At 61.9% G+C, this 90,104-nt stretch carries 99 protein-coding genes and 5 pseudogenes; 58 read left to right on the forward strand and 46 right to left on the reverse strand.

Annotated elements, in window-relative coordinates; genetic code table 11:
- Window positions 1-24 precede the first annotated feature (24 nt).
- The gene (locus J6497_RS25075) at window positions 25-312 is read right to left on the reverse strand and encodes a transposase (RefSeq protein ID WP_225706961.1); all 288 of its coding nucleotides are present in this window, start codon (window positions 310-312) and stop codon (window positions 25-27) included.
- 404 nt (window positions 313-716) lie between these two features.
- Here J6497_RS25075 and J6497_RS25080 point away from each other — a divergent pair, with 404 nt between their 5' ends.
- The 4 genes and pseudogenes from J6497_RS25080 (at window position 717) to J6497_RS25095 (ending at window position 6,108) form a co-directional block, all read left to right on the forward strand.
- A complete protein-coding gene (locus J6497_RS25080; RefSeq protein ID WP_225706962.1) occupies window positions 717-1,034 on the forward strand; it encodes a hypothetical protein in 318 nt (105 codons plus the stop codon).
- 466 nt (window positions 1,035-1,500) lie between these two features.
- A pseudogene (locus tag J6497_RS25085) lies at window positions 1,501-1,814 on the forward strand (co-chaperone GroES).
- 41 nt (window positions 1,815-1,855) lie between these two features.
- Entirely contained in the window at window positions 1,856-3,508 is a 1,653-nt protein-coding gene (gene groL, locus J6497_RS25090) for a chaperonin GroEL (protein WP_225706963.1), read from the forward strand.
- A gap of 59 nt (window positions 3,509-3,567) precedes the next feature.
- Complete coding sequence (locus J6497_RS25095; protein WP_225706964.1) at window positions 3,568-6,108, forward strand: DNA topoisomerase; 2,541 nt, start codon at window positions 3,568-3,570, stop codon at window positions 6,106-6,108.
- 655 nt (window positions 6,109-6,763) lie between these two features.
- Here the strand turns inward: J6497_RS25095 and J6497_RS25100 are convergent.
- From J6497_RS25100 to J6497_RS25110, 3 genes are read right to left on the reverse strand one after another with little or no spacing between them, the layout of a single operon-like run.
- Window positions 6,764-8,752 carry an antitoxin Xre/MbcA/ParS toxin-binding domain-containing protein gene (locus tag J6497_RS25100; protein ID WP_225706965.1) on the reverse strand — a complete coding sequence of 663 codons (1,989 nt, stop codon included), beginning with the start codon at window positions 8,750-8,752 and terminating at the stop codon, window positions 6,764-6,766.
- Window positions 8,753-8,767: 15 nt separating this feature from the next.
- Window positions 8,768-9,955 (reverse strand): cyclophane-forming radical SAM/SPASM peptide maturase GrrM/OscB, encoded by a 1,188-nt coding sequence (grrM, locus tag J6497_RS25105; protein WP_225706966.1) that lies wholly within the window; start codon window positions 9,953-9,955, stop codon window positions 8,768-8,770.
- A gap of 21 nt (window positions 9,956-9,976) precedes the next feature.
- On the reverse strand, window positions 9,977-10,222 hold the full coding sequence (locus J6497_RS25110; protein ID WP_225706967.1) for a hypothetical protein: 246 nt from the start codon (window positions 10,220-10,222) through the stop codon (window positions 9,977-9,979).
- Window positions 10,223-10,637: 415 nt separating this feature from the next.
- On the opposite strand from J6497_RS25110, the pseudogene J6497_RS25115 reads away from it, so the two are divergent.
- The 4 genes and pseudogenes from J6497_RS25115 to J6497_RS25130 all read left to right on the forward strand — a co-directional run.
- Window positions 10,638-10,946 (forward strand): annotated as a pseudogene (locus J6497_RS25115) (IS110 family transposase); the annotation flags it as partial.
- 636 nt (window positions 10,947-11,582) lie between these two features.
- Window positions 11,583-12,032 carry a hypothetical protein gene (locus tag J6497_RS25120; RefSeq protein ID WP_225706968.1) on the forward strand — a complete coding sequence of 150 codons (450 nt, stop codon included), beginning with the start codon at window positions 11,583-11,585 and terminating at the stop codon, window positions 12,030-12,032.
- A gap of 1,376 nt (window positions 12,033-13,408) precedes the next feature.
- Window positions 13,409-13,618: a cold-shock protein gene (locus J6497_RS25125; protein WP_225706969.1), complete on the forward strand. Its 210-nt coding sequence runs from the start codon at window positions 13,409-13,411 to the stop codon at window positions 13,616-13,618.
- 1,246 nt (window positions 13,619-14,864) lie between these two features.
- A complete protein-coding gene (locus J6497_RS25130; RefSeq protein WP_225707054.1) occupies window positions 14,865-15,233 on the forward strand; it encodes a hypothetical protein in 369 nt (122 codons plus the stop codon).
- Between the two features lie 362 nt (window positions 15,234-15,595).
- Here the strand turns inward: J6497_RS25130 and J6497_RS25135 are convergent, their stop codons facing one another.
- Window positions 15,596-16,129: a ParB N-terminal domain-containing protein gene (locus tag J6497_RS25135; protein WP_225706970.1), complete on the reverse strand. Its 534-nt coding sequence runs from the start codon at window positions 16,127-16,129 to the stop codon at window positions 15,596-15,598.
- A gap of 297 nt (window positions 16,130-16,426) precedes the next feature.
- Between J6497_RS25135 and J6497_RS25140 the strand changes: the two genes are divergently transcribed.
- The 4 genes from J6497_RS25140 to J6497_RS25155 all read left to right on the forward strand — a co-directional run bounded on the left by J6497_RS25140 (window position 16,427) and on the right by J6497_RS25155 (window position 19,703).
- Complete coding sequence (locus tag J6497_RS25140; protein ID WP_225706971.1) at window positions 16,427-16,753, forward strand: zincin-like metallopeptidase domain-containing protein; 327 nt, start codon at window positions 16,427-16,429, stop codon at window positions 16,751-16,753.
- A 477-nt stretch (window positions 16,754-17,230) separates the two neighbouring features.
- A complete protein-coding gene (locus J6497_RS25145; RefSeq protein ID WP_225706972.1) occupies window positions 17,231-17,449 on the forward strand; it encodes a helix-turn-helix transcriptional regulator in 219 nt (72 codons plus the stop codon).
- Between the two features lie 131 nt (window positions 17,450-17,580).
- Window positions 17,581-18,063, forward strand: coding sequence for a hypothetical protein (locus tag J6497_RS25150; RefSeq protein WP_225706973.1), 483 nt, complete (start codon window positions 17,581-17,583; stop codon window positions 18,061-18,063).
- Window positions 18,060-19,703, forward strand: a complete 1,644-nt coding sequence (locus J6497_RS25155; protein ID WP_225706974.1) for a DNA primase family protein — start codon at window positions 18,060-18,062, stop codon at window positions 19,701-19,703. Before J6497_RS25150 ends, J6497_RS25155 begins: the two co-directional genes overlap by 4 nt.
- 25 nt (window positions 19,704-19,728) lie before the next feature.
- Here J6497_RS25155 and J6497_RS25160 read toward each other — a convergent pair whose 3' ends face one another.
- Both J6497_RS25160 and J6497_RS25165 read right to left on the reverse strand, forming a co-directional pair.
- On the reverse strand, window positions 19,729-20,067 hold the full coding sequence (locus J6497_RS25160; protein ID WP_225706975.1) for a hypothetical protein: 339 nt from the start codon (window positions 20,065-20,067) through the stop codon (window positions 19,729-19,731).
- 164 nt (window positions 20,068-20,231) lie between these two features.
- On the reverse strand, window positions 20,232-20,789 hold the full coding sequence (locus J6497_RS25165) for a hypothetical protein (RefSeq protein WP_225706976.1): 558 nt from the start codon (window positions 20,787-20,789) through the stop codon (window positions 20,232-20,234).
- 271 nt (window positions 20,790-21,060) lie between these two features.
- Between J6497_RS25165 and J6497_RS25170 the strand changes: the two genes are divergently transcribed.
- The 5 genes from J6497_RS25170 (at window position 21,061) to J6497_RS25190 (ending at window position 23,396) form a co-directional block, all read left to right on the forward strand.
- On the forward strand, window positions 21,061-21,555 hold the full coding sequence (locus tag J6497_RS25170; protein WP_225706977.1) for a hypothetical protein: 495 nt from the start codon (window positions 21,061-21,063) through the stop codon (window positions 21,553-21,555).
- A 12-nt stretch (window positions 21,556-21,567) separates the two neighbouring features.
- The gene (locus J6497_RS25175) at window positions 21,568-21,834 is read left to right on the forward strand and encodes a hypothetical protein (protein WP_225706978.1); all 267 of its coding nucleotides are present in this window, start codon (window positions 21,568-21,570) and stop codon (window positions 21,832-21,834) included.
- 48 nt (window positions 21,835-21,882) lie between these two features.
- Window positions 21,883-22,413: a hypothetical protein gene (locus J6497_RS25180; RefSeq protein WP_225706979.1), complete on the forward strand. Its 531-nt coding sequence runs from the start codon at window positions 21,883-21,885 to the stop codon at window positions 22,411-22,413.
- 9 nt (window positions 22,414-22,422) lie between these two features.
- Window positions 22,423-23,085: a hypothetical protein gene (locus J6497_RS25185; protein WP_225706980.1), complete on the forward strand. Its 663-nt coding sequence runs from the start codon at window positions 22,423-22,425 to the stop codon at window positions 23,083-23,085.
- A gap of 86 nt (window positions 23,086-23,171) precedes the next feature.
- The gene (locus J6497_RS25190) at window positions 23,172-23,396 is read left to right on the forward strand and encodes a hypothetical protein (RefSeq protein ID WP_225706981.1); all 225 of its coding nucleotides are present in this window, start codon (window positions 23,172-23,174) and stop codon (window positions 23,394-23,396) included.
- A gap of 662 nt (window positions 23,397-24,058) precedes the next feature.
- Here the strand turns inward: J6497_RS25190 and J6497_RS25195 are convergent.
- Window positions 24,059-24,802 carry a reverse transcriptase domain-containing protein gene (locus J6497_RS25195; protein ID WP_225706982.1) on the reverse strand — a complete coding sequence of 248 codons (744 nt, stop codon included), beginning with the start codon at window positions 24,800-24,802 and terminating at the stop codon, window positions 24,059-24,061.
- A gap of 507 nt (window positions 24,803-25,309) precedes the next feature.
- On the opposite strand from J6497_RS25195, the gene J6497_RS25200 reads away from it, so the two are divergent.
- Window positions 25,310-25,474 carry a hypothetical protein gene (locus tag J6497_RS25200; RefSeq protein ID WP_225706983.1) on the forward strand — a complete coding sequence of 55 codons (165 nt, stop codon included), beginning with the start codon at window positions 25,310-25,312 and terminating at the stop codon, window positions 25,472-25,474.
- Window positions 25,475-25,559: 85 nt separating this feature from the next.
- On the opposite strand, the gene J6497_RS25205 is transcribed toward J6497_RS25200, so the two are convergent.
- The 6 genes and pseudogenes from J6497_RS25205 to J6497_RS41610 form a co-directional block, all read right to left on the reverse strand.
- Complete coding sequence (locus J6497_RS25205; protein ID WP_225706984.1) at window positions 25,560-26,816, reverse strand: AAA family ATPase; 1,257 nt, start codon at window positions 26,814-26,816, stop codon at window positions 25,560-25,562.
- Window positions 26,817-27,288: 472 nt separating this feature from the next.
- Window positions 27,289-28,116, reverse strand: a complete 828-nt coding sequence (locus J6497_RS25215; protein ID WP_225706985.1) for a citryl-CoA lyase — start codon at window positions 28,114-28,116, stop codon at window positions 27,289-27,291.
- A 64-nt stretch (window positions 28,117-28,180) separates the two neighbouring features.
- Window positions 28,181-29,443 carry a CaiB/BaiF CoA transferase family protein gene (locus J6497_RS25220; RefSeq protein ID WP_225706986.1) on the reverse strand — a complete coding sequence of 421 codons (1,263 nt, stop codon included), beginning with the start codon at window positions 29,441-29,443 and terminating at the stop codon, window positions 28,181-28,183.
- A 42-nt stretch (window positions 29,444-29,485) separates the two neighbouring features.
- Window positions 29,486-29,674, reverse strand: coding sequence for a hypothetical protein (locus J6497_RS25225; protein ID WP_225706987.1), 189 nt, complete (start codon window positions 29,672-29,674; stop codon window positions 29,486-29,488).
- 31 nt (window positions 29,675-29,705) lie between these two features.
- Window positions 29,706-29,912 (reverse strand): annotated as a pseudogene (locus J6497_RS25230) (ABC transporter permease); the annotation flags it as partial.
- Window positions 29,913-30,026: 114 nt separating this feature from the next.
- Window positions 30,027-30,176, reverse strand: coding sequence for an ATP-binding cassette domain-containing protein (locus J6497_RS41610; protein ID WP_225707050.1), 150 nt, complete (start codon window positions 30,174-30,176; stop codon window positions 30,027-30,029).
- Between the two features lie 221 nt (window positions 30,177-30,397).
- Here J6497_RS41610 and J6497_RS25240 point away from each other — a divergent pair, with 221 nt between their 5' ends.
- Window positions 30,398-31,087 carry an IclR family transcriptional regulator gene (locus J6497_RS25240; protein WP_225706988.1) on the forward strand — a complete coding sequence of 230 codons (690 nt, stop codon included), beginning with the start codon at window positions 30,398-30,400 and terminating at the stop codon, window positions 31,085-31,087.
- Between the two features lie 152 nt (window positions 31,088-31,239).
- Window positions 31,240-31,509, forward strand: a complete 270-nt coding sequence (locus J6497_RS25245) for a hypothetical protein (protein WP_225706989.1) — start codon at window positions 31,240-31,242, stop codon at window positions 31,507-31,509.
- 161 nt (window positions 31,510-31,670) lie between these two features.
- Here J6497_RS25245 and J6497_RS25250 read toward each other — a convergent pair whose 3' ends face one another.
- Window positions 31,671-32,027 carry a hypothetical protein gene (locus J6497_RS25250; RefSeq protein WP_376708271.1) on the reverse strand — a complete coding sequence of 119 codons (357 nt, stop codon included), beginning with the start codon at window positions 32,025-32,027 and terminating at the stop codon, window positions 31,671-31,673.
- Between the two features lie 670 nt (window positions 32,028-32,697).
- Between J6497_RS25250 and J6497_RS25255 the strand changes: the two genes are divergently transcribed.
- The 4 genes from J6497_RS25255 (at window position 32,698) to J6497_RS25270 (ending at window position 35,904) form a co-directional block, all read left to right on the forward strand.
- Window positions 32,698-33,570, forward strand: a complete 873-nt coding sequence (locus J6497_RS25255; RefSeq protein ID WP_225706990.1) for an aldose 1-epimerase family protein — start codon at window positions 32,698-32,700, stop codon at window positions 33,568-33,570.
- 1,039 nt (window positions 33,571-34,609) lie between these two features.
- Complete coding sequence (locus tag J6497_RS25260; RefSeq protein ID WP_225706991.1) at window positions 34,610-34,819, forward strand: helix-turn-helix domain-containing protein; 210 nt, start codon at window positions 34,610-34,612, stop codon at window positions 34,817-34,819.
- A gap of 152 nt (window positions 34,820-34,971) precedes the next feature.
- Window positions 34,972-35,712: an NAD(P)H-binding protein gene (locus J6497_RS25265; protein ID WP_225706992.1), complete on the forward strand. Its 741-nt coding sequence runs from the start codon at window positions 34,972-34,974 to the stop codon at window positions 35,710-35,712.
- An 18-nt stretch (window positions 35,713-35,730) separates the two neighbouring features.
- Entirely contained in the window at window positions 35,731-35,904 is a 174-nt protein-coding gene (locus J6497_RS25270; protein ID WP_225706993.1) for a hypothetical protein, read from the forward strand.
- A 175-nt stretch (window positions 35,905-36,079) separates the two neighbouring features.
- On the opposite strand, the pseudogene J6497_RS25275 reads toward J6497_RS25270, so the two are convergent.
- A pseudogene (locus J6497_RS25275) lies at window positions 36,080-37,335 on the reverse strand (prolyl oligopeptidase family serine peptidase); the annotation flags it as partial.
- On the opposite strand from J6497_RS25275, the gene J6497_RS25280 reads away from it, so the two are divergent.
- Window positions 37,295-38,425, forward strand: coding sequence for a TonB-dependent receptor (locus J6497_RS25280; RefSeq protein WP_225706994.1), 1,131 nt, complete (start codon window positions 37,295-37,297; stop codon window positions 38,423-38,425). The pseudogene J6497_RS25275 and the gene J6497_RS25280 overlap by 41 nt on opposite strands.
- Before the next feature lie 88 nt (window positions 38,426-38,513).
- Here the strand turns inward: J6497_RS25280 and J6497_RS25285 are convergent, their stop codons facing one another.
- Together J6497_RS25285 and J6497_RS25290 are read right to left on the reverse strand one after the other, a co-directional pair.
- Window positions 38,514-39,350 carry a protein-L-isoaspartate O-methyltransferase family protein gene (locus tag J6497_RS25285; RefSeq protein ID WP_225706995.1) on the reverse strand — a complete coding sequence of 279 codons (837 nt, stop codon included), beginning with the start codon at window positions 39,348-39,350 and terminating at the stop codon, window positions 38,514-38,516.
- Window positions 39,351-39,357: 7 nt separating this feature from the next.
- Window positions 39,358-40,791: a tyrosine-type recombinase/integrase gene (locus J6497_RS25290; RefSeq protein WP_225706996.1), complete on the reverse strand. Its 1,434-nt coding sequence runs from the start codon at window positions 40,789-40,791 to the stop codon at window positions 39,358-39,360.
- Window positions 40,792-41,096: 305 nt separating this feature from the next.
- On the opposite strand from J6497_RS25290, the gene J6497_RS25295 reads away from it, so the two are divergent.
- Window positions 41,097-41,318, forward strand: coding sequence for a hypothetical protein (locus J6497_RS25295; protein ID WP_225706997.1), 222 nt, complete (start codon window positions 41,097-41,099; stop codon window positions 41,316-41,318).
- 36 nt (window positions 41,319-41,354) lie between these two features.
- Window positions 41,355-41,753 carry a hypothetical protein gene (locus J6497_RS25300; protein ID WP_225706998.1) on the forward strand — a complete coding sequence of 133 codons (399 nt, stop codon included), beginning with the start codon at window positions 41,355-41,357 and terminating at the stop codon, window positions 41,751-41,753.
- Window positions 41,754-41,829: 76 nt separating this feature from the next.
- Here J6497_RS25300 and J6497_RS25305 read toward each other — a convergent pair whose 3' ends face one another.
- Window positions 41,830-42,288 (reverse strand): group III truncated hemoglobin, encoded by a 459-nt coding sequence (locus tag J6497_RS25305; RefSeq protein WP_225706999.1) that lies wholly within the window; start codon window positions 42,286-42,288, stop codon window positions 41,830-41,832.
- Between the two features lie 84 nt (window positions 42,289-42,372).
- On the opposite strand from J6497_RS25305, the gene J6497_RS25310 reads away from it, so the two are divergent.
- A complete protein-coding gene (locus tag J6497_RS25310) occupies window positions 42,373-42,798 on the forward strand; it encodes an RrF2 family transcriptional regulator (RefSeq protein WP_225707000.1) in 426 nt (141 codons plus the stop codon).
- Here the strand turns inward: J6497_RS25310 and J6497_RS25315 are convergent.
- Together J6497_RS25315 and J6497_RS25320 are read right to left on the reverse strand one after the other, a co-directional pair.
- The gene (locus J6497_RS25315; RefSeq protein WP_225707001.1) at window positions 42,795-43,481 is read right to left on the reverse strand and encodes an SET domain-containing protein; all 687 of its coding nucleotides are present in this window, start codon (window positions 43,479-43,481) and stop codon (window positions 42,795-42,797) included. The genes J6497_RS25310 and J6497_RS25315 overlap by 4 nt on opposite strands.
- Window positions 43,482-43,832: 351 nt before the next feature.
- Window positions 43,833-44,558, reverse strand: a complete 726-nt coding sequence (locus J6497_RS25320) for a TetR/AcrR family transcriptional regulator (protein ID WP_225707002.1) — start codon at window positions 44,556-44,558, stop codon at window positions 43,833-43,835.
- Window positions 44,559-44,725: 167 nt separating this feature from the next.
- Here J6497_RS25320 and J6497_RS25325 point away from each other — a divergent pair, with 167 nt between their 5' ends.
- The 4 genes from J6497_RS25325 (at window position 44,726) to J6497_RS25340 (ending at window position 47,815) form a co-directional block, all read left to right on the forward strand.
- On the forward strand, window positions 44,726-46,060 hold the full coding sequence (locus tag J6497_RS25325) for a carotenoid oxygenase family protein (RefSeq protein ID WP_225707003.1): 1,335 nt from the start codon (window positions 44,726-44,728) through the stop codon (window positions 46,058-46,060).
- 210 nt (window positions 46,061-46,270) lie between these two features.
- Window positions 46,271-46,849: a hypothetical protein gene (locus tag J6497_RS25330; protein WP_225707004.1), complete on the forward strand. Its 579-nt coding sequence runs from the start codon at window positions 46,271-46,273 to the stop codon at window positions 46,847-46,849.
- Window positions 46,850-46,872: 23 nt separating this feature from the next.
- The gene (locus J6497_RS25335) at window positions 46,873-47,427 is read left to right on the forward strand and encodes an inner membrane-spanning protein YciB (RefSeq protein WP_225707005.1); all 555 of its coding nucleotides are present in this window, start codon (window positions 46,873-46,875) and stop codon (window positions 47,425-47,427) included.
- Between the two features lie 91 nt (window positions 47,428-47,518).
- A complete protein-coding gene (locus J6497_RS25340) occupies window positions 47,519-47,815 on the forward strand; it encodes a hypothetical protein (RefSeq protein ID WP_225707006.1) in 297 nt (98 codons plus the stop codon).
- A 134-nt stretch (window positions 47,816-47,949) separates the two neighbouring features.
- Here the strand turns inward: J6497_RS25340 and J6497_RS25345 are convergent, their stop codons facing one another.
- Window positions 47,950-49,620, reverse strand: coding sequence for a fumarate hydratase (locus tag J6497_RS25345; RefSeq protein ID WP_225707007.1), 1,671 nt, complete (start codon window positions 49,618-49,620; stop codon window positions 47,950-47,952).
- Between the two features lie 253 nt (window positions 49,621-49,873).
- On the opposite strand from J6497_RS25345, the gene J6497_RS25350 reads away from it, so the two are divergent.
- A complete protein-coding gene (locus tag J6497_RS25350) occupies window positions 49,874-50,305 on the forward strand; it encodes a hypothetical protein (protein WP_225707051.1) in 432 nt (143 codons plus the stop codon).
- Between the two features lie 82 nt (window positions 50,306-50,387).
- Window positions 50,388-50,747 carry a GFA family protein gene (locus tag J6497_RS25355; RefSeq protein ID WP_225707008.1) on the forward strand — a complete coding sequence of 120 codons (360 nt, stop codon included), beginning with the start codon at window positions 50,388-50,390 and terminating at the stop codon, window positions 50,745-50,747.
- Between the two features lie 93 nt (window positions 50,748-50,840).
- On the opposite strand, the gene J6497_RS25360 is transcribed toward J6497_RS25355, so the two are convergent.
- Window positions 50,841-51,560, reverse strand: coding sequence for a glutathione S-transferase (locus J6497_RS25360; protein ID WP_225707009.1), 720 nt, complete (start codon window positions 51,558-51,560; stop codon window positions 50,841-50,843).
- 154 nt (window positions 51,561-51,714) lie between these two features.
- Between J6497_RS25360 and J6497_RS25365 the strand changes: the two genes are divergently transcribed.
- Complete coding sequence (locus J6497_RS25365; protein WP_225707010.1) at window positions 51,715-52,110, forward strand: DUF3606 domain-containing protein; 396 nt, start codon at window positions 51,715-51,717, stop codon at window positions 52,108-52,110.
- Window positions 52,111-52,142: 32 nt separating this feature from the next.
- Here the strand turns inward: J6497_RS25365 and J6497_RS25370 are convergent, their stop codons facing one another.
- The 9 genes from J6497_RS25370 to flgB all read right to left on the reverse strand — a co-directional run bounded on the left by J6497_RS25370 (window position 52,143) and on the right by flgB (window position 60,425).
- Window positions 52,143-52,820 carry a lectin gene (locus tag J6497_RS25370; protein ID WP_225707011.1) on the reverse strand — a complete coding sequence of 226 codons (678 nt, stop codon included), beginning with the start codon at window positions 52,818-52,820 and terminating at the stop codon, window positions 52,143-52,145.
- Between the two features lie 141 nt (window positions 52,821-52,961).
- The gene (locus tag J6497_RS25375; protein WP_225707012.1) at window positions 52,962-53,927 is read right to left on the reverse strand and encodes a Tim44 domain-containing protein; all 966 of its coding nucleotides are present in this window, start codon (window positions 53,925-53,927) and stop codon (window positions 52,962-52,964) included.
- 238 nt (window positions 53,928-54,165) lie between these two features.
- A complete protein-coding gene (gene cckA / locus J6497_RS25380) occupies window positions 54,166-56,730 on the reverse strand; it encodes a cell cycle histidine kinase CckA (protein ID WP_225707013.1) in 2,565 nt (854 codons plus the stop codon).
- 242 nt (window positions 56,731-56,972) lie between these two features.
- Window positions 56,973-58,040: a flagellar biosynthesis protein FlhB gene (gene flhB, locus J6497_RS25385; RefSeq protein WP_225707014.1), complete on the reverse strand. Its 1,068-nt coding sequence runs from the start codon at window positions 58,038-58,040 to the stop codon at window positions 56,973-56,975.
- A gap of 9 nt (window positions 58,041-58,049) precedes the next feature.
- Window positions 58,050-58,820 (reverse strand): flagellar biosynthetic protein FliR, encoded by a 771-nt coding sequence (fliR, locus tag J6497_RS25390; protein WP_225707015.1) that lies wholly within the window; start codon window positions 58,818-58,820, stop codon window positions 58,050-58,052.
- 17 nt (window positions 58,821-58,837) lie between these two features.
- Window positions 58,838-59,101 (reverse strand): flagellar biosynthesis protein FliQ, encoded by a 264-nt coding sequence (gene fliQ / locus J6497_RS25395; protein ID WP_225119795.1) that lies wholly within the window; start codon window positions 59,099-59,101, stop codon window positions 58,838-58,840.
- A 135-nt stretch (window positions 59,102-59,236) separates the two neighbouring features.
- On the reverse strand, window positions 59,237-59,545 hold the full coding sequence (fliE, locus tag J6497_RS25400; RefSeq protein ID WP_130583339.1) for a flagellar hook-basal body complex protein FliE: 309 nt from the start codon (window positions 59,543-59,545) through the stop codon (window positions 59,237-59,239).
- A gap of 20 nt (window positions 59,546-59,565) precedes the next feature.
- Complete coding sequence (gene flgC / locus J6497_RS25405) at window positions 59,566-59,991, reverse strand: flagellar basal body rod protein FlgC (protein ID WP_225707016.1); 426 nt, start codon at window positions 59,989-59,991, stop codon at window positions 59,566-59,568.
- Between the two features lie 23 nt (window positions 59,992-60,014).
- Entirely contained in the window at window positions 60,015-60,425 is a 411-nt protein-coding gene (gene flgB, locus J6497_RS25410; protein WP_225707017.1) for a flagellar basal body rod protein FlgB, read from the reverse strand.
- Window positions 60,426-60,769: 344 nt separating this feature from the next.
- On the opposite strand from flgB, the gene J6497_RS25415 reads away from it, so the two are divergent.
- Window positions 60,770-61,711 (forward strand): flagellar biosynthetic protein FliO, encoded by a 942-nt coding sequence (locus J6497_RS25415; protein WP_225707018.1) that lies wholly within the window; start codon window positions 60,770-60,772, stop codon window positions 61,709-61,711.
- A complete protein-coding gene (fliP, locus tag J6497_RS25420; protein ID WP_225707019.1) occupies window positions 61,708-62,460 on the forward strand; it encodes a flagellar type III secretion system pore protein FliP in 753 nt (250 codons plus the stop codon). The genes J6497_RS25415 and fliP overlap by 4 nt, the downstream gene beginning before the upstream one ends.
- A 2-nt stretch (window positions 62,461-62,462) precedes the next feature.
- Here the strand turns inward: fliP and J6497_RS25425 are convergent, their stop codons facing one another.
- Window positions 62,463-63,698 carry a YbfB/YjiJ family MFS transporter gene (locus tag J6497_RS25425; RefSeq protein WP_225707020.1) on the reverse strand — a complete coding sequence of 412 codons (1,236 nt, stop codon included), beginning with the start codon at window positions 63,696-63,698 and terminating at the stop codon, window positions 62,463-62,465.
- 259 nt (window positions 63,699-63,957) lie between these two features.
- Entirely contained in the window at window positions 63,958-67,755 is a 3,798-nt protein-coding gene (locus J6497_RS25430) for a tetratricopeptide repeat protein (RefSeq protein WP_225707021.1), read from the reverse strand.
- Between the two features lie 143 nt (window positions 67,756-67,898).
- On the opposite strand from J6497_RS25430, the gene J6497_RS25435 reads away from it, so the two are divergent.
- From J6497_RS25435 to J6497_RS25470, 8 genes and pseudogenes are all read left to right on the forward strand, one after another.
- Window positions 67,899-68,153: a DUF3551 domain-containing protein gene (locus tag J6497_RS25435; RefSeq protein WP_225707022.1), complete on the forward strand. Its 255-nt coding sequence runs from the start codon at window positions 67,899-67,901 to the stop codon at window positions 68,151-68,153.
- 144 nt (window positions 68,154-68,297) lie between these two features.
- Window positions 68,298-68,567: a hypothetical protein gene (locus tag J6497_RS25440; RefSeq protein ID WP_225707023.1), complete on the forward strand. Its 270-nt coding sequence runs from the start codon at window positions 68,298-68,300 to the stop codon at window positions 68,565-68,567.
- Window positions 68,560-68,850: pseudogene (locus J6497_RS25445) on the forward strand (hypothetical protein); the annotation flags it as partial. The gene J6497_RS25440 and the pseudogene J6497_RS25445, both read left to right, overlap by 8 nt.
- 42 nt (window positions 68,851-68,892) lie before the next feature.
- Window positions 68,893-69,177 (forward strand): DUF1488 family protein, encoded by a 285-nt coding sequence (locus J6497_RS25450; RefSeq protein WP_225707052.1) that lies wholly within the window; start codon window positions 68,893-68,895, stop codon window positions 69,175-69,177.
- Between the two features lie 276 nt (window positions 69,178-69,453).
- A complete protein-coding gene (locus J6497_RS25455; RefSeq protein WP_225707024.1) occupies window positions 69,454-69,711 on the forward strand; it encodes a hypothetical protein in 258 nt (85 codons plus the stop codon).
- Between the two features lie 132 nt (window positions 69,712-69,843).
- On the forward strand, window positions 69,844-70,047 hold the full coding sequence (locus J6497_RS25460; RefSeq protein WP_225707025.1) for a hypothetical protein: 204 nt from the start codon (window positions 69,844-69,846) through the stop codon (window positions 70,045-70,047).
- Window positions 70,048-70,111: 64 nt separating this feature from the next.
- Window positions 70,112-70,315 (forward strand): DUF3551 domain-containing protein, encoded by a 204-nt coding sequence (locus J6497_RS42060; protein ID WP_225707053.1) that lies wholly within the window; start codon window positions 70,112-70,114, stop codon window positions 70,313-70,315.
- Between the two features lie 122 nt (window positions 70,316-70,437).
- Window positions 70,438-70,959: a DUF1269 domain-containing protein gene (locus J6497_RS25470; RefSeq protein ID WP_225707026.1), complete on the forward strand. Its 522-nt coding sequence runs from the start codon at window positions 70,438-70,440 to the stop codon at window positions 70,957-70,959.
- 29 nt (window positions 70,960-70,988) lie between these two features.
- Here J6497_RS25470 and J6497_RS25475 read toward each other — a convergent pair whose 3' ends face one another.
- From J6497_RS25475 to fliL, 4 genes are read right to left on the reverse strand one after another with little or no spacing between them, the layout of a single operon-like run.
- Window positions 70,989-71,759, reverse strand: a complete 771-nt coding sequence (locus J6497_RS25475; RefSeq protein ID WP_225707027.1) for a MotE family protein — start codon at window positions 71,757-71,759, stop codon at window positions 70,989-70,991.
- Window positions 71,756-72,217, reverse strand: a complete 462-nt coding sequence (locus J6497_RS25480) for a DUF6468 domain-containing protein (RefSeq protein WP_225707028.1) — start codon at window positions 72,215-72,217, stop codon at window positions 71,756-71,758. Before J6497_RS25480 ends, J6497_RS25475 begins: the two co-directional genes overlap by 4 nt.
- 1 nt (window position 72,218) lies before the next feature.
- Window positions 72,219-73,415 carry a flagellar motor switch protein FliM gene (fliM, locus tag J6497_RS25485; protein ID WP_225707029.1) on the reverse strand — a complete coding sequence of 399 codons (1,197 nt, stop codon included), beginning with the start codon at window positions 73,413-73,415 and terminating at the stop codon, window positions 72,219-72,221.
- A 2-nt stretch (window positions 73,416-73,417) separates the two neighbouring features.
- Window positions 73,418-73,909: a flagellar basal body-associated protein FliL gene (gene fliL / locus J6497_RS25490; RefSeq protein WP_225707030.1), complete on the reverse strand. Its 492-nt coding sequence runs from the start codon at window positions 73,907-73,909 to the stop codon at window positions 73,418-73,420.
- Window positions 73,910-74,298: 389 nt separating this feature from the next.
- On the opposite strand from fliL, the gene flgF reads away from it, so the two are divergent.
- The 8 genes from flgF to J6497_RS25530 all read left to right on the forward strand — a co-directional run bounded on the left by flgF (window position 74,299) and on the right by J6497_RS25530 (window position 81,218).
- The gene (gene flgF / locus J6497_RS25495) at window positions 74,299-75,063 is read left to right on the forward strand and encodes a flagellar basal-body rod protein FlgF (RefSeq protein WP_225707031.1); all 765 of its coding nucleotides are present in this window, start codon (window positions 74,299-74,301) and stop codon (window positions 75,061-75,063) included.
- Between the two features lie 16 nt (window positions 75,064-75,079).
- On the forward strand, window positions 75,080-75,868 hold the full coding sequence (flgG, locus tag J6497_RS25500) for a flagellar basal-body rod protein FlgG (RefSeq protein WP_225707032.1): 789 nt from the start codon (window positions 75,080-75,082) through the stop codon (window positions 75,866-75,868).
- Between the two features lie 13 nt (window positions 75,869-75,881).
- Window positions 75,882-76,946 carry a flagellar basal body P-ring formation chaperone FlgA gene (flgA, locus tag J6497_RS25505; RefSeq protein WP_225707033.1) on the forward strand — a complete coding sequence of 355 codons (1,065 nt, stop codon included), beginning with the start codon at window positions 75,882-75,884 and terminating at the stop codon, window positions 76,944-76,946.
- 5 nt (window positions 76,947-76,951) lie between these two features.
- Window positions 76,952-77,704: a flagellar basal body L-ring protein FlgH gene (gene flgH, locus J6497_RS25510; protein ID WP_225707034.1), complete on the forward strand. Its 753-nt coding sequence runs from the start codon at window positions 76,952-76,954 to the stop codon at window positions 77,702-77,704.
- A gap of 347 nt (window positions 77,705-78,051) precedes the next feature.
- Window positions 78,052-79,611, forward strand: a complete 1,560-nt coding sequence (locus tag J6497_RS25515; RefSeq protein ID WP_225707035.1) for a glycosyl hydrolase family 79 N-terminal domain-containing protein — start codon at window positions 78,052-78,054, stop codon at window positions 79,609-79,611.
- Between the two features lie 102 nt (window positions 79,612-79,713).
- On the forward strand, window positions 79,714-80,007 hold the full coding sequence (locus tag J6497_RS25520; RefSeq protein ID WP_225707036.1) for a hypothetical protein: 294 nt from the start codon (window positions 79,714-79,716) through the stop codon (window positions 80,005-80,007).
- 197 nt (window positions 80,008-80,204) lie between these two features.
- Window positions 80,205-80,621 carry a DUF4628 domain-containing protein gene (locus J6497_RS25525; RefSeq protein ID WP_225707037.1) on the forward strand — a complete coding sequence of 139 codons (417 nt, stop codon included), beginning with the start codon at window positions 80,205-80,207 and terminating at the stop codon, window positions 80,619-80,621.
- Window positions 80,622-80,870: 249 nt separating this feature from the next.
- The gene (locus tag J6497_RS25530; protein ID WP_225707038.1) at window positions 80,871-81,218 is read left to right on the forward strand and encodes a hypothetical protein; all 348 of its coding nucleotides are present in this window, start codon (window positions 80,871-80,873) and stop codon (window positions 81,216-81,218) included.
- A 207-nt stretch (window positions 81,219-81,425) separates the two neighbouring features.
- Here the strand turns inward: J6497_RS25530 and J6497_RS25535 are convergent, their stop codons facing one another.
- A complete protein-coding gene (locus J6497_RS25535) occupies window positions 81,426-82,211 on the reverse strand; it encodes a 2-keto-4-pentenoate hydratase (RefSeq protein ID WP_225707039.1) in 786 nt (261 codons plus the stop codon).
- Between the two features lie 78 nt (window positions 82,212-82,289).
- A complete protein-coding gene (locus tag J6497_RS25540; RefSeq protein WP_225707040.1) occupies window positions 82,290-83,318 on the reverse strand; it encodes an SDR family oxidoreductase in 1,029 nt (342 codons plus the stop codon).
- 102 nt (window positions 83,319-83,420) lie between these two features.
- On the opposite strand from J6497_RS25540, the gene J6497_RS25545 reads away from it, so the two are divergent.
- The gene (locus J6497_RS25545; protein ID WP_225707041.1) at window positions 83,421-83,849 is read left to right on the forward strand and encodes a winged helix-turn-helix transcriptional regulator; all 429 of its coding nucleotides are present in this window, start codon (window positions 83,421-83,423) and stop codon (window positions 83,847-83,849) included.
- 21 nt (window positions 83,850-83,870) lie between these two features.
- Here the strand turns inward: J6497_RS25545 and J6497_RS25550 are convergent, their stop codons facing one another.
- From J6497_RS25550 to J6497_RS25560, 3 genes are all read right to left on the reverse strand, one after another.
- Complete coding sequence (locus J6497_RS25550) at window positions 83,871-84,680, reverse strand: phytanoyl-CoA dioxygenase family protein (RefSeq protein WP_225707042.1); 810 nt, start codon at window positions 84,678-84,680, stop codon at window positions 83,871-83,873.
- Between the two features lie 213 nt (window positions 84,681-84,893).
- Complete coding sequence (gene dksA / locus J6497_RS25555; RefSeq protein WP_208829158.1) at window positions 84,894-85,259, reverse strand: RNA polymerase-binding protein DksA; 366 nt, start codon at window positions 85,257-85,259, stop codon at window positions 84,894-84,896.
- A gap of 328 nt (window positions 85,260-85,587) precedes the next feature.
- A complete protein-coding gene (locus tag J6497_RS25560; RefSeq protein ID WP_225707043.1) occupies window positions 85,588-86,001 on the reverse strand; it encodes a flagellar assembly protein FliX in 414 nt (137 codons plus the stop codon).
- Between the two features lie 268 nt (window positions 86,002-86,269).
- On the opposite strand from J6497_RS25560, the gene J6497_RS25565 reads away from it, so the two are divergent.
- From J6497_RS25565 to J6497_RS25580, 4 genes are all read left to right on the forward strand, one after another.
- Window positions 86,270-87,394, forward strand: a complete 1,125-nt coding sequence (locus J6497_RS25565) for a flagellar basal body P-ring protein FlgI (protein ID WP_225707044.1) — start codon at window positions 86,270-86,272, stop codon at window positions 87,392-87,394.
- Window positions 87,394-87,744, forward strand: coding sequence for a flagellar assembly peptidoglycan hydrolase FlgJ (gene flgJ, locus J6497_RS25570; protein WP_225707045.1), 351 nt, complete (start codon window positions 87,394-87,396; stop codon window positions 87,742-87,744). Before J6497_RS25565 ends, flgJ begins: the two co-directional genes overlap by 1 nt.
- Before the next feature lie 22 nt (window positions 87,745-87,766).
- On the forward strand, window positions 87,767-88,264 hold the full coding sequence (locus tag J6497_RS25575) for a hypothetical protein (protein ID WP_225707046.1): 498 nt from the start codon (window positions 87,767-87,769) through the stop codon (window positions 88,262-88,264).
- A gap of 151 nt (window positions 88,265-88,415) precedes the next feature.
- Entirely contained in the window at window positions 88,416-88,781 is a 366-nt protein-coding gene (locus J6497_RS25580; RefSeq protein WP_225707047.1) for a flagellar protein FlaG, read from the forward strand.
- Between the two features lie 3 nt (window positions 88,782-88,784).
- Here the strand turns inward: J6497_RS25580 and J6497_RS25585 are convergent, their stop codons facing one another.
- The 3 genes from J6497_RS25585 to J6497_RS25595 all read right to left on the reverse strand — a co-directional run.
- Window positions 88,785-89,150 carry a hypothetical protein gene (locus J6497_RS25585; RefSeq protein WP_225707048.1) on the reverse strand — a complete coding sequence of 122 codons (366 nt, stop codon included), beginning with the start codon at window positions 89,148-89,150 and terminating at the stop codon, window positions 88,785-88,787.
- A 19-nt stretch (window positions 89,151-89,169) separates the two neighbouring features.
- A complete protein-coding gene (flaF, locus tag J6497_RS25590; protein WP_225707049.1) occupies window positions 89,170-89,535 on the reverse strand; it encodes a flagellar biosynthesis regulator FlaF in 366 nt (121 codons plus the stop codon).
- 213 nt (window positions 89,536-89,748) lie between these two features.
- Window positions 89,749-90,104 (reverse strand): flagellin (locus tag J6497_RS25595; RefSeq protein WP_283844991.1); only part of this gene is annotated, 356 nt, incomplete at its 5' end.

Genomic DNA, 90,104 nt, shown 5'->3' on the forward strand with positions numbered 1-90,104 from the left:
GCAATCCTCGGCGATCCGGCGCGCTCATCTTCCGGACCTCCTGGCTAAGAAATCTCGCTCGACCGTCAATTGTCCGATCTTGGCGTGGAGCTTCTCGACCTCCAGTTCGTGGGCCGCCTCGCCATCCCAACCAGCGCCCGCGTCGAACGCCCGAACCGCTTGATCCTGAAGCTGCTTCTTCCAGGCATAAATCTGGTTCACATGCACCTGGTAGCGCTGCGCCAGATCCGCCACCGTTGATTGTTCTCGCAGCGCCTCCAAGGCGATCTTTGCCTTCAGCGCCGCATCGATTTTCCGTCTTGTCTTCTTCATGGTCCGCTCCGTTTATCAAAACGGAACGGCATCCGCACCACCTAAGCCGCCGGTCCAAAATCCGGGGTCCACTTCACCCCCTGACGCACAGCCGCTTCCCGTTTCTTACAATGAACGTGAGGTCCTAAAATCCGGCGGTATCCTGCACATTCTGGCTTTGTACGCTCGTTCACTTGAGGCTCTCGAGTACGATGTGAAAAGGCACCCGTCCTTCGAGGATTTTGCTTGCGGAGTTATGGCACGGCCAGAGACACCCGATTTTATCCTCAGCGACCCGGTACTGCGGCGGCGTTTTCCTCCGCGCCGCCTAGTCGGTTTAGGCGCGGAAACGCTGTGGAGCGCACCGCTTCGCCACGTCGCGCGCCGCGCTGGCGCGGCGTGACAACCGTGAAAGGGGGATCAAAGTGTCGTTCTTACAAAAACTGCATGCCGCCGAGGCCGAAGCTCCTGCGCAGCCCTCCGACCCCTGGCGGCTGCGCTTGGGGCGAGTGCGCGGCAAAGTCGACTTCGACGGACTGGAACGTGTGACCACCCAGACCCTCTTGGACGTGCTTGAAGTGCCTCAGCGAAGCCGGACGGCGGGCACTTATCGGCATCTAGCGAAGTTGATGGCCGAGCTCGGCTGGACGGCTGTGCGGGTCCGCGACCTCACGCGCGGCGGCTACAAGGAGCAGATCAGAGGCTATTGCAGGGATGCACGGCGCGCGCACCCCGTCTGCTAACAATCAGTCCGCACCAATCAGCCCTCAAGCGTACTCGCTCGCATCGAGCTGCTGTTTCAAGCAGGTGCAAAGGTGGAATGCCCTGCTTCCGCAACGATGAAGCAATGTCCGCGTTAAATTCCTGATCGGCACGTCGTCACCCCGCGCGGAAAATCGCACAGCATATCGTGGTGCTGCGAGCGGCAGCGAGCCGCAGCGAGTTGCACGTGTCTTTCGGAGTCTCGCTGTAGGCCCCTGGCGACATCGTTACGGTGCCCGACCCGTCCAATCGCGCTATGACACGAGCCGAGCGCCTTTCAAAACCGTCGTCAATTGAGTGAGGGCCTCGGCGTCAGCGAGCCGAATATCGTTTTGGCAGGGTCTTGCGAGCCGGCCAAGGGGGCTTATTTGCGGGGTGAATAGCACTCGCTATTCCCGACTGCCAATCCAGAAATACAAGCATTTTCAGAAACTTAGGAGGACCCCCATGAAATTCCGTCCGCTTCACGACCGCGTCGTGGTCAAACGCATCGATGCCGAAGAGAAGACCGCTGGCGCATCATCATTCCCGACACTGCCAAAGAAAAGCCCTCCCAGGGCGAAGTCATCGCCGTCGGCCCGGGCGGCCGCGACGAATCCGGCAAGCTGATTCCGATCGACGTCAAGGTCGGCGACCGCGTGCTGTTCGGCAAGTGGTCAGGCACCGAGGTCAAGATCGACGGGCAGGACCTGCTGATCATGAAGGAAAGCGACATCATGGGCGTCCTCGAGGATGCCGCCACCAAGAAGAAGGCCGCCTAAGCGCCCTTCCCCCCAGCATCCATTATCCAGGAAAAACTCATATGGCAGCCAAAGAAGTCAAATTCTCCGTCGAGGCGCGCGACAAGATGCTGCGCGGCGTCGACATCCTCAACAACGCAGTGAAGGTCACCCTCGGTCCCAAGGGCCGCAACGTCGTGCTCGACAAGTCGTTCGGGGCCCCCCGCATCACCAAGGACGGCGTCACTGTCGCCAAGGAGATTGAGCTCGAGGACAAGTTCGAGAACATGGGCGCGCAGATGGTGCGCGAAGTCGCCTCCAAGTCCGCTGACGCGGCCGGCGACGGCACCACCACCGCGACCGTGCTGGCGGCAGCGATCGTGAAGGAAGGCGCCAAGTCGGTCGCCGCCGGCATGAACCCGATGGATCTGAAGCGCGGTATCGACCTCGCGGTGGAAGCCGTGGTCGCCGACCTCGTCAAGAATTCCAAGAAGGTTACCTCGAATGAGGAGATCGCCCAGGTCGGCACCATCTCCGCCAATGGCGACGCCGAGATCGGCAAGTTCATCGCCGACGCCATGAAGAAGGTCGGTAACGAGGGCGTCATCACGGTCGAGGAAGCCAAGTCGCTCGAGACCGAACTCGAGGTCGTCGAGGGCATGCAGTTCGACCGCGGCTACATCTCGCCCTACTTCGTCACCAACGCCGACAAGATGCGCGTCGAGATGGAAAACGCCTACGTCCTGATCAACGAAAAGAAGCTGTCCTCGCTGAACGAGCTGCTGCCGCTGCTCGAGGCCGTGGTGCAGACCGGCAAGCCGCTGGTCATCATCGCGGAAGACGTCGAAGGCGAAGCGCTTGCCACCCTCGTCGTCAACCGCCTGCGTGGTGGCCTGAAGGTCGCGGCCGTCAAGGCTCCGGGCTTCGGCGATCGCCGCAAGGCCATGCTGCAGGACATCGCGATCCTGACCGGTGGCCAGGCCATCTCGGAAGATCTCGGCATCAAGCTCGAGAACGTCACGCTGCAGATGCTCGGCCGCGCCAAGAAGGTGATCATCGACAAGGAGAGCACCACGATCGTCAACGGCGCCGGCAAGAAGGCCGACATCGAGGCGCGCGTGGCCCAGATCAAGGCGCAGATCGAGGAAACCACCTCGGACTACGACCGTGAGAAGCTGCAGGAGCGTCTCGCCAAGCTCGCGGGCGGCGTCGCGGTGATCCGCGTCGGCGGCGCGACCGAAGTCGAGGTCAAGGAGCGCAAGGATCGCGTTGATGATGCGATGCATGCGACCCGTGCAGCCGTCGAGGAAGGCATCGTCCCGGGCGGCGGCGTCGCGCTGCTCCGTGCCTCCGGGCACCTCAAGGGCATTCGCACCAAGAACGACGACCAGAAGACCGGCGTCGAGATCGTGCGCAAGGCGCTGTCGGCTCCCGCTCGCCAGATCGCGATCAACGCCGGCGAGGACGGTTCCGTCATCGTCGGCAAGATCCTCGAGAAGGATCAGTACAACTACGGCTTCGACTCGCAGACCGGCGAATATGTCAATCTGATCTCGGCGGGCATTATCGACCCGACCAAGGTCGTTCGCGTGGCGATGCAGAATGCAGCCTCGGTTGCGGCTCTCTTGATCACCACCGAAGCCATGGTGGCCGAAGTACCGAAGAAAAATCAAGGCGGCGCCGGTATGCCTCCCGGTGGCGGCGGTATGGGTGGCATGGGCGGCATGGACTACTAAGTCGAAGATTCGGAGCTCCAACAATCACAAAGACCCGGCAGGGATGCCGGGTCTTTTGCTTGGCTGCTCAAACGATCAAGCCTGCGCTCCATCAAAAGCCCGGTTGTGAACTCGCCACGTTCTCTTTATGTTCCAGTCGGGCGCCACCGATTCGATTTCGACCGGAAGGGCTGGCATGGCTGGTCAAATCGTCATCACGGAAAAATCCAGCCAGGCGAAAGACGTCCGCGCTGCCGTTGGGGTCTCGCTACGGAGACGTTCTCCCGGCCGAGGGCCATCTGTTTGACCTGCTCGAACCGGAAGATGTCGTGCCGGAATGGAAACGCTGGTCGCCGATCCTGCTGCGGCCAGACGGTCTTTACGGTACTCGCCCGGCAGAGGGCGGCAATAAAGCTGCCAAGCTCAAAGCCATCCGAGAGGCCCTGCGCACCGCCCAACAGGTTTGGCTCGCCACCGACTGCGACCGCGAAGGCCAGCTGATCGGTCAGGAAATTCTCGAGCATTATAACTACCGCGGTCGGGTGCTCCGGGTGCTGTTCACCGCGCAGGACGCGCAGACCATCCGCGACGCGTTCGACCGGGCAAAACCCAATGCCGAATACGCCAGGCTTTACGCCGCCGCCGTCGCGCGCCGGCAGGCTGACCAGATCTACAACCTGTCGCTCACGCGCACCGCGACCGTCATCCTGGGTCAAGGTGCTCGGAGCGTGATCGGGGTTGGACGCGTGAAGACGCCGACCTTGGCGATTGTCTGCAAGCGCGAACTGGAAATCCGTAACTTCGTGCCGCTCGCCTATTTTGAGGTTGTTGCGACCGCGAAGGTTGTCGGAGGGCAATTCCAGATACGCCACGCGCCGCAGGAACGGATTGTCCGGCGCGAGGTGGCGCAGGATGTCGTCAATGCGGCTCAGGGCTTCGCGGGCGCGCTTGCCGTGCGCGTCGAAGACAAGCGGCAGGGGCCGCCCAAGCTGCACGATTTGCCGTCGCTGCACAAACTATGCGGCTCGCGCTTCGGCTGGCCGGCCAGCAAGACGCTCGAGGTGGCGCAGGAACTCTATGACGGCCAGGGCAAGAAGATCATCACCTATCCGCGCGCCGAGGTGCGCTACCTGCCGCAGAGCTTGATATCGGACGTTCCGACGATCGTGGCCGGACTGCAGGTGGGCCAATCGTTCAGCGCAATCCCCCTGCCCGAGCCGCCGATAATCCGCAAAGGTGCAAGCGGCAGTTTCTACGATAAGGGACTGGAGGGCGCGAGCCATCACGCCGTCATTCCCAACGTCAACACGATCGACCAGCTGCGCGAGGTCTGGCCTCGCCTGTCATCCGACGAGAAGAAACTGTTCGACGTCATCGCGCGGGCCTATCTGGCTGCGCTAATGCCCGATTTTCGTTACCGGCAGACAACCGCAACTCTCGACGTGCGCGGCTTCGAATTCCGCGCTTCCGGTCGCCAGCCCATCGATCTCGGCTGGCGCGCAGCATTCCCGCACTGGCAGCCCGGCGACGAAAAAGGCGAGGCGCAATTGCTTCCGGCGCTGCACAACGGTGAGACCGCACAACTGCAGGATCCACAAATTGAAGACAAGGAGACCCGGCCGCCGCCGCGTTACAACGAGGGCACTCTCATCGATGCGATGCAAAATGCCTGGCGCTTCGTCGACGACGAAGTTCTTCGGGAGCGCCTGAAGGAAGCCAAGGGTATCGGCACGCCGGCGACCCGAGCCGAGATCATCGGTGGGCTCAAGAAGCAGAGCTTTCTGATGACCCAGGGGAAGCACATCCTGCCGACCGAGACCGGCCTCTCGCTATTCGGCGTTCTCAAACAAGCTGATCCTGCGCTGGTCGACCCCGGCGTAACAGCGCAATTGGAATGCTTACTCGACGATGTCGTTGTCGGCAAGCAGGAGATGGTCGGTGCGATCGACGCCGTGTGCGATGTAGCTCAACGCATCATCGGCAAGCTGAAGGAGGGCGCTACAACCGGAGGGCTGCCCTCGTTGGGTGTTGCAGTCGGCAACGGCGCCGCAGCATATCCGCCTAAGCCTGCGATGAAGCGTTTTGCCGACAGCATCATCCGGCAGAAGGGCAGCAAGCCCCCGCCCGGCTACAAGACGTCGATATCGATCTGTCGCAGATTTCTTAGTGAACACGCGCCCAAGACAGCAACTGCCGAAACGCCTGGAGAGCACAAGCCTGTCAGTCCGGCCCAGTTGTTGTATGCGAAGAAAATTGCGCATCGGAAAGGTGTCATGATTCCTAACGAGGCCAAGGCTAACTCGGCCGCCATGTCAGCCTGGATTGACTCAAACCGTGACACGAAGCGGCGCAAGCCCAGTCGTAAGACCGCGTACAAGCCCGCACGATCGGCTGCTCGCCCATCGACAGCTCCGAAGAAACCTCCTCGGAAGCGCAAAGCTACGGCTGCTGCCGCGGCATCGACGACTGCTCAGGCAAATTCCGCACCCGGCACGCCACTGCGGATTCCTTATGGCAACAAGGACATCGCGCTGAAGCTTGGGGCCCGCTATCGCTCCGGCGGATGGTATGCCCCGCCGGGCGTTGATCTTGCTGCATTCGGCGAACGCGGATGGCTATAACGATAGGCAGCCAGCCCCCTAATGCCAGCCTGCGTTGGAGAGCGATCGGCACGCCGCGTTTACAGGAATCTCAACGCGTAGTTCGGTACCCAGCGAGTCTAGGTGCGCGCCGCGTTTTAAAGGGTGAAAAGGTGGAACGCTCTCCCTGCTATGAGAGAAGATGCGAGACAGAGTAGACTTCGATGGCGTGGAGCGCATCAGCACCCAGACTGTTGGATATCCTGGAAGTCCCGCAGGGCGAGCTCGGGCAGGTACATACCGAGAGCTTGCAAAGGTGATGACTGGGCTGGGTTGCGGTGCGTGTCCGTGACTTCACGCGCGGCTATTCGCGCCACTTCGAACTGCACTGTACACAGCCCACCCAAAACATGCCGTTGAGGACACGGCGGTCCCGTCGTAGGCCGCGCAGCTTGGTCGGCAAGCATTGGCCGGTTGGACGTGGTTCATCGAGTTCATGGCTCACGTCCGCTTTTCGGGCAAAGCGGATGTGAAACGGCGGCCGAAGCCGACTGAATCGGTCGAAAATGACCCGAAGCGGTCATTAGCTAGCTGCCGTACCGAGATGCAAGGGCCAGAACCACATTTTGATGGGCCGGCTTCTGTCCCCGGCGTCAAGTGTCAGGGCAAATAATTGTCGGTGAGGTCCTTGTCCGTACTAACGTCTATGCCCAGCAGTCGCTTTAACCCCGGCGGATCCAGGCCCCGGAACTATCGGCGCCACCTCTCCATCGATTGCGATTGGTATCGGCCGACTGCTGCGGTCGGGCCAAGTCCCTTCGCGTTCATGCGCGGCGTCGCTGTTCAGGAGCGTCCGCACCAAATTCGCGTATCCTTCGTATTGGATCGCTTCGGCCGGGGTGATCTGATGCAACCCGTTGTGTGGGCTGAACACCCAATTCTCGGCACGGTCCCGGTCGCCAAGGGCGGTCTCAGCCTCGCCCAGCAAATTCCGAAGCTCGCGTGCTATGTTTGGGTCGGGAGGTGTCACCAAGTTTCCCCTACAGGCGTATGGCACCATGATCCCGATGACGGCCCCACACACAAGCCCGACGAAGGCGATAGCGACTACTTCACCGAGTTTTCCGAGAAGCTCACTCTGCATCAGCTGAGCCTGATTCACTTCTCCCAGTTTTTCGGCAAGCCCACTCTGCATTAGATGAGCCAGTTTTACGTCAAGTGCACTCTGCATGAGCTGAGCCAACGCCACCGCTAGTCCCAAGCCGATTCCCAACCAGAGGGCATCGCGCACCCGGTCCGACGTGTGAGTTCGGCGCACGTCGCCCTTCATACGGCGGGCCAGAATGGCGCTCGCCGCCGCGCCGGCAAGGAACCAGAACGAAGCGGTCAAGATCTTGACCGGTAAAAAGCTCCATGCCGCAATGTCTGTTTGGTTCGCCTTTTGCGGAAGGACGGCCGTCCAGTCCATTTGAACAATTGCAGCGAGTGACCTTAAGGCATCGCCGAATTGCCAAATCAGTGTCGAGATAACGATGGCAAGCCATGTTACAAGACCAGCCCTGATGGCGATTTTAACAAGACATTTTGGCGATGCGTCCCAAACCCTCTGCTCGATCTGAACCCCCCGTTGCTTGAGTGCGATAAACGCGGCCAGCCCATACATGGCGCCTGCTGCCGTTGCGGAGCTCCATGCGAGAAGAAGCTCGTCGGAATCCCATCGTCCGCGAATGGCATCATGGGCAAGCCAGAAAGCCATGATTATCCCTGCGATGACAAGGGCCGCTGGAGCCACAATGTCGAACAGCCGGCGACCTTCGACGACCGAGATCGAAAAACCGAGCGCTTCCAGGGTCTGGGCGATCGCGCGGTCACTGTCGGCCTGTTGTCGGACACCCCAGCTAATGTAAGCGTAGATTCGCCGGAGCAGAATGTTGATCGATCGCTTGAGGGCTTCCTCTTTTTCCGGGGTGACCGATTTGGTGAGGTTCGCGATGTCCTGTGCCAATATCTTGTGCCGAGCATCGATCGCGTCAAAATCCTCCGCGAACGGCTCGAAGGCCGCTTTCCGAAGCGGGTGCACGGTGCCGGCGCCCATCTGATTTAAGGAAGCCATCAGCATTGTGGCGCGTGCCCAGCGATACCGCAGCGAGCCCCTTCCGAGTTTCAGATCAGCTTGAAGCCCTTCTCGTTGCGCGTCCGGAACGGCCTCCAACTGACTTGCGGGAGGCTCGTAAGGCGCGTCCTCAAGAACTGCGATCATCTTCTTCACGCCGTCCGGAACAAGAAACCATTCATGGACATACCGCCGAAGCTGTTCCTCGATCATGGTGATCCACTTGATACTCGTCGTGGGAAGCAAACCTACGAGAAGTAGCGCAACGAGCAATGCCCAGGCTTGAGGTGGAAATTTCTTGGCATCGATGCCGAAAATTTCGATGACTTGCCGCCCGGGCAACAGCAGCAGGCCATACAGCAGCAGAGACGCGATGACGTAAATCCGACGCGCCCTTTCATAGGCCGACGGGAGGAAGAGATAGCGAAGCGGTGCGACGGTCTGCGGCAAGGCCTCCCGGTTTGGAAACGTAGGCTCGTTAAACCGTTGCCGAGCATACGCAGCCACAATCAGGAATCCGACCAAGGCGCTCCAGTATTGGCCGATGAGGTTGAATACTTGCTCGTTGGTCATGGCACTCACCTCTGTTTAAGGGGCTTCGGTAAAGCAAAGGTCGTGTGCGATCTCCCGCCGTCCTATACGGGTCTGGATACCCTCTATCACTTCGTCGAGCATTACTTGGCGCGTCAGCCGACAATGCATTGTCTGGGTGGTGTCGAATCGTCCGGTCTCGAACAGCTTATTCGCTGGCGCTCCGCCGCCGCACCAACGGAAGTAGGGGCAGCTGCGTTCGCACGCCTCCACCCCCCGGCGGATTTCGTTGTCGATGGCTTGGAACAAAGGTGCGCACTTAAGATCGGATAGCCTGTGCTCCCTGACGTGACCCAATGCAAACGCTCCGAATCGTGGATGATGTGCCCCCAGGAGTTCCGGTGAAAACGTCGAAAACGTGCCATCGTGACTCACACTGAGGATGGCGAAGGCAAGATTCTGCTCATCTTTGGCGGGTTCGTTCGACAGCAGCAACCCGACGGTGCTTTCGAATTCGCGCACTGCAAGAAGGCCAGGCGCATTCCAAGCGAGTTCGAATAGGCGTTTGATGAATCCTCTGAACCGCGTCTCGACGTCAGCGCTCGCAAGTGACGATTGCGAATGTGCCCCCTCGATCTCCTCTATGTTGAATCCAACTTCCTTGATCCCGTTCTGGACATAGAAGTCAAAGAGCCCATCAGGATCATCGAGCGCACGCTCCGTCAGTACCGTGATCACGTGAAATGCGAGGCCCTTATCCTGCAGCAGACGTACCGCACGCATCACCTGCTTATGTGTTCCATGCCCGCTGCGTGTGCGCCGGCTGGCGTCGTGGAGGTGTGCCGGACCGTCGATACTGAGCCCGATCGTCGCTCCTGTTCGGGCAAAGAACCGCACCCAACCATCGTCCAGAAGCAGTCCGTTGGTCTGAAAGCGGTGCTTCAGTTGCAGAGTGTCTGGGCACCGCTCCGCTACAAGCGCCATTGCTTTTTCATACCAAGACAGTGGAACTGTAAGAGGTTCACCGCCATGCCACGCCACCTCCAGCTGCCGGTCCAGCAGCGGACTCTCGAACACACACCGGCAAGCGGAGTCCAACGTCTCAAGACTCATCGTCGCAGCTGATTTACGACTGGAGAGATAGCAGTACGAGCAATCGATGTTGCAGAAGGGGGTCGGCTGAAGAACAAGAAGTCTCAAGCGCGACGCCGCGGTATCAACACTAACGCTCGTAACTGCGCCCATGGTGGGTTACCCCCAACACCGTTAGTTCCGCCATTGCGCGATCTTCTTTTCCGGCGGCAGGTCGCGCACGAGCGCCGGATCGACAAGACGGACACGCTCGACGATTGCAGCAACACGTGCCGATAATTCTTGCTCGCCAGCACGTGAATCAGCTGGTAGTCGGCTTGCAAGTGCATCGCTTGCCAAAGCGCAAGTGACCGCTGCGACTAAAGAGGCAACAACGGTTCCTTTGCACAAGGGTGATCCAGGATAGAGGTCATTGGACATAGCTCACTCCCGCGTTGCATCATCAATTGCCTCCCGCGGGATGGTATCACTCGTCAATGTCGTCCCGTGTGATCCACTTCATACTTCGATGGGATTTAAAAGCAGATCGGCTTGCCGCTTCGCGCTGGTCTGCATACCGGTGAAATTGCAGTCAAGGGCCGTGATATCGGCGGTATGGCGGCGCACGCGGAGCTCGAACTATGAGGCGGCCTCAATCCAGCGACGTTCTTGCTTCGCGAGTTGTGGCGGGCTCAGGCGCTCCGGGCGCGATCGCATGGCCTCCCTGGTCGATGGAATCTATTTCTTCGGACGCATAGTGATGTCGGCTCTTGATGCTGTGGACGGCTCTCCACGGGCGCAAGAGTGCCAAGGAGTAGGCGCCGTTTGAGGCTCCCACGATTCGGAGGAGCTAGCAGTGCAATCGATTTCGACAATCGGTCTCGCTATAGCCAAGTCTGTTTTTCAAGTGCATGGCGTTGATGCAGCCGGGCAAGTGGTCATGCGCCGGCAGTCGAGGCGCCGCACGTGCTGTCATTTTTCCAGAAGCTGCTCCCCTGCCCGGTAGGGATCGAGCCTGCGCCTCATCACATCATTGGTCCCGCGAGCTGCAAGAGCTGGGACATACGGTGCGGTTGATGCCGCCCGCTTACGTGAAGCCCTACGTCAAGCGGAGGCGATTTGCGAGGCGGTCACGAGTCCAAACATGCGGTTCGTGCCGACCAAGATCCGCGGAGGGCATTATGGCGAGCGGTCATATGAACCGCGTTAACAGGCCGAATACATGGCTGCTCCGACCACCGCCGCAGGCGTGAGGAAAACCCTTGCCAACCCGGGGCCGTCCACACATGCCCCATCGCCTCATTCGCGGTAACGCAGCAATTCGGTCACTTTCTGAGCGGAGCGGACATTGAGTACCCCGACGACGCCCCCGATTGGAAAGGGGTCTTGACGTTCGGCCGGGCGCCCCAAACAGCCGTGGCGGCTTGATGTTGCCGTTCGAGGACCGCGGAGGTCGAAGAGCTATTGAAACCGCGCAGCAACTATCGCGATCCGGCGCGAGTATTAGTAAACGCGTGCTGGCGAAGATGGCCGAGGCGTTAAGTGACGTTTAGAAAGGCTGCTACCCTCGCTGGAGGGAGAGAATCTAGAAAGAAACTTGCTCCAATGCTTCATCTCGGGTGCTGTCGCCCCGGGGGAGAGGATCTCGCGGGAAGGCATTCTCCGCTGAAAAGCCGACGGCAACATGTTACCTGGACTGTTGTTCTGAAATCTAGAAGACTCGTGAGAGCCAGGATGTACCGGACTTGCGATAAAGCCGCCTGCAGCAAAAAGGGGCAGAGTGAGGGTATGCGCCCCACACATGATCAAGCTCACCGAGAAGCAGGAAATCACGGCTTACAAGTGGGTGCGGCCGGAGAGGATGCAGATCAATCACATGAAACCTGCGGGCCGGTTGAGGTCTCCGCCGAGGCAACGCCAATTCGGAAACGTGTCCTTAAGCGCGCAGCGGATCTTCTGCGATCAGTGCTGGACGGGCGCAATTTGCGAATCATCCGATGAGCCAGCGCCCCTTATGGATATCGAACTTGACCAAGCCTTCCTCTCGCATTTTCAACAGAAGCGATTGGCAAGTTTCCTCATTCACGACATTAGCACGTTTCATGACTTCGTAGACTTTGAGCGGCTTCTCACGGAGCGCGTTCAGGATATTTTCGCGATCATTCAGCATAACCGGAGTCCTACATCACTAAGGAAATCATTGAGGATAGGAAAGCTGATCTTCCGTAACTACTCGCTCAATATTCTCTGACTTACTCTTGATGCGGTATCTAATCCGCCCGTCTGCCTCAACGGGCATACGCCGAACGATGGTGTAAATCATCGACTGGTCAGTCGCGGCACGACCCTGTGGTCCTTGGGGCTGGTGGTGAACGTCTTCATTCGGCTTGTAGGCATGTGACATATGTCTTCCCGTAAGATTTGCGGCTGCTCTAGTGTAGACCGTGCTGAGAAAGGCACACTATCGAGGCTTCAGCGAGGCCGCACCTAGCTTCGTTGGACGCATGCGCGAGGTCACAGGCGAGGCAGTATGATTGACCTAATGCCGCCGGACGCCGAGATCGTCCGCCGTTATGTAGGCCATGCAAGCCTGATATATAGCGGCCCGGCTCGGTTACTCTCCCGGCCTGTGCCCAGGTGATCTTGTTAACGAGCGATGCTGTCGAAGGCCGCGTGTCATTCTCGTTAGCGGCCTCATCGGTGACTTCTCGGATTTCAGCCCCAATTCGACCAGCCAGTGAATGGCGTTCATGACTCATGTCTTCCTTCTGGGCCGATCCACTTGCACATCCTGAAACTCTTCCGGTCCTTTGAGGAGGCGTCGCTTGCGGCTGGCCCGAGCGTGCTGATTGGCTGTGGCATCGGCCATCTCGTCGATCGTTTCACCGGCCATTGTGCGGGCGCGCTGTTTCTGCCCTTGGTTCCCGGAACGGCGCTCCGTCTTCACCGTCAGTCCTAGCTCGACCAGGCGCCGGACGGCTTCTGGGAACGTCGGTCTGTCAGGCTGGTTCTCCGCCCACTTTACGATAGAGGCTCGCAACAACGGCGGCGCCCGAAACCCCATCATGGGATCTTGAACAGTGGATGGGCGAGTGCGTTTTTGTGATTTAGTCCTTATCGACATGTGCGAACATAAGTTTGGCCTAAAAGCAAGCCAAGGGAAAGCGCGAAGTTCCGCGCTGGTGCAAGGCTTACGCTGACCGAACGCGAATCCCGTGTTCCAACTCGCCCCGTTCCGATTGCGAGCCTTCTCGTAACCCGATTGGGCCAAGGATCAACCGTTAGAGCGGACCCAACCCGTGTTCCAGCTCTTGAGGGTCCCTCCACGGACATCGCGCTCAAAGCTGGCCATCTCGTGAGAGGGGCCTACGTGCTCGGTAGAGCGTAAACCGCGCCGCAGAAGCGATGAAATGACACATGGGCCCTAAGCGCGATTGCGCCAAGGCCGGAAACATTCCCTTGCGGTGCGACCGCAATGTAACTATGCCCTGAACATTCGAGTTTTCGGCCGAACGACTTGGCCTCGCCGCGAACAGCGCGCCTGACTGACGACCCTCTCCCAGATCTCGAGTTAACCGATCGCGTTTGGCGCGGTCTCAAATACACACAATCGAAGGACGATCTCCCATGGCGACGGGAACAGTGAAGTGGTTCAACAACCAAAAGGGTTTCGGCTTTATTCAGCCGGATCAGGGCGGCCAGGATGTCTTCGTTCATATCAGCGCGGTTGAACGTGCAGGCATGAGCACTCTCAATGAAGGGCAGAAGGTTTCCTTCGAGGTCGTCGCAGACCGCCGGACCGGCAAATCTGCTGCGGAAAATCTCCGCGCTGAATAAACTTCCGCGCTCGCCGCCAACGCTTTGACCACGGATGTACCGGCAAAGCTTCTGGTAGAGAACCCCGCCGTTTGGTGTGCCAGCAGCGGGGTTCTTTTTTCGAGCACTGAGGGTGCCCGCCGAACGATTTGAGCCAGCCTTTGGGCCATCCTTTGCATACGCCCGACAAGAAGCCATTGGGACTTTTTGATATGTCGAAGATCGACGTCGATAAACAGCATGATGATTTCGTCTAAGGGCAAATTTCCGCGTCTGCGATCGGCTCCGCCCAGTTACCGACCTCTGGTCACCGCCTCTCATGTTTGCTGCTGTTTCGGCGTCAAGTTTCAACGCAAGGGGATATTAGGTTGTGGAACGCGCCTCTGCGAGCATCCAAAACGGAAAGGTACTTGAACAGAGATATGGGTTGGCGGGCGGGCGTTCACCGCAGACAGGGAGCTATCGTGAAAAGCTAGCTCTCTGTTTCCGAATAGTGCGTCGATCGATTTGTGGCTAGATAGCCACCTCAACCATAATCGACGGGCAAACCCGCTCAACGCGAGCAGTGCATTGTATCTTTTGTCACTTCACGGGGAATTGCGCTTGTATTGCACGGGATAAAGGCGCACCCCCGACCCGTCACCACGCGGCTTCCGGGAGTCTTCGGTGATGAGAACGCCGGTTGGGCTCCCCAATCCCCAGAATGAATGGAGCCGCACATGCATCGCAATCTAGATATTTTCAAGGATCCTTTGTTTTGGGGCACAATGATGATCGGCGTCTTGCCAGTTGTCTTCGGTGGAGCGCTTCTCGTGTGGCTGCACTGAGAACGCAGGGTTGAGGCAACGGCCCGCGGTCCGGGCCGCGAGTACCCCTTGGCCGGCTTAACTCCCTCGCCCCCTGGCGCAAGGAAAGTGCCGCTCCATGAAGATGGCTCGGCAATTTCGCAGGCAGGCGACAACGCCAAGCGCCTGGCCGCGAGCGACGCGGATTGAACGGTGGGACAACGAGAACACGTTCCTTGAGCAGCGCCGCACAGTTTCTGCAGTGATTATTTCGCAGCGGCTCCATGGGACGGCGGACTCATCGCTAGGAACTGGCGTTCAGCCGGAACGTTTGGCACCGATAGTGCGATTTTACTGCGAGGGGCTGCCCGCCCACGCGCGAGGATATCAAGATGAGACATCGAACCGTCGAACGTCGAGAAACGACCGCAGCCGAGCGCAAGGCCCGCAACGCATTCCGAGCGGAAGAGCCGAAGAACACTATGACCGATTATGCCAAAGCCGAAAAAGCGTTCCACGAAAATCGCGAGCGGCTCAAATCGGAACGGCTGGCACGGGACTCCGGAGTGCCCGTCCAGCCTTCAAGAAAAGTTCGTTCCAAGAAAGTCCGCCAGGTGACGCCGCGAGATCTCCCGGCGGGACAAACGAAGCACGCGATTGTTCGCGAGTGGGACCTCTGGACAAAGACGCAGCCTCTTGAGGGAAAGGCGACCGCGCGCGACGCGCGAAAGTTCTTTCTCGAGCTCAAAGCCAAGCGCTTCCCCACGCTGCTGGACTTTCGGTCGGGCTCCGCCGACAAATGGCAGGTTGTCCACGGCTGGCTAATAGATGAGCGGGGCGTCTCCGACTAGAGGCAATTCGGAGCCGCCTTCGATCGCGGTGTGGCACAACTGTTCGTGAGGATCGCGAGCGGCCGCGCATTCGCGTGAGATGTGCGGCTTCGAATGAGAATTTCTACGCCAACCGAAACGGAAGAGGTCACCAACTGAGACCTAACAGTGCATCGTCTCTTTCTGCGTAGCCTGTGGCGCAGCGGCTGCCCGTCCGACCGTCGGCACTGTCATTAGGTTTCGAACCCTAAGTTCGCTCGACGAGCCCGGTCGGGAGGCCGCGCCGGCGAGATTTGTGCTCTTCAGCTGAGTGGAACGACGCCCCGGGGAAAGCTATGAACTTGGTTATCTTCTAGAGGAAGAGGCCGTGGCCGAGTCGGCAATCAGTAACGACCACCATCGCGCTTCTGTTGCGTGAGCCATTCCGATAAGGTCTTTGGTGTTGATGCTGAAGTCGTGCGATTTAATTGGTTCGGCATTGCTTTGAGATTGTTCTGGTTACCTTTCTCTGGGCTTTTTCGCAGAAGCTCCGCTGAGCCCGTCTCGATGACTGCCTTTGAAGCAAGGGCTAGTTTCTCGGCAGCCTCTTTTTCGAGACGCAGTTTTTTCAAGCGCGCCATCTTGTCGCGCTCGGCTTCTGCTTCAGCGCTGTGGGGTAAAAGCGTCTTTTGGTGAGCAAGCTCGGCCGAGACCAACCCGACGATTGTTTTTTCGCCAAGAGCCTTGCAGGCTTCCAACCGGTGCAGTCCCTCGACGAGAACGAAGCGGTCTTCGTCGGGCCGAACGACAATGGGAGCTTGTCGCCCGATTTCCAGAATACTTTCCGCGATTTCTTGAACGAGTTCAGGCTTGAGAGCTTTTTTTCTCTTCACGGGAACGTAAATCTTGTCGATTGGGAAGCTTTCCGGTTTGGGCATAGCTTGTACTCCGTAGTGACTGAGCCCATCCAAACCACCCGGCGCCGGTCGGAGGATTTTAGGGATGAAGCGCTCTAGCGCCAAGGCAATCTCTTCGAGCCTGCCAGGAAGGTCATATACTCCTTCCGCTAGCTTACCGCGACGGACGCCGGTAGCACTCGTTCCGACCACTCCATTTTGGGGCGGACGATTGGCTGTTTTTGATGTTCTTCGCAAGATGAGCCCCTGCGTCAGATCGAGGCCGCCGAACTCCTTGTCAATGCAAACAATTTTTCGGTCAGCGATGCGTCAGCCATATTGGCCGGCACTCCCCAGGCCCAGCTGATCACGCCACAGACGGTTGAAGGGCATGACGGCCGAAGCTATTGCCCGCATGGAACGCGAACTTTCACGATTGCAGGAAGCGATATCTTCGATCCAAGACTCGTACGGCCAGGATCATCTCCTCTTTGTGCCGAGTTCTCGATCGACGGCGATCTGCGACACGCCGGCTATATCCAAAATTGGATTGGTCTCTTGAAAGCCGATAGTCGCGCGTTCTTTGCGGCATGCAGCCAAGCGTCAAAGGCGGCGGACTACTTGCGTCACATCGCGCTGACCGAACCGGCGGACGTCGCTGCGTGAGGCGCCGCCGCGTCCCATCGCGAGCGCGCCCTTAAGGCGTTCTTCGACATCCACCCACTGACTGGCGCCACCATTGAGGTGTTCTTTGCTGACCGATCGCTTGAGACGTTCGGTTGGCGAGGTGCTGGCTGGTTCTGGTGGCCACGTCGGCGCGGGTTCGCTCCAGCCGGTGCAGCAGTTGGCCCGTTTCCTAATGGGTACGCTGCGTACCGGAATGCGATGGCCTCGTCAGGCACCACGGAACTCGCGGGACGCAACACAATTCCACCACCGCGGCTCGCCTAGCGAGGAACAGTTTAGGTTGCAAAGCGGTTGCAACGCCGCTCGTGGCGAACCGACCGAGCGAAGCCTTCTCCGAATTTTCAATGATGTTTCAGAAGGTTAGATGGTGCCAGGTTAAAATTTGACGCCCCTATTTTATCCGACAACCATTAGCGAGATAACTGGACATCCATCGAAGCCGCAGGAGTTAATTCGATGGTTGCAGAGAATAACAGCCGGTTCGCCACCGATCCGCTTTTGAACGAGAAGGAAAGCGCCGAGATTTCGGGCGTGTCGATGCCGACCTTCTGGCGCTGGGTCCGCGGTGGCGTTGTGCCGAAGCCAATCAAGCTGGGTAGGCTCAGCCGGTGGCCGCGATCCGAAATCTACGGCGTGATCGAGAATGCCGCCGCTGCGCGCCACGTCGCCGCCTGACCGATCCGGCATGCCGGCCACGAAAACGCCCGACATTCCTGAGAACGCCGGGCGGGTCGCGAATTAGAAATTGCACCGTAGCAGTTGCAATTTAGATCATCGACGCCGCTCGTGCAACCACACGAGGGCACATGTCTGAATTCACCCCGAAGTTTCCGCGCACAGTCTCTGGGGCCGAGTGGCGCGCGCCGCTTGACCACCCCGAGATCGAGGCCATCGCGAAGCGCTTAGATCATCTCTATCGGAACTTCTCGCTTTCCGAGGCGCATCGCGCGGAGATGATCGTTCGATACTCGTATCTCGTCAGGGCAGACGAGGCGATCGATCGCCTCGTCACCTCGATCGCGGAGTTTTCCGGCAGCATGGCGGCCGACGTCCGGCCTCTTGGCGATCCAGGGATCAGGCCGAAAAAACCGACCTGCGGCGGCGGCTCTGCTGGCGACGGGCTGAACGCGGCGGTCGGTTTCGCGCTGCGCCTGGCGGCATGGGTGCAACGATTGGAGGACATCTACGGCGTCACAGCCTGGCGCAAGCTCGGCGAGATCGTGAACCGCGACGAGGGCGAGGTCCGCGACGCGCGCGGTGGCGCGCCGCAGCCGGGCGACGACATATGAGGCGCGCCGTGACTGATCTCCCGCCTGCCGCCCCTGACTGGACGAACGACCTCCCGCCGGTGTCCGCCTATGAGGCTGACGGGCGGATCGACTTCGGAGCGGGCAAGGCCGCGCCGGTCGCAGCGGAGAAGGCGGCCGAGAAGCACGCTGCTGCCTCTGCCGGTCCTGGCCCGCAGGCCGCGCAGCCAACGCGGGTCAACGACGTTAATGCGGTGGAGTTTAGACGGCAACTCGGTGCCGACGGTGAGGCCCCTATTCTCGATCCGCGTGATCCAATGCCCTCTGCGCGTGCGCTGCTCGCTGACAGGTTCACGGCTGACAGCCTGCCCTCCATACACCACTATCGCGGGACCTTCTGGCGCTGGAATGGTTCCTGCTACCGCGATGCCGACAGCGATAGCGTCCAGGCGAACATTTGGCAGTATCTCGACGGCGCGAAACGCTACGGCAAGGAAGGCGAGAAGATCGATTTCCAGCCGAATCGGGGTGAGGTCGAAAACGTCGCCGCCGCCTTCAAGGCTGTCTGCAACCTGCCCGGTCATGTTGAAGCCCCGGCATGGCTAGGTGACGTGCAAGGGAAGCTGCCGCCTCATGAGCTATTGCCTGTGCGCAACGGGCTGCTGCACCTCCCGAGCGGGCGACTTGCAAAGCCATCGCCCGCGTTCTTCTGCATGAACGCGTCTGACGTGACGTTCGATCCTCGTGCGCCCGAACCGAGGGAATGGCTCCATTTCCTCGATATGATTTGGCCGGACGATCCGCAGTCTGTTGAGACGTTGCAAGACATCTTCGGCTACTTGCTGTCGGCTGATACTTCCCATCAGAAGATCCCCCTCATCATCGGTCCTAAGCGTTCCGGCAAAGGAACTATTGCTCGCGTGCTGACGGCCCTGCTGGGCCAGGACAGCGTTACCGCGCCGACGCTCGCCAGCCTCGCAATGAATTTCGGTCTAGCCCCCTTGATCGGCAAATCCGTTGCAATTGTCGGCGACGCTCGCTTGAGCGGGAAAGTCGATCAGTCGGCTATCGCCGAGCGTCTGCTGTCAATCTCAGGTGAGGACAGCATCACGGTAGACCGAAAGTTTCAGTCCGCATGGACTGGCAGGTTGGGCGTTCGATTTGTCGTAATGTCTAATGAGTTGCCGCGTCCCTCCGACGCCTCGGGCGCGCTAGCGAGCCGGTTTGTTGTGCTTACAATGACGCGGTCGTTCTACGGGCAGGAAGATCGCGGGCTCGGCAATCGGCTCATGGCTGATCTGCCGGGCATTCTGAATTGGGCGCGGGAAGGATATCTGCGGCTGCGGAAGCGTGGCTACTTCCTGCATCCGGATAGCGCGCGCGACGCGTTCGAGGAATTGGAAGAGTTGGGTTCGCCCATCTCTGCATTCATCAAGGCGCGCTGCGTGGTCTCGCCCGGCTTACAGGCCGTTGCCAATGACATGTTCGTCGCATGGCGGGATTGGTGCGAGGCGAACGGACGACGGGAAGCCGGCACAGTGCAGAGCTTCGGTCGCGATCTGCGGGCGGCGGTTCCAGGATTGCGGATTGCGCGCCCCCGCGTGGATGGCTCGCAAGTCCGATACTACGAGGGTATTAGGCTGCTCAGTGAAGGCCCGCCGCCATCGGTTCATGATTGGTGAACGACGAGCATAAATGGGCAGTGGCCTAGTTTCGTGAGTTACGAGCTTGTTCGATGCGAGCTCTCGCCACCGAAAAACAAAAATCAATAATGAGATCGGCGATCTGATTGGCCTCGTCATCGCTCATTTGTCGCAGAGTAGATGGCACCTTGCCTTCCCCCGGGTGTCCTTCGGCGCGGGCCGTAAGTCGGTCCATGATTTCGCGATAGTCAGCCTGCATCTCCGGATCGTCGTCGAAATCAGAAATTCGTACCGGATGAAAGCTCAGGTAAGCCGAGTGCAAGCGCTCCTGCATCGGGCCATTGCCCGCGAGCGAATAGATGGCAGTCGAAAACTTTTCCAACACGTAATTGAGATCGGCCATTGTTCTTCTTCTTCCCAAGAAAGGTTGGCGGCCTCGTTGTTCGAGACTTTGAGCCGCAGTGAGACGCGACTTTCTTTACATACACGCGCGAGAAAAAGGAAGAATGTAGGGCGATATATACAGAGGCATATTCTCTAGGGGACTACAATGCGGTGTGACGCGTCTCATTGCGGCTCGACGTGGGGTGCTGGTGGAAATGGGATAGGTTCAGCCAAGAGTGTCAACAAGAGACCTTCAGCCATGTTAGTGAAGCGGAGCCAGTCAAGGCGGCCGCCAATTATTGTCCCCACCGAGGAACTAGCGTCTGCTGAATATTCAGCGCCCCTAGCTACCCAGCGATCCTTGGCCCGGCCGATGCCTTCAAAATAATCGATGACGTGCTCACGCATGTCTCTCAAATCCTTGATGTCCGATCTGGAAAATTCATCGAGCGAAGTAAAATCCACACCCTCGCAGAGTCCCAATCGCGCTACCCACTCGCGATGCTCGCAAACCTTGTTGGCTGCGATGGCGAAATAGTGATGTTCGCAACGAACCATCGCAGAGGCTATCCGTCTCTCCATCCCGGATGCCGAAGACTTTCGCTGCCGTTCTGTGGCTCGCTCTATCTTCTTGCCCTGCTCAATCGTGCACGCCGTCCATTGGACCAACCCTTCAAAAGCCATGAACCGCTCCTGATCAAGCGTCATGATCGGAGTTTTTGTGTCGTTTTGCCTCGCCATGGCCGTCGCCTTCTTGTTCCCACAGCCGCGAGCAGAATCACCTGTCACCGCGTTTCCCGCGATCTTAGCAAAAACTTGGTCCGAGTGGTGGCGGCAACCATTGGGTCTTACGTCTGCAAAAGTAGCAAACGTTGCAGACAGTTCGGATATGGCAAGAGGATCGGCACCAGGCGAACGGCGCGGTGGACGGAGGGCGGGAACGCCGAACCGTGGGACGGTTCTCGTTCGCGAGCGTCTGGACGCCTAAGACGCAGAGCCAGCGATCGAGCTTGTGAAGATCGCCCGCGCTGCTGAGGCGGCTGGTGAGCTGGCCCTTGCGGCTGATTGCTGGGGCAAGCTGGCAGCCTTCGTTCATCCGAAGCCGCGCCCGGTTGAGATAGACCCGGATTCGCTAGTCGATCTAGAGCGCCGCATCGCCCGAGTGAGGCTTGAGGAAGCTTCCAATGCCGTCAAAGACAATCCGCTACTTGTCGGCCTCGCCGACAGGTTGGTGCGAGCGAAGGATCGACAGGACGCATTGGAAGCCGCAACATTTCCGCAGCCAGCGCCGCCGCCTGTCGAGGCAGCCTCTTCGACCATCGCCGGTTATGCCGCGGCAGAAGCTCCAGCGCCACAGAAACAGGCCGCCAGTGACCTCGAGCCGCCCGACGCACCACCACCACCGCCGAAACCCGCGTACCGCCCGATCATGCCGGGCCAGGAGCCTGTTTCTTGGCCGTCGTTCTCAGCCACTGCACGCCACGATTACGATCCACTCAACGACTGAAAGGCGCCTATCATGGCAACAATCGCCGCCAACATCACGACAATCCAGACCAACGCCGCGACGCTCGATACGCTGATCGGTCAATTCCGCACAGCCGCGGCGGCGATCAAAGCGGCGGAGGACGACATCCGGGCGCAACAGCCGTTCGCCAGTCATGACGTGCGCGCCGGCCGGATCAGGCTGTGGCAGTACGCGCTCGCACTGATCGATAATCCCTCGGCGAACGGCGGCCAGACGATTGCCGCTCTGGCGTCGGCAGCGTGGAATGGTGTCTCGTGATGATTGAACCGACCATGACAGTCAGCCAGATCGAAGCGCTGGTCGCGGATGCGCGAGCGCCTCTCCATCCTGGACAAGGAAGCTCAGGACTTGGCGATGCCCGCCGTGTCCGGCGACCAGGACGCCGCCGCTTTGCTCGCTCGCATCAATGCGCAGGTACAGCAGATCACTGCCGATCTCGCTGTCCTAGAGCGCGCAAGGCTCACGGCCGCGCAGCAGCAGAGAGAGGCGAGCGAGGCGAAGGCTGCGGCCGATCGAGCCTTCCGCATGGCTGAGGCCCGCGCTTCCGTTGCCCGGCTGATCGAGATCGCGCGGCAAATCGACCAGGCGCAGGCGGCCATGTTGCCGGCGCTCAGTGAGCTTGCCTCGATCGAGCGCGCGATTTGTGCGTCGCTGCGGCTGGCGGGCGCGTCGCCAGCCGGCGGGATTGTCGGTCAACGCGATCTGGCAGGGCTGGCGATGGACCGGCTGACGCTCGCCGCGCAAGGGCGAACGATGTTCCTCTCAGATCAACGTTGCGTCGAGGAGGTCGCGATTGACGCCTGGCGTGACCTGTTGGCGAACGAAGACGAACTCTAAGGACGCACGATGTCTGATCCCGCACATATTCTTTTTCCGAGTGACGCACCGAAATCGCAGAAAGCGCCCGAATGGTTCAAGGCAGAGCAGAGCGCCGCGACCGCGTGTCTTGCTGGCGTCCATGACAACGGTGTTGCAGCGGCGAAGGTGCCGGAGCCTGGCAAGGCCGGCAGCCCTGCATCGCCTGCCGGTTCGGCCGACGTCACCAAGCCCGAGGCTGTCCTGTTCAAGGATGGCGCGGCTGATCTCGGCGCAAAGGCGGTGACGGAAATACTCGATGGGTTCGCAAACGCGAGTATCGGAGATGGAGACGGCGGCGTGCGCGCCCGTGCGATTGAGGCTGCGCGGGACGGCCTCCTGGCCGACGCGAAGGCTCACGGCATGGATACCGAGGAACTGTCGGAAGCGGTGGCCATCCTGAAAGAGCGCCAATCGGACAGCATCACGGAGCCGACGCCGGAGGTCGCCGAGCAGCGCATGGCGGAAGCGCTGGAGGCGTGCCGCGCGGAGAATATCTCCGATGCTGATCTCTCGCTCGCCCGCCGTTTAATCGCAGATATCGAGAAGGTCGCGCCTGGAACGGTGGCCACCTTGGAGAGAACTGGCAGCGGCAATGACATCAGGCTAATCCGAAAAGCGGTTGCCGAGGCGAAGAGGCGCGCGTACCGGTGAGCGAACCGATCCCGTGCCCATGTTGCCGCCAGCCCGTGCGCGTCCCGTCGCTCGACATCGTGATCGACCATTGCAAGGTTCGGCCAATGGAGGCGCGCATTCTCGGGGCGATCTGGAAGGGTAAGGGTCAGCCGGTCCAAACCGAAGTGATCTTGGACGCAATGGATCGAGGGATCGATACAAAATCGCACACGTATGACGACATGAAGATCACGCTGCACGATCTGCGCAAGCGCCTGAAGAGTGTCGGCATCACGATCCCAAATGTGGGATATGCCCGCGGCTATCGCATCGTCTTTGGAGGGCAGTAGTAGCGGGCCGCTCTGGCGGCGGCCTTTCTCACTTCCGGTGCTTGTACAATTCGGCCTCAGCTTTCTTTAGCTCGGCGTCGGCTTCTTTCCACTCTTTGGAGCCTGGGCGCATTTTGTCCCTGGCTTCGCGCCACGCTGAAACATTCTCTGTGTATGCCTGGTCAGTCATTGAGCACCTCGTTGAGCCACAAGAGCTTATTAGGACACTCCAAAATTCAAGGCACTATGAGCCTCGTCTTGCCGCGGCGCTGATTCGGAGGACGTCAATCGGAAAGAATCTTGTGTTCACATCTTGCGGCAACTAGAACGGGCGTTATGTTGTGCCCCGACACCGAGATAGCCGAAGCGTGTAGGGGACACCGGGTGGCTATTTAAACTCCCAAAAATCCCCGCCACTGCTGGCTCAACGCGCGATGTCGGCTAAGTTAGGACCCCGCGCAAGAGAAGGAGGACACCATGACGGTGTTACTCACTCTCGAAGCCAGCCAACCGAGTGGGAAGACCTTTCGTCTTGGTATTGGATGCAACTTGCATCTGGCTTCGATGATCGCTCTGCTCTCACGGTTGTTCTGATCGACGGAAGGAGCCTCTCGGAAACGAGGGGCTCTTTTCTGTTTAGAACGTCCCATCGTCAGCGCGTTCCACCGCCGGCGGATTTGGATTCAACTAGGCCCGACCAATTGGTTGTTCCGCTGCACCCGAGCACAATATGCGATGAATGAGGCTTCCGCGTCGGGACCGCGGGCCTCATCCACGAACTTTTGCATCCGCTCATCGGTGACGCTGGTTTGCCCGTGGGTCAGGTGGCAATTGAATGCGATAATTGCCTCCGCTGGCTCGATCAGCTTCGTCGGATTTGCAGCCAGATTTGCTTGTGTGCAGGCTTCGAGAACGCCCTGATAGGTGATGCGCAACTCATGCGCGTCCGTCGCCGAGCCGATCAGGTCGTCAAAGTAAACCGAGACCATGACACCCCGGTTCATCGCCTCCTCGATCGACGAGGCAATTGCCGACCGCCAAAGCGCCAGACTAGCTAGGAGCGGGGACTGCTTGAACCCGATCGGCAGAACGTATTTCGGCCCGCCCTCGTACGGATTGCGTACGGTCGACCACGCCGCATAATCGCGCGCCGAGTGAAAGCCCAGTTGACGCAGCATGTGCGCCACCCTGTTTCGAGAGATCGAATAGAAGAAGTTTTTGAGGTCGACGCGGAAGAAATATCGATTGGTTCGGTGCTCGTGGAGCGCCGCCACATGTCCGCCGCTGCGGTAGTGGAAGAAATAGTGCGGCAACTCGATTTCAGCGGCAAATTTGAGGAGCGTATCCCCTCGTCGATCGCATTCCGCGTTCGGGACGAAGATGTGTTTCCCGCGAGACGTATAGCGTTCGTTGAAGTTTTCGAGCATCGCAGTTGGCGACCTTATCCAGGATCTCAAGCACAGCCTTGGCCAACCGTAGAACGGCAGTCAAGACCTGCAGGGTCACCTGAATAAGGCGCGCCCGACGTGCGAATTTCTTCGTCATCGAACAACTCCGTATTCCGCCCGTCGACTACCCGCGATGCCAGTTTTGGAATCGCCAACCGAGAGAGACCCATTGCGTAACAATAGATACCCCTAAGGCGTGCAGGTAACGTTACGTAACGTTTCGAAACATGCAGCCACGCGAAGCAGGTCATCGCCAACGTGCGTGTCGATAGGATGGTAGGTGGCTAGGTCGATCGCAAGGGGGCGCATCCTATAATCCACAGTAGCGGCATAAATGCCACCATCCCCCAAGCCCCAGCCGCGACTTGACTGTATCGCGCGTTGCGAACATCGCAACGGATGTTGCGATCTTGCCCACAGACGCAACGGGACCGGCGCTGTTACTCTTTCCATGGCCGAATGGTTCGGCTGAAGGAGATCAGTGCAATGAGCTTTCACCATCTCGAATTCGAAGCGGCCAAAATCCTTGTCACGCTGGAGGACATGAACTCCGCCAAGACGGCGAAGGCGATCGCCGCCGCCCGTGCGCTCGCCGACGCGTTGGCGGACGCTGCGGAGGCAGGCGATAGCTCTGAGAAGATAGCCGCGTGAAGCAGCAGTCTTTCTGATCGTGGCGCAAGAGAGCCCGGCCAAGTGCCGGGCTTCGGCTGGCCCAAATCGTAGTATCGGCCTCAAGTCAAAAATGGTCCGCGCCAAGGGCCACGCCATTGCGCTCGGCTACAAGCCTGACGTAACCCCGCAGCACATTCTCCCTGAATGCGTACCAGGAGTTCCGCTTGCGGACGATGATGCCGCCGTGTGCCTGATCGCACAGACGATAGAGGCGAGTGCGGAAGCGCTCGATGTCCAGCGGCTTGCGCCCCTTCGGCTTCCGATGGTCCATGATCGGAAGATACGATCTCTCGTAGATGTCCTTGATCTGGCGCTCCAGATGGGTTGATTCCGCGATCGACCAAAGGGCTTCCTCGTAGTCCTCGGAGTTCGTCGTCTTCTGGATGGCGTAGTTATAGGCTTCACGCAGCGGGCTCTCGGCGCGCTCAATCGCGCGGCTGATGGCCTTGTGAAAGTCATCGCTGGAGGCAGCCGTGCTGGTCTTCTGGTGGTCGAATATCTCCCACAACACGTTCTCGGCGATCAGGTGCACATAGTACGGGAAGCCGTCGCTGATCTGGCTGATGCGGATGAGGAAGTCGCGATCAACCTCGAAGCCGAGCTTGGCCGCGGCGTTTGTTACGATGGCCCAGCGGGCATCATAGGAGATCGGCGCCAGTTCGAACCCCGTAATCGCGCGGCTGGCCGACAGATGGCTGCCGATGATCTCGTCCAGCGTCTTGCCGATCCCGCACATCACCAGCTTCAACGGCAGGCGCATATCGTGCATGGCTTTGATAAGTTCAGCCAGCTTGGCCTTCACCTCGTGGGATTCGATGCGGTCGATTTCGTCGATGACGATGATCGGTTCGTCAGGCTCGCGCGTGGCAGCGGCTTCCTTAATGAGGTTGGCGGCGTGGTTGATGCTGGTCAACTTCTCTGGGATTAGGTATTGCCCTGGTATGCCGACCTTGCCCTCAACCTTGAACAAGCCGACGTTGATGCCAGCGGTGCCGCTCAGCTCGCGCGGCTTCTGCAAATAGGTCTTCTCGACCAAGGCACCGCACACGTCCCCGACGATGCCTTCGAAGGTCGATTTTTCGTCGCAGCCGACCCACGGTGGATCAGCGCCTAGATATGCCTTCGCGGCCGTCAGCGCGATCGAGGTTTTGCCGATGCCGCGCTCGCCGTGAATGAAGATGTGCATGCCGGGTGAATGCAGCGTGCGCCGTATATCGCGCAGGATCGGTTCGCGCCCCTGGAGTAGTTCAGGTACGTCGATGGGCTGCGCTGGACGGATATTCTGTTTCAGGATGCTGACAAACTCGTACTCAGCGAGCACTTGCGATCACCTTCATTGGGAAGGTGCCATGTTAGCCTAGATTCGCTCTGCGAAAGGCCCTGCTCTCGATTACTCCCAGCACATCAACAGAAGCGAACACCTGCCGGTGCGGAGAAGCCGGTTGCTTTGAATCCTCCTCAGGGACCACAGAAGCCCGGCCGAGCGCCGGGTTTGACGGCCGCCATACGCGCGGCGGCCCATCGCGCATCGAACTGTGTAAGCAGGTGTGTAACACGCCCCCGTCGTTCGATTTATCTATTTGATTTTATTGTAGTTTTCGCTATAAAATGGTCGAACCACCGACACTGCGATTTTCAGACGCATCGAACGACGGCCCCTCGATGTAGCAGTCAGCCGGCTTGCCTCCACGGTTGACGTCCACCCAATCCGAGCGGACTCGGGGCCGGCGAAATTTGGCGGGTGGCCGAAAAAACGTGCGTTTCGATGAGCTGCGGCGGTCCCTCAAGGTACATTATGGCGCTTCCTTTAGGCTGCGCTTTGGCTGCCCCTGGTATTTATAGGCGAACTGCTTGGGCATCGGCCCTTTATTGCGGTCCTTGCGTCCGATCTGCTCCCATGCATGCGCCAGGATGCCTACCGCGCGTGACAAGCAGAAGATGCCGCGGGCTAGGGGTGCAGCAACGCCCAGCTCGCCGTAGATGACTGCAGTGGCTCCATCGATGTTCATCGGGATGAGCTTGCCTTTGCGCTCGTCCATGACGCGCTCGATCGAGCGCGCAGCGCTGGCATAGCGACCGCTGACGGCACCGTCACTGATCGCGGCATCGACTACTGCGAGCAGCGGTTCAGCGCGCGGGTCGACGGGATGAAATCGGTGACCGAACCCCGGCAGATATTTGCTGCGGGTGGCGGTGAAATGGTCGATCGCATCAGCGGCAGCCTCATCGAGGTCCTTGGTCTCGCTGCGTCGCAGGACCTCGTCAAAGAGCTCGATCGCCTGCTCCCCCGCTCCGCCATGCACGTCGTCGAGCGTGTTGATCGCGGATGCCATCGCGCCGTTGAGCGGCAGCCCACAACTGACAGCCATCTGCGCGATGGCGATGGAAGGTGCATGCGGACCATGATCCACCGATGCAACCAGCGCAGCCTGCAACAGCCGCTCCTGCGCCGGTGTGGGTAGCTCGCCGCGCAGCATCAACCAGATCATCGCGGGGAACGAAATATGACCAATCAATTCCTCGATCGTGTATCCGCGGTAGGCGATCCGCCCGGGGACGATGTCGCATATGGAGGTCCGCCACCAATGGGCGGCCTGCTCTCGCAGCTCCGTTTCGCTCATTCTGTTTTCCAATCTCGTCAGCCTATGTCCGGCCGAAGCTTGCTTGCGCGCAACTCCCTGCCCGTCACGCTGCTCCATCCGTCGCTGGGCGGCCCCGCGGAAAATGCGCTCCTCCTTGACGTGGCGTTCCGGCGGCACCGCTTGCGATGAGGTGCTCAATTTCCGGATAGGTATAACCGAGCCGAACCAGCCATCCCTCTGTGTCCGCACCGAGCGACGGGGGGAGCGCGGGGACAGGAAACGCCTTATCCAGCCGAAAACCAGGGCGCGTAATGCGTAATGGCGGTTCGCCAGCCCTGTCGAGCGGCAGCGTCTCGACAAAGCCGCGCTCCAGCAACTGCGGCTCCCGCAAAACTTGCGGAACGGTCAGCACGCTGCCGGCAGGGACGCCGGCGGCATTCAACAGCGCCTCCCACTCCTCCGCAGGCCTGCAGCGCAACGCCGCGTTCAGCTCATCGCTAAGCGCCCCTCGGTTCAGTTTACGTGCTTCGCGCTTTGCGAAGCGCGGATCTGTCTTCAGATCCGGCCGGCCGATCAGATCGCAAAGGGTCCGGTACTGCTTCTGCTCGTTGGCGGCTACATTCAGCGGGCCGGTCGCGGTGCGGAACGTGCCGGAGGGTGCGGCCGTGAAGTTCTCGTTCCCCATCGGCTGCGGCTCGACTCCGCCGTTCAGGTGATTGGAAACCACCCATCCCATGGCCGCGATTGTCGCCTCCAGCAGCGACACGTCGATGAAGCGGCCCCTGCCCGTTTGCTGTTGCTCGACGAGCGCCGCGGCGATGGCAAAGGCGGCCGTTAGCCCGGCGATGGTGTCGGAGATCGGGAAGCCGGTCCGCAGCGGAGCCGTGGCTGCATCACCAGTAACACTCATCGCGCCGGAAAGGCCCTGGACGATCTGGTCGTAGGCCGGGCGGGCGGACCAAGGACCGCTTTGCCCAAAGCCTGAGATCGCACAATAGATGAGGCGCGGGTTGCGCCTGCACAACGCGTCGAAACCGAGACCAAACCGCTCCATGACCTTGGGCCGGAAGTTTTCGAGAAGGACGTCGGCCTCGGACACCAGCCTGAAAAACACTTCCCTTCCCGCTTCAGACTTCAGATCGAGCGCCACCGACTGCTTACCGGCGTTGACGGCGACGAACGAGAGGCCCTGAAGGCGCTCTGCCCTTTGCGGATCGGCGCCAAGGCGCCGCGCGAGATCGCCTCCATTGGGGTTTTCAACCTTGATAACCTCCGCGCCAAGGCGCGCGAGATGGTAGCCGCAGAACGGGCCTGCCAATACGTTCGACAGGTCGAGGACACGGATGCCGGTAAGCGACAGGGACATCTGACGAGGCCTTCTTTGCGGTATCTTCTGCCGCTGCGGTTGTTATTTCAGTTGCTGGGCCGCACTCTCGGCGAAGCGATTGGTGAAGGTTTTACTGAGGTCGATGTTGGCCGCGGCGATCCTGGGGTCGAAATCGCTCAGCACAGCCAGGGATACCTTGGCCGCCTCGGCGTCCATCAGGCCGGTCTGGGAAAACAGCGCCGTCGACGCCTTTAGGACGTCGATGTTCACCTCGCGATCATCGGTCTTGTATACACCTCCATCATTGGCCGAGCACATGTTCAGGCTCCATGAGCCGGCGCTGCCGCCAGACCAACAACCGCTTTTCGGCACGATCGACGAGCGCGTCTTGCGCGACCACGAATGCGGACAGCACGATGATACCGGCGAACACGTCGGTCGCATCGAGCACCCCTTCGGCCCGCGCGATCAGACGCCCCAACCCGGCGGATGAGCCGAGATATTCTCCACTTCAGCGCCAAGCAGCGACCAGACTTGCCCAGAAACACGAGCCCGAGCCCCACGTTGTCCTGCGGTCTTCCACGGCAGTAGGCCCTCCTGTTGGAGCATGTAGCCGCACTGATCATTCAGTCTCCTGAACGTCTCCCGACGCAGGTTTTAAGAGACCTGTGACAGTGTTCAGGATGGTGGACTTACCACAACCGGTGGGCCCACGACCGCAACGAACTCCGCGTCGCCTACCTGGAGGTTCATGCTTTTGACGGCGATGAATGCGCCGAAGCGGATCATCACCACGCGCAAGTCAACGGCCCGCGTTGGCTGCTCCTTTCCATCGTTTCACTTTTCAGAACTCGTTCTGTTATGTGCAACCCATAGTCCCGTGTGAGAGAAGAGTCAATCTATTCTGTCCTACAGAACCGCCTTCCCGCTTCTGTAATGGATTCTGACGCCTAAATCTGATAGTGGTTCTACTCTGCAGAACTGGGGGCAGAGATGAGCAAGACAGGAGTTGACGCGGTCAGGAGAGCGCTCGCGATCCTGAAAAGTTTCAACGCGGAGCGGTCTGCGATGACGCTGACGCAGATTGCGGAGATGACGGACCTCTACAAGAGCACAGTGCTGCGATTGGCCTCTTCGTTGGAGGCTGACGGCTTTCTCGTCCGCGGCGCGGACCGGTTGTTTCGACCGGGACCTCAGTTGTGGCGTCTTGGGGCGCTTTATCAGCGCGGTCTGGATCTTGGCGAAGTCATCCGGCCATCGCTTCGTCGACTGGTTGAGGCAACGGGGGAAACTGCATCCTTTTATGTTGTAGATGGCGACGAACGCATCTGTCTTTACCGCGTCAATTCTCTACGTTCAGTTCGACATCATCTCGAAGAAGGCCAGCGATTGCCGATTGATCGCGGCGCCGCCGGGCGAATTCTCACTGCATACCGCGAGCCAGCGAACGCAGAAGGGAGGAAGATCCGCGATAGAGGCTTTTATGTTTCGATCGGAGAGCGGGAGCCGGAGGCGGCCGCGGCGGCCGTGCCGTTGATGGACGTACACGGCAAACTGAGGGGCGCCCTTTCGGTATCAGCGATCAGGACGCGCTTTGATGCCACCGCCCGCAAGACGGCAATCGATGCTCTCAAATCGGAAGCCAAGGCCTTAGCGGGGTTGCTGCCTGCGAGCGAACGCTGATCAGTGAGGGCGTCCGCTTTTGCGCCATTTGTGAAGAAGTCGACGCGGCTTCGGCAAAGGCTGGCAGTGTCTTATGGCGCAGCATGAGGCAATCAGGCACCTCCCGGCCGTTCAGAGGACAGAGCAGCCACGTTGAACGATCGAGTACAGAGATGATGGACGCAGACGACATTCACATTCAATTCGATGCGCCCGCCATGCTTCGCAAATGGCCCTCCATAAACAGTGAGCGTCGTGCAGACAGAAGCACTTATCTGCTGGCGGAAGGCACGCTGGACGACTGCATACGAGAGTTTATGACCAAGCCTGAGGCCACACGTCATCTTTATGAAATCCACACAGCGCCACAGCCTCCGCTCATAACGGAAGTCTTGTCAGCCGATCACATCGCGGAACTCGCCAGATTGCGAAGTTTCCTCTGATCGGGATGTTCTTGTCGGCACTCCTGGGGCGAAGGTCCGCCTCAAAATCGGCGAGTCTCAGGTCAATGACAACAATTCCGCTTCGCCCTCGAAAGCAGAGCTAGCGTAGGCGCCGCTTTCGTCCTTAAGAGCGGCTGCCCGGAGCATCGGTTCTTATTCAATCAGAAGCGATCATGCAGCTGCCCGCGGCGCGCCTTGTCGCCGACCGTCTCAGCCGCGAACTGTCCCGGTCCGCGCGGCGGGCCCTCGGGCTGCCGTCGCCCCATCGCCATGATGGCGGTGCCCATCGCGCTCGAACTGAGGGTGACGATGAAGCCGAACAGTAGCAGCCCGAGCGCGACGCCGGGGGTGTGATCGGCCAGGATGAGGTCTCGTATGTTGCCGGGATTGAGCAGCATAAGGCCAGCGACCAGGAGCACCGCCAGCGACACGCCCGCGGCAAAGTTGATCGCGAGCAGCCGGAACAGCGGCGCTTCCAAAACAAGGGACCGGCGCGGCGACGGCGCCTCTTCCTGCATGTCGTCCTCCATCGCAAAAAAGCCTATCGCATTTTTCGACCGATCGAGCGCCGGCTCGCCTGGTGAAAGAAGTCGATTGCGAAACGGAGCCCGGTTCTGACGACAACCGATATGGCCTCGTTTTCTTTCCTCATTCAGCCCGCTCGCGGCGTTCACACCATGCGTCAATCAAGCATCAGGCGGACGACAGGCACCTCACCGTCCTCGAAATTGCCGACTTCGGACTCCGCAACCGGAGGCGCTTCTTGCGCCGGATCATATTACGAATGCCGGCGATAGCACCACTTTGCCGGCGACATTCGGACGCGCGCGGACCAACTCCGAGCGTCATCGTGACCATTTTTTTGCAGCTTTGTGACCGCCTACGCCGGATTGCGACGCTTGCGCTAGCAGCATACCAAAGCTCATCGACGTCGCCGCCACATAGAGCGCCCCTCGGACGTTTAGAGATACGTGAAGTCGGCGATCGACTCTTGGTTCGGAGTCTCGAGTTCCAACCCGTCGTAATGAAATCTGCGGTCGTGCAGTTGCATTTCGAGAGCCGCTATTGGATACACTGAAGGCTCGCTATGCTGGTCGAGGAAGTGCCAGAGAGCAATCTATTCTTGACCTGTCTATTGCCCCTGCGGCAACCACTAGACGCTCGCAAACTCCTGACATGGGGGCTCAAATGTTCATCAGGCTTGAAAGCGGTGTTTCTCACGCTGACGTCTGTCTCCATGGTGGTGAGCTGCACAGCTGGGTCGCCGGTGGCCACAAACTACTTTGGCATCGGGATCCTGTCTGGTGGGATCAATCATCGCCAATATTGTTTCCGATTGTCGGGTGGACCAACAGGGGTTGCATTCGTGTTGATGGGGATTCCCGTCCGTTGAGCGTTCATGGATTCGCGAGCCAACGTGTATTCTCTGTATCGAGCTGGAAGGCCGCAAGCGTTACACTTGCGCTGACGAACAATCCGGACACCTTGAAGGTCTATCCGTTCTTATTTCGGCTGTCCGTGACGTATACACTCGAGGATACGGCATTGACCGTCGCGTTCATGATCGAGAATGTGGATCGTCGAAGCATGCCTTATGCACTCGGCTTTCACCCGGCCTTTTGCTGGCCATTTAACAGTGTGGTCCGGGACGACTACATAATCCAGTTTGAAGCCGAAGAGAGTCCCATCATCCCCGTGATCACAAGTGATGGACTCATATCGTCGCGGACACGCCACATACCGATCAAGGCAAGGAAGCTCCACTTGACCGACGAGCTCTTCGCATCGGATGCGCTTTGCTTCCTCAACGCCAAAAGCCGTTCGTTCAGCTTGAATGCCGGCCACGAGGGCTCCAGTATCGTACTGGAAGCATCCGGCTTCCCACATCTGGCGCTTTGGTCCCGGCCAGGAGCGCCCTTTGTTTCCATGGAAGCATGGACAAGTCACAGCGACCCTGAGGGCTTTGTCGGGGACCTATCCGAAAAGCCTTCGATGCGCATGCTCGCCTCGGGCGAAACCGCAAGTCACTCAGTTCGTCTTCTGTTTCGCGAGGCGAGCTGATGGTTTGTGTCTCCCCAGCCCTGGCCGTCTCGGATGTTTGCGTCCAGCCGAACAGTGCGTCGTGTGAGGTTGGAGATCGCGGCGGCCTCTAGGACCCTATCACCAGTCCCCTCGCCATATCGCACGCTGGAGCGCGCCCCTCGCGAGCGCGGTCTCGAAATGGCGGACCAGCGCCTCATGCTGGGTTTGGAGGAATCGGCAATTCGATCGAGTCCATTGAGGAGTCACCGTGCCAGATCCGGATGGTGTCGCCGTCTAGCGGATTGCTTTCGAATTTCCATCTCGAACGGATCCTCACAGCAGAGTCTCCAGCCCACGTCAACAATTGACGCACGTGGATGGCGCCAGGCGAGAGATACCTGGGCTGCTCGCTCGCGACCATTCGCAGTGAAACCCAGAAATCTGGCGGCGATGCTGACCGTGGACCAAACAGCATCTAGCTGAGCGAGCTGAATCGTCGCTTTGGGAAGCTCTATGCTCGTTCGCTGACTCAAGGCGGCCCATCTCCACCTCGCAAGGTCTGCTCAAATTGGTTGAGATGAGATTTTTATTGATCTCCCCGTGCGCACGCCGTGCACACGCCGCCTACTAACCAACTGAAAATATTGCACTGTCGCTCATCATGGCCAAACTTGAGCGAGCTAAAGCATGGCTTGGTACGCGTTCAGCAAAATTGGTCACACCAAAAGATGACGCGAAAGGCCAGTCACCGGAAAATGATCCCTATGTTCTTCTCCGATCTCACCGTCTCACAATGATCCTCGGCTCTTTCAGCTGTCCCATAATACTCGAAGCTTTCTTGGCTTTCACTGGAGAGACGAGCGAGCGCCGTGGTTGAATGAATCGACGCAGAGCTTTCTTCCCTGCCACTCGTTTTTATCTTGCGGTCACCAACCTGGTGTCGAGAACCAAATTCACGGAGGCGGATGTAAGGCGCGCGCTGCTCCGAAAGCACGCCGCCGTTAGCTGTACGAGACCGCCGATGTTGATGCAATTTCGGCCGCGGAGAAGGATGAACAGCCGAGCACGGGAGGGATCGATGGCGATGACGGATGAGCCGCGCCAGAAACGGAACCTGATTCCGTTGAAAAAGGCGTTGGAACGGGGCGGTTTCGGCCGGACCAAAGCCTACAAGCTGATCAAGAAGGGAAAGATCATCGCCTACAAAATGGAGGGCCAGACCATGGTCGATGCCGATTCCATCGACGCCTATCATATGACCCTCCCTCGCATTGAGCCGAGTACATGAAGAAATACGCTCTAGTGTTCGGACGAGTTTTCTTTCCAGCGTCCGATCCGATAGTGAGCTGCGCTGAGCGTCTACGCCCTCGGGTACATCGCGCGAGGTCCTGTAGCCTCGGCGATCGTCCCGCAATCTGAACTCATCCAGAGGCAAGCGAAATGACCACGCAATCGTCACATGTTAGCCCGATCCTGGTGACCGGCGCGGCTGGCGCTGTCGGTTCCATTGGCCGCAATCTCACCGAAATGCTGCTCGCCAAGGGGGCCAAGGTGCGAGCCTTGGTGCGCCGAGAGGATGAACGCGCCGGAGCCCTGCGCCAACTCGGCGCGGAGGTCATGCAAGGCGACCTCACCGATCTCATAGCGATGCACCGCGCGATCGAAGGTTGCGCGCGTGTCTATTTCGGCATGTCGGTCTCGGCCGATTACTTGACGGCCACAGTCAACACCGCCGCCGTGGCGCGCCACCACGGTGTCGAAGCTTTCGTGAACATGTCGCAGATGACCGTTACGCAGATGAGGATCACCGAGAGCACCGACAGCCCGCAGCACAAACTGCACTGGCTGGCGGAACAGGCCTTGTCCTGGTCGGGCCTCCCGGTCGTCACCATGCGGCCCACAGTTTCCCTCGAAGGGTTCTTCCGGCTTTTCGCTGCCCCGGGCGTGCGGGACGCCGACGAACTGGCGCTGCCAATGGGCGGCGGCAAAACCTCGCCGATCTCGGCTGTGGACGTTGCGCGCGCAGTATCGGTCGTCCTCGAGGATCCCACGCCGCATATCGGCCAGATCTACAATCTGACCGGCTTTGAATCGGCCGATCTGGAGAACTACGCGCGCGTTCTCCGAGGCGCTCGGTCGGACGATCCGCTATCGCGACGTGCCCCTCTCCGGCTGGAGTGAAAAGCTACTGGGGCGGGCGTGCCGGCGCACATTGTCAAGCACCTCTCCGGGATGACGGAGCTGAACAAGCAGGGCCGCTACGACCGTATGACCGACGACCTGTTCAAACTCACAGGGCAGGAGCCGATCAGCATGTACGACTTCGTCAAGCTGCACGCCGCTGAATTCACGCGGGATGGAACCGCGGCTTGAGCAGTCCGTTCGGCGGGGCCGGAATCGTCATTTCGTCACAGGCCTATTGGCTCAACCATACGGTCAATCGCGCGTCGTTAGCTTGGCGACGCAACGATGAGGCACCAGCCTCGACGTCGAGCTTCGCGAAAACCTTGGCTGCGAGACATCTCCTCTACGCTCCAATCCCAGGGCATCAGTTCGGGCTCCAACCGATGGTTTGGCGCAGGAAGGCATAACCAAGCGATATGAATGCAGCCATGTCGTCATGGTTCTTGCCGTAGCTGTGCCCGCCGGTGGCGAGTTCGTAGAGATAGGCATCGTAGCCCATGGCCTGCAGCTTCGCGACCATCTTGCGAGCGTGGCCTGGGACCGCCCGGTCGTCGCGGCGGCTGGTGGCAATCAGGATCGGCGGATAGGGGTGGCCGGGCGCAGCCACGTGATAGGCGGAAATCCCGGCGAGGAAAGCCCAGTCCTCCGGCTTGTCGGGATCGCCGTATTCATCGGTGATCGCCGGTCCGATAGTGTGCTTGTGGTAGCGGCGCATGTCGATGACCGGCATCGTGCAGAAAAGCGCGCCGAACCGCTCCGGATAGCGTGTCAGCATGTTGGCGATGAGAAGGCCTCCGTTGGAGCCGCCTTCTGCGGCGATGCGGCTGGGACGGGTGACGCCGCGGCGGACGAGATCGGCGGCAACGGCAGCGAAATCGTCGTGCGAGAGCCGTCTCCCTTCGCGGCGCGCCGCCTCGTACCAGGCATTGCCGAATTCGCGTCCGCCGCGAATGTGAGCGATCACGCTGCTGCCGCCGCGTTCGAGCCACAGCTTTCCAACGGCTGGATGATAGAACGGAACCATCGATATTCCGAAGCCGCCATAACCATAGAGATGGACCGGCGCATCCCGGTCTCATTGGCGGGACCCACCTGTGCACAGGGAATGCGCGTGCGGTCCGATGACACGGCTTCATGCCGGGTCATGACGAGCCCGGTTGTGTCGAAGGCCTTCGGTGCGCGCTTCAGCAATTCCGGTGCCGAGCCAGTCGTTATGAGATATAGCGATGGCGGGGTCAGCGGATCATGAGCGGCAGCGAGGAGATCGCCATTCGATTCCTCGGGGCAGATATCGAAGGGCCAGAGGTGCACGGCGCCAAGGTCCGGCAAGCCGGTGATTACCTCCCGCGACAATTCCGGTTCGGACGGCGTGAGCACTTCGAATGTGGGCCTGAGGTCATCAAGGATCGACAGCACCAGCCGACCGCCGCACCAGAACAAGGCCTGCAGCGCACGACGGTTGCCCGGCTCGAACAACCGCGCGAAGCGGCGCTCGCCAGCCAGAAAGGCCGAAAGCGATATGCCAATGACTGTGTCGGCATTGTAGGTCTCGCCGCCAACGCTCCAGGACGTTCGGGGCTTGTCGCTCAACGCGTACCAGAACGATACCCCGCGCGAGAACGCCTTCAACCAAACCGACTTCATCTACAAGACGGCGACGGGACCGGTCTTTCATACGGTCGCGTTCGGCACAGAGTTCGGTCGGGAGACCGGCTTGTCCAGGCGCGACTCCGGCATCTTCCCCGACATCGGGAACAGGGCCTTCGATGTCGTCAATCCATTCAACCCGACCTATTTCGGACCGGTATTGTTCACCCACCTTCCGAGCGACGCCAACAGCAAATACCGGCTGAATATCGCCTCGGGCTATGTGCAGGACCAAATCGAGGCGACCCGCTGGCTGCAATTCTTCCTCGGCGCCCGCTACGACAGCTTTGATCTGTCGGCGTTCGATTTCAACACCAACATCAACCGTAGCAGGGTCGACGAGAAGGTCTCTCCGCGCGTTGCAATTATCGTGAAGCCGATCGACAACCTTTCGATCTACACCGCCTACAGCACCTCCTTTTTGCCCGCGTCCGGAGACCAGTTCAGCGCTCTGAGCCCGGGGACGCTGATCTTGCAGCCCCAGAAATTCGAGAACACCGAGGTCGGGGTCAAATGGAACATCCAGCCCAAGCTTCTGTTCACGGCGGCCCTGTACGAGCTCAATCGCACGAATGTGCCGATTGCTGATCCCAACAACCCGGGCTTCTTCTTCCCCAGCGGCGCCAACCAGATCCGTGGTTTCGAGACTGCGATGACGGGTTACGTGACGCCTGATTGGCAAACGACCTTCGGCTACGCCTATACCGACGCGCGCGTCACCAGCGATACCTCCCCGACCATCGTGTCGGGAAACCGGGTGCAGCTCGTGCCCTTCAATCAGTTCGCCTGGTGGAACAAGTATCAGATCAACTACCGATGGGCTGCTTCCCTCGGCATCATCTACTTCTCGGATTCCTTTGCCTCGTCCGACGACACGGTGCGGCTCCCGGGGTTCTGGCGTTTTGATGCGGGCTTGTTCGCAAAGATCGACGAGACATGGAGCGCCCAACTCAATGTCGAGAACATCTTCAACACTGGCTATTGGGCGACCGCCGACGGCAACAACAACATCTCGCCGGGCCAAGGTCGCACGTTCCGTGTGCTGGCACGGGCGAGGTTTTAGGTCCGCTGTTGGTCGCAAGGCGTCTCGACGCCGGAACAACGTCGGTCAGCGTGGGGCCGTAGGAACGCCGCCCCGCGTTTGCCGTGCCTCACGCATCGGCGGTTGAAAGCCACCAGCCGTCACCCGCAAACCAGCAGCTATCATCGGGCAATCCGCCGAGCCGGAGCCAACGCACGCGATCCCAGTCCTTCGAAAACGCCTCTGTTAATCGACGACCCGCCTCCTCGTCTTGAAGGCCTACGCAGCCGACGAATGCGGCCCGACTGACAAACTTCGCTGGCCACGCGGAGCCCCGGTCGGGACGCGTGATCAGCAGCATGCCTCCCTGCACTCCCTGCGGAGCTAACGGAAACAAGAGGCGCCCTCCGGGCCGCAATGCGTCGAGCCACATGCGGCTTGGCTGCGCGGCGCCAGCGCAAACGTAGATCAGGTCGGCTTGCGGCAAGTCCGACGCGATGCCCGATTGCGTTCGCACCTCCGCCTGATGCACGTCCCTGAGATTCTCGCGGGCACGCGCCGCAAACACCTCGTCGATCTCATAGCCGTAGACCCGGCCATCTGCGCCGACCAGATGCGCCAGGATCGCGGTATAGTAGCCGCTGCCCGCTCCGACCTGCACCACGGTCTCGGCCTCCTTGATGTTGCAGGCTCCCAGCCAATAGGCATGTGCGCTGGGCATCCCGATATTGATTCCGCGCGCGTGATCCAATGCGAGGAGCAGGTCTTGGTAGAGAAATGCGGGATCATCGTCGGGCGTCTGTACGTACGGGTAAGCGCCGAGGTTCAGCCACCACGGCCCAGGTCCGGCGAAAGGCTCGCGTTTCACCGAGCGAAATGCCTCCTCGATGCGCGGATCATCTAGCTTGGCTGCGGTGCAAATCAGTTTGGCATAGAACGAGCGATACTTTTCCGACCCATCCACCATAAAGGCTTTATCTCTTACCGCCGGGAGCCGGAGCCGGCTTTCGATCGAATTTTCCTGAGTTCGCGCAGCTTTCAAGAATTGTCCTGATCGGCACGATCTTTTTTGGACCGGCAAAGGTATCGATCCGGTCAGCCCAATGCTGCATCAGCTTGGTGCGCGAGCCGATCAGGGCCAGCGGTCCGTGCCGTTTGTAGATCGCCTTTACCGAGTCACTTTCGAGATGCGCAAGTTGCAACTCGATGACGTCGCCATCCCATGCCTTGGCTTCCTTGATCTCCTCATAATGACAAAGGGTCGAGAACGTAGTGCGGAAGCCATGGGCGCAATGTTCGGTCTTGGTGTCGATGCCGAGCGCACGCAGCCGACAACAAAGCGTTCTACCGGACAAGGGTGCATCTTCGGCCCAAGCGAACACGTAGCGCCGATTGCCGGTGATTTTCCGCACGCGTCGCAGGATAGTGAGGGCTTGTCGCGACAGCGGAACGACATGATCCCAGCCGTTCTTCATCTTAGCAGCAGGAATAGTCCACCGTTCGGTATCCCAGTCGACTTCTGACCATTCCATGTTGTTGATCATGCCGGGGCGCGGGATGGTCAGTGCATCGAGCCGAAGGGCATCACCGATCACGTCGCCAAATCTGGCCTTCGCCGATGTCGGCATGATCAGGCTGAACAGGCGAACCACATCCTGCGGATCAGTGACGCCGGGCCGCGGCGTCGAGACGTTGACAGTAAGCTGCTTCTTGCAGGCACGGAACGGATTGTAGCCATCGCCTTCGAGGTCAGCGTAGTCGCAGACTTGCGAACCGATACTGTGAACTCGGTCACGGGTCTCTAACCTGCCTTCAGCCTGCATCGCCCGAAAGAAAGCGAGAACGTCGGGGCGCTTGATGTCTTTCCGATAGAGCTTGCCGAAACGATCCTTCAGATAACCAGCCCATCGTTCGAGCAGCGCGATGGTTTCAGGACTGCGCACTGTGACAAGTCTGCCGCGCTTGATCTTCTCGGTCTTCTTCTCTGCGAGCCATTCATCGATCCACACGCCGAAAGGGCGTTCGGCCACCTGACGATGTCTTTCGAACTGCTTTTCGACGGAGGGATCGACTGGCGGATCTTGGGCGAGCAGCGCCTTTGCGGCGTCGCGCTTCTGACGTGCAGTGGCGAGCGAGAAGGTGCCGTCGTTGCCATCGCCGTAAGGCCCGATGGAGTAGGTCTTCTGTCGGCCGTGAAAGCGATAGGCCATCTGCCAGAGCTTGGAGGCGGCCTTGCCCGGCCTGTTCAGGTCCGGTTTGATGAAAAGATAGAGACCGCCGCCAGTCACGTCGGAAATCTTGGTGGCCGTCCAAGCGCCGTTCTCGAATTTCGGTTTGGCGGCGCGGCACTCGACGTCGGTCCTGATCTGCTCGGGGTTCGCGTGCTCGCCAACCTGATTGCTTGCCATCTGCTTCGATTCTCGCGTCTCGGAAGATCGGAATTGTGCCGCGACGTTTGCTCTTCGGATACCAACAAAAATACCAACAAAATCGGCGGCTGGACGCGAATGAGAACACACAGTGCCGAACGCGAATGTACGCGAAAACCCCTAGTCTTCAAGGGTTTCTGAGCATGTGCGAATAGCATCGAACATCTTAGGACATCTCCGAACACTCTGCTTTCTACGTCCGAGGTAATCGAAACCTCTTACGTGCGAGGTAATCGAAAAGGCGCGCGGACCGGATCATCTTCTGGCGGCACGAGGAGATGACCATGAGACCCGACCCGAGCCCCTTCCCGTCCGCCGCCGACATCGTTGCGCGGCTGCTCAATCTGGCGACCTCGCTGATCGCGCGTTCGCTGCAACTGCCGGAGCCGCTGGTCTATTCGACCGGCGTCTATGTCGTCGCGCAGGTGCAGGCCGCCGAGACCAGGGCTGCGAAGCGGCTTTGTCCGTTGCGCCTCAAGCGTCAGCTCCGTCGGCTGTTCCGCTGAACCATCAACCCAGGCTGCAACCAGAGGAGACCCATCATGATCCATTCGTCCCAATTCCTGCGCCGCGCGCTGCTCGCCGACGCCGTCTTCAGCGGCGTTTCGGCTGTTGGCCTCACCCTTGGTGCAAGCGCCTTTGCCTCGCTCTTCAACCTGCCCGAGATGCTTTTGCAGGAAACCGGACTGTTCCTGATCGCCTATGCCGCGCTGGTCGGCTGGCTCGGCTCGCGGCCATCGGCGCCGAAAGCGCTGGTCATGCTGGTGATCGCGGGCAATGCGCTGTGGACACTCGCCAGCATCGCGCTGCTGTTCTCGGGCGCGGTGAATCCCAACCTGCTCGGCACAATCACGGTCGTCGCGCAGGCGATCGCAACCGGGGTGTTCGCCGAACTGCAATATGTCGGCCTGCGCAGGAGCGGTGATGCCGTGACGGCGTAAGCTTTCACCTGCCCGTCAATAAAAACGACCGCCGTGAGCGTTCACGGCGGTCGATCTTCCTTGCATTGACGATGCCTCAGGCACTTGCGTCCTCGCCGCGCCGAAACCGCTCGCCCCTGCCGAGTATCACGCCCTGCGCGCCAGCGATGCCGAATTCGAGGCTGGCAGCGATCCGCTGCGCGCGCTCGATGAAATGCGCCGCAGCCTCTGGCGGACAGAGTTCACGCGCGGTCTGTTCGAACAATTCAAGCCAGCGGTCGAAATGACCGGCGTCGACCGGCAGCGGCAGGTGCTTTGCCATTGGCGTGCCGTGATAGCGGCCAGTCATCAGCGCGACGGATGACCAGAACGCACACATTTGCGAAAGGTGCGGCTCCCAGTCCCGGATGCGTGCTTCGAACACCGGGCCGAGCGCCGCATCGGCACGGACCTTGGCGTAGAAGCCGTGAACGAGGCGCTCGATCATGGCCTCGGTGATGCCGGTCTTGGCGACGATTTCGGCCGTGATCTGCTCGCGCCGCTCTGCCCCTGTCATGCCAGCTCTCCTCAAATAGGTATTTCAGATACCCATTTAGGGCAGTATGGCTGGTCCGCAAAACCGGATTTTTGCGGGGCTCCCATGCGCCTCACTCTGTTCACCGATTTCGCCCTGCGCGCCCTGATGCGGCTCGCGGGCGAGCCGACGCGCTCGTTTGCGACCAGCGAGATCGCGGCCGAGTTCGGCATTTCGCGCAATCACCTAGCCAAGGTGGTGCGGAACCTCGCCGATAGCGGCTTCATCACCACCCAGCGCGGGGCTGGTGGCGGTTTTACGCTGGCGCGGCCGCCGCAGGCGATCACGCTCGGCCAGGTCGTGCGCGCGCTCGAAAACGGCCAAGTGGTCGAATGTTTTCGTGCGGATGGCGGCGCCTGCGTGCTGACGCCGCGCTGCCGCCTGAAGGGAAAGCTCGCCGCGGCGCGCGAAGCCTTCCTGCGCGAGCTCGATGCGACGACGCTGGCGGACTGCGCCTATCCCGCGCGGCCAAAGGCGGTTAAGCCGATCTAGGCGTAAAGTGGCGTCGCTGAGCTCTTGCGCTTTCCGGCCACGACCTTCTTGCCGGCAGGCTTGGGGCGGCCAGAGCCGTTCAGATACTTGCCATTGGCCTTGCCGTTCTTCTTTTTCGCCTTTTCCCTGGCCTTCGCGTTAGCCTTCTCTTTAGCCCTCTCTTGGGCCTCGGCTTTTTCTTTGGCGAGCTTCTCGGCTTTGCGTTTTGCCTTGCGCTCGGCCTTCTCCTTCAGCCTAAGCCGTTCCGCCCGCGCCTCGACGCGTTTCTTCTTGCGCTTTTTCTCGCAGGCATCGCACTTGCAGCCGATCGGCTTCAAATAGGCTTTGAAATAATCGGTGCCGTAGTCGTAGTTGATCTCCTCGCCGGGCTCGATGTTCTTGATGGCGCGGATATAGATCTTGCGCTTGCGTGGGCGAACGTCGGATTCCGCGTTCGGCCTGCAGGAATGGTTGATATAACGGGCGATGTTCTCGCGGATCGAGCCGTCGATGGTCCAGCGGTTGGTGAGCTCGAACAGATATTTGTTCTCGATCTCGTCCTCTTCCTTCTTCTTGGAATCCAGGAGCGGCCCGAAGTAGCGGATGATCCTGGCACCCTTCTTGATCGGCTTGGTGGCAAAGAGACCGAGCCCGGTACGGGAACGGCCGACGCGATAGGGTTTATTCTGGGATATCGAGGGCATGGTAATGTTGAATGAACGGACGCGCCGACAAGTGACGGCTCTGCGGAGCCGCTCTTCTAGGACAATTCAGCGCCGCTGTCAGGTGTTTCGCGCTTCCCGCTGAACCTTGCCCACAATGAACGCGTCTGAACAAAGCATATCCGGTAGAGTGGGAAGCGCCCTTCCGAAAAGATCACGCTCAAACAAAGAGATGAGATCATGATCCGGTCCTCATCTCATCGCGGTTCCTCTGTGAAGGCCTGCATGATGAAGCTTTGTCATAAACGCATGCGTATTTGCCAACCTTGATCGCCATGCGAACCGGTGTCCACCCTCGGATCAAGTCCGAGGGCATGCTTCGCTCGAAACGCTCTAGCTGGCTGGCGGCCGGAAGGCCGAACTGCGCAGCATCGCATCCAGCAGCGTCTCGACTGACGTGCCTTCAGGCAGCCGCTTCAGGACGTCGGAGAGGCGGTCATCGAGCAGCAGCGTGGTGAAGCCGTGCACCAGCGACCAGGCGCGCACGATCGCGGCGGCCTGGTCGAGCGACAGCTTCTGCTCCTCGATATGCTCGTGGCGGCTTTCGCCGACCGCACCGGCAAGGCCGCCGAAGGCGGTGCTTGCGGCCTCGTGCAGCGAGGGCCTGGACATGTCGAGCCGCTCGGTGCGGAACATCAAGCTATACATCCCGGGATGCGCCTGCGCGTAGGCGACATAGGCCCCTGCGCGCGCCAACCCCTTCTCAGCGATGGTAGTGCCGCCCGCGACCGCGGTGCGCATCGCGTCGTTGAACTGGCGGAAGCCGATGGCGGCGAGCTCGCTGAGCAGGCCAGTCAGATCACCGAAATGATGCGTCGGAGCAGCGTGCGACACGCCGGCCTCGCGCGCCACCGCGCGCAAGGTCAGGCCGGCCAGCCCCTCGCGCTCGAGTACGCGCTCGGCGGCCTCCAGCAGCGCCTCGTGCAGCGCGCCGTGATGATAGGGCGCTTCGCCCGATCGGCGCTGTCGGCGCGCCGGCCTCGCTGTGGCTTGTTTCGCCGTCTTCCGGGTTCTCGCCGGCGACGCGTTCGCCTTGTTTTCTCTCGACAATCTTGTCATGCGAATCCTTATATGTCGCAATTTTGACACTGTAAAGATTTTACTTGACGGTCAGCACCACCACCTGTATCCATATCTTTACGATGTAAAGATAAAATGGAGGGAGTGACGATGCTTGATCAGACGATCGCTGAGGCACCGCGGCCTCAAAAGGGATCGGCGCCAAGTTGGTCCTGAAAATATCGGGCGAGTTGCCGCGCGAGCTCAATGGCACGCTCTATCGCAACGGGCCCAATCCGCAATTCGAGGCACCCGGCGCGCATTGGTTCGTCGGCGACGGCATGCTGCACGCCTTCAATCTCGAGAACGGTCGCGCCAGCTATCGCAATCGCTGGGTGCGCACGCCGAAATGGCAGGCCGAGCACGATGCCGGCCGTGCATTGTTCGGCGGCTTCGGCCGCAAGCTCCCGGATGCGCCGCCCACGACCACCAATGACGGCGGCGTCGCCAACACCAACGTCATCTTCCATGCTGGCCGCCTGCTGGCGCTGGAGGAAGGCCATCTACCGACAGAGATCGAACCCGGCACGCTCGACCGGCTCGGCTACTGCGACTATAGCGGCGCCATCCAGGGCCCCTTCACCGCGCATCCCAAGATCGACCCGAAGACCGGCGAGCTCGTGTTCTTCGGCTATAACGCCGCGGGTCCCCTGACCCCTGCCCTTTCCTTCGGCTCGGTCAATGCGTCCGGCGTCGTGACGCTCTTCGAGCGCTTTGAATCGCCCTATGCCAGCATGGTGCACGACTTCATCGTCACCGAGAACCATTTGCTGTTTCCGATCCTCCCCATTACCGGCAGCATGGAGCGCGCAATGCGCGGAGGCGCACCTTATGCCTGGGAGCCGGACAAAGGCGCCTATGTCGGCGTGATGAAGCGCAACGGCTCCGCGCAAGACATCACCTGGTTCCGCGCCGAGAGCTGCTACGTCTTCCACGTGATGAACGCCTGGGAGGAAGGCAGCCGCATCATCGCCGACGTGATGCAGTTCGAGGAAGCGCCGCTGTTCAACCATCCCGACGGCTCGCCGACGGACCCGAAGAAGAACCGCGCGCGCTATTGCCGCTGGACCTTCGATCTCGACGGCAATACCAACCGTTTCACGCAAACCTATCTCGACGACCTTACCGGCGAATTCCCGCGCATCGACGATCGCCGTGCGGGCCATGCTTTCACCCATGGCTGGTACGCCTGCGCCAATCCTGAGCTGCCGATGTTCGGCGCGCTCTCCGGCATCGTGCATGTCAATGGCGCCGGCAAGCGCCTCGGCCATTATCTGCTGCCCGCCGGCGACACCATCTCGGAGCCGGTGTTTGTCGAGCGCGGCAGCGATGCCGCCGAGGGCGATGGCTGGTTGCTCGCCGTGGTCTGGCGTGCCAGGGAAAACCGCAGCGATCTCGCCGTGTTCAACGCGCGCGACGTGGCGGCCGGCCCGATCGCGCTGGTTCATCTCGGCCACCGCGTGCCGGATGGATTTCACGGCAATTGGGTTGGCGCGAATTGAGTTGCGCTCTCCCTCATCCCGGGGCATCGCCAGCGGGTCCGGCCTCCGCCCCGTTGGGGATGCTCCCCCGGAATGACAATAAATGGCTGACAAATCTCAAGTTTATCTAATCCAGCCTTTATTTTGACACTGTAAAGATTTCGCTTGACGGCTCCTCGGTGCACCTCTAGTCTATCTTTACATTGTCAAGATTAGCCTTGAGAGGCGGCCATGACGATCTTTCTCATCCTCGCCCCCTATGGTGCCTTCGCAGCCTTGCTGCTGGTGACGTCGGCGACTGTCAGCCTGTTTGCCGGCGTCGCGATCTGCCTGACGGTCATCGCCTTCGACGTGATGCGCGGCCTCTCGATCAAGATCCTCGGCGTCGGCTCGGTGATCACGTTCACGGCGGTCGGCCTCTATGTCGCCGTCGTCGATCAGAATCTTGGCACTGCATCGGTGAGGTTCGCCGTCGACACCGGGATTTTCCTGGTCTCGCTCGGCTCGATCCTGGCCGGCCGTCCCTTCACGCTGCAATATGCGCGCGAAGTGGTCGACGCACATACGGCGCGCCAACCCGGCTTCCTGCGCGTCAACCACGTCATCACCTGGGCCTGGACCATCGCTGCGCTGATGATGATGGTCGGCAACGTCGCCATCCTCTATGTGCCGAGCCTGCCGCTGTGGACCGGGCTTCTGATCGCATTCGCCGCGCGCAACAGTGCGGTGTTCTTCACGAAGTGGTATCCGCACTACCGGATGACGAAATACGGTACGCATCCGGTCAACGCGCTGCCCAGCGCCAACTGAGCATCGCAGGGGGAACAATCACGATGAAAGACGTCTTCGCCAGGCTCGCCAGCGATTTCTTCTCGACCATCGTGTTTGTGGCGGTCTATTTCGCCACCGACAGCGTCTTGGTCGCGACCGGGGTCGCGATCGCCGGCGCGATCGCGCAGGTGGTGCATTCTCGCATCAAGGGCGAGACGCTCGGCTTCATGACCTGGGCGAGCCTTGGGCTGGTGATTGTGCTCGGCAGTGCAACCCTGCTCACCAACGACCCGCGCTTTGTGCTGGCAAAGCCGTCGATCGCGCATTTCGCGATCGGCGCGATCATGCTGAGGCGTGGCTGGATGCTGCGCTACATGCCGCCGCGGGTGGCCGAGACGATCCCGGAATATGTGACGGCCGCCGGCTATGCCTGGGCGGCACTGATGTTTGCGATCGGCGCCGGCACCATCGCGGTGGCCACGACCGGCGACATCAAGCTGTGGGCGACCTATGTGACGGCGGTCGCCGCCGGCTTGAAGATCGCAGCCTTCGCGATCCAATACATGCTCTTCCGCATCATCGTGACGAGCCGGCTGCGCGCCGCCGCCCGCGCTTAATTATCGCAGGCCGAAAATAGAGCGTTGGGCTTGCGCGACGAGATGGGTTATATGGCCGTCCAGCTTCACCTTTAACCTCGGGGAGACAGGCATGGCGGTGGACGGAATCTGGAATCTCACCATGAGCACGCCGATGGGTGAGCGTCAGGCGACGCTGTCGCTGAAGAACTCGGCCGGCACGCTCACGGGCACGCAGGGTGCCGAAGACAATTCGGCCGAGATTTTCGACGGCACCGCCAATGGCGACGACGTTGCCTGGAAGGTTTCCATCACCAACCCGATGCCGCTCACGCTCGAGTTCACCGGAAAAGTGACGGGTGACAGCATCGCCGGCGAAATGGGCATCGGCCCGATGGGCAGCTTCCCGTTCACGGGGACGAGGGCGTAAGCAGCGCCGCCATGGGCGCCGCATTTGCAGCAAACTCAATCGTCATACGCGGGCTTGACCCGCGTATCCCTCTCCTTTGAACGATGGATGGCCGGGTCAAGCCCGGCCATGACACATCGTGAGGCTGCGCTACCTCAGCCCAGATTCAATTCCTTGAAGAAGTCGTTGCCCTTGTCATCGATGATGATGAAGGCCGGGAAATCCACGACCTCGATGCGCCAGATCGCTTCCATGCCGAGCTCGGGATATTCGACCACCTCGACCTTCTTGATGCAGTGCTCGGCGAGGTTTGCTGCAGCGCCGCCGATCGAGCCGAGATAGAAGCCGCCGTGCTTCTTGCAGGCTTCGCGCACCGCCGGTGCGCGGTTGCCCTTCGCCACCATCACCATTGAGCCGCCGGCGGCCTGGAACTGGTCGACGAAGGAATCCATGCGCCCGGCCGTGGTCGGACCGAACGCGCCGGACGCATAGCCCTCCGGCGTCTTGGCGGGACCGGCATAATAGACCGGATGGTTCTTGAAGTAGTCCGGCAGCGGCTCGCCGCGGTCCAGCCGCTCGCGCAGCTTGGCATGCGCCGCATCGCGCGCGACGATCATGGTGCCCGTCATGGAGACGCGCGTCTTGATCGGGTGCTTTGAGAGCGTCGCCAGGATGTCCTTCATCGGCTGGTTGAGATCGATCTTGACGACCTCGCCGCCGAGCGACTGCTCGACCTGCGGCAAATACTGCGCCGGATTATGCTCAAGCTCTTCCAGATAGACGCCGTCCTTGGTGATCTTGCCGAGCACCTGGCGGTCCGCCGAACAGGACACGCCAAGCCCGATCGGCAATGAGGCGCCGTGGCGCGGCAGCCGGATCACGCGCACGTCGTGGCAGAAATACTTGCCGCCGAACTGCGCGCCGACCCCGAGTGACTGCGTCATCTTATGGATTTCCTGCTCCATCTCCAGATCGCGGAATGCGTTGCCGTCGGCCGAGCCGTGCGTCGGCAGCGCGTCGAGATAGCGGGCGGAAGCGAGCTTCACAGTCTTCATGCAGAGTTCGGCCGAGGTGCCGCCGATCACGATCGCCAGGTGATAGGGCGGGCACGCCGCGGTGCCGAGCGTCAGGATCTTCTCCTTCAGGAACGCGAGCAGCCGATCCTTGGTCAACACCGACGGCGTCGCCTGGAACAGGAAGCTCTTGTTGGCGCTGCCGCCGCCCTTGGCCATGAACATGAACTTGTAGGCCGAGTCTATTTCTGAAGAGCCACCCTCGGCGTAGATCTCGCACTGCGCCGGCATGTTGTTGGCGGTGTTCTTCTCCTCATACATCGACAGCGGCGCCACCTGCGAATAGCGCAAATTGCGGCGGAGATAAGCGTCGCGTGCGCCCTCCGACAGCGCCGCCTCGTCATCGCCATCGGTGATGACGTTGCAGCCCTTCTTGCCCATGATGATCGCGGTGCCCGTATCCTGGCACATCGGCAGCACGCCGCCGGCGGCGATATTGGCGTTCTTGAGGAAGTCGAAGGCAACGAACTTGTCGTTGTCGCTGGCCTCCTTGTCCTCGAGGATGCCGCGAAGCTGCTTCAGGTGCCCCGGACGCAGGTAATGGTTGATGTCACCGAACGCCGCCTCCGACAGCGCCCGCAGCGCCTCGCGCGACACCACCAGCATCTCCCGTCCCAGCACCTTCTCGACCCGCACGCCCTCCGCCGTGATCTTCTTGTACGGCGTTGTGTCCTGCCCCAGCGGGAACAGCGGCGTATGCTTATAGGGCGGAACAGGCTTGGACTGGTCGGGGAAGGCGGTGGGGGCGTTCATGGGCGTGATCTCAGGTTGGGGCCGGGAACGTCAGCCCGGCATCTAGAGCCGTTCTAAGCATTTTTACCGCAAAAGGAAGTCGTGGGAGCGCTGGGCAGTGACCCGGACACCTGTGGTCTCGCGCAGGGCTAGCCCCTGCATATTGACGCAACCGGTTGGACGCTGCATGAACCGGCGTGTTTTTCCGTGCCGGCAGGGGGCGTCCGTGACCAGAACATTCGTATCGCGCCTTCGAGGCGCGGCGTTCATCGCGATGATCGGGCTTTTCGCCGCCCTCGCCGCCTCGCCAGCACACGCCGACCAGTGCGATGACATCGCCAAGCAGCTCGCCAGCCAGATCGACGGCCTCAAGGTCAACTTCAAGGCCGCCAACGTCGTCTATCTCTCCCATCCCGCGACCAGGGAATTGTCGCTCGGCTGCCGCGGCAAGAACTACTCGATCGAGCTCTTTGCCAAGGGCGACCGGAAGCCTAAGCCGGAATTCTATCAGCTGGTCAGCTCGGCGGCGGCGATCATCTTCACCGTGCCGAAGGACGACACCACGACCGGCGCCACGCGCTGCCTGAAGCGCATGGGCATTTTGCGCGGCGACAAGGTCAGCATGCGCTTTCGCCGCCTCAACATGGAGTGCACGCGCTCCAAGACCGAGGCGTCGATTGCGATCACGCGCGGCAAGGACGAGTAACGCACGCTTCCGCGTGCCCGGGCCTGCTGACTGCGCCGCGCCGCTGCGCTATCGTCTCCTCTCCGGATGTGGGAGGAAGACGATGCCTGACAGCAAGACCTATACCGGCGGCTGCCATTGCGGACAGGTGCGTTTCGAATGCACCAGCGATCTCGCCATGGTGACCAATTGCAACTGCTCGATCTGCACCAAGAAGGGCCTGCATTTCACTTTCCTGCCGCCGAGGAGTTTTCAGCTCCGTGCCGGCGAGGAGAATTTGAAGGAATACCTCTTCAACAAGCACGCCATTCGCCATCAATTCTGCATCGACTGCGGCGCCGAGGTGTTTGCCTACGGCAAAAAGCCCGATGGCAGCGATGTGGTGGCGGTTAACGTGAGCTGCATCGACGGCATCGAACTGTCGAAGCTCGCGATGACGCCGTTCGATGGGAAGAATCTATAAGGCAGCGCCGTAGGATGGGTAGAGCGCAGCGAAACCCATCCTCCGTCAACACGGCGCTCGCAGTTTGATGGGTTTCGCTGCGCTCTACCCATCCTACGATTGGTGCGAGGCATCCAGCTCCTTGTACCGGCGGAAAATCCCCTGCTCGTTGAACGGAATCCGCCGCTCGCTTGCCAGATACGTCTTGATGTTCGGCCGCTCGGCGACGCGGTTGCGCAATTCGATCAGGCGGGGAACGTTCTCCTCAAAGGCCTGCATATGCTTCGGGAAGGCATAGCGCAGGCCCTCCACGATCTGGAACAGCGACAGATCGACATAGGTCAGGCGGCGGCCGGTGACGTAAGCGCCGCCATTCGCCGCCACGATCTCCTCGAAGTAGCCGAGATATTTCGGCACGCGCTCCTTCCAGAATTCCGCGGTGCGCTTCTTTGCCGGCGCCTTCTGGTCCTCGTAATAGAGCGTCAGCCCGAGCGGATGATGGGTGTCGTGAACTTCCAGCACGAGATCGGCGATCGTGAGCTGCATTTGATGCACCCAAAGCCGTGCCGCTTCCGCCTTCGGCGCCAGGCCATGGCGCGCGCCGAGGAAGAACAGGATGTTGGCGGTCTGCCCGATGACGAGCTTGCCGGCCTTGAGGAACGGTGGCGCGAAGGGCGGCGTGCCCTTGCCCGCTTCCATCATCGCCATCATCGCGCTAGTGCCGCCCGCGCCGCGCGCAACATCGTCATAATCAGCACCCGCATCCTCCAGCGCGAGCCGCACATATTCGCCGCGGCCCTGGATATCGGGCCAGTAATAGAGCTGATAGCGCATCGATGCGTGCCTCCCTGGAACAGGCTCACGGCAATAACACACTCCTGTGGTCGGTGCTCCGTCGCCGCGTGATCGCAATTGTTCGAAAGCCAGCGACGATGTTAGCCTGTTCCGGTCTTGGAACATCCGATTCCCGGTCGGACAGGAGAATGTGATGGCGGATAGCAAGAAGAAACGCAGCGGCAGCGATCGAGCATGGATCGCGTTGGGCGAGGCTTATGAGGTCGCCTATTGGTCGAAGAAGTTCAAGATCACGCCCGCCAAGCTGAAATACGCCGTCAAGAAAGTCGGACATTCCGCCAAGAAGGTGGAAGCCTACTTCAAGGAGCAGAAACATCGTGCCGCGGACCGATCGCGGATTGCGGTCAGCGAGCCCTACGAAGTGCGCTACTGGTCCAACAAGCTCAAGATCACGCCGGCCAGGTTGAAGGCCGCCGTCGCCGCCGTTGGCCATTCATCGAACAAAGTCGCGGCCTACGTCGCGAAGAAGAAAACAGCTCCCAAGAAGAAGGTGGCGAAGAAGAAAGTCGCCAAGAAGAAGGCCGCCTGAGCGTTCGGCCGGCGGCCGGGATCGGCCCAAGTTCAGTTCACGGCGAAGCAGTACAGCAAGCCGTCACCGCCGGTGCTCCTGAGGTCGGCCTGCGAGCAGCCGCCGTCGGGGCCGCGCGAAGGATGCGACGAGTTCCAGGATTTCGACGGCTCGTCGTCGCGCAGGCCTATGCGGTCGGAATGGCCGACCATGGCGGCGCCCTGCGTGCTGCTCGTCCAGTTCTTGCAGGCGCGATCCTCGCCAGCGGCAAACGCCGTGCCGTCCGCTTGCGAGCCGGTCAGCACGTCGTGGCGGTTCGGCGTGTCGCCGCGGCCGTTGATGACCTCGCCTTTTTCAGAAAGCGCGGTCTGCTTGGTGAGATTGTTGCCGGCGCTGTGGAGGTCGGCGACATCCTTGGCGATCACGACCCCCTTCACATTCTGCCACGGCCCTTTGCCGATGCGATCGCGCGCATTCACGGTTGACTGGCCGTCGGCCGCCTGCGTCGAGAGGTAGGCGTGCCAGGTTTTTGGCGCGCCAAAGCCCGCCGCCTGCGCCAACGTCTGGCAGTGATTGTCGGCGCCCGCAAGCCCACCGAGATTGCCGCCGTTGCCGATGCCGTTGCTGGTCAGGAAGAAGCTGGCGTTGGCCGACTGCGCCTGTGCCGGTTGCGCCGCGAAAGCGGCAAGCGCCAAATACGTCGGCGCAATGATGCTGGCACGAATCTTCATTTCGTCCTCCCGATTGTTTTTGGCATCTGACATCAACCCGTGGCAGCGGCCCTTATTCCGGAACAACGCCCGCGAAAACCGCGCAAAGCAAAAGGCGCTGCGGAATGAACCGCAGCGCCTTGATGTTGCATCCGGCGGCGATCAGTTCGTCTGCTGGATCGCCGAGAGTTCCCAGTCATTGCCGCGCCGGCGCACGAAGGTCCAGATCTCCGTGGCTTCCTGCGGCTGCTCGCCGCCGCCGACCGTCCGGCCGGTGGTGCGGTCGAGCATCTGGTCGACCAGCGAGAACCGCATCGCCACGGTGGCGTAATCGGACTCGCCCTCGCGCCAGGCCTCGGCAACGTCGCCCTGCAGCAGCTTCACATTCGTCACCTTGTTGACGACGTTGCGGGCCTTGTTCTCCTCCAGGTCTTTCGAGAAGTAGGAGACCATCTCAGGCGTCGCGAGCGTGTGCAGCTTGGCGACGTCCTCGTTCGACCATGCGGTCTGGACCTCGCCGAGCAGGCGTTCGAAAGCCTCATAATCGGCCGCCTGGATCTCAAGCGGCGCGTTGGCCGAACCAAGACCGAAGCCCATGCCCGAGCGATAGTTCGGCTGCGGGCCGACGCCGGTTGCGGGTCCGCCGGCATAGGCAGCCGCCGGTGTCTGGCGGCGCCGCCACCACGACATCGCCAGCCGCACCACCAGCACGATCAGGCCGATCTGCAGCAACAGGCCGAGGATCGACGACAGACCGCCGAGACCGGAGAACAGGCCGCCACCGAACAGCAGGCCGAACAGGCCGGCGCCGAGAAAGCCCGCGGCGAGACCGCCGAGCAGGCCGCGGCCCATGCCGCCGCGGTTGAACAAGCCGCCCGATTTCGCGGCCGGCGAACCGATGCTGTTGCCTGGCTGGCTGTAGGTTCGGTTGAACGGTTGCGTCATGCCCGGCGCCGTGTTGGTGCTGGGCGGCGGGGCGAAGCTCCGCGAGCCGCGAGACCCCGAGCCGAACCCGCCGCCGGCACGGGCGTCGGCCACAGAAATGGTGATGGCTGACAGGGGCAGCGCCAGCGCGATCGCGATGGCGATGGCCCGAACAATTCCGCGCGTATTTTGCGTGAAATTCATGTGTGTTTCCTTGGAGTCCCCGAAATGGGGAAAGTAACATTAAGATGGGCATGGCTGCCCAAAAGGGAAGCGGGAAAAGGAACCACGACTGCGGCCGTCAGTCGCGGGGATGTGACAACAGCCCCTCTTTTCCCGGGTTTTTGCGGGTTCCTTGGCCGTCATTGCGAGCGAAGCGAAGCAATCCATGCCTCCGCAAGTGGTGAAATGGATTGCTTCGCTTCGCTCGCAATGACGGGGCCTATTGCAGCGCCATCGTCTCCTTCACGGCGGCGACGAGCTGCGTCAGCGTGAAGGGTTTTGGCAGGAAGGCGAACTGCTGGTTCTCGGGCAGGCTCTTCTCGAACGCATCCTCAGCATAGCCGGAGACGAAGATGATCTTCAGGTCCGGATTGCGGCTGCGCATCTCCTTCAGCAGCGTCGGGCCGTCCATCTCGGGCATCACGACGTCGGAGACAACGAGGTCGATCGCACCGTTCTTCTCGTCGAGAGCTTCCATCGCTTCGATGCCGTTGGACGCCTCGATCACGCTGTAGCCGCGCGAGCGCAGCCCGCGGGCGTTCAGCGAACGCAGGCCATCCTCGTCCTCGACCAAAAGGATGGTGCCCTGCCCGGTCAGGTCGGGTTTTGGTTTCGGCGGCTCGGCTGCTGTCTCCTTGGCCGCGCCGTTGGTCGGCTGCGGCTCCGGCGCGACTTCCTGCTCGGGCCGGTGGCGCGGCAGGAAGATGCGGAAGGTGGTGCCCTCGCCGGGCGTCGAATCGACGTACACAAATCCGCCGGTCTGCTTGACGATGCCATAGACCGTCGACAAGCCAAGCCCGGTCCCTTTGCCGACCTCCTTGGTCGAGAAGAACGGCTCGAAGATCTTGTCGATGATCTCAAGCGGAATGCCGGTGCCGGTATCGGTGATGTCGATCCGGACATAGTCCGCCGCCGGCAGACCCTTGTAGGACAGTTGGCCAGCTTCCTCCGCCGCCACATTCCCCGTCTTGATGATCAGCTTGCCGCCATCAGGCATTGCGTCGCGCGCATTGACGGCAAGGTTGACGATCACCTGCTCGAACTGGGAGACGTCGACTTTCACCGGCCAGAGGTCGCGCCCGTGCACGAGGTCGAGCTTCACCTTCTCGCCGATCAGCCGGCGCAGCAGCATGGTCAGGTCGCTCAATGCGTCGCCGAGGTCGAGCACCTGCGGCCGCAGCGTCTGGCGGCGCGAGAAGGCAAGCAGTTGCCGCACCAGCGTCGCCGCGCGGGTCGCGTTCTGCTTGATCTGCATGATGTCCTGGAACGACGGATCGGTCGGCTTGTGCGCATTCAACAGGAAATCGTTCGCCATCATGATGGCCGAGAGTACGTTGTTGAAATCGTGCGCGATGCCGCCGGCCAATTGGCCGACCATGTCCATCTTCTGCGACTGGTTGATCTGGTTCTCCAGCGTGCGCCGCTCGGTGGTCTCGAGCATGTAGACGATCGCGGCCTCGGCGTCGCGCTCGTCCTCCTCCACCGCGGTGACGAAGAACTGCGCCCAGCGTTCCTTGGCGCCGTCGAGCATGACCTCGACCGGCGCGATGTCGCCCCTGCCGTCGGCGGCCTGGTTGATCGCCGCGATCACCAGGCTGCGGTCGCGCGGATTGACCGCGCGGAAGATCGACTTGGCGGCAGTGCCTTCCGCATTCAGGCCTTGCGCGAGCTTGGCGTAGCGCGCATTGGCCCGCACGACATTGCCGCCGCGGTCGACGGTCGCGATCGCCATCGGCGTGTGGTCGAAGAAGCGCATGAAGCGCACTTCGGCGGCGCGCTCGGGATCGGAATGCTCGTCGCGGGCGCGGCTGATGACAAGCGTGCGCGAGGCGCCGGCCGCGCCGTCGGCACCGAAGGCGAGCTTGTGATAAAGCCGCACCGGCACGGGCTTGCCGCTGCGCCTGCGCAGATCGATGTCGAACACTTCCGTCTTCACCTCGCCCGGCGCCGGCACGATCGAGGTGAGCAGCGCGGCGCCGTCGCCGGAGACGATGTCGGTGAGCCTCAGGCCGCCCGAGCCGATCTCGGCGAGATCGTAATCGAGCCAGTTCGCGAGCGTCGCGTTGACATAGGCGATCTCGCCTGACGGCGTCACCGAGAAGAAGCCGCAAGGAGCGTGATCGAGATATTCTATCGCGTGCTGCAATTCCTTGAAGACGTCCTCCTGGCGCTCGCGGTCGCGGGTGATGTCGGCGATCGACCACACCGCGTATTTCTGTTCGCGCTTGTTCTGGCCAAGCGGACGCACCCGCAGCCTGAGCCACCGTCCATGCAGCCCGTCATGGCCGGCGATCCGGACCTCCTCCTGCTGCCGCTTGCCTTCGCGCGCGGCCTTGAGCAGGCGGAACACGGCCTCGGACACATCCGGATTGCCGATAAAGACGCGCTCGACCGGCCGGACCTCCTGCGGGCTGGAGGCCCCCGTCAGCGCGAGATAGGCGGCGTTGGAATAGACCACGTGCCCGTGCGAATCCGTGACCGCCAGCCCGTCATAGGCGTGATTGGCGATCCGGCCCATCACCGGATCGTCGGTGGAACGGTCGGAAAAACGGACGATCCCGGCGGCAAAGGCGAACAGGCTGAACAGCCCGACCATGGCGAGCAGCGCCAGCACACCGAGGATATAAGGCTGCGCCTGGGCCCGGCCGATGGTCATCAGCGCGACCGCCACCGCGACGAGCCCGGCCGCCACCAACAGCACCAGGACGATGCTGCCGCTCCGCCGCGCCGGTTCGTGGGCCGCGAACGGCTCGGCAGCTTGGTTGTGATCGGTCTCGGCGGTCATTGAAGGAAACTGCCCGTCGGCGGTGAAGGCGTGCAGATTCGCCCGCCCTCCTGAGTGCCTCAATCGGAGCTTGGAGCGCAAGTCCATCAGGCCGCCATTTCCCAGGTTAAGCCCATCTCAGGCCGGTTTCGTTCCATTCTAGATCATGATCCGATTAGACGGATCATGATCTCATCCCTTTGTTTGAGCATGATCTTTTCGGAAAACCGGTTTCCACTTTTCCGGATCATGCTTTGTATCCGTTATCCCGAAAGCCCGCGCCGCTTCAGGCCCATGACGTAGCCGATGATTTCGGCGACCGCGTGGTAGTGTTCGACCGGAATTTCCTCGTCGATGTCGACGGTTGCATAGAGCGCGCGGGCCAACGGCACGTTCTCGACGATCGGGATGTCGTGATCCTTGGCGATCTCCCTGATCTTGAAGGCGATGATATCGACGCCCTTGGCGACGCAGACAGGCGCCTGCATGCTGCGGTCGTAGCGGAGCGCCACCGAATAGTGGGTCGGGTTGGTGATGACCACGCTGGCCTGGGGAACCGCCGCCATCATGCGCTTCTTCATGCGCTGCATCCGCAACTGGCGGATGCGCCCCTTGATGTGTGGATCGCCTTCCGACTGCTTGAACTCCTCCTTCATCTCCTGCAGCGACATCTTCTGCCGCTCGTACCATTGCCGGTACTGGAAGAAATAGTCGGCGATCGCGACTGCGGCGAGCATAGCCACCACCGCGCCCATCAGGTGCACGGTCAGGCTGGTGGTGACGGGGAGAATCGAGGCCACGTCGATCTGGAGCAGCGATTCCAGCCGGTGCCGCTCGGGCCACAGCACCGCCATCATGACCGCGCCGAGCGCGACCAGCTTGAAAATGCCCTTGAGGAAATTCGCCGCCGCCTGCTTGCCGAAAATCCGCTTGAAGCCGGCGCCGGGCGAGATCTTGTTGAATTTGGGTTTTAGCTGCTCCGCCGACCACACCAGCCGGTGCTGGATCATGTTGCCGGCGATCGCCGCCAGCATCAGCATCAGCAGCGGAATGCCGACGGCCGCGATGACAGCGATCCCCAGCGTCTGCGTCAGCGACAACAGCCCCGGGCCGTCGGTCCTGATCATCCAGGAATTGGCGATCAGGTTGCGCAGCGGCGTCAGGATGCCGACCCCCGTCGAATTCGAGAAGGTCGACAGCACCAGCGTGCCGCCGGCGATCACGAACCAGGTGTTGACCTCCTGGCTCTTGGCGACGTCGCCCTTTTCGAGCGCGTCATCGAGGCGCTTTTGCGTGGGGTCTTCTGTTTTGTCGTCGGTATCCTCGGCCATCGCGGCTCCCTATTTCAGCGGCGTCAACTGGTGCATGACGCCGATGAAGTAATCGAGATAGGTCCCCATCATCGCCGCGATCACCACGGCGAGGATCAGGAACCCGGCGAGGATCGAGAGCGGCACGCCGACGAAATAGACCTGCATCTGCGGCATCAACCGCGCCAGCACGCCAAGCCCGATATTGAAGACGAGACCGAACACCAAAAACGGCGCCGATAGCTGCAGTCCGATCTTGAACGCCTCCGCGAAGGCGCGAGTCGCCAGCGCCGCCACGTCGCCGGTCGGCATCAGCGCGCCCGGCGAGAAGATCTTGTAGCTCTCGTTCAGCGCCGCGATCACCAGGTGATGGGTGTCGGTCGCAAACAGCAGCGCCATGCCGAGGATGGTGAGGAAGTTGCCGATCAACTGGCCTTGCTGGCCCTGCGTCGGATCGATCGCGGTGACGAAGCCAAGCCCGAGTTGCTGGGCGATCACCGAGCCCGCGACCGCCAGCGCCGACAGCGTCACCCGCGCGGTCGCACCAAGCACGATGCCGATGACGATCTCGTGCACCATCAGCACCATCAGCGACGTCACCGACGTCACGTCGACATGGTATTCAGCGCGGTGCAGCGGCAGGATGATCAGCGTCAGCAAGAGCGCGATCCCAAGCTTGACCCGGACCGGGATATTGCTCTCGCCGAATCCCGGCAGCAGCATCACCATCGCCCCCATGCGGGCGAACACCAGCACGAAGGTCGCGGCGAGTGCCGGCAGCAGGGATATGTCGATGCGCATAGTTCATGCACAGTGCATCAACCGCCGATGATTCGCGACGATATCCGCATCATGTGGGCGTGCATCGAATCGGCCATGAACGGCAGCGCGAGCAGCAGCGTCACGAAGATCGCGAGGATCTTCGGCACGTAGATCAGCGTCTGCTCCTGGATCTGCGTCAGCGCCTGGAACAGCGACACGATCACGCCGACCACGAGGCCGACGACCATCAGGGGTGACGACACCACCACGATAGTCCAGATCGCATCGCGCGCCACGTCGAGGGTTTCAGCACCGGTCATTGTCGTTCTCGCTTTCGGTTACTTGCGCCATTCCTGAGTTGGCGAAGGAGTCCTGGGCTCGCGAGTGGCGAATAGCGAATGGATCAGAGCCCCCTCGTCCTATTCGCTATTCGCCACTCCCCATTCGCCCCCCAATCAAATTGGCATCTTCATGATGTCTTCATACGACTGGATCACCCGGTCCCGCACCGACACCAGGGTCGAGACCGCGACATCGGTCTCCGCGACCGCCGTCACCACGTCCATCACATTGGCCCGGCCCGCGGTCATCGCCACGGTCTGGGCGTCGGACTTGCGGCCCGCGTCCATCACGCTGCCGATGGCTTCCTTCACCAGCGCGCCGAACGAAGGGCCTGCGGTCTCGCCGCCCTTCTCGGCGCCGCCCCGCTCCATCATGCGGGCGAGGCTGGCATAGGCGTTGGCGGCGACTGTCGGTGTAGCCATGATTGATCGCTTCCTGTTCTTTAGGACCTGAGGATATCGAGCGTGCGCTGGATCATCCGCCGCGTCGCGCTGATGATGTTGAGGTTCGCCTCATATGATCGCTGGGCGTCGCGCATGTCGGTCATTTCGACCAGCGGATTGACGTTGGGATATTTCACGTTGCCGGTTGCATCCGCCGCCGGATTGCTCGGCTCGTATTTGACGCGGAACGCCGATTGATCCGGCCGGACCCTGCCGAGCGTCACCACCTTGGCGTCCAGCGTGCGGTCGAGCGCGGAGGAGAAGGTCGGCACCTTGCGGCGGTAGGGATCGCCGCCCGCGTTTTGTGCCGTCGAATCGGCGTTGGCGATATTTTCCGAGATCACCCGCATGCGCCCGGCCTGCGCGCGCAGGCCGGAAGTGGCAATCGCCATCGAGCGGGCGAAATCGCTTCCATTGTCGGCCATGATCCCTTCTCCCCAAAAATCCGTCAGCGCTTGCCGATTGCGGTTTTGATCAGCCCAAGGCCGCGGCTGTAGAGCGAGGTCACCGCCGCATAGTCCATCTGGTTGGCGGAGACCTTCAGCATCTGCTCTTCCAGGTTGACGGCGTTGCCGGCGGGCCTGGTCATGAAGCCGCTCTTGCCGCCGTCATGGTCGAAATTCTCCGGTGCACCGGATGCCGCGATATGGCCGGTGCTGGTGCGCATCATCGGCAGTGCGCCCATCGATCCGCCGACCGGCGCGCCATTGCGGTCGAACGTCGGTTCGACGAGGTCGCGCGGCTTGAAGTTCGGCGTGTCCGAGTTGGAGACGTTCTCGGCAAGCACCCGCTGGCGCTCCTGGTGCCACTGCATCTTGGTGCGCAGCGCCGACAGGATCGGTAGATCGTTGATGGACATCGCCGCGCCCCCGTTAACCTCTGGGGCCGTCCCCGAGGTAGGCAGAATTTGCCCGGTGTATGGTTAACGGCTGGTTAAATTGTTCCGGCAGGTCGTGGGCGCGCGGCGGACAACCTGCGAATCCCCGGGAAGTGCGCATTTTTGCCACGATCGCTGCATTAACCAGCGCGCTCGGGCGGGCTCAGAAGTCGTTTTGGAACAATCGATTCTTGGTCTATTAGTAAAGATGGGCGGCGTGACTGTCGTGGGGAATTAAGAAATAAGGCTGATCTCGGGCGTGATTCGCGTGGAAAGCGGATCGCTTCAGCCCGCATCCGTCGAAGCCAGCATGAAAGCAGGGCCAGATGGCCGGGGACAGTAATATGCAGATCCTGTGGTTCCTCTTTGCGTTCATCGCCGTATTGGCGCTGATCGGTCTGGCGGCGTGGCTGGTCCGCCGCTTTGCCGGCAACCGCCTCGGGGCCAATGCCAACCGCGGGCGGATGCCACGGCTGGCGGTGATCGATGCTGCCGCGGTCGATGGGCGGCGGCGCCTCGTGCTGGTCCGCCGCGACAATATCGAGCATCTCCTGATGATCGGCGGTCCCACTGACATCGTCATCGAACCCAATATCGTGCGCGCGATGGCGGCCCGCGATCAGGTGCCACCACGTCCGGCAGTCGCCAGCGTCGAGCCGCCGCCGCGGGTTGCGCCGCTTCCGGATACCGCTTGGGCCGAGGCCGAAAGTGCCCGCACCGATATTTTCGATACGCCGGAGCCGGCGATGCCGGAGCCGCCGCCGCGGACTGCGCGCCCCTCTTTTGCCGAAGAACTCCGCCGCCCGGCCGCACCGCCGCTGCCGGAGCGACGCGATCCACTCGCCGGCTTCACGCCGGAGCCGATCGGCAGCCGTCCCGAGCGCAGCGAACCGATCCCGCCGCGTGTGCCCCGCACCGCCGAGCGCTCCGAGCCCCTGATCCCGCGCCCGCCGCGCACGGCCGAGCCGAAGGTCGCGCCGCTCCGCACCCCCGAGCGCGCCGCGGCACCGCCGCCCCCGCCTCCGCCGCCGCCGGATACGTCCAGCGCCGACGCGAATCTCGCCGAGATGGCGCAGCGGCTCGAGGCCGCGCTGCGCCGTCCGACGAGCGAAGCCGCCGCGCCGCCGGTTGCGCCCGAGCAGGCGCCCGCGCCGCGCCCCGCACGCAGCGAACCCCCACCGCCCTCGCCCGCGCCGCAGAAGAGCGGCTTTGAGAATCTCGAAGACGAGATGGCTTCCCTGCTCGGTCGCCCGAAGAACCCTTCGTGAGGCCGCCGAGGTTCCCGCGTAGAGTTTTATTCACCGCCGTCCTGATCGCCGCCAGCTCGCTGGCGGCGCCTGCGCTTGCGCAGGACATCAGCATCAATCTCGGCCAGGGCAATGGCGGCGTCACCGAGCGCGCGATCCAGCTGATCGCGCTGCTCACCGTGCTCTCGATCGCGCCGTCGATCCTGGTCATGATGACGTCGTTCACGCGCATCGTCGTGGTGCTATCGCTGCTGCGCACGGCGCTCGGCACCGCGACTGCGCCCCCGAACTCCGTCATCATCGCGTTGGCGATGTTCCTCACCGCGTTCGTGATGGGCCCGGTGCTGCAGAAATCCTATGACGACGGCATCCGCCCGCTCGTCGCCAACCAGATCAGCGTCGAGGAAGCGCTGCAGCGCGCCTCGGTCCCCTTGCGCGGCTTCATGCAGAAGAACGTGCGCGAGAAGGATCTCAAGCTGTTCATGGATCTCTCCGGCGAGCCGCCGCCGGCGACCCCGGAAGAGATGTCGCTGCGCATCCTCGTGCCTGCCTTCATGATCTCCGAGCTGAAGCGCGCTTTCGAAATCGGCTTCCTGTTGTTCCTGCCGTTCCTCATCATCGACCTCGTGGTCGCCTCCGTCCTGATGTCGATGGGCATGATGATGCTGCCGCCGGTCGTGGTGTCCCTGCCGTTCAAGCTGATCTTCTTCGTGCTGGTCGACGGCTGGTCGCTCGTCGCCGGCAGCCTGGTGCAGAGCTACGGGGGATAGCGCTAGGAGCGCGCGGGGCCGTTTAGCAGGCCGACCACGAGATCGACGGCGAGTGCGGTGGTGATGGCGGCCGCGCCGATCATAAACAGGAGCGCGTAGTTGCCGCCGGTCTGCTCGAAGCAGTAGGACAGGCCATAAGCGCCGCCGGCCTGAAACAGCGCGAAGCTCGTGGTCGCCTGCGCCCAGGCGGCACCCTGCTCGGCGCTGTTGTGCGGAACGAGTTCGTGGATGCGGCCGAGCGTCAGCGGCACCACGCCTGGGGTAAAGGCGCCGACGATGACGCTCGAGACGATCATCGCTGCCGGAGCCGCGCTGACCGCAGGCAACACGATTGCGATCGCCTGCATCAAGAAGGCAACGCGCAGCGCCGGGCCGAACCCGGCGCGGTCGGCGAGATGCCCGGTCACGAGAGGACCCGCGATTGCACCGATGCCGTAGAGCACCCAGTACTGTGAAGCGGCCGGAATCCCCTGCCCGAGCCCGCGCGCCACGAAGTCGACCAGGAAGACCATGTGCGGCACCAGCGCCACGGCATTGAGGCCATACTCCGCATACAGCGCGCGAATCGCCAGCGATCGCGGCCGCGACGCGGCGCGATGGTGGGCTGCGGCTTTCGTGTCGCGAAGCTCGGCCGGCCACGCTTTCCAGCTCGCCAAGGTCAAGAGCACGGACAATATTCCAAGGCCGTACCAGGCTTCCTGCAGCCCCTGCCTCAGCAAGAGCGGAACGAGCGTACCGGATGCCAAAACGCCCAACCCCACGCCGGCGAAGATCACGCCGCCGACCACGCCCTTCTTGTTCGGTGGCGTATGCGGCAGGATCGTCGACGCCGCGAGCACCATGATCACGCCTCCCGCAAGGCCTGCAAGAAAGCGCCACACGAAGAACCAGGCAAACGAGATCGGCACCGCGCAGGCAAAGCAGCAGAGCGATGCAAGCACCATCATGGCGCGCAGCGAGCGCACCGCCCCGGCCCGAGCGCCGATCTCGCGTGCTGCAATCGCGCCGGCCAGATAGCCGGCAAGATTGGCCGCGCCGAGATAGACGACGTCAGCCGGACTGAACCATTTTGCCGCGATCAGCGCCGGGATCAGCGGCGTGTAGGCAAAGCGCGCCAATCCGAGACCGACCAGCGAGGCGCAAAGTCCCGCCGCAGCCGACAGCCAGACCGGCCCGCCTTCATGATGATGATCGGCCGCGGCTGAATGCGGATGACGGTGAGCCTGGGTGCTTGACATGCATATGCGTTAAGCGTCCGGCCGCCGCAGGAGAAATGGTTAGTCGTGATGTCAGCGATCATCTGCAGCGATGGCGATAGACGGCGCTCCGCTCAGTGCCGCGCAATCCGCGAGCGCCGCATCAATGTTTGCGAACGGCGCTTCACCTCCCCTTGAAAAGGGGAGGTCGGCTTGCGCTTCAGCGCAAGCCGGGTGGGGATCCGGTCTCTCCACGAGCGCCAGCGCCCGTGGCTGACCCCCCATCCCGACCTTCCCCCTTTCAGGGGGAAGGAGAAGTTCGTAGCGCCGCGCTGGCGCGCTTGATGCCGACGATCGCAGGTAACGCCTCGACATCGGCCTTCGTGCCGGGCACGGCGCCGGTTGCGATCGGATCGGGCAGCGGCGCGCGGGCGGTAGCGTCGGGGAAACGGAGCTTCATGTCGCGGATGAAACCGTCGAGCGTGTCGACGCTGGCGGCCATCCTGGCAATCTGGGAGAATTCGGCGCTGTTGGCGGCGGCCGGTTTGGCTGCAATGTCGAACGCCGTCCGGTCGGCCTCGCCCAACATCAGCGGCGCATATTTCTCGCGGAAGCGCGTAAGCCCGATCGCATCCTCGGCGAGCGCATAGCCGATCACCGCACGGATGATGTCACCCTTCTCGGCCGCGTTCAGCGGCGTGAAGTCGCGCCAGCGGTCGCCATAATAAAGTTCGATCTGCTCGGAAGCTTCGCGCCACTGCCGCTGCGCCCAATAGATGTCGGAACGCAGCCTTATCGCCTCGCGGCCGGGAATGTTCGAGATGATGTCGAGCGCAAGGTCATGCCGACCGACATCGCTCTGTGCGCGCGCCTCGAGCAGCAGCCGCTGCTGGCGCAACTCGCCTGACAGATCGGAGATGCGGGTCAAGCGCAGCGCCGCGATTGCGCGCTCCGGCTTGCGGTTGGTGAGATAGACCATGGCAAGGCGTGCGGCGACTTGCGCGCGCGCTGCGCCCTCCAGCCGCTTGTCGACCTGGTACTGAAGGAGCTCGGCGGCCTGATCCAGGAGGTCGACGCCGACGAGGCGGTCTGCCAGGCGGCGGATCATCTCGTCGCCCCGGCGACCGATCGGCGTGAGCTCGCGATATTCGTAGAACATCGCGAGCGCATCGATCGGCGGGATGCTGTCGCCGGAGGGCCCAAGAAAAAGCTGGGCGAACAGCGCGGAAGCCGCATCCTGCGCTCGCCGCGATTCCGTCGAGTTCGGCCGCAGCTTGGTCGCGGCGCGGGTGGCCGCGAACGCCTCCGCATAGCGGCCGGTGTCGGAATAGATCTTCGCCAGGATTTGCAGCGTGCGCAATTCAATGCTGTCGCCGCGCCACATCACCGCGAGCAGTTCGAGTTCGCGCAGGATCTCTCCTTGCGCGATCTCGCCGCGCTTCTGCTTCAGGATGACTTCAAGCAGCTTGCCTTCGGCCGCGGCCTGCCGGTCAGGCGAGTTTGCGGCGAAACGATAGGCGTCGAGCGCATCCTTCTCATAGCCGAGCGCTTCGGCGAGGCGGCCGCGCAGAACCGCGGCGGCCGGCTTCAATTCCTTCGGCAGGCCGATCACTTCGAGCTCGCTGCGGCGGCGCGCGGCGCCGGCAAAATCCTTCACCTCGAGCGCGGCCTTCATTGACTCCAGCATGACGACGCGCTGCAGGTCCGGCGGCAGCGTCGCGACCGAGAACTCCGCGTTCTTGAATTTCTCCCGCGCATCCGTCCATTTGCCCTCGCGCGCAAGAGCGAGCCCCTTCCACAATTGGGAATCATAGCCGTTGCCGATCACCGGATTGGCGAGATCCTTGAGCGCGCGCTCAGGCCGGCCCATCATGATGCTGCTGGCGGCATGGATCATCAGCACGGACGGATCCTCGGCGCCGCGCTTGCTCTCCGACAGCATCAGGTTGGCGACGCCATGGGCTTCCTCGTACATGGCGTGCGCGACATAGAACTTGGCAAGGTTGAGCCGCGCCAGTGCGAGTTGCTCGGGCGAGGTGGTCGCCGCAGCGCTGGCCGCGATCAGTTCGTCGAGCCGCCTCAGGAAGTTCTCAGACTGGTTCTTCTTCCATTCCTCGGCATCGAACAGCGGCTTGACCGCGGCGGTGGCGCGTTCGGCGGCGACGTCGGCCGATGACAGCGTCAGTCCGCCCGGACGTCCCAGCACCACCTTGTCCGCGCCGAGCTCGGCCTTCACGTCGTCGGAGTTCGGATGCACCACGAGGCCGTGGACGGATTCAAGCAGCGATAGCTCGACGAAATCCTGCCGACGGATGAAGCCGCGCGCCGGCGGCGGCACGGTCACGACCCAGAGCATGTCGCCGGCGTCGGGATCGACCAGCCGGTGCAACTGTCCGGGATTGGCCAGGGGCACGCTGACATTGGCGAGCGTGGGATCGCTGACATTGCGCACCACCATCAACGGCTGCGGCGGCTTCTGCACCCGGTCGGCGAAGGTCACCGTCCAGCCTGTGCCGGAGGAACGGTCGTCAGCTTCCAGCGATGGCATCTGCGGGCGGTTGAGGCGGAATCGGATCGCCTGTCCCTTGTCCAGCGGAAAGCGGCTGACGTCGGAGATGATAGCGCCGGCCTTGTCGCGGATCGGCGCGACATCGACCGGCTCAAGGGAATCGAACACCAGCCACACCGCGTCGGCGCGGCGGAACAACGCCGAGGGCGTCGCCTTTGCGAAGGTGAACGTCACGCGGAACCCATCGCTGTCACGCTGCGCATCGACCTTCACCGGCTTTTCAGCGCGAGCATTCGGCAGCGGTTCAGCCGCAGCCTGTTTCGGCGCGGCGTGCGCAGGCGACAACGAAGCCTCGTTGGCGGGGGCTGCTGCGGACTTCGGCGGCTCGGCAGGCGCCGCTTGCACGAGAGGCGGAGCCGGAGGCGCCTCCTGCGCAACCTTTTCGGGCGCAGGCGCGGGTATCTCGGCGGCTGGGGTCTGCGCCTTCGCGGCCGCAGGCGCCGTGCTCTCGGGCGCTGCGGCGGGCTCTGCCTGCGGCGCATGTGCGCCCTGCTCCGGCTTGATGGCGATCTTGGCCTGCTCGGCGAACGTCTCTGACGTCACCGGCGCGATCGGCGCCGGCTGCTGCAGCGGCGCGGCCTGCCTGATCGCCTTGCCCTGCCCGGCCGCCACGGCGACCAGCGGCTTTGCCGGCGCGGGCGGAATGTTGGACGCGTGTCCATCCACCGCCGGCTTTTCCGGCTGCTGGAAGGCCACGTCGACGACATAATTCTTGTCCTCGCGGAAGGAACGCACGTCGACCTCGCCGATCAGGTTGATATCGACAGCGGAGGTGTCGGTGTCGGAGCGCTGGTTGATCGAGGCGACGTTCGGCGGCGCCGCCACCTTGGCATCCGCAAGGTCGAAGCTGAGCACGCTATTGAACAACAGCGTCAGCTTCTGCTCGTTCAGCACCGAGGACACGCTGACGCCGTCGGGAATCTCGAACACGAAGCGCACGAAGGTTGGCTGCACCGAGGCGCGCACGCGCACCGGCGGCTTTTTCTTGGCAGCGTCCGCCGCCCGCTGCGCGCGCAATGCGCGCTCGGCGGCACGGGCGCGCTCGGCCAGCTCGCGGATCACATCCGTGGGCAGCGGCGGCGGCGGTCCGGCCCAGCCGTCGGGCAGGAAATCGATGAATATCCGCTCGGCCGCGGTCATCGTGTTGATCGTCACCCGGCGCGACAGCGACAGGCGGATGGCCGTTCCGTCCGGATCGCGCCGTGCCATGCCGACATAATCGGGCACTGCATCCGCCAATTTCTCCACGGGGATATCGACCGGCCGCTTGAAGCGGATCACGACGATCGAGCCGGCCGTCGACACTTCGGTTTCGACGTCCTCGGCGAGCTTGAACACCAGCCGCGCAAAGCCGTTGGCCGCCGAGAACGTCGCCACGCCCTTGACCGGATCGTCGGCGCGCGCGGCGGAGGCAAGCATCAGCGAGATCAGGAGCGCGGCAAGCGGCAGTAGCCGGCCCAGGCAAAGATACGCCGCCCGCGCCATAGCGCGGCCATGCGACCCCAGTCCAGCGGCAGCCCGTCGCGCCATGCCAGTTACGTCTTTCAGCCCTCAAGCGTCGAAGCAGGCACGAATGCGCCGCCCCGCACCCGAATCTTGAATTGGCTCGCTTAAGGAGTTGTTAAATATCTAAATTAGGGATGATTTTGATTTGCGGATCTGAGGAGATTCCGATGCGTCCAGTGGGTCGGGCGATCCTGGTGATCGGCGCAATCCTGGTGGCGCTGCCTGCCCGGGCGCAGACCTATGATCCGCGTTACCCGATCTGCATGCAGGTCTTCAGCATTGACGGCCCAGCCATCGGGTGCGGCTATACATCGCTGGCTCAGTGCAAAGCGTCGGCGTCAGGCCGCGCAGCCGAATGCTTCGCCAACCCGTATTTCGCCGGCGCAGGCAAGAAGGCTCCGGCCAGAGGCCGTCGGCGGTAGGCAAATTCCCTGTTTGCGACGAGCGGCGGCGGTTTGTATTCGCCGCGTGCGGAAAGCAAGAAAGGGATGGCTATTAGGGCTTAAAGGGCGCATGCTGTTTCGGGGCAGCGCCTGCGCAGGCGCTTTCGTGAAAGGCATGCGCGCATGACCATCCGCTCCCGACGAGAAGTCGTCACCTTCAAACACCCGTTTCGGATCAGAGGTATCGACCGCCCGTTGGCCGCCGGCAACTACGAGGTCATCACCGACGAGGAGACGATCGAGGGCCTCTCGTTTGAGGCGTTCCGCCGCGTCGCCACCATGATAATCGTACCCGCGGAACACGGGCGCGGGTTGGCGATGGAAATGGTCTCGATCGGCTCTGTCGATCTCGCGGACGCGCAGCGTATCGATGCGAGCGCGTCTCATGACTGACAAGCCGCTTGACCTCGACAGCCATCGAGGCATGGCGGCGCAAAAAGCGACAGATATCCGTCGTGAGTTGGTAGAGATCGAGAGCCATGCGCTGGAATCGCGCGAGCGGCAGACTGCGCTCGAAAACGACCTCTTGTTGGTTGCCGCCGCGTCGTGGCCGGAAGCAGCTACCAAGGCGCGTTACATACTCGACCTTTATGCGGCGAGCCTGCCACCGGAAGATACCAGGCATCGCGATCTCGTCGCTGCGATTCTTGAGGATTTTGCACGGCTGACCGGGCAAGGAGGAGCACGATCGCCGTGCCGCTCTCAGGGAGTAGGTCACATGACGCTCAGGCAAAGCCGCTTCATCAGCTATGAATACGACAGGATGGTCGTCCTGTTCTCGATGCTCGACGGCCAGAAGGAGATCCCTTGCGCAGTCTCGACCTCTGCGATGGATGAACTGGAAGGCGTGGTGCGGGCGAAGGCGACCCAACGCGAAGCGCAATTCATGCGGCTTCGCGACCGCATCGAGGCCTGCGCCGACGGCAAATACCAGGCGACCGAGTTCGAGGGAACGCCGCCCGGTATCGTCCTGCGCAGCATCGATTTCCGAAAACCGCGATAGAACGTACGCTCACGACATATAGGAAAGTCCTGCTGTCCCGGTTAGCGACCGCGCTACATGTTCCAGACGACCGCGAGCGCGTGACGTACAAACGAACGTACGCGATCGATCGGGCGCATCAACATCCCTGCCCTAGGAGAGCGCAAAAGATTCTACGGGCATCGACCTAGCCATCGGATGGCTTACGTCTTATCTTGCTGGCATCACTGATCGTGAAGAAGGCTGCAGTGACTGAGAGACTGTGCCGCGCTCCCGCCACCAATAGGAGGGAGCCCCATGAGTTCCACAATCTATCCATTACATTTTGAACAAAAGTTCGAGCGCCGCTGGGCCTCCAGAATGGTTCGCGACGAGCCAAGACGCTCGCCCTCACACGGCACCAATACCTGCATCTGCGGACATCTCATTACCGCCCCCATCCGTTCGACCTATTCGCCCACCGGGGTTGTCAACAAGTGGCGGTGTTCCGCCTGCGGCAACCACTGGGAGACGATTGCTGATCCCGGTGCGGCCTCAACGAAGCCAAATCAATGAGCCATTGTGCAGCCTCTGCTCGGCAAGGGCTGCTCGACGGCGAGCTGAGGCTGCACGATAAGGAGCGGCTCTGATACACCGGCCAAACAGAGCAGCGGTCGCACGGTTGGCCTCGCAAGCAAGGAGGCTCCTATGAAGGGCAATATATTCAACAGCAAAGGTATTCACGTCGGCGTCGTAGTCGGTCGAGAAATTTTCGACCGCAACGGTACGAAGCTCTATGACCTCAAAGGGATCAACATCTACAGGCTATCCGGAGAGCTGGTTGGTCATCTGAGCGATGCGAGCGGTTCGGATAAGCGGCTCGATAAAGCGACAGACCGCTTGTTCGCCTAGCGACTCCGGGTACGGCCGCCTGTGGATGCACCAGAGCGCGCCCAGGCGCTGAGGTATGATCCGCATGAAGGTCGACAGCATCAACGGCCGCGCCATCGGGTGCGGCGATACATCGATGGCTCAGTGCAAAGCATCGGCGTCGGGCCACTTAGCCGAATGCTTCGCCAACCCGTTTCGCGGGCGCAGGCAGGAAGGCGCCGGCCAAGCCCCGTTACCAGCAGGCGAGTTCCCCGTCCCGTTTGCACAAACGGGCGAAGCCACAGATTGAACAACGTGCTACGCTCTACTCGCCATGGTTGATGTAAATCAATGGCGCTCTCCGTCATTTGCTTTGCATTCAGATGGTCATAGAGACGCAATAAAGTCGGCGGCCATAGAGGAGAACTGCAGATGAGTGATCTTGTCGTGATCGCATTTCCAACCGAGGCCAAGGCGGAAGAAGTTCGTCAGAAATTGCTGGCCATGCAGAAGGAGTACCTGATCGAACTCGGCGATGCCGTGATCGCGGTGAAGGACACCGAAGGCAAGCTGAAGCTGAACCAGCTCATCAACACCACGGCCGCCGGCGCTGTCTCTGGCGCTTTTTGGGGCACCCTGATTGGCCTGATCTTCCTGATGCCGCTGGCAGGAGCCGCGTTTGGCGCAGCTGGCGGCACGCTCGGCGGATATCTGACTGACGTCGGGATCAACGATAATTGGATGAAGGAGACGGCGGCTGCCATTCAGCCGGGAACCGCAGCCCTGTTCATTCTCGCGCGCAAGGTTACCGGAGACAAGGTGCTCGAAGGCCTCAAGGGCGAAGGCGGGACCGTGCTGAGGACGTCTCTCGACCATACCAAGGAAGAGGCGTTGCGCGCGGCCCTGGCCGGCGTGCAAGCGGCTGTTCCAGCCCAACCCTCACCGGGTGACTAACAAGCCTGGCTCGATGCGCGCGACCGAAGTCAGTTCAGCTTCGGCGCGAGCATCTTGCCCTCGATCTTGGGCAGGTCGGCGGTGGGCTGCAGCTTGTCGGGACTGGCGCGGCGGGCGAGTTCGACAGTGAGCCGCTCGGCTGCTTCGGGCTGCATCAGGCCGAGGATGTCGGCCATCTTGCGCGGCTGGATTTGGGAAGCGATCTCGTAGAGCACGCTCATTTCCAGCCGGTCGAAGACCTTTGCTGCGTCCTTCGGCTTCATGCCCTCATACATCGTGACGATGCCCTTGAAACGCGCGGCGTCGGCTTCAGCTTTCTGCGCCGCGGCGACGCTGTTCTTCGCGTCGGTGGCCTTGGCCTCCTCCACCTTCGCCTCGATGCGCTTCTCGGCCGCCTTCAACAGGCTTTCGCGGATCTCGATCTCTCTCGCGCGGGCATCGAGTTCCTGGCGGCGCTGCTGCAGCCGTTCCAGGATCGCGCGCTCGGAGGCCGAGATTTGCGGAGGCAGGTTCGGATTCACCACGACGCCATCCGGCTGCGGCGGCGGATCGACGGCAACGGGCGGCTCTTCCTTCTTCTCCTTGGTTTGCACGGAGCCGGTGATGTCGTTGGGGTCTCCCTTGTTCTTTCCTCCCGGGAAATTCAGCATCTCCTGCGCCCATGATGGCTTGGTCGACTGCGGATCGTAGTCGAATACATAGCCGCCATCGAGCACGAGGCCCGCGACCTTCAGCACCACAAGGCCGAAGATCGCGACCAGCACGACCGGGATGACACGGATGTCGCGGAACGCACTCATGCAGCCAAACCGCCCGCCCTTCTGCGTTCGGTGAAGGCTTCAGCAGCCGCCGCCACCGCCTTGGCCGGCGACATCTTCGGCGCTACTGGTGCGGATGCGGTTGCTGCGGCGGGCGCAGACTCCATCACCGGCCGTCCCGCCTGCAAGATCCTCGACAGCCGTCGGATCATGGCATCGGCCTCGGACAGATGGCCTTTCAGTTGCGCCGACATCTGCGTCGCCGCGGTGAGCTGGCTGCCGAGGTTCTCGTTGACGTCGCGCACGGTGTGCTTCAGCCCGCCGATCGCGCGCTCGGCGATTTCGGTTGCCGTAATCAGTTCGGCGATGGTGGCCTTCAGCGAGTGCTCGTCGGCCTTCAGCCGCTGCAGGCGCTTGTTGAGCAGCATGCAATAGCCGATCGTCAGCATCAGGAGCACCGCGACCAGACTTTCGATCGCAATTCCGAGGGAATGATTCAAACTATGCCTCCATCATCTTGGTCTGCTCGTCGGCCTTCTCGAACATCGCGAAGGTGGTATTCGGCTTGCGCAAATTCTTGCTGACGCGGATCGCGACGCGGTCGCCGACGCGGCCCATGCGGCCCTCGGTCAGGGTGACGTTGCCGCAGCGCACCGACACCAGCGAGTCCGCACGGATGTCGAGCGGCAACGTGTCGCCGACCTTCAGCTTCATCAGGTGCTTCAGCGGAATGTCGGCTTCATAGAGCACGGCTTCGACCGAGATCTCGGCCTGCGACACTTCGGTTGCGAAGTGTCCCTCCCAGATCGGGTCGCGGCCGAACTTTTCGCCCATGAACATCTGCAACAGCACGTTGCGGATTGGTTCGATGGTCGCATAGGGCAGCAGCAGTTCGATATTGCCGCCGCGATCCTCCATGTCGATGCGCAGGCGCACCAGGATCGCAGCGTTGGCGGGACGGCTGATCGCGGCAAAGCGCGGGTTGGTTTCGAGGCGGTCGATGCTGAATCTCACCGGCGACAGCGGCCGGAACGCCTGCTCGGCATCCGCCAGCACGACCTCGATCAGGCGCTTCACCAGGTTGGTCTCGATCGTGGTATACGGCCGGCCCTCGATGCGCAGCGAGGTCTGCCCTCTTCGGCCACCGAGCAGCACGTCGATCATCGAATAGATCAGGCTCGAATCGACCATGGCGAGGCCGAAATTCTCCCACTCCTCGGCCTTGAACACGCTCAAGACGGCAGGCAGCGGAATCGAGTTCATGTAGTCTCCGAAGCGCACCGAGGTGATGCGGTCGAGCGAGACTTCGACGTTGTCGGAAGTAAAGTTGCGCAGGGACGTCGTCATCAACCGCACCAGGCGGTCGAACACGATTTCCAGCATCGGCAGGCGTTCGTACGACACCATCGCGGAATCGATGATGGCGCGAATGCCAGAATGGTCGTCGAGATTGACGTCGCCCACGGTGAAGCCGAGCAGGTTGTCGATCTCTTCCTGCGAGAGGACTCGCTCGCCGCCGTTCTTGGTGCCAAAGTCGCGGCTGCCGTCCTCGACCATGGCCGCCCATTGCAGCGCCATGGTCTCCGACAATTCGTTCTTGGCAGCTTCTTCCGCGGCTGCCGCGGGATCCTCGGAATCGAGCGACGCCTCCCACTGGGCGGCGATCGCATCCTGGTCCATCTGGTCGGTGCCGGCCATCGCTATTGAACCACGATTTCCTTGAACAGCACCGCGTTCACCTGGTTGGGCGAGAGCGCCGCGTTGACGCGCTTGGTGAGTTCTTCCTTGAGGCGGAACAGGCCGGCCGAACCGTTGAGGTCGCTCGCGCGCAGTTCGCGCAGGTAAGTCTGGAACAAGTCGGTGACGCGCGGCAGCGACGGCTTGATCGCCTCGACCTGCTTTTCCTCCTTCACCTCCAGCACCAGCTTGACCTTCAGATACTGGATGCGCTCGCCGGGCGCGCCGACGAGGTTGACGAGCATGTCGGGCACTTCGACGAAGGCCGGCGGCTTCGGCGGCGGCGCTTCGGCATGCGCCTCCTCGCCATGGCCGCGCATGAAGAAGAACCAGCCGGCGCCTCCGCCAAGAATGGCGAGGAAGCCGACGGCGGCGATGATCAGCTTGAGCTTGCCCTTCTTCGAAGCGGCGGCCTCGCCCTCGGCGCCGCCCTCCGCCTTGTCCTCGTCCGCCATCGCCCGCCCGCTTCAAAGAGATCGGAGACGAACGCGATTTGCCCCAGCCAAGCCCTTCAAGAACGCAATACCAATGCCGCCAGCGCACGCGCGCTCTAATACGCCGCAACGCTAGGGTAAGAATGGTTAACGGTTTCTTTCAATTGCCGCTCAACTAGGAAAAAACTGCCGGGCAAACATGGTCAACAAGACCTTTCTGCCGCCCTCTCCGCCCCCGGGCTGGACACCTAACCTCCTCAAAGATCGTCACTTTCCGACTTGGCACGGCTTTCGCTGAAGACAATGCGAACCGGCGGGTTTGGGAGAACCCAAAGGTTCACGAGGTCCGAGGGTGCGAGGTTTGGGAGAGCCTCTTCCCAAGGGACCGTCCACGAAGGGGAGAACCGCCGATGCAGAACACGCTTCTGGTCGGACTATCGCGGCAGGTTGTGCTGGAACGGCAGATGGATGTCGTCGCCAACAACATCGCGAACATCACGACGAACGGCTACAAGGCCGACCGCTCGCTGTTCCAGGAATTCCTGAGGTCCGGCGCGCACGAGGACAATTTTGCCCCCTCCGACCGCCGCGTCTCCTTCGTCCAGGACCGCGCCACCTTCCACGACTTCTCGCAAGGACCGACGCAGGAGACCAAGAACCCGCTCGACGTCGCGATCGACGGCTCGGGCTTCCTCGTGGTGCAGACGCCCGAAGGCGAGCGCTACACCCGCGACGGCAATCTGACGGTCAACAACCAGGGTCAGCTCGTCACCCAGTCCGGTTATCCCGTGCTCGGCAATGCCGGCCCGATCGTGTTCCAGCAGACCGACAAGGACATCAGCATCGCCGCCGACGGCTACGTCACCGTGCTCGAAGGCACCGGCCGCATCGACTCCATCCGCGGCAAGCTGCGCGTGGTCAATTTCGCGCAGCCGCAGCAGCTCCTGAAGGAAGGCAACAACCTCTATTCGGCCGGCGAAGGCAACCCGGCCGCGCCCGATACCACCTCGCGGCTGCGCCAGGGCTTCATCGAGAAGTCCAACGTCAGTTCCGTCACCGAGATGAGCCGCATGATCGAGATCACGCGGACCTACACCCAGATCTCCGCGCTGCTGCAGCAGCAGAGCGATTTGCACAAATCGGCGATCGACAAGCTCGCCGATGTGCCCGCCTGATAGAGGAGTTTGATTGATGCGCGCTCTCTACACTGCAGCGACCGGCATGGCGGCACAGGAACTCAACGTTCAGGTGATCTCCAACAACATCGCGAACCTGCGCACCACCGGCTACAAGAAGCAACGCGCCGCGTTCCAGGACCTGATCTACGACCACGTGCGCCGCGTCGGCTCGCAGGCCTCCGACCAGGGCACGATCCTGCCCGTCGGCATCGACCTCGGCGGCGGCGTCAAGACCGTCGGCACGCCGCGCCTGATGGGCCAGGGCACGCTGTCGCCAACCGGCAACGATCTCGACGTTGCGATCCGCGGCGAGGGTTTCTTCAAGATCCAGATGCCCGACGGCACTTACACCTACACTCGCGACGGCTCGTTCATGATGGACCAGCAGGGCCGCATCGTGACCGCCCAGGGCAACCCGGTGCAGCCGACCATCACCATCCCGCAGAACTCGTCGCAGCTGACGATCAACGCGCAGGGCCAGGTGACGGTGATCCTGCCGGGCTCGACCACGCCGACCCTGGTCGGCCAGATCGGGCTGACACGCTTCATCAACAAGGCCGGCCTGCAGCCGATCGGCGACAATCTGTTCGTCGACACGCCGGCCTCCGGCACGCCGCAGGACGGCGTCGCCAACACCGACGGGTTCGGCGACATGCAGCAGTCCAACCTCGAACAGGCCAATGTCGAGGTGGTCTCGGAAATCTCCGACCTGATCGCCGCCCAGCGCGCCTATGAGATGAACGCCAAGGTGATCAGCGCCGCCGACCAGATGCTGCAATCCACCTCAAACCTGTTCCGCTGAGGGGAGAGTGACCATGTTCGCCCGCTCGCTTCTCCTCGCCGCGCTGCTCTTTTCGGCGTCCGCCTCCAATGCAGTCGCGCAGAACGGCAGCGACGTCATCGCGCCGCCGACGCTGCGCGCCAACGTCACCATTACCAGCGACATCGTCCGCATCGGCGACCTCGTCGACAACGCCGGCAGCTTCGGCGCCACGCCGATCTACCGCGCACCCGACCTCGGCACCACGGGCACGCTGCCGGTTGTGCAAGTGCTCGCCACGCTGCGCACCCATCAGGTGATCGGCGTCGACACCCGCGACCTCAAGGAGATTTCGGTGACGCGCGCTGCGCGCGCGATCGAGCGGCACGAGATCGAGCTTGCGGTCGCCCGCACGCTGGAGCGCCGCAACGGCCTTGGTGAGGCCGCCAATCTCACCATCAACTTCGACCGCGACGTTGGCGATATCAGGCTGGAAGCCACCAATTCCGGCAATCTGCAGCCGATCGCCCTCCGCTACGATCCGCGCAACAACTGCTTCGACATCACGTTCGAGATCGCGAACGAGACCGGCGCCGCGCCGACCAGGCTGCGCTTCACCGGCACCGCGATCGAAACCGTCGAAGCCGCCGTGCTGGCGCGCAGTGTCGAGCGCGGCGAAGTGCTGAAACATTCGGACGTGCTGCTCGAGCGCCGCCCGAAGGCCGAGGTCGGCGCCGACCTCGCCGTCCGCGCCAATACCGTCGGCATGCAGGCCCGTCGCCAGCTCCGCGCCGGACAGGCGCTGAAGACCGCCGATCTCGTCAGGCCTGATCTCGTCACCCGCGACCAGAGCGTGACGCTGATCTATCAGGCCGCCGGGCTCTATCTCACGATCCGCGGCAAGGCGCTCGAGGGCGGCACCGAAGGCGATGTCGTCAGCGTGATGAACCTGCAGTCCAAGCGCGTCGTCTCCGGCGTCGTCACCGGCCGCGGCCAGGTCTCGATCACGCCGCCGCGCGCCGCACCTGCCCTTGAACCCACCGCCTCGCTCGCGCCCGCCGAGCAGGCGAGCCCGGTCGCCGTTGCCAACGTCAGTTCAGTCGCCCCGAAAGCCGAGTAACCGTGATGTCCGCTTACCGTATCAACCGCCTTGTCCTCACCGGCGCCCTGCTCACGCTCGGCATCCTCGCCAGCGGTTGCTCCTCGATCGACCGCCTCTCCCAGATCGGCGAACAGCCGAAGCTGACCGCGATCGAAAATCCGACCACGCAGCCCGGCTACAAGCCGGTGCAGATGCCGATGCCGAAGCCGGAAGTGGCCTCCTACAGCCCGAACTCGCTGTGGCGCAACGGCTCCAGAGCCTTCTTCAAGGACCAGCGCGCCGCGCGCGTCGGCGACCTGCTGACGGTGACGGTCAACTTCACCGACAGGGCCGCGATCGCCAACGAGACCCAGCGCAGCCGCACCAGCAAGGAAGATTCGGGGGTCACCGACTTCGTCGGCGCGCAAACGATCACGCAGGCGCAAAAAATCCTGCCGGGCCGCATTCTCACCACCGACTCGACCTCCTCGAGCGACGGCAAGGGCTCGGTGAACCGCCAGGAAGCCTTGCAGACCAGCGTCGCCACGGTGGTCACGCAGATCCTGCCGAACGGCAACCTCGTGGTCGAAGGCAAGCAGGAGATCCGCGTCAACTACGAAATCCGCGAACTGATCGTCGCGGGCATCGTGCGGCCCGAGGACATCCAGAGCGACAACACCATCGATTCAAGCAAGATCGCCCAGGCCCGTATCGCCTATGGCGGCCGCGGCCAGATCACCGACGTCCAACAGCCCCGCTACGGCCAGCAGGTGATGGATGTGCTGCTCCCGTTCTGACGCTTTCAAACCAGCTCCCACACTTCACTTGCGAACCTAGACGCAATGAAGTGTACCAACGTGGCCCTCGCTAGCTCCCCTGGCGAGGGCTGCGGCTTTTTTGGCTGCCGTCACTTCACCTCTCCCGCTTGCGGGAGAGGTCGGCGCACCCGGATCGGTGCTTCGCGCCGTCCGAGTACAGGCTCCGCGCCGGGCTCTCTCCCCACGGCTGATCCGATCGTGGAGACACCCTCACCCCAACCCTCTCCCGCAAGCGGCGCAAGCGGGAGAGGGAGCGCAGCGTCCATCGCGGATGCAAGCTCACCCTTCTCATCGCTTTGGTGTAGAATTGTAGGATGCCAGGCAAAATGAGCGTTCGGCCTCACCCGGTGCAACGCGTCTTGCTGGGCGTCGCCTTGGCCATCCTGTGCTGGCCGTCGCCGGCTTCCGCCGACCCGAGCATTGCGCTCACGCCGGCGACCATGGCGCGCATTGGTTCGATCGACGCGCGTTTTCAATCCTACAATGTCGAGATGGTCGAGGTGACCGGCGGTCACTTCTGGCGGCCCTATGCCGATCAGGGCAAACCTTCGAAGGCGGATGGCGTTCCCGCCGGCAGGGATCCCGCGATGTACGCCTATCGGAGGCCGATCGATCTCGCCAATCCACGCCTGCGCAAGCTTGCCGCGGCGCTGGGGCCGGCCTATTTGCGCGTGAGCGGCACCTGGGCCAACACCACTTATTTCAACGACACCGATGACAGCGCGCGGTCGCCGCCGCCGGGCTTCAACGGCGTGCTGACACACAGCCAATGGAAAGGCGTCATCGACTTTGCCCGCGCGGTGGACGCAAGGCTCGTGACCTCCTTTGCGACGGGCGCAGGCACGCGCAACGGCAGCAGCGTTTGGACGCCCGTGCAGGCGGAAAAGCTGATCGCGGCGACGCAAGCGCTCGGGGGCAATATCGCTGCGGCCGAATTCATGAACGAGCCAGACCTCGCCGCCATGGGCGGCGCTCCGGCCGGCTATGACGCCGCGAGCTTCGGACGCGACATTGCCGTGTTCGCGCGGTTCCTCAACCATGCCTCAGCGCAGACGATGCTACTTGGTCCAGGCACCGTGAGCACAGGCGGATCAGGCGATGCGGTCGGCAGTGAGAAGCTCTTGGCAGCAGCCGGGCCCGTGTTCGACGCGATCTCGTTCCACTATTACGGAGCGCTCTCGCCACGTTGCAGCAAGACGATGCCATCGGCTGCGGTGCGCGACAGCAAGGCGCTTTCGCAAGACTGGTTGTCCGGCATCGACCGTATGGCGTCCTTCTACGCAAACTTGCGCGACCGGTTCGCGCCCGGGAAGCCGCTGTGGATCACGGAAACGGCGGATGCCGCCTGCGGCGGCAATCCCTGGAGCTCGACCTTCCTCGATAGCTTTCGTTATCTCGACACGCTCGGGCGCATGGCCAAGCGCCAGGTGAAAGTCGTCATGCACAACACGCTCGCCGCCAGCGACTACGGCCTCTTGGAGGAGAAAGACTTCACGCCGCGCCCGAACTACTGGACGGCATTGCTTTGGCGAAAACTGATGGGCACGGCCGTCCTCGATGCCGGCTCGGCGGCGGTGCCGGGATTATATCTCTACGCGCATTGCCTGCGGGGCAAACCAGGCGGCGTGGCGCTGCTTGCCATCAATACCGATCGGGCGGCGTCGCGGTCGCTCGCGCTTTCCGGACCGGCACGACGCTATACCCTGACCGCAGCCAATCTCACCAGCGCGCGCGTACGCCTGAATGGCCGCGAGATGAAGCTCGCTGCGGATGATCAATTGCCTGTGCTGGAAGGCGAGGTGGTCACGGCGTCACGCATCGAGCTGGCTCCGACCAGCATCACATTTCTCTCGATCGTGGACGCGGCCAATCCCGCCTGCAGATAGGGCCGGAGACGCCGAGCACCTTTGCATCGGAAGCATAGCCCGGGAAACTACGTACAGCATGTCAGACGAAGGCTAGCGCAGATCACGTTTCGAAGAACTGTGATGATGCAAGTCCAAGCGCTGGCACGAACTCTGCATAAACCGATTAACCGGGTATTCCCCTATCAACCGAAGGTCACAATGCTTGTCACGCTTGTCGCTATTCTCTGCAACGGCCCGCTTTGTCTTGAAAGGGTCGTCACCAACAGTGAGCAATCCGGCATCACCATGACTGCCTGCAGTGTAAATGCGCAAATCGGCATCGCGGACTGGCTCTCAAAGGGGCCGTATCACGCGTGGAAGCTGAAGAGCTACAAATGCGTCATGGGCAAGTACATGCCCAAGAACGAAGCATGAGAGCGTGACGCGTGAGGCATGCCGCTCCTCCAGTGAGGAACAGCCGCTTTGAAGCGATCTGATCCACGCGATCTCGCGACAACTTTGCACGGGCTCTTTCACGCGCCATTAACCCTCGCGTCCTAGCTCGCTGGAAGTTGGCGGCGTCGCGCTCTAGGTAGTGCGCAACGCAAATTCTCTCGTTACGGGTGTGTTCGATGATCAGGGATGGCGAGTATGCCGTTTGGTTTCGGACGCCGCACGGTGAAGGCACCGGGATCGTCCATCTTGCACATGGCAGGATCTCGGGCCGCGACTGCATATTCACCTATAGCGGCACTTACGAGGTCGACGAAGACAGGTTCACCGCAACGCTGACGACCAAGCGCTACGCCGAAGGTCCGACTACCGTGTTCGGTGTCGACGAGGTTGAGGCAAAGCTGACCGGAGTCTTCAAGGGCTCGACCGCGGTGTGCTCAGGCACCGCGGAGCAAGCGCCGGGCGTGCGTTTCGAGGCCAACCTTTTTCCCAGGCTGGAGCCGCCGCCGGAGCGCGGCATCAAGCGCGGCGTCACCAGGCTGCCGCAAAGCCAGACCGACCACTACCGCCCAGTCAAGCCATTCACGGTGGGATAATCAACCTGTCTTGCCATTCATCTGGTGACGGCTGAGATGACGCTGGTGGCCCGCATGCCGTTCGATGAACGCGTGTCGCGCCAGCGGCCAATCGTTACGACAATTCACGTGAGCAGGAAATCTTCGCCGGGCAGAACTTGCCCATCCGCCGTCGAACTGTCCTGACGATCGCTCTATCTCGTTGAAATAGCTCGCGCACATGATGGCACGCAGATTGCGTTTTGCACTTCGTCACGGATGGGGTGCGACGTGCAGATATCGACGACGATTTCCTCCTACAGCCTTGTCACCGCGGGCACGAAGAACACCGCCCCGAAAAACGTCTCGAGCGCAGAGGATCAAGCTTCCACTCAGCCCGCTCAGAAAACATCCCTCGGCAACGATATCGAGCAGGAGTTCCTCAAATACGCCCACATGAACCCGATGGAGCGGATGCGTGCGAACATCCTGAAGAGCATGGGGCTGACCGAAGCCGACCTGCAAAACATGACGCCGCAACAGCGCCAGGCCGTGGAGCAAAAGATCAAGGACCTCATCGAGCAGGAATTCCACAAGAACGCGGACAAGAAGGGCCAGCTGGTCGACGTATCGGCGTAGTCCGCTCGCTCGCGCCACAACCAACATCGGTGGTTATGGGTCGCTGCTCTTGCAGGGATGACGTAAAGTAGGATGGGTAGAGCGCAGCGAAACCCATCATTCGCGCCGCCTGCTCCATCGCGATGGGTTTCGCTGCGCTCTACCCATCCTACCGACGTCAAGAATTAGCGCGGGCGGTGCCATGAGCGGCTTGCGCACCCTACCGCATCACGCGAACGTGGCCTTCACCTTGCCCAGTCCGGCGAGCTCCATCACGACGCTGTCGCCGGCATTGAGCCATATCGTCTTCACCAGGCTGCCCGTCAGCACGATCTGGCCGGCATGCAGGCCTTTGCCTTCGCCGGCGAGATGATTGGCGAGCCAGGCAAGCGCGTGATGGGGATGGCCGAGCACGTCAGCGCCGGTACCGCTGGCCGCCTCCTCGCCATTGATGAGCGCGCGCCCTTTGACGTCGCGCAGATCGGGCGCGGTGATGCGTTTCACTGCGGTGCCAAGCACGCAGCCGGCGGCGAAGAAGTCGTCCGCGATCAGCGTCGGCGCGCCCATCGTCTCCCATTTCGCATAGCGATCGTCGACGATCTCGATCGCGGGTTGATACTCCGCGATCGCCTCTGCCACCCATTCGGCGGTGAACGGCGCCTCGCCCGGCGCCAGATCGCGCGCCAGCTTGACCGCGATCTCGCATTCGACGCCGACGCGGACGTAGTCGGCCATCTTGAGCTCGGCGCCGCTCTCATGCACGCCCTTCTCGAACACGCCGCCGCCGCAAGGATGATCGATGCCGAGATATTCCTGCATCACCGCACTGGTGCAGCCGATCTTGTAGCCGACGAGCGCGCCGACCTTCGGCAGCAGGAGGTCATGCACCGCACGCTGGACCTGATAGCCCTCCTCCTCGTCGGTCGGCACGAGATCCACCGGCAGCGCCGCCAGTGGCGCGCGGTTACGGCGAGCGGTGGCGATGGCCTTTGCGGCCGCTGCGGTCCTGTCCATGGCCACCTCCCAGATTGCATCGTCGAGATGGCAATTCAGCACTCTGGCGCGCGCTTGACAAGCGCGTCACTTACGCGCTCACGCCTTGACAAGGCCGAGCCTGATCAGGCTTTCGGCGGTCGCAAGGATCGCCTCGTCATCGCCGCGGGGCATCCAGCCGAGCCTTTCGCGAGCCTTCGCGCTGGTGGAGCGGCGGACCTTGCCGAGCATCGGCACGGCATAGCGCAGCACGGGAACACCCATTGCGGCCAGCCGCACTACCCAATCCGGCGCCTGGAAGCGCGGCACCCGCCGGGTGGCAGAACCTAGCTCGCGCCGCAGGAGATTTGCGATACCGAGCATCGACATCGGGTCTCCGGCAACCGCGATGAAGCGCTCGCCGCGCGCCGCAGGCGAGGTCATCGCGCGCAGATGCAGGTCCGCCACGTCGCGCACGTCGACCACGGCGAAATAGATCCGCGGCACCGCCGGCATCGCGCCATTGAGCAGCATCTTGATGATGTCGATCGAGCCGGAGAAATCCGGCCCAAGGACAGGCCCGAACACGCCGACCGGATTGATCACGGACAGCTCCAATCCGCCGCCCTCTTTCGCGATGAAATCCCAGGCCGCGCGCTCGGCCAGCGTCTTCGACTTGACGTAGGCGAAGACGTCGTCGCCGTTGAGGTCGGTCCAGTTCGTCTCGTCAAACGGCTGCGCCTGCGGCGGGTGGCCGTAGCCGATCGCCCCCATCGAGGACGTGATGACGACGCGCTTGACGCCGGCATCGCGCGCGGCGCGCAGCACCCGCAAGGTTCCGTCCCGTGCCGGAACGATCATTTCGTTCTCGTCCTTCGGCACATTGCTGCTGAGCGGTGACGCGACATGCAGCACGTAATCGCAACCGGCGACGGCCTCGCGCCAGCCAGCGTCCGCGGTAAGATCGGCGGTGACGAACGATACGTGCTCAGGCGATGGCGCATTGCCCTCCTGCAGCATCGCGAGCACATCCTTGTTGCGTTCCGGCCGGCGCACCGTGGTGCGCACCTGATGACCCGCGACCAGCAACTGCAGGATGGTGTGCACCCCGATGAAGCCCGATCCGCCCGTAACCAAAACGGTGCTCATCCGACAAAGCCCTTCCTCGATCTCCGGCTGCGGCGCGGAAACTGGTTTTCGCCGGCCTGCAATATCCGCATCTGGGCCACTATCTGCGAGTGGACAAGTAGGATGAAATTCGAGACCGGTATGGAAAACAATACCATGTCGCCTTGCGATTCCGCTGAATGCGCAGGCTGCGCGCCCGACCCGGCCCTGCTCGACGATTTCAAGCACGCCATTCATGCGCTCGGCGGCAAATGGAAGCTCGAAATCCTTTTCGCGCTGATGAACGGGGCGATACGCTTCGGCGTGCTGCGCCGTTCGCTCGGCGGCATCACCCAGCACATGCTGACCGCGCAATTGCGCGAGCTCGAACGCGACGGTCTCGTCCTGCGCACCGTGCTTGCCGAAAAGCCGCTGCGGGTGGAATATGAATTGACAGACGCCGCCTACGGTCTCTTGCCGGCGTTTCGGGAATTGCTCGCCTGGTCGAAGGCCTATGGCGCACGCGGCCACGCCGCCGTGCGCGAAGCGACACTCGGCGCCGAACTCGCCTGAATGTCGCTTCGCAGCTTGACGCTACCCCGTCATTCCCAGCGCCTGCCGGATCGCGATCTCGACCGCCGAATAGGCGCCGTCGGAACGCGTAAGCCGATAGGGCTCCGCCAATGGCAGCGCCGGCTGCGCCATGAAGCGCGGTAGCTTGCCCTCGTGCCGCTGCGCGGCGTGAACCAGGAAGGGATGGCAGAGATAGACCGTACCGGCCGCTCCTGTCGCGAGCACAATCGGACAATCGGCGCCCATCTCGTCCAGCACCATCCGGGCACGGCCGGCTTCGCCCGCAGGTGCAAGATAGCGCGCCATCGGCAGGTGCGAGCCGATCCTGATGCGCGTCGGCGCGTCCTGTTCGCCGATATCGGAGAACAGGAACAGCATCAGCAATGCGCGCCCGCGCGAGGTGACATTGACGCGCCAGGCGGAGAAATCCCGCTGCTCGTTCGGATCGCAATCCTCGCCGGGAAAGCTGAGGTCGACGTGCCAGCCGGCGTCGCCGGGATCGTCAGGATGCGGAAAGCGCACCGGAAAGGTCCCGATATCCTGTCGCGGCCACCAGCGGCCTTGCCCGACGATCTGGTCGAGCGCCGCACGCAGGACCGGCGAGTTGATTGCCTGCCGGAACGGTGGCTGGCCATAGAAGCCCAGTCGTACGACCGGGCGTATCCATGTCGCCGGCTCGTGTTCGCGGCACGGCAGGTCACGCCACAGGATGGTGCGCGCCTCCTCCGCAAGCTCGCGCGGAAATGCGTCGTCGAGCCTGACAAAGCCACGTTCGATGAATTGGGCAATTTGCGCGTCGCTGAGCGAACGCGCGCGTTCGTGGTCGGTCATGATGATCTCTCAAGCTGGCGCCGGACGTCATCGCGCTGCACCATGCAGCGACGGTCCGGCTCAATCGGTCGGGTGGAATGCCGCAAGCAGCGGCGGCTGGGATCAGCGACCCAGCAAGAAGACCGAAGCGATATTGAGAATTGATTTCATCATGGCGGCGCCAAACTACCTCCGCCGGATGGCGGTTTCAATGGCACCGCCGCGAGCCCAGCCCTACTCGTCGCGATAGACTTTTTCGCGCTTCTCGTGGCGTTCCTGGGCCTCGACCGAGAGCGTTGCGATCGGACGAGCCTCGAGCCGCTTGAGGGAGATCGGCTCGCCGGTCTCCTCGCAATAGCCGTAGGTGTTGTCCTCGATGCGCTGCAGTGCGGCATCGATCTTGGAGATCAGCTTGCGCTGCCGGTCACGGGCACGCAGCTCGATCGCACGGTCGGTCTCGGAGGAGGCACGGTCGGCAAGGTCGGGGTGGTTGACGTTCTCTTCCTGCAAGGTCTGCAGGGTGAGTTTCGATTCGCGGAGGATCTCGTCCTTCCAGGCCAGCAGCTTGGCGCGGAAATATTCGCGCTGACGCTCGTTCATGAAAGGCTCTTTTTCAGAAGGCCGGTAGTTCTTCAGCTTTTCCAAAGGCAGTCCATGTCCCTGTCAGGCGGACCGACATGGGGTCGGCCGCGCGGCGCCTTATATAGCTACCTCATGTGACAGACAATATCGGCGCAGCCGCTTGGGACGGCCATTTCCGCGCCCTTGCACAGGCAAGTTGGCCCCGCCGAGCCGGGACCGGCCGCCCCGGTCGCCCGGCATGAGCAATCCCGAGAATGAAGGGGCCGGATCAGCCCTTTTTGCTGAGGGGACGGGAATTAAATCCGCGCCCACCAGACCGGGCGATTCGCTGTCGAGGCAATCGACCTTAGGCTTGCCCGGCCTTGGCGAGCTCGACTTCGACGCGGAGCTCGATCTCGGACAGGACGGCATCGAGGCCGGGATCGCCGGACGAGGATTTCAGGCTGGCGGCGGCATCCCGCAGCCGCGCGACGGTTGCGGTTCCCAGATTGCCGGCCAGCAGGCCGATCTTGAGTTCGTCGAGCACATCGAGCGCGCCGCGGCCCCGCGCGACCGAGCGCTTGCGGCGTTCCACGGGGTCCTCGACACCCTGCAGCGCGAGCAGCGCGTCGATATTGGCAGCGGCCTTCGGCGCGGCGCCGGAGCGGACCTCGCCCGCTTCCGTCGAGGGTTCCGGCAGCGAGAAACTGGTCGAGCTGGAGCGCCGCGTGCTGCTCGCGGGCGTTCCAAGGGTAGTGCCGTTCGGTCCTGAGATGCGCATCGTCGATGATCCCGCGGGCGTGCTGGGCGGAACCTTCGCCCCCTCATGGTTAATGGTCCGTAAACGACCCGGCAAAATCTGCCGCCGGCCGGCAGTTTCGACTCCGCCGGAAAACGGAGCGCGAATGGCGCCCGCACAATTTCACTAAAGATATCAAATATTTGATTCGCCGCCCTACCATGGCACAGCGCTCGCATAGTGAACATGCGGATCGCGGCTATGGGAGTGGCGTGCCGGTCCGATCAAAGACCTCGAGGGGAGCACAGGGATGCCCGGCATCCGTTCGGCACACTATTTCGCAGCCGCCTGCGCCGCGTGGCTCGTGCTCGCGCTGACCGCTTGGCCCGCCGGCGCGACATCGCGGATCAAGGACCTCGCCAATATCGAGGGCGTGCGGCAGAACCAGTTGATCGGCTACGGCCTCGTGGTCGGACTCAACGGCACCGGCGATACGCTCAACAACATCCCCTTCACCAAGCAATCGCTGCAGGCGATGCTGGAACGCATGGGCGTCAACATCCGCGGCGCCACCATCCGCACCGGCAACGTCGCCGCCGTGATGGTCACCGGCAATCTGCCACCCTTCGGCACCCAGGGCACGCGGATGGACGTCACCGTCTCCGCGCTCGGCGACGCCAAGGACCTCCGTGGCGGCACTCTGCTTGTCACCCCCCTGCTCGGCGCCGACGGCAATGTCTATGCGGTGGCGCAGGGTTCGCTCGCGATCTCCGGGTTCCAGGCCGAAGGCGAAGCCGCCAAGATCGTGCGCGGCGTGCCGACCGTGGGCCGCATCGCCAACGGCGCGATCATCGAGCGCGAGATCGAGTTCACGCTCAACCGCCTGCCCAATGTCCGGCTGGCGCTGCGCAACGCCGACTTCACCACCGCCAAGCGCATTGCGGCGGCGGTGAACGATTTCCTCGGGGTGAAGACTGCCGAGCCGATCGATCCCTCGACCGTCCAGCTCAACATCCCGGCAGAGTTCAAGGGCAACGTCGTCGCCTTCCTGACCGAGATCGAGCAGTTGCAGGTCGAACCGGATCTCGCCGCGAAGATCGTGATCGACGAGCGCTCCGGCATCATCGTGATGGGCCGCGACGTTCGCGTCGCCACCGTGGCGGTCGCGCAGGGCAATCTCACGGTGTCGATCTCCGAGACCCCGCAAGTGAGCCAGCCCAATCCGCTGTCGCGGGGACGGACGGTGGTGACGCCGCGATCGAGCGTGCAGGTCACCGAAGACGGCAAGAAATTCGCGGTGGTGAAGGACGGCATCTCACTGCAGCAACTCGTCGATGGACTGAACGGGCTCGGGATCGGCCCGCGCGACCTGATCAGCATCCTGCAGGCGATCAAGGCCGCCGGCGCGATCCAGGCCGACATCGAGGTGATGTGATGCAGAGCGGATTTGTCGACGCCGTCACCAATCCCTATCGGGCGCCGCGCGGCAACGGCCGCAACGATCCGCAACTCGCGGAAGCGCTGACGAAGGTCTCGCCGGAAATGCAGGCGAAGGCCCGCGCGAAGGCGCAGGATTTCGAGGCGCTGTTCCTCAATTCGATGTTTTCGCAGATGACCAGCGGCATCAAGGGCGAAGGTCCGTTTGGCGATACGCCCGGCACCGGCGTGTGGCGTTCGATGCTGACGGAAGAATATTCGAAATCGTTCGCGAAATCCGGCGGCGTCGGCATTTCCAACGAAGTGTTCCGCACGCTGATCCTGCAGCAGGCAGGCGGCGCCAGCTAAGCCTTAAGGAGAACCGGACAACATGAACCAGCGTCTTCAATCGCGGCCGGCGCCGGCGCAAGCCGTCAAGCCAGCAAGCGCAACGCCTGCCGAAATCCGCAAGCTCGCGGAAGACCTGATGGACGTGATGAGCGCACTGCTCGGCATCGTCGAGCGCGAGACCGAACTGGTGCGTGCCGGCAAGGTACGCGAAGCGATGCAATTGGAAACGCAGAAATCGGAATTGTCGCGCCGCTACATGGTTACGATCGAGAATGTGAAGGCTGCGCAGAAGCAGCTATCGCAGACGGTGCCTGATCTCTTGAACACCCTGCGCCGCCATCACGACACCTTCCGCGCCATGCTGCAGGTGAATCTGACCGTTCTCGCCACCGCGCATGCGGTGTCGGAAGGCATCGTGCGCGGCGTCAACAGCGAGCTCCAGCGCCGCAACATGCCGAACACTTATACTGCCGCCGGCCGGCGCGCCGCACCGGGACCGCGCCACATCACGCCGCTCGCGGTCAGCCGGTCGCTCTAACGCTTTCACTAAAATTGTCGCGCCCCCGTAAGCGCGGCATTCAGTGCGTTCCCTAACAACCTATTGAGAGGTGTGGCCTATAGTTGCGGTTTATGGAGGGTTGGGATTTGACTCGAAGCATTAGCTAGTGCGCAGGCACTAGGAGGCTGTGATGAGTACAGATTTCAGCATCAAGCCGGTCGGGGTACCGGTCGCGGCGCCGATCACCGCTCCCGTTAGCGAGGCGGCGCAGAACGCCGTCCGAACCGATCTGCCGCCGAGCCAGAGCGTCACCGCGGCGGACGCAGGCGCGCGCGCCCGCATCAATTCCAATGTCGTCAACGCTTCCATTTCCAATCAAGTCATTATCGATCGCGACGCCGCGTCCGTCGTCTATCAGGTCGTAGACAACCGCACGAGCCAGGTGGTGAGGCAGTTTCCCGAGGAGGCCGTGCTGCGCCGCCGCGCCTATTTCCGCACGCTCGACCTGACCAAGGAAGCGCCGACGCGTCTCGGCGCCACCGACCGCAGGGCCTGACGTTCAACCCTGGCGCTGCGCGTAGGCCTGGTCGAGATAGGTCGCCCCCGTCGCGGGATCGGTGACGACATTCTTGATCAGCGCCGTGCCGATCGAGGTCAGCGTGAACTTGGCATCGCCGACCCGAAACGACTGATCCTTGATCAGGACTTCCTGGTACTTGCTGGTGCCCTCGCTCTGATAGTGCACCTTGGCGCGGAAACCCGTGACGTTCGTGACAGAGATCTTGAACGACTTGTTGTTGGCATATTTGCCGGTCCAGCTGCCCTCATAGAGCGCGGGATCAACAGCTACGTAAGGCGTCTTGGAGGGAATGTTCAGCCCGACGGCCTTATAGTTGGCCGCCAGGATGCTCATCATATCGGCCATCTCAGCCGCTCCACCCAGCTTAGCCGCGGCCGGCGAGGCCGGCGGCGAGGTTGCAGTTGATGTCGATCAGCGACTTCAGCTTCGCCGGGTCTGGATTGATCTGCATCTCGACGGTCTGCTTCATCACGAACACGCCGATATTGGTGATGTTCTGGCGCACTTCGAGCGGCTGCGGATTGTCATTAGCCTGCGCGGCGCTCATGAAGATCGACCACAAGCGGCGATTGAACAGCAGCGCGTTCTGCATCGCCTTGTCGGGCCCATTCCAGTTCACCTGGACTTCCTGAAGCTGTCGTGCAGCCTTTAACAGCGCCTGCGCTTCGATTTCACGGGGGGACGCCGTGGTGGTTGACGTACGTGCGTAGGCCTGAGCTGCATTCGACATTCACGAACCTCGGTGGGGAGCGGTCTGCAGGACCGCGGGACCTCGAAAATTGCCCAACTTTCATACGGACCGTGCCTTTAAATATGGTTAGCAGCGGTTACCAAATGTGTCTGTTTTCCGGCGAAAGCCCGGCCGCCGCGCCTTAACCAAAAACGAAGGCGGCGGGGTTTCCCCCCGCCGTCTTGCGCCGTTCTTGATCTGGTGAAGCTACGCTTAGCGAAGCAGCTGGAGCACGCTCTGCTGGCTCTGGTTGGCGAGCGCCAGTGCCGATACCGCGATCGACTGGCGGGTCGACAGCGCCTGGCTGTTGGCCGCTTCCTCGTTGGTGTCGGCCAGCGTCAGGTTGGACGAGCCGGTCTGCAGCACGTTGATCAGGTTCTTGGAGAAGTCCTGACGGATCTGCACGATCGACAGGTTCGAACCGAAGGCCGAAGCCTGCGAGCGCAGCGTGCTCGACGCGTCGTTCAGCGCGGTGAGAACCTTCTGGGTGCTGTCGTTGTCGATGAAGTCGGTCCCGGCAGTCAATGACGCCAGACCCAGGCCAGCCGGATCGTCGGTCACGCCGTTGA

The organism is Bradyrhizobium cenepequi (assembly GCF_020329485.1).
Taxonomy (GTDB): domain Bacteria; phylum Pseudomonadota; class Alphaproteobacteria; order Rhizobiales; family Xanthobacteraceae; genus Bradyrhizobium; species Bradyrhizobium cenepequi.

What these genes read in the sequence shown, in the direction of transcription:
- fliE (WP_130583339.1), bottom strand. Translation starts at nt 59,545, where the DNA reads ATGGCTACACCGACAGTCGCCGCCAACGCCTATGCCAGCCTCGCCCGC.
- J6497_RS25335 (WP_225707005.1), top strand. Translation starts at nt 46,873, where the DNA reads ATGAAAGACGTCTTCGCCAGGCTCGCCAGCGATTTCTTCTCGACCATC.
- cckA (WP_225707013.1), bottom strand. Translation starts at nt 56,730, where the DNA reads ATGACCGCCGAGACCGATCACAACCAAGCTGCCGAGCCGTTCGCGGCC.
- J6497_RS25340 (WP_225707006.1), top strand. Translation starts at nt 47,519, where the DNA reads ATGGCGGTGGACGGAATCTGGAATCTCACCATGAGCACGCCGATGGGT.
- J6497_RS25565 (WP_225707044.1), top strand. Translation starts at nt 86,270, where the DNA reads ATGCCCGGCATCCGTTCGGCACACTATTTCGCAGCCGCCTGCGCCGCG.
- J6497_RS25240 (WP_225706988.1), top strand. Translation starts at nt 30,398, where the DNA reads ATGAGCAAGACAGGAGTTGACGCGGTCAGGAGAGCGCTCGCGATCCTG.
- groL (WP_225706963.1), top strand. Translation starts at nt 1,856, where the DNA reads ATGGCAGCCAAAGAAGTCAAATTCTCCGTCGAGGCGCGCGACAAGATG.
- J6497_RS25460 (WP_225707025.1), top strand. Translation starts at nt 69,844, where the DNA reads ATGAAGGGCAATATATTCAACAGCAAAGGTATTCACGTCGGCGTCGTA.
- fliL (WP_225707030.1), bottom strand. Translation starts at nt 73,909, where the DNA reads ATGGCGGACGAGGACAAGGCGGAGGGCGGCGCCGAGGGCGAGGCCGCC.
- J6497_RS25345 (WP_225707007.1), bottom strand. Translation starts at nt 49,620, where the DNA reads ATGAACGCCCCCACCGCCTTCCCCGACCAGTCCAAGCCTGTTCCGCCC.
- grrM (WP_225706966.1), bottom strand. Translation starts at nt 9,955, where the DNA reads ATGGGCGCAGTTACGAGCGTTAGTGTTGATACCGCGGCGTCGCGCTTG.
- J6497_RS25455 (WP_225707024.1), top strand. Translation starts at nt 69,454, where the DNA reads ATGAGTTCCACAATCTATCCATTACATTTTGAACAAAAGTTCGAGCGC.
- fliQ (WP_225119795.1), bottom strand. Translation starts at nt 59,101, where the DNA reads ATGACCGGTGCTGAAACCCTCGACGTGGCGCGCGATGCGATCTGGACT.
- J6497_RS25245 (WP_225706989.1), top strand. Translation starts at nt 31,240, where the DNA reads ATGATGGACGCAGACGACATTCACATTCAATTCGATGCGCCCGCCATG.
- J6497_RS25295 (WP_225706997.1), top strand. Translation starts at nt 41,097, where the DNA reads ATGAGACCCGACCCGAGCCCCTTCCCGTCCGCCGCCGACATCGTTGCG.
- J6497_RS25125 (WP_225706969.1), top strand. Translation starts at nt 13,409, where the DNA reads ATGGCGACGGGAACAGTGAAGTGGTTCAACAACCAAAAGGGTTTCGGC.
- J6497_RS25470 (WP_225707026.1), top strand. Translation starts at nt 70,438, where the DNA reads ATGAGTGATCTTGTCGTGATCGCATTTCCAACCGAGGCCAAGGCGGAA.
- J6497_RS25135 (WP_225706970.1), bottom strand. Translation starts at nt 16,129, where the DNA reads ATGCCCAAACCGGAAAGCTTCCCAATCGACAAGATTTACGTTCCCGTG.
- fliM (WP_225707029.1), bottom strand. Translation starts at nt 73,415, where the DNA reads ATGGCCGGCACCGACCAGATGGACCAGGATGCGATCGCCGCCCAGTGG.
- J6497_RS25120 (WP_225706968.1), top strand. Translation starts at nt 11,583, where the DNA reads ATGATCAAGCTCACCGAGAAGCAGGAAATCACGGCTTACAAGTGGGTG.
- J6497_RS25430 (WP_225707021.1), bottom strand. Translation starts at nt 67,755, where the DNA reads ATGGCGCGACGGGCTGCCGCTGGACTGGGGTCGCATGGCCGCGCTATG.
- J6497_RS42060 (WP_225707053.1), top strand. Translation starts at nt 70,112, where the DNA reads ATGAAGGTCGACAGCATCAACGGCCGCGCCATCGGGTGCGGCGATACA.
- J6497_RS25190 (WP_225706981.1), top strand. Translation starts at nt 23,172, where the DNA reads ATGGAGGCGCGCATTCTCGGGGCGATCTGGAAGGGTAAGGGTCAGCCG.
- J6497_RS25255 (WP_225706990.1), top strand. Translation starts at nt 32,698, where the DNA reads ATGTTCATCAGGCTTGAAAGCGGTGTTTCTCACGCTGACGTCTGTCTC.
- J6497_RS25215 (WP_225706985.1), bottom strand. Translation starts at nt 28,116, where the DNA reads ATGAGCGAAACGGAGCTGCGAGAGCAGGCCGCCCATTGGTGGCGGACC.
- J6497_RS25475 (WP_225707027.1), bottom strand. Translation starts at nt 71,759, where the DNA reads ATGAGTGCGTTCCGCGACATCCGTGTCATCCCGGTCGTGCTGGTCGCG.
- J6497_RS25310 (WP_225707000.1), top strand. Translation starts at nt 42,373, where the DNA reads ATGCGCCTCACTCTGTTCACCGATTTCGCCCTGCGCGCCCTGATGCGG.
- J6497_RS25155 (WP_225706974.1), top strand. Translation starts at nt 18,060, where the DNA reads ATGAGGCGCGCCGTGACTGATCTCCCGCCTGCCGCCCCTGACTGGACG.
- J6497_RS25350 (WP_225707051.1), top strand. Translation starts at nt 49,874, where the DNA reads ATGATCGGGCTTTTCGCCGCCCTCGCCGCCTCGCCAGCACACGCCGAC.
- J6497_RS25150 (WP_225706973.1), top strand. Translation starts at nt 17,581, where the DNA reads ATGTCTGAATTCACCCCGAAGTTTCCGCGCACAGTCTCTGGGGCCGAG.
- J6497_RS25145 (WP_225706972.1), top strand. Translation starts at nt 17,231, where the DNA reads ATGGTTGCAGAGAATAACAGCCGGTTCGCCACCGATCCGCTTTTGAAC.
- J6497_RS25360 (WP_225707009.1), bottom strand. Translation starts at nt 51,560, where the DNA reads ATGCGCTATCAGCTCTATTACTGGCCCGATATCCAGGGCCGCGGCGAA.
- J6497_RS25160 (WP_225706975.1), bottom strand. Translation starts at nt 20,067, where the DNA reads ATGGCCGATCTCAATTACGTGTTGGAAAAGTTTTCGACTGCCATCTAT.
- J6497_RS25300 (WP_225706998.1), top strand. Translation starts at nt 41,355, where the DNA reads ATGATCCATTCGTCCCAATTCCTGCGCCGCGCGCTGCTCGCCGACGCC.
- J6497_RS25525 (WP_225707037.1), top strand. Translation starts at nt 80,205, where the DNA reads ATGATCAGGGATGGCGAGTATGCCGTTTGGTTTCGGACGCCGCACGGT.
- J6497_RS25305 (WP_225706999.1), bottom strand. Translation starts at nt 42,288, where the DNA reads ATGACAGGGGCAGAGCGGCGCGAGCAGATCACGGCCGAAATCGTCGCC.
- flgH (WP_225707034.1), top strand. Translation starts at nt 76,952, where the DNA reads ATGTCCGCTTACCGTATCAACCGCCTTGTCCTCACCGGCGCCCTGCTC.
- J6497_RS25540 (WP_225707040.1), bottom strand. Translation starts at nt 83,318, where the DNA reads ATGAGCACCGTTTTGGTTACGGGCGGATCGGGCTTCATCGGGGTGCAC.
- J6497_RS25185 (WP_225706980.1), top strand. Translation starts at nt 22,423, where the DNA reads ATGTCTGATCCCGCACATATTCTTTTTCCGAGTGACGCACCGAAATCG.
- flgB (WP_225707017.1), bottom strand. Translation starts at nt 60,425, where the DNA reads ATGTCCATCAACGATCTACCGATCCTGTCGGCGCTGCGCACCAAGATG.
- J6497_RS25265 (WP_225706992.1), top strand. Translation starts at nt 34,972, where the DNA reads ATGACCACGCAATCGTCACATGTTAGCCCGATCCTGGTGACCGGCGCG.
- J6497_RS25330 (WP_225707004.1), top strand. Translation starts at nt 46,271, where the DNA reads ATGACGATCTTTCTCATCCTCGCCCCCTATGGTGCCTTCGCAGCCTTG.
- flaF (WP_225707049.1), bottom strand. Translation starts at nt 89,535, where the DNA reads ATGTCGAATGCAGCTCAGGCCTACGCACGTACGTCAACCACCACGGCG.
- J6497_RS25320 (WP_225707002.1), bottom strand. Translation starts at nt 44,558, where the DNA reads ATGACAAGATTGTCGAGAGAAAACAAGGCGAACGCGTCGCCGGCGAGA.
- flhB (WP_225707014.1), bottom strand. Translation starts at nt 58,040, where the DNA reads ATGGCCGAGGATACCGACGACAAAACAGAAGACCCCACGCAAAAGCGC.
- J6497_RS25435 (WP_225707022.1), top strand. Translation starts at nt 67,899, where the DNA reads ATGCGTCCAGTGGGTCGGGCGATCCTGGTGATCGGCGCAATCCTGGTG.
- J6497_RS25315 (WP_225707001.1), bottom strand. Translation starts at nt 43,481, where the DNA reads ATGCCCTCGATATCCCAGAATAAACCCTATCGCGTCGGCCGTTCCCGT.
- J6497_RS25285 (WP_225706995.1), bottom strand. Translation starts at nt 39,350, where the DNA reads ATGGTGGATGGGTCGGAAAAGTATCGCTCGTTCTATGCCAAACTGATT.
- J6497_RS25365 (WP_225707010.1), top strand. Translation starts at nt 51,715, where the DNA reads ATGGCGGATAGCAAGAAGAAACGCAGCGGCAGCGATCGAGCATGGATC.
- J6497_RS25180 (WP_225706979.1), top strand. Translation starts at nt 21,883, where the DNA reads ATGCGCGAGCGCCTCTCCATCCTGGACAAGGAAGCTCAGGACTTGGCG.
- J6497_RS25515 (WP_225707035.1), top strand. Translation starts at nt 78,052, where the DNA reads ATGAGCGTTCGGCCTCACCCGGTGCAACGCGTCTTGCTGGGCGTCGCC.
- J6497_RS25130 (WP_225707054.1), top strand. Translation starts at nt 14,865, where the DNA reads ATGACCGATTATGCCAAAGCCGAAAAAGCGTTCCACGAAAATCGCGAG.
- J6497_RS25580 (WP_225707047.1), top strand. Translation starts at nt 88,416, where the DNA reads ATGAGTACAGATTTCAGCATCAAGCCGGTCGGGGTACCGGTCGCGGCG.
- J6497_RS25415 (WP_225707018.1), top strand. Translation starts at nt 60,770, where the DNA reads ATGGCCGGGGACAGTAATATGCAGATCCTGTGGTTCCTCTTTGCGTTC.
- J6497_RS25250 (WP_376708271.1), bottom strand. Translation starts at nt 32,027, where the DNA reads ATGCAGGAAGAGGCGCCGTCGCCGCGCCGGTCCCTTGTTTTGGAAGCG.
- dksA (WP_208829158.1), bottom strand. Translation starts at nt 85,259, where the DNA reads ATGAACGAGCGTCAGCGCGAATATTTCCGCGCCAAGCTGCTGGCCTGG.
- fliR (WP_225707015.1), bottom strand. Translation starts at nt 58,820, where the DNA reads ATGCGCATCGACATATCCCTGCTGCCGGCACTCGCCGCGACCTTCGTG.
- J6497_RS25290 (WP_225706996.1), bottom strand. Translation starts at nt 40,791, where the DNA reads ATGGCAAGCAATCAGGTTGGCGAGCACGCGAACCCCGAGCAGATCAGG.
- J6497_RS25425 (WP_225707020.1), bottom strand. Translation starts at nt 63,698, where the DNA reads ATGTCAAGCACCCAGGCTCACCGTCATCCGCATTCAGCCGCGGCCGAT.
- J6497_RS25575 (WP_225707046.1), top strand. Translation starts at nt 87,767, where the DNA reads ATGAACCAGCGTCTTCAATCGCGGCCGGCGCCGGCGCAAGCCGTCAAG.
- J6497_RS25550 (WP_225707042.1), bottom strand. Translation starts at nt 84,680, where the DNA reads ATGACCGACCACGAACGCGCGCGTTCGCTCAGCGACGCGCAAATTGCC.
- J6497_RS25450 (WP_225707052.1), top strand. Translation starts at nt 68,893, where the DNA reads ATGACGCTCAGGCAAAGCCGCTTCATCAGCTATGAATACGACAGGATG.
- flgJ (WP_225707045.1), top strand. Translation starts at nt 87,394, where the DNA reads ATGCAGAGCGGATTTGTCGACGCCGTCACCAATCCCTATCGGGCGCCG.
- J6497_RS25075 (WP_225706961.1), bottom strand. Translation starts at nt 312, where the DNA reads ATGAAGAAGACAAGACGGAAAATCGATGCGGCGCTGAAGGCAAAGATC.
- J6497_RS25545 (WP_225707041.1), top strand. Translation starts at nt 83,421, where the DNA reads ATGAAATTCGAGACCGGTATGGAAAACAATACCATGTCGCCTTGCGAT.
- J6497_RS25175 (WP_225706978.1), top strand. Translation starts at nt 21,568, where the DNA reads ATGGCAACAATCGCCGCCAACATCACGACAATCCAGACCAACGCCGCG.
- flgA (WP_225707033.1), top strand. Translation starts at nt 75,882, where the DNA reads ATGTTCGCCCGCTCGCTTCTCCTCGCCGCGCTGCTCTTTTCGGCGTCC.
- flgF (WP_225707031.1), top strand. Translation starts at nt 74,299, where the DNA reads ATGCAGAACACGCTTCTGGTCGGACTATCGCGGCAGGTTGTGCTGGAA.
- J6497_RS25560 (WP_225707043.1), bottom strand. Translation starts at nt 86,001, where the DNA reads ATGCGCATCTCAGGACCGAACGGCACTACCCTTGGAACGCCCGCGAGC.
- J6497_RS25220 (WP_225706986.1), bottom strand. Translation starts at nt 29,443, where the DNA reads ATGTCCCTGTCGCTTACCGGCATCCGTGTCCTCGACCTGTCGAACGTA.
- J6497_RS25200 (WP_225706983.1), top strand. Translation starts at nt 25,310, where the DNA reads ATGAGCTTTCACCATCTCGAATTCGAAGCGGCCAAAATCCTTGTCACG.
- J6497_RS25375 (WP_225707012.1), bottom strand. Translation starts at nt 53,927, where the DNA reads ATGAATTTCACGCAAAATACGCGCGGAATTGTTCGGGCCATCGCCATC.
- J6497_RS25520 (WP_225707036.1), top strand. Translation starts at nt 79,714, where the DNA reads ATGATGCAAGTCCAAGCGCTGGCACGAACTCTGCATAAACCGATTAAC.
- J6497_RS25260 (WP_225706991.1), top strand. Translation starts at nt 34,610, where the DNA reads ATGGCGATGACGGATGAGCCGCGCCAGAAACGGAACCTGATTCCGTTG.
- J6497_RS25370 (WP_225707011.1), bottom strand. Translation starts at nt 52,820, where the DNA reads ATGAAGATTCGTGCCAGCATCATTGCGCCGACGTATTTGGCGCTTGCC.
- J6497_RS25440 (WP_225707023.1), top strand. Translation starts at nt 68,298, where the DNA reads ATGACCATCCGCTCCCGACGAGAAGTCGTCACCTTCAAACACCCGTTT.
- J6497_RS25195 (WP_225706982.1), bottom strand. Translation starts at nt 24,802, where the DNA reads ATGCTCGAAAACTTCAACGAACGCTATACGTCTCGCGGGAAACACATC.
- J6497_RS25355 (WP_225707008.1), top strand. Translation starts at nt 50,388, where the DNA reads ATGCCTGACAGCAAGACCTATACCGGCGGCTGCCATTGCGGACAGGTG.
- J6497_RS25585 (WP_225707048.1), bottom strand. Translation starts at nt 89,150, where the DNA reads ATGGCCGATATGATGAGCATCCTGGCGGCCAACTATAAGGCCGTCGGG.
- J6497_RS25165 (WP_225706976.1), bottom strand. Translation starts at nt 20,789, where the DNA reads ATGGCGAGGCAAAACGACACAAAAACTCCGATCATGACGCTTGATCAG.
- J6497_RS25110 (WP_225706967.1), bottom strand. Translation starts at nt 10,222, where the DNA reads ATGTCCAATGACCTCTATCCTGGATCACCCTTGTGCAAAGGAACCGTT.
- flgG (WP_225707032.1), top strand. Translation starts at nt 75,080, where the DNA reads ATGCGCGCTCTCTACACTGCAGCGACCGGCATGGCGGCACAGGAACTC.
- flgC (WP_225707016.1), bottom strand. Translation starts at nt 59,991, where the DNA reads ATGGCCGACAATGGAAGCGATTTCGCCCGCTCGATGGCGATTGCCACT.
- J6497_RS25100 (WP_225706965.1), bottom strand. Translation starts at nt 8,752, where the DNA reads ATGACCAACGAGCAAGTATTCAACCTCATCGGCCAATACTGGAGCGCC.
- J6497_RS25535 (WP_225707039.1), bottom strand. Translation starts at nt 82,211, where the DNA reads ATGGACAGGACCGCAGCGGCCGCAAAGGCCATCGCCACCGCTCGCCGT.